Raw genomic sequence first — 111,822 nt, forward strand, 5'->3', positions numbered from 1 at the left:
TTCGTGCCGGCGCTTACCTCGCAGCCGGGGTGGGGGTTCTGCGCGCAGTCCGCGGTGGCGTAGCTGTCGGCGAAGGCGGGTGCTGTGGTCGCGAGGAAGCCCAGCAGGCAGGCGCCGATGAGGACGCTGCGGGTCAGCATGACCCGACCGGTTCGACCGCGTACCGGGTGACCTTCCATGATCCGTCCTGGTGCAGCCGAACCTCGGAGGTGACCGCCCGCCGGCCGCCGGGGTCGTCGGTGAACGACGGGCCGGCGGTGCGGTAGCGCAGCCAGTTCGCGCTGTCCGCGCAGTCGAACAGCATCACCGTCGTCGGTGCCTGGGTGGGGCTGACCGAGGTGACCTTCGGATGCAGTACCGGCGCGCCGCGCGACACCAGCCCGTTGTAGTGATCGGCGTACAGGCCCCCGGAGGCGACCTGCAACGCCGATCCGGAGGAGTAACGCGCGAGGTCCGCGGACCGCCAGTTCGAGGTGTGGCTGGCCTCGGCGATCGCGTGCCACAACCCGTCATACGCAGCGACCGCCCGCTGACCGGCGAGATCCGCCGGCGACGTCGGCGACGGCGACGCGGTCAGCCGCGAAGGAGCTGCCGGACCGGTCGAGGGCGCCACCGGTTCCGGCCCCGTGTCCTTACCCGAACTGCACGCCGCAACGGCCATCGTGACAGCCAGCAGCGCGCTGGCGGCCGTGTGACGGGCCAGATGGTGGCGACGGCCGGTCGCGGACGGAGAAGCCACAGCGTCCACCTCGCATCGACTGATGCCGGTCCGTCACCTCTACGCCGCGGACCGTCTCTTCTCCTAGCCTGCTCCGCCGGACTTCGAACCGTTCGTACCAACTTTTCAGTCAGTACGGCACGCCAGCATGATTTGACCCTTTCTAGCCAGCGAGCGACTGGTGCCCAGGGACCAGGAGGAGCCATCAGAACGGACCATTCACCGCTGGCAGCGGGAGAAAGGGGCCTCCAGGTCGCTGCCGTTGGCCGTGGTCGGCTCGGGCGTGACATCTGCGGTTGTCGGTGATCGGCGCCAGCTCCGTGTCCCATCCGCAGCTCGGTGGGGGCGTTTGCGGCCCGAAGCCGTGAGCGTGAGCGAGCGGCTGCGGCAGGGCGCGTCGGGGATGGCGAGCGCACGGAGGGGTCAGCGGTGGGCTCTGCGGCGGCGGGCTCGTCGACGTTCGGCAGCCTGGTGGCGTAGGTCGGTGAGGAGATGGGACACGGCCTCGTCGCGGGTTGGGTAGTGGCGTGCGGGAGGGAAGACCGAGGTGTGTCCTGGTGCCTGGGGAAGCCAGCCGCGCGGCCGGTTCCTGACCATGCCCGTATAGACGGGGCGCAGGGTGCCGCACAGCACGCCGTCGACCAGGACGCGGTAGCCGCTGCCGGTCCGTTCCAGGATGTACTCGCTGTCCTCAGTCAGTCCCGCCGCAGTGGCCAACGCCTGATCCATCTCCGACAACGGCGGCGTCGTCCGCGCACGCGGCGAACGCGCCGTACGAGGCCGGGCCGCGGCGGAAGGCGCGGCGGCCCTCTCCTGTGGGTCGGAGAACGGCGACGGGGGCGGCTCCTCCGAGATGACAACCATGGTTGTCGCCTGGTCCGAGACGATCTCCGGCGCGGCGGGTTCGGTCGGGGCTAGATCCAGTCTCTCCTCAGCGCCGCCGGAGTGCCGGGCTACCGCGCTCCCCTCCCGCCTCACCGCAGGCTCGACAACCCGAGTTGTCGAGTCGGAGGCCGTTGGCTTCGACACCTCAGGCGACGGGCGGCCAGCCGGGCTCCCCGTGCCCTCCAGCTCCTCCCCGACGACCCGCGGTGTCGCGGGCTGTCGGGCGTCCACGAGCCGGGGGAATCGCTTGCGGGCTCCTTGCCGTGTGATCCCGAGGGCGCGGCCGATATCGCCGTAGGACGCCCCCTCGGCCGCCGCCCGTGCCGCGAGCGTCCGGATCTCCGTCTCGATGGACCGCGCCCGTTCCCGGGCCTCGGCCAACGCGCCGAGCGCGGCCGTGCGCGCGTCATCGTCCACGCGACAACCGACGTTGTCGCGCCCGCCTTCGACAGTCATGGTTGTCGTCTCCTCCTGATCCCTGGTAGGGGATGACACGGGCCAGCGTGAGCAGCTGGCACAGCTGATCTTTTTCGGCCAGTGATCGCTGGCAGCCTGTGCCCGTGTCACAGCGCGGCAGGTCAGCCGTTGGTGGGCCAGGAAGGCTTGTCGTCCCCTGCCCTGCGCTCGCCCTGCGGCCCACGGTCGGTACGGCGTCCGGTTCGTCTCCGGCCCGGTCCCACGCGGTGTGGATCCGGTTTCGGCCCCTGGCCGGACCGAGTCCGGACCCGGACTTCACGGAAGCGGACAGCGGACTCTGGGCGATCCCGAGGCGAGTGCCTTCCTCCGCGGGCGACGCGGACCCCAAGCAGCGCGCCGCGGGACGTTCAGGCGACCGGTCAGCGATCACGTCGGCAGATGGGAGGCGAGGTCGGGGATGTTGGCGGTCAGAAGGCGGTGCAGCGCGGCGCCGGGGGTGCGCTGGAGCGAGTGGACGGGGCTGGTGAAGTACTCGGGGTCGTCGAAGACCGGTTCGCCGTTGGGTCGGCGGGTGAACGGGACGCGGCCGTAGTCGACGCCGTCGGTGTCGTCGCAGCTCATCCAGGTGATCGCCTCCTGCTCGTCGGCTTGGACGGGTGCGGTGTGCAGCGGCCGGGCCTGGATGATCTCGCCGTCGTCGTACCAGACCTGGGGAACGGCGAGGACCCACCGGTGGGTGGCGTTGCTCTGGGCCTGGGCCGCGGCGCGGATCTCGAAGGCGAGGGCGGTGGCCCAGCTGCAGAGGTAGTCGTAGTCGCTGACGATCAGGTTCCGTGTGCCGTGGAGTCCGAGGATCGCGGGCTGGTCGCCGGCGCGGACGGCGCGTTGCACGCGGGCGGTGATGTCCTCGATCAGGGTCCAGGTGTGGGTGTTCATGGGCTTTGTTGTCCTCTCCGGTGACGGTCGCGGCAGGGTCCGAGTCCGGTCCCTGCCTGCTATGCGGGTGCGGGCCGGTCCCGACCGTCCGCCTCGGCTGGACACGCCGCGCGCGCCGGCCGGTGGCGGTGCCGCCCCTTCACCTCTATGCGGGCCGTGCACGGCCCCGACCGTCCGGGCCGCGCCGAGAAGACGTGAGGTGAGGTGCCGCGGCCGATGGTGCCGGAAACAGCGACGGTCCCGCCGCATGCCGGGGGGTGGGCACGAGGGCGGGACCGTCGGCGAGCGTGGGGGCGGTCAGGCGGCGTTGTACTGCCCGTCCACACCGGTCGGGGGCATCGGCGGTGGCGGGCGCAGCCGCCCCTCGCGGGTCGGAGGGCTGGCGACGGCGTCCGTGCCGCTGGCGGCGAGACGGTTGGGCCAGAACTGGCCGAGGTGACGCAGGCTGAGGCGACCAGGCCCGGTCGGGCCCAGGGGAAGCCAGCGGGCGAGCGTGGGGTCGAGGTGGTCGTCGGTCGCGGTGAGGTCCGCGGCGGTGGTGGCCACGGGTACGAGGGCCGGCTGGCCGAGTCCACGGAGCGTGGGCGCCAGCGCTTTGCGGGCAGCGACCTCGCGGCGGGTGGTGGGAAACCAGAACAGCACCGGCGTGGTGATCCGGGTGGTGGTCGCGAGCTTGTGGTAGTCGAGGAGCTTCACGGCGAGGCGACGCGTCGCTTCGGTGCCCTGGTCGAGTTCGAGGAACCAGTCGAGCGTGACACCGCGCTCGGCCCAGCGGCCGTAGGCGTCGGGCCGCACGATGTCCCCGAACGCGAAGGCACAGCGCTCCTGCGACCACCAGGCGGTCAGCCGGGCGGCGCTGTCGGGCTGGCGGGCGTGGTGGACGAGGTGGGTGAACATCTCGTTGACCACGACACGGTGCGCGAGATGCAGGGAGTGGGCGATGCCCTTCGCCCGGTCATGCTGATAGCCGATCTTCTTCGGGTCCAGGTCGTCCTCGTGGGCCAGGACCGCCGCCCCGGCGACGTCGAGAATGTAGTGCATGGGCGCCAGGCCGCGGGACACCAGCGGTTGAAAGCGGTCGAGGACCCGCCACCGGTAGAGCCCCAGCAGGCGGATGTTCGCCGAGCGCTGCGACGTCCAGCCAAGCCGGGTGATCTGATGGGTGGTCAGTACCCGATGCTCCCCGACCATCCGGGCGAGCCACCGGTCCCGGGCAGTGAGATGGCGAACCAGCCAGAGCTGATGGTCGCCTCCGGTCACCGTGCGAGCGGAGGGCCGGGCGTAGGTACGGCGGCCGACATGACGCTGCTGCGGAGGATTCGTGATCATACGGTGGCGGCTCCCAACCCAGGACGGTGCAGGCGACGGCGACGAGAACGACGGCAGCCCGGAACCCGAGCAGCGGGACGGCGCGTGAGGCCGGAAGGCGCAGACAGTCGCGGCATTCCGTCGGACGCCCACCGCTGCGCACGCCCTCGAAGCAGCGCGGCAAGCATCGTGCCGTGCCGATGTCCGACGGGCACGCTCCGACGTCCATGGCAGCCCGGGACAGCACCGAGCGAACGCCGATGCTCAAACGGCCCCGCGCACCAGTTACATGACACGATCCACAAAAGCTAACCCGAATCGTCGCTTAATCCAACCGGCCACCCGTTACCCCGCCGCGCCCACCTCACCGCCTCCCAGAAAACCGTGTCCATAGCGCGAATCCGGGACCTGTCGGGTAGGGAGCGGATAGCCTCTGACCTGCGACATCACCCTTGATCGCCGACGTCACGCGGCTCTTCCTTTGGCGCACGGACGGGGGGTCCGGTGGGTAGGGGCAGCACGATCGCCACATGTCCGACAATCCAGAACGAAAGCCCCTCACTTGCTGTGACCCGAATCACGTCTCCGGTGGGGCTGGGTGTTCGACAACCGGGGCCGCCCGCTGTCGCGCCTCAGCGGAGTTCGAGGATGTGACGCACGTGGTGTTGCCGTGACGAGGTTGTCGGCCTGGAGGACGCGAGCTGCTTCGTCCGGCCCGCTCACGAACTTTGTTGGTGTGGCGAGGCGACCCTCGCGGCCCCCACAACGGAGTCGTACTCGGTCATGATCCGGCCGGTCGGAATACGGGTGGGGAAGCGCATCACCCGTCCACCCTCCCTCTCGATCACGTGACCCAGAGAGCCGACAAAGTCGTCGCCAAGATAGCCGGTCTCGTTGATGATCCATCCCTGGGGGAACTCGATGAGGCTCCAGGGCCGGATCGGATCGCTGCTCGGCCGTCCGAGGAACGCGACCGCGATCTCCCGGGCTCTTTCCGTGTCAATCATCGGCGTGCTCCGGGTATCCCCGGTCGACGACCGCGTCGTACTCGTGCAAGATCCGGCGGGGCGGCACGAACGAGGGGAAGCACATGACGCGGCCGGCGTTCTTCTCGATGACGTACCCCGCCGCGCCGACGTACTCCTCGGTGAGGTGCGCGGTCCTGTTGATCAGCCAGCCCTGGGGGAACTCCTGGAGACTCCAGGGCTGCTGCGGGTCCTCGGCGGGGCGGCCGAGCAGGGTGGCGGCGATCTCCTGTGCCCGCTGTTCGTCGATCACAGCTCACCCTCGGAGGCGAGGAGAGCCGCGCCGATCAGCGGCCCGTCCGGCCCGTAGGCGGCGGGGGTGAGAACGGCCCGGTCGGCCAGGCGGGGAACCGCCCGTTGGCGCAGCGCACGTTGGGCGGCGCCGAGGTAGCCGCTGTCGGGGCCGGCGGCGCTGAGGGCGGCCTGCGCGAGCCCCCCACCGATGGTGATCACGTCGGCGCCCAGAATGTTCAGGACGGTCGCGGCGGATACCCCCAGCCAGTAGCCGGCGGCCTCGAACGTGCGGCGGGCCGCCGGGTCGCCGTGTTGGGTCTTGTGGACGAGTTCGGCCACGGTCGGGACCCGTGTGCGCGGGGCTGGGGAGGTGCGCCGCGCCGCGGCGGGCTGTGACGGCTGGTAGCCGCGGCGCACGGCACGCGCGCCAGCGAGGGTTTCCACGCAGCCGGTGCGGGTGCAGGAGCAGCGCAGCGTGCTGACCGGGTCGACGAGAATGTGACCGAGACCGGCAGGGCCTGGCGGTGTGCCCTGCGCGAGCTGTCCGCCGATCGCGATGCCTCCACCGATCCCGGAGCCGAGCGCGAAGTGGACGTGGGTCCCGGTGCGCCCGCGCCGCCGGTATTCCGCCCAGGTCGCGGCGGCGCCGTCGTTGACGACATAGACCCGCCCTCGCAGGTCGGGGAAGAAGCCGGCGAGCAGGGTGGGCCAGTGGATGCGGGTGTAGCCCTGGATGGCCCCGGCGCGGATCACGGTGCCGTCGGCGTCGATCGCGCCGGCCGTCGCGATCGCGACCCGCTCGACCTCGACCGCGCCGGTCAGCGCCGCGAGGATGCGTTCCTGCACGGCGTGGAACGTCGGTGTCGGGGGGAGCCGCAGCACGGGAAGCGCGGTGACGATCTGGCAGGGCGGACCGGTATCGACGATCGCCTGTTTGATGGCCGACGCGCCGATGTCGAAAGCGTGGACTTTCATCGGTGCACCACCGTCCAGACACCCACCCCGATCATCCCTATGATCAGGGCGTTCCCCGTTCCCGCGATCAGGGCGGCGCGGACTTCGCGGTGGTGTCCCTGCCGCAGGGCCTGGCGGATCAGATCCGCGTACCACCCCAGGAGCAGGCTCATCGCCGCACTGACGGCGACGACGATTCCCACGCTGGTGAGCGTCATCCCGGTTCCTCCCCTCGTTCCCGCACCCGTCGTTCGCCGTCGGTGGTCGCGAGCGCCGCGCAGTACCTCTCGTAGAGAGGGCCGGCCCGCAGGCTGCGCCGCCAGAAGCCGGCCAGTACCTGCTGGTCGCGGTCGCAGTGCGCCGCCGCGAACGCCAGCGGCACGGCCCCGGCCAGGTCCGCGAGCCGCGCCCGCCCCTGTGTATCGATGTCTGCCATCCACGTGTCCCGCCCCTGGATGTGCGAGGCCGCTCCGCCCGCAGGGGCGACGGGCAGAGCGGCCGTCCTACCGGCACACGATCATGGACAGGAGGAAGGCGACGCCCAGGCCAACCGAGACGTAGACCAGCCCCCAGCCGGTCTGGCCGGCTTCGTCGACCGCTCTGCGTACGGCCGGGTCCATCTCCTCCCACCGTTCGCCGTCGTCCAGGTCGACGATCTGCCATCGCCGCCGGGCGTTCATCCGCGGATCGGCGGGGTGCCGGTGGCCGTGGCCATGAGCCGCCGGTAGACGGCGGGCGGTGTGGTCTCGGAGCCGAGGCGTCCTGGTGGTCTGTGGTAGCCGCTGCCACCGATCGGCAGCAGACGCAGCCCCCCGGCGACATCGAGCAGCCGGCGGCGGGTGTCTTCGTCATGCTCGGGGTGATCAACCTCGATGCCGGCCAGGCCGCGCGCCGCCAGATCCCTCAGAAGGTCCACGGGCAGCGACGCGCAGGGATAGGCGAGTGCGGCGACGCCTCCGGCGCCGCGGACCACGGTCAGCGCCGCTGTGATGTCCGGCTGCCGTGACGCGACGTGGAACGGGCCGCCGGCCCCGAGCCAGCCCCGTCCGAGCGCGGCGTCGAGGGTGGGCACGATGCCCGCGGCGACCAGGGCTGCCGCGATGTGCCTGCGGCCGACCGGTCCGCCCCGGGTCTGGGCGGCTACCTGCGGCCAGTCGATCGGGTAGCCCTCCATGTGCAGGAGGCGGACGGCGCGTCGTGCCCGCAGCTCGGCGCTGTCGCGGGCCCGGCCGAGCAGCTCGCTCACCGCCCGATCGTCGGGGTCGAACAGGTAGGAGAGCAGACGGACCGGCCTCGGCCGCCCACCGACGACCGCCTGGCAGGAGATCTCCACACCCGGCACCAGCGTCATCCTCGCCGGCAGCACCGCGGCCGCCGGATCGATCCCCGCCACCGTGTCCCGATCGGTGATCGCGAGAACCTTGACGCCGGCCACGACGGCCTGCGCGACCAGCTCGTGCGGCATCAGACTGCCACCGGACTCCGACGTGTACGCGTGAAGATCAATCATGGTGCCGTCCGGCCCTGGAAGTGGGGATGTCCACCCGTAGGCGAAGGAACGCCCCCCGCGTGGGCGCGCTCGCCCGCCTGCTCCCGGCTTCCGCGATCCATGGGCCGGTGCCGGGCCGGATCGGGGCCGGCAGGGACACCCCTACCGACCCCCTCCGGATCCTGCTCGCGGCGCGTACCGTGGCGGTCGCCAGCGCGGCACGCAGCTCGATCCGGCTGTAGGACGATCGCGCCGGTCCCAGCCGGTGGCCCCCGCGACGACGGTCGCCGCTGGTCATGCGGCCCGCTGGGCACGCAGAAACATGACCGGGGAATGCAGTCGTAGCGCACCATGGACGTCGACGGCCCGGTGGCAGGCCGCCGCGTACCGGCGTGCGACCCGCGCGTCGAGACCCACTCGCACCGCCGCCACCGGTGACGGGCCGACGGGTGTTGACGTGTACAGGTACTCCTCGACACCCTGGTGGTCCAGGTCGGCGGTCATCCGCAGCATGTTGACGTCGGCGGGGTGCAACCCGGGGCGGCCGGTGGACATCACCTCGATCAGCGGGTCCCACGGATGCGGCGCCTCGGCCACCGCTGCGCCGACAGCCCGGCCGATCCGCCGTGCGTCTTCGTCGGTGAGACCGGGCAGGTCGCTGGCGGGTTGACGCAGATGCGCCAGCGTCACGGTGAACACGACCTGCCCCGACCGGGTGAGAACCCGGCACGCCTCGTCGAGCAGCGAAGTCGGATCCGCCGGGGTGATGCCGTCGACGGCGACCATGTCCACCGCGCAGTCGGCGACGGGTAGCCCCGCCGCCAGGTCGGCCACGATCCGCCCGCCGCCGCTGTCCGCCTCGCCGATGGCGAGCGAGGGCACCAGGGCCACGACACGGGCGGCCTGACCCATCCCCGCGACGATGCCCGCGACCAGCGACAGACCACCGCCTGGCAGCAGCACCAGCACCCGAGGTGTGTGGATCATGGCTTGCGGGCAACCGCGCTGTAGATGCTCACCTGCGCGTCCGCCAGCTCCTCCACCGGCCCGCCCGGCCGCCACCGGTGCGCCACGACAAGGCCCGGGTTCACCAGGTCCAGCCCGTCGAAGAACCGTGCCACCTCCGCGCGGCTTCGCAGCTGCCCGGCGATGCCCTGCGACCGGTAGGAGTCGGCCGCCCGGGCCACCGCCGGGTCGAAGTCGCCGGTGGCGTGGCTGAGCATCAGGTAGCTGCCCGCCGGCAACGCGTCCATCAACCTGGCCACGATCGCGTACGGCTCCGCCACGTCGGGGAAGAAGTGCAGGATTGCGATCAGGGACAGGGCCACCGGCCTGGTCAGGTCGAGCGTGTCCGCGAGCACCGGCGAGGACAGGATCGACTCCGGGTCCGCGAGATCGGCCTCCACGTAGGCCGTGCGTCCCGCCGGCGTGCTGGTCAGCAGCGCCCGCGCATGGGTCAAAACCAGCGGGTCGTTGTCGACGTACACGATGCGCGCGTCCGGGGCGACGCCTTGGGCGACCTCGTGGGTGTTGTCGGTTGCCGGCAGCCCGGTGCCGATGTCGAGGAACTGCCGTATCCCGCAGTCGGCTGCCAGGAAGCGCACCGCGTTGCGCAGGAACGCCCGGTTCACGAGCACACCTTCATGGATCGGGCACTGTCCGGATCATGGCCTCGGCGACAGCCTGGTCCGCCGGGTAGTTGTTCTTGCCGCCGAGCCAGTAGTCGTAGATCCGGGCCAGGTGCGGCACCTCGGGCCGCAGACCCGTCGGCACCGCCGCCTCCGGAACCGCCGACTGGAAGTTCCAGCCAGCGACCGCGCTGTCCTGTTCCGCCACTGCTGTCATACCCCTTGTCGACTCAGCCGGGATTGGTGATCGTTTCGTTGTGGTCCAGACACGCTAGGGGAGCCTTCGCGTGAACCCCTGCCCGTCCCGAGGCGGCCTCGGCAAAGGGCGCCGTCCCGCCGGGCGTTGGCTACGAAGCCACTGGGCGGTGCCCGCGGGGTCGTCGCCGAGGACGGGCAGATCCGTGATCAGGCCGTCGACCCCGGCGACACTGAGCGGCCCCACGGTGCGCGCACCGACCCCTCCCTCGGCCAGGAGACGCACCGTGTGCTGGTGCCCGGTCGCCTCAACGAGTCTGCGAGCAGCGTGCAGGCGGCGCAGAGCGGCCAGGGTCAGCGCGGCGTCCCGCGCGCCGCCAGGTGTGCAGACGACCACGAGCACGTCGATCGCGCCGAGGTAGGGGCGGGCATCGACGACCCGGGTGTCCACCCCGAGTGCCAGGCCCGCTGCGTTGCCGTTGTCGCGAATGCGATGCAGGGCACGCGCGACGTCATCGATCTCGGCTGGCACCGTGATCAGATCGGCGCCCGCGGTCGTGACCGCGTCGATGAGCGCTATCGGCCGGCGCGCCAGCAGGTGGGCGTGGAACGGGACCGTCGTCCGAGGGCGCAGGGCCGCAAGCATCGCCGGGGAGAACATCAGGTCAGGCCCGAAGGACCCGTCAGCGATGTCGAAGTGGACCACGTCAGCGACGCCGCTGGTCCGATCGAGCTCCACCCCGAGCGCGGCCAGATCCGCCGACCACAGCGACACGTCAAGCAGAAGCCGACCATGGGGAAGTGCAGCCGGCCAACCGGTCGGCCGGCTCGCCGAGGGCGTCTGCTCCGTCGTCATCGGCTGCGCAACCTCTCGACCCCGGGGAATGTTCGAGATCATGGTTGCAGTCGTCGCGAGGCTGGTCATTCCCCCGCGCACGAAGAAACCATTCGCGCCATTGCACGCTGCTGACCAGCGATGATGGTTCACCGACAGGCGACTTCTTCCACCGCATGAATCCGGTTTTGGAGATCGCCAAGGACCGTATGCTGGGCGAATGGCCTTGAAAGCGCGTCTACGGGGCAGGGAGACCGACCTCGCCCTGCTCTCGCGGGTCCTGCCCACGGGTGACACTCAGGTCGTCCGCGACGCGGAGGACTACTACCTCACCTCGCCGGCGGTGGACTACCGGCCCGAGGGCACGGACTTCCACGAGGCAGCGGCTGAGGTGCTCGCCTGGGTCAACGGCATCGGCTGGCTGAACAGCACCGGCTTCCACGCCGTCGAGCTGACCGGGATGTACGACGACGGTGATCGACGTCATGCCGTCCTCACGCCCAAGACGATCAGATTGACCACCCGCATCGGGAGCGTCGTCATAGGAGGAGACGCGGTGGCCTCCGAGCCGCCACCGCCGCCGGGCCCTCCGCAGGCGGCTGCCGCGGCCCGCGGTCCGGCGCTCGCTGAGGCCCTGGCGATTCTCGGCCGGACCACGCACCTTGGGTGGGTCGAGCTCTACAAGGTGTGGGAGATCATGCAGGACGGCCGCGACCCGGTCGCATTCGGCTGGGTGACGAAAGCCGAGGCGCGGGCGTTCACGCAGGCCGTAACCATCCCGGCATCAGCGGGCAGGCCGCACGCCACGCCCGGATGCCCGGCACCCCGAGCAAGACGTCGGCCATGGACCTCGCCGAAGGTCAAGCCTTCGTACGGCGGGTGGTCCTCGCCTGGATCGCGGCGGAATCGAACTGACGCCGGCGACCTATGGCTGGAGCTGCCGGGGAGCAACGACAGCGGCGACGGCCATCGCGGCATGGTCGCTGAGGCCGTGGTGGCGGGGGGCGTGGACGTAGTCGCAGCGGGTCAGGTCGAGCCGGTCGGTGGTGAGGAAGGTGTGGTCGAAGCGGTAGCCGTTGCCGCCGCGGCCGTACCAGCTGTGGCCGGGGGCGTCGGGGTGCAGGGTGCGGTAGGCGTCGGTGAGGCCGGCGTCGGTGAAGGAGCGGTAGAAGTCGTGCTCCCAGCGGCCGAAGACCGGGTAGTGCGGGACGTGGCCGGGTTCGACGACGTTGAGGTCGCCGGTGACCACGACCGGCCCGTCGAAGCCGGCAAGGACGCCGGGCAGGGCGCGGGTGACGGCGTGTTGGAAGGCGCGCTTGTTCTCGTTGCGGCGTGCGGCCGGCCCGCGGGACGGGACGTAGAGGCCGACCAGGCGCAGTCGCTGTCCGCCGACCCACAGGTCGACGGCGGGTGCGCGGTGGGCAAGCACGTCGATGCCGGCGGGCACGGGTTCGAGGGGCGTATGGCGGGAGGCGATGACCGTGCTGTAGTCGGGCTGGTCCGGCCGCGGGGCGTGGAGGTGGGTGTAACCGTGCTGGGCGAGCGCGTCGAGGAGCGCGTGGCGACCGGGTCCGTGGCCGACCTCGGTGAGCACGACGAGGTCCGCGTCGGGTTGCTGTCCGAGCCAGGCTGCTTGGCGGCGGGCCCGGTCGGGTGCGGCGTGCTGGGCGTTGAACGTGACGAGCCGCAGCTCGGTCGTGGATGTGGGAGCGACCGGCGTGGGCGGGTTCGGGAACAGGGACTGCTGCGGGTTCATTCGGGCAGGGCCGTTTCGTCGAGGAAGACTTCGCCGGCGGCGTCGAGGTCCTGCTGGAGCTGGCCGAGAGTGGCGCGGACGAAGCTGAGGTCGTCGCCGGACAGCGGTGTGTCGAGGGCGGTGAGGTTCTCGCGGACCTGGTCGGGGGTGGTGAAGCCGACAAGGACGGCCGCGCTGTCGGCGCGCTGGAGGCTGTAGGCCAGTGCCACCCGGACCAGGTCGCGGGTCGACGGGCCGAACCGGTCGCGCAGAGGTGCAAGGTGGCGCTCGACGAGTGCGAGGGCATCCGGGGTATACCAGCGTTTGCGTTGCCGATGATCCCCGGCACCGAACTGGGGTGGCCGACGCGGGTCGTGCTTACCGGTGAGCAGGCCCTGCCCGAGCGGCTTGTTGATCAGGATGCTGATGTGGTGGTCGGCGGCGAGGGTGAAGATGTCCGGCTGGCCGGCGGGCGGCGGTGGGGTCAGCGGGTTGTGTCGGACGGCGAGGAAGTCGGGACGGATTCGCTCGAACAGGACCCGGAACCGGGCGTGCTTGTCCGGCCGATCGGATCGTGGCTGTATGAGCCGGTCAGGGGCGTAGCGGTGCGGGCCGCGCATCCCGACGCAGCGCACCAGGCCCTGGCGTTGGAACTCGCGCATCTGGGCGACGGCGCCGTCGAGGTAGCGGTCGTCGGGGCCGAACTCGCTGGTGTGGAAGAAGTAGATGTCGAGCCGGTCGGTGCGCAGGTTCTCCAGGCTGGTCTCCAGCTGGCGGCGCATCGCGGCGGGCAGATAGGCGTGGGCGGCGGTGCCCGCAAAGTAGCCGACCTTGGACGACAGCACGAGACTGTCCCGGTCGACCTGCTCGACGAGGTGGCCGAGGAGACGTTCGGAGTGGCCGTGGCCATAGACGTCGGCGGTGTCGAACAGGTTCGCACCCAGGGTGTAGGCGAGTTCTAACCCCGCGCGGGAGGCGTGGTCGTCGGCGGTGGACCAGCCCATCGGCAGGCCCAGGTTGTGGTCGGGTCCGCCGATGGCCCAGCAGCCGACGCCGATCGGGTGCACCGTCAGCCCGCCGGCCAGCGCGCGGGGCGCGGGAAAACGTTCTTCCGTCATCTCGTTCACCTCATTGTCTGCCGACGATTGCTGGACGGGCCTGTGCATGGGCGCCGCTGACTGTGACGTTAAGGTCACCGGCATGACGACTCCGGACCCTGACACCCCGCTGAACCTGGATGCGATCAGGGCGAAGGGGTGGGCCGACCGCAGCGACTTCCCCACCGCCGAGTTCGACCGCGCCGAGGCGTTCTACACGGCGATGCGCGCCCACGACGAACGCCTGCACGCGGTGCGCGCGAGGGCGTCGGAACTCATCGAGCGGTGGACCGGGCATCGGCCGCGGGACGTCGGCTCGTTCGGAACCCGGTTGAACCTGGAGACCTCGGATCTGGATCTGGGCATCGGCTACCCGGTGGAACGCCGTGCCGAGCTGATGGCCACGCTCGACGGGACCGCCCGCTTCCTCGGCGAGCGCTACACCAGCTTCTCCACCACCCGGCTGGTGTTCAGCTTCACCGTGGACGACGTCGAGATCGACCTGAGCGCGCTGACCGTGGACGACTTCGCGGTCGCCTGCCGAATGCTCGACCAGATCGACGAGGCGATGAGCCACGACGAGCGGGTGTGTCACACCTGGGTCAAGCACCTGCTGCGCCAAGCCGGCCGGCTGGAGGACTACGCGGCCTGGAAGCTGGTCACCTACGCCCGGTTCTGCCCAGAGTTCAACTGGGTGCCGATCCCGGAAAAGACCGGCGCCTGATCTTCCGATTCGGGTCCGCCGGTCAGCTGGCACAGGCGTCCGCCGCGTTGATCAGCGTCCAACCGCCGGCTGCGGACCATCGCCGGTGTTCGGTGACGAGCAGTGCGGCGTGTTCCCGGCCGAAAACAGGCAGCAGGTCGTGCACAGCGGCGGCGAGGACGCCCCGCAATAGAGCGAGACGGTTCTCAATCCGCTGCCAGATCCGCACGTCCAGGATCGCCTCGGCCGTCGGATCACGGTGCAGCGGGCGGGTGTCGAGTTCGGTGATCAGGTCGCCGAGGACCGTGTAGCTGGCGTCCTTGAGCACGCCGCGGGCCTCACGCACCTGACGGCGCGGGGCGCCGTCGAGGACCTTCTCCAGCGACTTGAACGTGTAGTCGAGGGCGAAGTGCCGGTCGACCCAGCGCTGCGCCCAGCTGGCGGCTACTCCGATCCGCCAGTCGGCGTAGCGGGCCTCTACCCGGCCCATCGACGGCGTCACCGCCCCGGCAAGTCCAGCCTGCTGGACTCGGCGGGTGTAGGCGGCGCCGATCAGGCACTCCATGCTGACCAGCAGGTAGGAGATCCCCTGGTAGAACGGCTGGCCCGTGCCCGCCGCCGCGGCGAACCGAGCGTCCCGGACTCCGCGGACGACCTCGGCGGGCGAAAGATCGGGTTGCGGGGCCAGGAGCAGATCGGTGCGGCCCTGGAACGCATGTGTGGCCTTCAGCTCGTCGAGGGTCATCAGCGGGTCGAAGGTGATGTAGGTGAACCGGGTCGGGACGCCGAGTGCGGACAGGGTACGGACAGCCAGCAGGTTCTGCTCGCCCGTGGTGTCCTTCGCGAACCGGTCCAGAATGCTGTCGACGCCGGACTCGACGCCGAACAGCATCCGCCGCAGGCCCCGGGCGACCAGCGCCCGCCACATCTCGGCGCGTTCGACGTGCCAGCCATGGCTCTGGTCGGGGTCGACGACCTGGTCGACGCGGCAGCTGGATTCCCACCCGAACCCCGCCCGGTGCAGCAGACTGGCCAGCTCTAACGCCCTGCTGGTCGCGTCGGGGGCGCGACCGAGGAATTCCTCGTCAACCAGGTACAACGTCCGCGACACCTGCGGGTAGCGCTCGAAGACCGCCGAAAGCTCACCCAGGAGCCACGGCAACCGGCCCGTACCGGCCCCCACCCAACTGCCCTTGTGGTCGCGTGGGCAGAACGAGCAGTAGCTGGTGCAGCCCCGGCTGGTCTCCAACTGCGCGACACCGTGACGGTCGAACGTCGCCGGCAGCAGATCGAGTTCCGGAACGACGTCGGCCGTCACGTCCCGGGTGACGGGCTTCGCGGTCCGCCGCCGCCCGACCGCCAGCCCACCCCCACGTGGTGCCCCCGCGTACCCCAGTCCGGGCACGTCGTCGAGGCCGCAGTCGCCGTGCCAGTGCGCCAGCAACGCGCCGATCGTCGCCTCGCCACCCGCCCTGGCGACCAGCAGCGACGGGAACCTGTCCAGCAGGACCCGCTCGACCCGCAGGGTGAGACTGCCACCGGCGACGACCAGCGGCGGATCATCCTGGGCGTAGACCGATTCCAGCAGCTCGACGAGCAGGTCGTACTGGCCGAACGTCGCCGAGACCCCGAGGATGTCCGGCCGGTCGCCGTCGATGCGGGCGACGAGGCCATCGAGGGAGAGCCCGAGCTGCATGTCGGCCAAGGCCACTGTTCCGAGCAACGTGTCCCGGGCCGCCCGCGCCACCGTGCTGATCCCCAACGGAAACCGCGGCAGCGGGAACGTCTCCGGGTGATACAGCGCCGCTAGCAGGGCGCTGGGCCGCGACAGCCGCCACACGGCCCGCTCGTCCAGGTGGGCCAGCGACAGCCACGACGCCGGGTCCTCCAGGATCAGTTGTTCGCGCGTCCACGCTGGCCAGGCCCGGGAGCGGTGTGGCTGGCCGGAGAGATCCGCGACGACCCACCGGCCGTCGGTCCGCTCGACGACGGCCAGACGGCGATCGAGCGGTCCCGCGATCCGGACCCGACCCACGTGGCCGGCGCACCGCTGCTCTACCCAGCCACGGAACACAGCCGGATCGAGCAGCAACTCCCACCGATCCGGAGACGGGAAGTCGGGACGCACGCCGGCGCTGCGTAGGGCGACGGACAAGCGAGCCAAGGGCTCATGTGGATGCTGCTCCACGGCTATGCCTTCCGGAGGGACGGCGCTCGACCGCGATGCGGGCGCCCGTTACCGGAGCAGCCTCGGCGGCCTGCGGGTAGCTCCTGTCACTGTCCGCCGCCGCGACTTGCTAATCATTCCCCGTTCCGCGAAGAAGTTCGTTCGGCGCCGCGCTATGCCGCTACCTGCGCAGACGGCGACATACGGCGCCGTAACTTCCACGACGATCTCGGATCTCACGCGGAATTGTTCGTGGATACCGAATGCCCATCCGAACGTGGAGGCGCGCCCGGGGTCACACCCAGGCCGGGATCGAGTTGGCGCTGATGGGGCGTGCGACGCTGGCCGGTCCGGTTCGCTTTCTTGGGCAGCACTGGCGACGGCGCAGACCTACAGATGCACCGGGATCGCCCGGTGCTTCACCGGTTTGGGTCATGTTGACCCTCGCACGCCGCCTGCCTCGCTGGAATCCCGACGACCGCGCCCAGCCGACGACAACGTCAGTTGCGTACATCGCGGGTCAACCCAGCCCGCTCCTGGTCGAGGACCGGCGCTCGTTCAGGCTTGTGGCTATGGCGCGCGTGGTTCATGCGGGTGGTTCGAGGCGGCCGGGGTGGGCCCGGCGAGTGCGGCTGGGCGCGGTCGGACACGCCGACGCCTCCACGGTGAGATCGGACGGCCGGTGCCCTATGCTGACATCTCGGATCGGCCACAACATCTGGCACTGCTCGGGATGTGGTGGCGCTATCTGTTGTGATCGTCTCCGGATGTGAGTATGCGGCATCGACGCGCCGATCGAGAGGAACGTGTTGTGGTTGACGCAACATCAACGATGGGAACCCAGCCGCCCAGTGGCGTGGCACGGCGCGCGCCACGGCATCGCGAGTCCGTGACGAGGTCGTTCACGGTGGGCGGCGCTTACGGCTTCGTCATCACGTCCCTGCACGCTGACGGTTCGCTGGCGGACGTCAATCTGATCATGGCGAAGCAGGGGTCGACCCTGCGCGGGATGACCGAGACCCTCTCGTTGGCGATCTCGACTGGTCTGGCGCACGACGTACCGCTGGTGACGTTCGTTCGGCAGTTCATAGACCTGCGGTTCGAGCCGGCGGGGCTAACCGACGACGCGGAGATCCCACAGGCCACGTCGATCATCGATTATGTGGTGCGGCGTCTGGCCTTGGATTTCCTGCCGTTGGAGGAGCGGGCCGCGTTGGGTGTGCTCACGCCGTCGGAGCGCGCCACGGTGGCGACCGGGGTGACGCCGGTGCCGAAGGTTTGGTCGGACACGCCGGGGATGCCGATGTTCGTACCGTTCGAGATCCCGGTCCAGGTCTCGCGCTGAGGGGCCTTCTGCCTGCTGGATTGTTCAGGTGGCGTGGTCCGTGAGGGCGTGATGTGCCGCAGTCAGGGCGCTGTCGATGTCGTCGCTGATCGTGACGGAAGGCAGCATGTCGAAGCTGCATCGGGGTGAGCCCTTGGCGATGATGACGGGTTTGCCGTAGGCGAGCGCGCAGCCGATCTCGGCCGTGACGCCGTCGCTGCGCCGGCTGAGCGGGTAGGCGAGGAGAAGGCGCGCGCGGGCGATGTCGTGGATGCAGAGCTGGGCCGCGAGTTGGTTGACGACGATGCCTGCGTCGAACTGGCTGCTGGGTCGGGTGAGGGGGTCGAGGTCGAGCCAGCGGGCGGTGGATTCCAGGGGCGGGGGCAGGCGGGCGCGGATACGGCGGATCTCGTCTCGGTCGCGCAGCGTCGCCGCGAGGTAGACGCCGTGGCGAGGGGTGGCATCGCCGGCGAGGCTCTGTGGTGTCCGCTGCTGGGTGCGCCGGAGTTGTGGGGCTGGGCTGGTGGCCGGCGCCCAGAGGTTGACGGGTGCGCTGCGGGCCTGCCGGTAGGGGGTGATCGGGCAGTAGGCGTAGGGCGTGTCGTCGGCGAGACTCGGCAGTCCGATCCGACTCCGCTGATCATCAATATGGTTGATGTCGGCAATCGGGTAGAGGAAGCGCGGGCGGTCGTCACGAATGAGGACGAATGTTCCGTACAGCTGCTCCTCACCGCGCAGGGAACGGTCCCGGTCCGTCAGGAGAGCCAGCTGTCGCGGGTCGGCCCCGCGGTGCTGCCACGTGCGCGCCAGATCGCGGAGGAGATCGTGGCGGGTCTCGGTTTCGGTGTCGGCGTGTTGGAGGAGAAGCCAGGCGGCGTCGCTGGCGGCGCACGAGGCGGGAGACGGCCAGCCCCATCGGTTCAGTGTCGTGAGGACCGCGGTCGTCGCGGCAGTCGAGACGGACGCGAAGGTGGCGAGTTCGGGTGTGCCGGCAGTGAGGTGTGCCGCTCGGTGCGGTAGCAGCGTGAGGGGTAGCGGCCAGCCGGGGTAGTCCAGGGCTGCGGCGACCTGGGCTTCGAGGCGGGGGTCGGTGACAAGCCGGGTCAGGACGGCGAGGAGCGCCTGCTGTTCTTGCTCGGCGAGCGTGATGAGGTCAGCCCACGCGGCGACGGCGGGTGATGTCATGAACTGGCCTCCTGGTCGCTGAGGAGCTGGCGGGCGCGGACGAGGTCGACCTTCCCGGCCGGGGTCCTGGGTATGGCGGCGACGACCCGCACCACCCGTGGGATCTTGTAGCCGGCGAGGTCGCCACGGATGTCACCCAGTACCTGTGCGAGTCTGCCGCCGGCGTGGAGCTGGAGGAGGCCGCCGACGGTGCTCCCGAGCCGCGTGTCGGGGACGGCGAGGATGGCGGCGTCGGCGACGTGGGGGTGGGCCAGGAGGACGGCGGCGACATCGGGGGCGTACACCTTCTCCCCGCCGGTGTTGATGCAGTCCTGCTCGCGGCCGAGCAGCGCGATCCTCCGACTCGTCTGAAGCCGGACGAGGTCTCCGGACAGGAGGTAGGTGCGGCCGTCATAGGCGCGGACGTAGCGGTGGGGTGGAAGCGTGCCGTGGGGGTGCAGACCGACGGGCAGCGGCCGGTGGACCGCGACCTGTCCCGTCTCACCGACCGCGGTCGGGGTTCCATCAGCGTGGAACACCCGGGCGTGTCGGCCGAGGTCGAAGGACCCGGTCGCAGGTACGTCTCCGAGGCGGGCGAGTGATGATCCCAGGCCGGTGGCCTCGGTGGCGCCGAGGGTTTCGACCAGCCGCAGGTGTGGGACCAGGGCGAGGAGTTCGGTCTTGACCTGGTCCGTCCACGGCGCGCCCGACGAGGTGACCGTCCGCAAAGCGGACAGGTCAGCGCCGAGGCGGGCGCCAAGCGCGCTCGTGAGCGGTCGTGCGTAGGCGTCGCCGACGATCGCCAGGGTGTCGGCGCGCTGCTGCACGACCGTGTCGAGCACCCTGTCGGGGTCGTAGGACGACCCTGGCAGGGTGATCACTGTGCCGCCGGCGCAGAGCGCGCCCATCGCGCGCGTCAGACCCGAGCCGTGGCTGAGGGGACTGGCGACGACGATGCGCGCGTCGGCCAGCGTCAGGGACGCCATCCGGGTGAGAGGGCGGGACAGGTCGTGGCGGGCCCAGGGGTTGTGGGCGTTGAGGTTGTCCAGGATGTCGGCGACGCGCCAGAGCACGGCCTGGGGTGTGCCGGTGGTCCCACCCGTACATTTGATCATCAAAGGCGGTCGCGGCCCATTCGCCGGCGGCGACGAGGATGCCCGCGGGGCCGCGGAGGTCAGGAGCAGCCCGTGGCCTCCGAGGGGGCGGATCGGTACTTCCTGGCCAGGTTGGCAGCGGGCGTGGAGCGTCGCGACGTCTGGGACCTGGACCGGATCGGCGATCATTGCGGCGGGCTGGAGCAGGCGGTGAAGCTGGTCGAGTTCGCGGGCACGGTAGCGGGGGTTGAGCTGCGCGGGCGTTGCGCCGAGACGGAGCACGGCAGCGAGGCTGACAAGGTGTTCGGGGATGTTCGGCAGGCAGAGGGCGACGACCTGGCCGGCCTGCACTCCGTGCCGCCGCAGGGTGCGGGCGAGGGCCGCTGATGCCGCGTCGAACTGCGCCCACGTCCACGCCTGATCGCCGTGGATCAGCGCGGTCTGGTGGGGCTGCTGCGCGGCGATGCGCTGCCAGAGAGCCGCGAGGGTCCACGGGGTTGTCATGGCAGCGGCCGGCTGGTGGTGGGGGCGAGATCGTCCACGGTGCGGCGCATGAGATCGGCGTGGGGATCGCTCTCCCAGTCCCAGTCGCTTCCGTCCAGTCGTGGGTCGAGGGCGGCGACGACGTGCCGCAGCCGAATGCGGGGATGGGTGCCGGTCGGGACCGGGTAGACGGTCAACGCACCGCTTTGATCACGCACCAGGATGTAGGAGTGGGCCGGGTCAGCGGGCAGGTCGACCAGGGAGGCGATGGGATGGCCGGTGAGCCGCTTGGCCAGCCACCCGCGCAGGTTCGCCTCGGTGGGGAGCAGGTGCAGGTGGCCGTGTTCGATCCGCCGCTGCCCGGCGGCGTTCAGGCCGTACTCGAAGCCCAGCACCGGGCTGTCGTAACGATCGGCGAGACGTGCGGCCATCTCCCGCATCAGCGCGTCGACGCCGGCGCGAGCAGTGCGGTCGAGTGCGCCCAGGGACAGGACATGGCTTCGGGGGACGAGGAGCAGGTAGCCGGCGACGTACGCCCCGATGGTGGGGACCGCGGCGGCATACGCGTTCGCCGCCAGGATGCGGGGCGCTGCCACGGTCAGGTGCCGTTGCAGCGCGCAGTCGCTGACGGCCGGGTCGAGGGCGTCACACAGGTCACAGGTCGACGGCATGGGCAGTGGCCTCCGACGGGCTGAGACGGATCAGGTCAAGGCGGCTCGGCCGTTCGGGCGCGGCGAGGCGGGTGGCGCAGTAGGCGTGGATCTCCTCGGCCGTCAGCGTCGGATGCCGGGTGCATGCGCGGGCAGTCAGACGATGGCCGTAGACGGCGTCGGGGACCACCGACACCGTGCAGTCGCTGATCGCGGGGTGAGCGGCGAGCACGACACGGACCTGGGCGACGGCGACGTTGACGCCGCCGACGATCGCCCGTCCAGGCACGGCGACGGAGGCGACATGCAGCCGTCCGGTGCCGTCGAGATGGCCGCGGTCACCGACGCTCTGCCACGCACCGGATGGTGGGCATGCCCCGGGAACAGGGTGGCTGGCGAGCCCCACGCGGCTTCGCCCTTCGATCGTGCCGACCGTCCCCGCGGGAACCGGCACCCGCTGCGGCCCGGTGATCCGTATCTCGGCTCCGTCGATCGGGACGCCACCGTCGGCGGCTCCGACGCGCAGCGTGCCGTCGTATTCGGCGGTGCCGTAATACTCCGCGAGCCGGTCGCCGCCCAGCAACGCGAGCAGACGCCCGCGGAGGTCGGGTGGGCAGGGCTGGGAGGAGTAGACCAGCCTGTCCACCGACGAGGCGGCCTTCGCGACGGCGGTCTCGCCGGCGTCGTCGAGCAGCCGGCGCAGCTGCGTGGGCACGAGGAACGCCCAGGTCGGCCGGTGGCGGCCCGCGTAGGTGACCCACACCTGCGGGGTGAAGACCGGACAGATCACGACGGTGCCGCCGAGCAGGATCTGCCGCACGGCGAACTCGAACGGGCCGTTGAGGTGCAACGGGGAGCCGATCAATGCTCGCCCGTCGGGGCGCAGGCCGAGCGCGAGCGCCTTCCGCGGGACGCTCGGGGGCTCCCCATGTGTCACCAGCGGGCGGTAGAGGCCGTCACAGACGCCGACGATCGCCTTCCACGGCTCGCATCCGCCAGCCGGAGCGCGCGGGAAATCCGGTGTCGACACCGCGGCCCCACGGGCGGACAGCGGCAGGGGGATTCCCCCGGCCAGCCAGGTGGCGAACACCTCGACGAGGAAATCCGCCTCCGACCGGGCGGTGACGGGACGCAGCAGGCCACGGCCGCCCTCACCGCCAAGATCACGGGCAAGACGGTGGGCGTCCCGGCCCAGCTGGCCGAAGGTGCACGCACCCCCGGAGTCGATCACCGCGGGCTGGTCGCGGCGATCACGGGCCAGTCGGTCGAGGGCGACGGTGATCTCCTGCCGCCATGCCTGCGGGCCGGTCACGTGGGGCCGTCCGCAAGACCGGCGGCGGTGGGAGGTGTCCAGGTGGAGGCGGCAGCCTGCTGTAGATCGTCCGTGAGCCATCCGCCTCGCAGGCCCTGCTCGACGGCACCGGGCCGGCGGTCGGGGGCCGGCAGGGTGATCCAGCAGCGCAGCAGGTGGCGGGCCTGCCGGGGGTCGGGCGCGTCGGTGTAGGCCGTGCGGGAATGCAGAACACAGTGGTTGTGGACGATCTGGAGATCACCGGGCCGAAGTTCCATGTCGCAGGCCAGCTGGTCGGCGACCTCGTCGAGGAGGTCAAACGCCGCGAGAGCTGTCGGGGACAGCGGCACACCGGTGACCGTCTGCGTCTCCAGGAGCGTGTGCCGCACGAAGCGGACACTGAAAAGCCCGCGGTACGCGCAGAAGATCGGCGAGAGGAACGTCGGTGGGCCGCCGGGGATGTTCCCGCCGGCCATGTGGAAGTGAAACGGCTGGTAGAGCTCGGCGACGAGGTTCGGCGCGCTCGCGAGCATCGCGTTGTGCACCGCCGCGGCGGACGCCACGCGGCTCATCCCACCCCGGTCCGCGGGGCGCCGGCACAGCAGCAGCGTCGCGTCGGCGCCGTCAGTGTGAAACCACAACCGTTCCGCGGTTTGGTGTCCCCGTACCCGGCCGTCACCGAGCTGCCGGCCACTCGCCCGAACGCGACGGACAAGCTGCCCGTCGCGGCTCTGGGTCGCGATCCGTCCCAGCCGGGCCGCGATGCCGCGGATCAGCACGAGGCACTCGCGGTCGTCGAGATCCTCCACAGGTAAGCCCCGGAGTACGGCGAAGCCGTGTCCCACGGCGACCGCCGTGGCGAGCGCGGCGAGCGGCGCGTCCAGGTGCGGCAGGAGAACGTCCTGGTCTGTGAGGTCACGGTCGTGGAACAGGTCTCGGGATGCCAACCGGGCACTCGCCGCGCGCACCGCCGCGGCCAGGTCGGCGCGGTGCGCATCGTCGATCCGCTGGAGATAGGCATCGGGATGCAGCTCCCGACCGGTCCAGAGCGGTGCATGACCGGCTGTCAGCTCGGTCGGTATGAAAATGGAGTCGATGGTTTCCGCCATAGCGGACCTCCGATGTTGAGTCGCCGATATTAATGGGCGAAAAGTGCACTAACGGCGCGCCTGCGCAGTAATGGCGTCGCCCGCGAGCCAGCCTGTTTCCGCCGCGCCGATGATGCCGCCGGTGAGCCCGGGGCCGTCGCCCACGAGATACAGTCCCGGCTGGCCTGGGGCTTCCATCTCGTCGGTAACCGTGAAACGTGATGCCCACCGTTCCACCGCGGGCCCGTAGAGAAAGTTATCCGGGTGCAGAACCCCCGGACACAGGGAGGCGAGCCGGAAAAGAAATGTTTGTAGCGCGCTCACGATCGCTGTCGGGAACTCGGCGGTGAAGTCGCCGGGCGCGGCATCGGGCAGGCTCGGCACAAACTCGCCTACCGCCTGGCTGGTGGGCAGAGGCGTGTCCGGAAGGAAGGCGCCGAGCCGCTGGCCGATCAGCCCACCGTGGCGGCGGTTGATCGCGGCCACGAGCGTGCGGGCATCGTCAGCGGTGAGGGGCAATCTCCGGCCGGCCGTTGCAATAATCGCGCTGTTGGAGCGGTTCTCGGCATGCGCTGAGGTCGCATGCCCGCCTACCAGGGTCAGCCCGTGATAGTCGGCCGCGACGACGTCGCCGCCGTAGCACACGCAGTGGGTTCGGACCTCGACCCCATCGGGCCCGCTCCAGATGACCTTCGGGTCGGTGGCTATCTCCAGCAGCGGTCCGAGGAACTCCTTCGCTCCCTCCAACCGGAACCCGATCTTCGGTTGGGCGTCGTCGCGGCCCAGGCCCAGCTCCCGACCCACGTCCCCGAGCCACGATGCGCCGACCTTCCCCGGGGCCAGGACGACGTTGACCGCGTGGACCCGCCTGACCCCGGGACCATCCAACTCCAGCTCCCACCGGAAATCGGAACGTCCTGACGGGCGGATACCGATACACGTCGTACGGCAGGCGACCGTCGCCCTCGCCGCCAGACGCGTCCGCAACCGGCTGAGCATCCGAGGTAGCTGGTCGGTCCCGACGTGACGGACCGGATAATGAACATATTCTAATCCGGCGACCTTCGCGCGTTTCTCGAAATTTTCTGCGGCTTCGGCGTCCCCGCCGTGCAGGTCGGCCCGCTCGCCGGAGCGAAGAACCTCATCGATCGCGTGCTGCCGCGCGGAAACGCGAGAAGGATCGAATCTGTGGCTGACGGTGCTCCCGATCCGCGGTGACAAGCACAGCTTGCCGTCCGAGAACAGCCCGGCACCGCCAAACCCCCGGGTCACCACGTCCCCTCGGCTATCGGAGCCCAGAGCGCCAATCCGCTCCTCCACATCGTCACCTCCGTCGAGGAGGAGAAGGCCCGGCGCGGGCACATCAGATCGGTAGGCTGCAATCAACCCCCCGGGGCCGGCACCCACCACGACGGTATGGAAAACCCGCGCATTCATCATCGTTCCTCTCGATGGGTTACAGGTAGAGGTGCGCCGCGCAATCAACCTGACTCATGCCGGTAGCGAGGCAAGAGCGACCGGAAGGCGCAGCAGGGAAGAAGAATCGACGGCAATCAGGGTGAAATGCCGGTCACGAGTCTCCGCCGATATCAATGCGCCCTTTCCTCCACCTGGCATCGACGGCGGCGGACCAGAGAAAAGCGCGAGCAGTCGAGGAATTTCTCCAACACTTGAATACTCTCAGGCATGCGGGAAGGAGTCGTTCGAGCGGCGGGTCAGGAAACGCTCACGTGATGCCAAGATTCCAACCTTCCGGCCAAAGGGTGCAGCGTGCACCAACGCGGCGCTCGCCCCGGGTGGCCCACTGACCGGGACGAGAAACTCACGAGGTGACGCCACTATCCCCAGCGGACGGGCGCGAACCATTCCCTTCAGCGCGAAGCTTCGGTTCGGGGCCGCGGAGCGCCGTGAGCTGGGCAGATGCCTCACGTGAAGGAAGATCATTGCCGCTAGGGATGGCGAACACTCGGGAAACGTTCGGGAGCAGGGTGAGACGAGGGGGCGGACCGTGTCGACTCGCCGGTCCTCTCGCTGGTTGAGAGGAACGACCAGCCGAGCTGAGATTTCCATGGTATGGAATGACAGCCGACACGGGACCCGGAGTACCGGATTGCCGGCTCACCAATGGCGTCAACATGTCGTCTATCCAGTCCCACCGCCGGCCGAGTGTGATGGTCCGGACATATTCGATCCGCTTTCGCAAGGATCAGTTGGCTCGCTAGCAAACGGTACGGATGCCGTCGTAGCGCTTTCTATGTCTCCCACCCGGAGATGGCAAAGTTCTCCCGCCGCCTGTGGAGATCGATGCCGACACGGGTGTATGGATACGTGCTGTCGGGAATCTCGTCGAGGGGAAACCAGGCGATCCGGGCACACTTTTGGGGTTCCGCGTTGACGGGTTCTCCGTGCCAGCACTCCGGCTGAAAGAACAGGCCAAGGCGCGCTTCCCCGCGCTCGTTCCGGAAGTGGACCGTCGAAGCGAGAGTAAGCGAGGCGGGATCGAGATGAAGGCCAATTTCTTCACGGCTCTCGCGGCATAGCGCGGAAGCGGCGTCCTCACCATCTTCGAGTTTTCCTGACGGGACGTTCCACCAGCCGTCGGCGAATCCCGTGCCGGATCGCAACGCGAGCAGGACCGCATCATCGCGGATGAGCAGGAGCATGACGTCGATGACGCTGCGGTACCCCATGGTGGCAGTATCTCCCGACTGTGCTGAGGAAACGGTCAGCGGCTGGTCGGGTTGAGCCCGAGGGTCGTGAGCTGCTCGGCGATCCAGCCGACCCGCGCGCTGGTGGACATGTTCGGTGGAATGTCGAAGATGCGCTGCCCGACGGTGGCGCAGATGCTGCGCACGACGCGGTCGGCGGCGGGTTGGATGTCGAGGACCTTGGACCGGTAGGGGTCGCCGATCTGGTGCTGGTCGAACTTGTCGCAGCAGTAGAAGACCGCGTCGTAGACGGACGCCCAGGCCCGGCAGAAGGCTTCCATCGCGCGCAGGACCGGCGCGTGGGGTCCCTCTGGGCCGCCGGGCAGGACGAGCCAGGCGTAGGCGAGGACGTTCGCGATCGTCTTGTCACAGATGATCATGGTGTGTTGGCGTGCGACGCGGAGTTGGCTGGACAGCTGGGCGGCGAACAAGTCGACCTCGGTTTCCAGGTCGAACTCGCCGCGGCCGTGCACGACGATCTCCTCGATGAACGGGGAGTTCCGAGCCGGTTCGGGCACGCAGGCGACGTGCACCCCACGCTCCCGGAAATGTGCCGCCAGGGCATGGGTGAGCGTGGTCTTGCCGGAGGCGTGGGTACCCTCGACGGCCACGACGAGGCAGTTGCGCAGCATCAGCGGACTCCTTCCGCGGCCAACGTCTGGTCGTCGCGACCAGCCGGTACGGCAGGCACGGACGAGGGCCGTGCTGGAGGGGTAGTCGCGGGAGTCACAGCCGTTGGACCTGCGGCAGGGATGTCGGTGGTCTGGTCCCAGGCGGCGGCCTCGACGACATCGTCGAGATTGAGCTGGTCCCACTGATAATGGCCCGTGCTGCGCGCCGCGACGAGCGCGATCGCCAGCGCGCGGAGAACAACCTGCCGAAGGATCTGCGGTGCCCCCGCCGAGGCGCCATACCCCACCCGTGCAGGGTCGGCAGAGGTACCCGACTCCGCGAACAGGCCGTGGAGATGAAACGCGGTACACACGTCTTCCAGTACGACCGGCGTGGAGCCGCGCGCCGTGTCGTGAAGACGCGCGAGACTGGGCTGCGCGGTCTCGCCCGGCCAGGCGGCGGCGAGGGCGGTGATTCCGCGTGTAGGTGCGCCGGCGGCGGCGAGCCTCGCCAGGTCGTCGGCGAGCCGGTGGCCTGCGAGGATCGCCGCCCGGCGTCGGGCCTGCACCAGCAGGGCATCGAGCCCGGCGGCGACGAGGAGAGTCTCCGCCGGGTCCTCGGCCGCGACGGCGTGGAAGCCGAACCGCAACGTCCTCTCGGTCACCGCCAGAGTGCGGCCCCGTGGCAGCCGCAGGTACACCGCTCCCATGGCGTCCGGCGACGCGGCGCGGGTCAGGACGGTGAACGCGGCCAACAGCGGTGTGCGTTCGGCGAACGGCCGCCGCTCGGCACCAAAAGGTGTGTCGGCCCAGCCCAGGTTCGTTGCCTCACGCATGGCTGATCCGCAGCAAAGGACGCCCTGATGGCGGTCGCTCGGCGCGGGTGAGGGCGCGGATCGAGCGGCCCAGGTATTTGGCGTAGTGGTTGCGCTGGAACCGGTACCGCGCCCAGATCGCCGCGATCGGCTCGTCGAGCAGGTTGCCCAGCGGTTCGAGTAGGTCGGGGGCGCCGTAGACCGGCCAGGCACTGGCCTGCCCCGACGGCCCGACAACGATCATGTGGCCTTCGGTGTCCGGGGTCCAGGCCGTCAGGCGCAGTGCCGGCCGCCAGTCGTGCACCGTCCGCAGCTCGGCCAGCCGGTCGAACATCAGCGTGGCTTCGTCCAGGCTGATGAACTCGTGGTCGGCGAGGTCGAGCGCGTTGCCCTTCTTCAACGGCAGGATCAATTTGAGCTTTCCGGCGTCCAGCAGGTCGGCGATCTGGTAGGTGAACGGCAACGCGGCCAGCGTCGAGCGGTAGACCACCGCCGACAGCGACAACGGCAGCCCGGCGTCCTGGAACGCCCGTATCCCGGCCATCACCGCGTCGTAGTCGCCGCGGACCCGGTTCGTCGTCGCCCGCGGCCCTTCCAGCCCGACGTTCACGAACGCGATCTTGCCGGACAGGCGCGCCGCGTGCTGAAGACCGCGGGTCGCGTTGGTCGGCACGCCGATGACCGTCCCAGCGAACAGGTCGACGATGTCCACGAAGTCCCGGCGCAGCAACGGCTCACCGCCGGACAGGAACACCCGCGGCACCCCGGCCAGATTGTCCCGCATCCGCTCCAACGCATCCAGCGTGGGGTCCGGCTCCTGCAACGTCTCCGAGCAGAACGAACAGTCAAAATTGCACCGCTTCGTCACCTGAAGGATCACCGACAGAGGGCCGGCCGCCGTCGAGGCAACCGAGTCCAGGTCCGAGGACGCCGCGAGGTTGAAGTGGTGCCCGTCGGTGAAGACCACAGGTTCATCAGCGCGGGAACGCCCCTCGTCGCAGGCGGACCGCGCCGCGGGATCGACGGCAGGTACGGATGGGGAATACGCGATCATCAGGCCCTTCTCGACGTAGGCGCGCACGGCGACCGGGCCAGCTGACCGCCGCCTTCCTGACGGTGAGCTGCCGCGCCGACGCTGAACGTCCCCAGCGTCCCAAGAGACCCACATGATGGTCATTCCCTGCGGAGCGAACATCTGATTCGTGCGGGTACAGGCCGCTGACCTGCCCGAAGACCTGCCGATGAGGCTTCATGTTCGGATCGATAGCGGCGAATCGTTCGTGTGCCTGTTGGGTATTGTGGCGCGCCACATGTGATCAACAACGTGTGCGCCCGGCGCGGACGTCCCCGCGCGTGCAGGTTGGAGGTTCTCAGCTGGGTTCGGCGCCGTGAGCTCGGGCGATGTCGTCGATGCGCCGAGCGAGATCGAAGTCGGCGTCGGTGATCCGGTGACCGGCATCGTGCGTGGTGATGCCGAAGCGGATGCTGTCCCAGCGTAGGTCGATGTCGGCGTGGTGACCGATCAGCCGCTCGATGTCCGCGACGTGCACGATTAGCGCGACCGCGCCGTGGTAGCGGATGCCGAAGGTTCTCGTGATCTCGTCGTCGACCCGTGACCAGCCGGGTAGCTCACGCAGTCGTCTCTCGATCTCGTCGTCGGACAGGGGCACGGGCGCAGCCGTCATCACGGGTCCTCCTGCGCGGAGATTTCGCTGGCGGGCCGGGCGGCGGGCAGCGAGTCCAGAACGGGACGCCAGGCGAAGGTGGTGGTGCCGTCGGGGGGACCGATCGCGTTGGTCGGCAGGACGGTGAACCCGTAGGCGGCCAGGTCGCGTAGGGCTCGGGCGAAGGCCGGGTGGGCGGCGAGGGTGGGTTTGACGTAGGGGGCGACGACGACGGGCAGACCGAGTCCGATCGCCTCGTTGACGACGCCCAGCGCTGAATTGTCGTTGATCCCGACGGCGCACTTGTTGATCGTGTTGAAGGTCGCGGGGACGACCGCCACGGCGTCCGCGGGCGGTAGGCGAGGCTCGTCTGGCTGCCGGGGTCGCGAGCGGATCGGGTGGCCGGTTAGCTCCTCCAGAAGGCGCACGTCCAGCCAGGTCGCGGCGGCCGGCGTCGGAATGAGGCAGACGGCCCACCCCTCGCCGCGGACGTGGCGGATCAGCTCGTTGATCTGCGCGGCGGGCGGGGCCGCGCAGACGACCAGATGCAGCACCGGTCGCCCAGCCGTCACGCCGCGACTCCGGCCTGCTCGGCGACGTCCCGCAGGACAGAGACGATGGAACCGCGGGCGCGGCTCAGCAGCGTCGCCAGCACCGCCCGAGCGGTCGGGTCGACCCGCAGCAGCTGTGGAGCTCGCCGGGCGACGTCGAGGATGTGCACGGCCGCGACGGCGTCCTCGCCCAGGCGGGCGTGCCCGTCGGCAAGATCTAGGTGCAATCGCGCACGCCTGCCCACCAGCGGGGGAGGCAGCAGACGCGTGTCGATCTGTTCGCCGACGGCGACCGCCTCCGTCGGATCGTCGAGCGTCAGGGCCGCGGTGAGGGTGTGGATCGCCACGTTCGTCGGCCCGAACGCCGACCACAACCGGTTGTCGTCCCGGCCCAGCGTGCCCGCCTGCTCGGCCGCGGCGGTGAGCCGGCGGCGGGCTTGCGCCCGCTCACCCTGACGGACCGAGGTCATCGCCGCGAGCAGGAGAAGGGCGCCCCGCGCGGAAACGATGTCGGGGTGGTCCTCGTCGCCTCGCCGCCGGTTCAGGGCGTCGAGTGCGCTGAGGGCGACCCGTTCGGCGTCGGCCAGCCGCCCTGTGTCGTGGAAGACGCAGGCGATCTGCCTGCGTGCGGTCGCCAGAAGCACTGGCGTGTCGGCGGCGAGCGCCGCGTGTTGACCACGGTCCGCGGCCAGCCACGCTAGATCGTGGTCGCCGGTCCTGGTCGCGAGCTTGGCGGCAGCGATGTACGCGACAGCCTGAGACCGCCGGACCGCGCGGTGGTCCACGCCCGCCGGCGAATCAGCGACCAGCGTGTCGATACCCCGCACCACCGCGGGAAGGAGCCGCGCCGCCCCAGCATAGTCGGCCCGCTGATACCGGTTGTGGCACTCCCGCCCCCGCGCCTCAAGGTCAGCAAAGGCACCCGCCGAGGTCACGCCAGGGTCAGCGGACCACTCCGCTGGAACCGTGACGGCCTCCCGCAGATCAGCAAGAAGATCGTCCCCGGCCGGTGCCCTACTGGTGTTTACCGACACGGCAGGCGCGGCCGGTTGTCGGGGTGTCACCGCGGCAACCCCCGAGATCGACACGGCGAGCAGGAACTGCTGCCGGTTCAATGCGGTCATCAGCGGCGCCTCGACGTCCACCGCCTTGGTGCGCGCAAGGGAACCGACAGCGCTCGCGGGCACGCCCTCCACGCGGATCGTGCTGATGAGGAGCAGGTCTGCTGGGGGCATCTGTTCGCGGTCATCGAGGTCGATCAGGTTGTGGATACTGGTGCCATAGACCTCGGCGAGCAGCGCGAGGAACTGCGGTGTGGGCCGGCGGCGGTTGTTCGGTTGCGGCCACAGCTCCCGTTCGCATAGCCCCGGCCCGGTCAACGGAGCGGCGCCGCCCGGGTCGAGGCCAACCCGGGCGGCATGAGCGTTGATGTGCCCAGCGGCCTGCGCCTGGGTCCAGCCGTGCGCGACCCGGTGGGCGGCGCGGGGACGGTAGCTATAACGGCGGGCGAACTCGGTCGCGATCTCGTCGTGGGACATGCCGACCGCGCGCATCCGCGCCCGCAGCTCTTCCTGCTCGACGCGCTGGCTGGTCTTGCCCATGCCGCTGTGCCCCTTCCCTGGCCGTGGACGGCAATCCGTTTCGGGCTTCGGTCACCGACCGCCATCGCAACCGTAGTCGTCGGCGCACGGCCAGAACAGAAGGGCTGAGCGGATCGAAGTCACGGCATCGTGCGGTCGTGCCGGTCGCGGCGCCCGCGAGGGCGGACTAGGCCACAGGCTGCTGGCTCCTCGGCACGATCTGGGCGACGAGCACGGTCGTGTCCTTGTGGGCTCCTCCGGAACGAATCGGCATGGTCGCTACGGACAAAGCGACGCGCGCGGCAGTGTTCTCGCAGGTCAGCGGCTCTGCGAAGGGGTGAACAGGATGTTCGTAGTGGAGGGAATGACTTGCGTCCCCGCGTCGGCGATCGTTGTCAGGCGTCGCCGTTTCTGGCCATGCGTCAGCGATGTGGCCTGTCGCTGGCTTTCCGTCATCCGATCTGGCCTGGGCTGGTTCCCACGGCGTCCGATCTGGCATCTTGTCGGCTCGCCCGCGAGCCGAACGGCGTGGGAGTCGGTCTCTCCGCTAGAAAGGGGCCAGATCGGATGACGGCCGGCGGGCTCGCACACGACACCGCACATGGCCCCGCCTCAGGTCAGTCACTCCCGGTGGGTCAGATCGACTGTCGCCTGGCAATCGTGGTGGGAGCGACTCCCTGGAGGAACACGGCGGTCACGCCCACACTGGTCAGCTCGGCCGGCGCGAGAGAGCGAGGGGCTGTGGAGGAGGTCTTCGGGTCGGTCCGCCTTGCTGGAAGGATCGTCCACGTTGACGACGGCCGCCTGAGGCGCGGCGGTCCGCATGAGTGGAGGACGCAGAGGGAACCCGCTGATGGACCCCGAGTACGAGCTGAATCTGCGCCTAGTCGACGCCGGCCCTCTGGCGAGTGGCGACGCCACCCAACACCAACGATGAGCGCGGCTCCGGTAACACGGGTCCGTCAGTTTACACGACGACCAGCGACTGACCGTTCTTCCGCAGGCCCCTGCATTCCTAAAGTCACAGAGCGCCCCTGCCGCCTGTGCCTGCGTGCTGCGCTGCGCTGCGCGTCGAGAACAGAACACGCACAGCCCGCCGGGCGGGTACTCCCCGAAGCGCGATGGGGGTGTCCCTCCCAGACCAATTCCGCAGCCAAAGGCGAATGCCCCGGGCATCCAGGCCACGGGCCGCTGTCCAATCCCGCAGTGAGGATTCGATGACCATTCAGCATGAGGAGAGTTCCACCGCGGCTGCTGTGTTGCGCGCGGCCATGGTTGACGAGCTGCGGGAACTCGGCGCGGTCCGTGACCCGAGGGTGGCGCGTGCGTTGGCCGTGGTGCCGCGGCATTTGTTCGCGCCGGGCGCAGATCTGGCAGCGGCGTACGCGGCTACAGGGACGGTCGTCCCGGTGCGCGACGCGGTGGGTCGGATGGTCAGTACGGTGTCGGCGCCGCACATCCAGGCGATGATGCTGGAGCAGGCGCGGGTGGCGCCGGGGATGCGGGTCCTTGAGGTCGGTTCGGCGGGCTACAACGCGGCGCTGCTCGCGGAGCTCGTCGGCGAGACAGGCGAGGTCACTACCGTCGACATTCTGCCCGGGGTTGCCGAGCGCGCCCGGCGTTGTCTGGACGCGGCGGGCTATGGCCGGGTGCGGGTGGTGCTGGCCGACGCCGAGGGTGGCGTGCCCGACCACGCGCCCTATGACCTGGTGCTGGTGACGACGGCGGTCCGTGACATTCCCTCCGCGTGGACGGACCAGCTCGCGCCCGGCGGCCGGCTGGTTGTGCCGCTGCGGCTGCGGGGCCAGACACGCTCGGTCGTGTTCGAGGCCGACGGCGGGCGGCTGGTTGGCCACGACGCCCAGGTCTGTAGTTTTGTCCCGCTCGCGGGTGCTGGGGCTTTCCCGGAGCAGGTGCTGGCGTTGGACGGGGACGATGTCGTGGTCCGGCTGGACGACGCGGCCCCGGTGGACGTGGACGAGGTCCGCCAAGCGCTGACCTGGCCGCGGGTGAAGACCTGGTCGGGTGTCCACAGCGGCGAAGAACCGTTCGATGACCTGCTGCTGTGGCTCGCGGTCGGCCTGGAGAACTCTGGTCTGCTGCTGGCCCGGCAGGCTGCGGTCACGCGGGGGACAGTCGCCCACGCGTGGAGCCTCGGCATGCCGGCGGTCGTAGGAAAAGGCAGTCTCGCCTACTTCTCGCTCAGTGCGAAGGTTCCCGGCCGTGTGTCCCGCGAGTTTGGCGTTCAGGCCCAGGGTCCCGCCGCCGAGCTGCTGACCTCCCAGTTCATCGAACGGATCCGCGCGTGGAAGGCCGATCGGCCGGCCCGTATCGAGGCATTCCCCGCGGGTACTCCGGACGCCGCGCTGCCCGCCGGCGGCGTGTTTCTCGATCGCCCTCATCGGCGTGTCGTCGTCTCCTGGCCGTCCGGCCCGGAGGTTCCCGTCTGAGTGCGGGAACCGTCGTGGCGCCTCACGGGAGGGCACACGCCCTCCCGGCTGGCGTGGCCATCCGGCCGTAGGCGCCAGCACGGCCACGGCGATGTCTCTATTCCCTATTCCTTCTCAAGGAGGTTCCGTGACCCCCCAGAACGCCCCCGCGCCGGTCGTCGATCCCGATTCCGCGCTTGACCTCGACGAGTTCGACCTCGACGTGACGGTGGTCGAGTCCGGCCAGCTCGTCGAGGAGCTGATTCGCATGACCGACGACGGCTGCGGCACGACCTGCCAGAGCGCCTGCCCGAACACCTGCCCTGGCGACTGAACCCGGCCGGAACATGACCTGAGCCCGGTCCGGCCGACAAGCTGCCTGGCCGGACCGGGCTCGCCGGACAGGAATGACGACCATGCCGACCATTCGCGACCCAGGCGGGTCCGCTGCACCACGCTCGGCGATCCCGCGAGCCACGCCGTCAGAGGTCCGCGACTCCGACTTGGCGAGCGGCCCGCAGGTCGCCGGGCTCGGCGCTCGGGCCAGCGACGCGCTGTACAGGGTGGCTGGCCCGGGTGTCGTTCGGGTGGCCGAACCGATGCCAGGTCTGGCCGCGCTGCCTTGGCCTGACCTTGGGGACGGGGGCGAGGAGACCGAGCGGTGGTGCCAGTGGCTGCGCGAGGCTTGGGCGTGTGCGCCGTTCGCCGCAGCCGTGCAGGCCGCGAGCCCAGTGCTCGCGCGCCGGATCGCCCAGGTGTGCGCGGGCGGCGATCTACCCGCACGGCAGGCACGTAGCGCCGTGCTGTCGCTCATGCGGTACCGGTTACGGCTGGTGAGCCGAGCTACACCGTTCGGCCTGTTCGCCGGGGTCGGCCCGGCCCGGCCCGGTACCGCGCTCACCGTGTATGAAGACCCGACGCACCATCGCATGCTGGCACGGGTGGACACGGCGTGGTTGTTCGATGTGCTTGACCAGCTCGAAGGCGTTCCGGGTGTTCTCGACGTCCTGCCCGTCCGCGCGAACGATCTCGCCTTCGTTCGTGATGGTCGGCTGGTACTGCCGTTCGAGGGCCCGCGAGCCGGGAGCGACGCCGAGGTGTCCACAGCCGAGACCTCGGTCCGATACACACAGGCTGTCGCGGCGGTGATGAAGGCTGCGGCCGGACCCGTTCTCGTCGGGACGTTGGCCGCCCAGCTCGGCACCGAGTTCCCGGCCGCGCCTGCGCGGGTGCTTCGAGGCATGCTCTCGACACTGGTCGAGCGGCGGTTCCTGCTGTCCGGGCTTCGGCCACCGTCCACCGAACTCGACCCGCTCGGCGCGGTCCTCGCGACGCTGCGGGCGATCGGTGCCGACCCGGTACCCGAGGCGGCCGATCTCGTGGACGCCCTGCGCCGCCGCTCTCGCGGGCTCGCCGACATCACGGAACCGTGGACGTCACAGCCGGCGACCCCAGACACCGCAGCCCCGACCTCAAGCCCCTCCGGGCGCCGGCCTCCCATCGCCCTCGACATGCGGGCCGGCGTCGGGCTGGAACTGCCTCGGCTGCTCCTCCGAGAGGTAGAAGCAGCCGTCGACCTGCTGGTCCGGCTCGCGCCGGCACCCCGGGGCAACGCCGCCTGGCGCGACTATCATGATCGATTTCTTGAGCGCTTTGGTGCCGGCGCGTTCGTGCCGGTCAACTCCCTGATCAATTGTGAAACCGGGCTCGGCCTGCCCGCCGGATACCGGGGAACCACACTCGGCCCGGCAACGGCCGGCCCGCTCTCGGACCGCGACGCGCTGCTGCTTGCCCTGGCGCAGACCGCGGCGGCCCGCCGAGACCGCGAAGTCACCCTTGATGCCGAGTCGCTCGCGCTGCTCCGCACGAGCGACGCGGTGGGCTGGACCTGCCAGCCCCACACGGAGCTGCGGTTTCGGCTGCACGCAGCAGACCGCCGCGCGGTGGAACGCGGCGCGTTCGACCTCGCTGTCGAGGGAGTCTCACGGGCCGCCGGGACAACTCTGGGCCGCTTCCTCGACCTCGCCAACGAGGCCGACCGCGAGGAGATGACCTCGGCACTTCGCGCGCTGCCGACCCGCCAGCCGGGGGCACTTCTCGTCCAGTTGTCGGGTGGCACGCTGTCGGCCACCGCTGCGAACGTCTCCCGCGCGCCGCGCATCCTGGACCATCTCATCGCGCTCGGCGAGTACCAGCCGCCGGACCGCGGGATGATCCCCGTGACGGACCTCGCCGTCACCGCAGACGGTTCGGGTCTGTGGCTGGTCTCGTTGTCCCTGGGCCGACCGGTGGAGCCGGTCGCGTTCCACGCCGTCGAACTCACCCGTCACGGACACCCCCTGCTCCGGTTCCTCAGCGAGATCGGCACTTCCCGCGCCGCCCCCTGCGCGCCGTTCTCCTGGGGCGCGGCCCGACGGCTGCCGTTCCTGCCACGCCTGCGCCACGGGCGGACGATCCTCGCCCCGGCCCGCTGGCTCCTGGCCCCGGCTGACCTGCCCGGACCGGACGCCACCTTCGCCCGGTGGAGCGACGACCTCGCGGCCTGGCGGGACCAATGGGGCGTTCCCGACCAGGTCTTCCTCGGCAGCGACGACCGCCGCCTCCTGCTCGATCTGACCGAGCCCGCCCACCTCCACCTGCTGCGCGCAGACTTGGGCCGCGCCACGCGGGCAACCCTGCGGGAAGCACCGCCGCCTGACGCAGCCGGATGGATCGGCGGGCGGACCCACGAGATCGTCCTCCCGCTCGCCGCACCTCCGACCCCGACGGCGGAGGTACCGCGCCCACGGCGCCCGGCGCGGATCGCGACCTCGGCGGACGCCCATCTACCCGGAGACGGCGCCTGGCTGTACGCCAAGCTCTACGCCCAGCCCGACCGTCAGGTCACCATCCTCACCGAACGCCTCGCCAGCCTGTGGGAACACTGGGACACCCCGCCGCTGTGGTGGTTCCAGCGATACCAGGACCCAGCCCCACATCTGCGGCTACGAATCCGCCTCATCGACCCTGACGGGTTCGGCGACGCGGCCCGGAGAGTGGGCCGCTGGGCGACCGCACTGCGCCAAGCCGGCCTACTGGACCAGCTCCAGTTCGACACCTACCTTCCAGAGACCGGCCGCTTCGGCGGCGCCTCGACGCTCGCCGCCACGGAGACGCTGTTCGCCGCGGACTCCACCGCCGCACTCGCCCAGCTCGCAGCCTCCGCCCGCGGTGCCACCCACCCCCATGCGCTGGTCGCCGTGAGCCTGCTCGACCTCGCCGCGGGCTGCCTACCCGGAGACGACGCCGCCCGCTGGCTCGTCGAGCAGCTACCACGCACGCAGGGACCGCCGATCGACCGCGCGCAGCACGACGCCGCCGTTCACCTCGCTGACCCGCGCGAAAGCCAGGCGACGATGCACACCCTGCCGGGCGGGAAGGAGATCCTCACCGCCTGGGCGCGCCGCCGGGCGAGGCTCGCCGACTATCAGACGGCGCTCACCTCGGCCGGCGACGGACTCACGACCCGCGGCCTCTTGCCGACGCTGATGCACCTCCACCAGTTCCGGATGACGGGGCCGTCCGTCCAGGCAGAGCGCGACTGCGCCCGCCTCACCCGCGCCGTTGCGCTCAGCGTTCTCCGCCGCCGGGAGATGGCATGAATCCAGGCACCGCGGAAGACACCGGCCGCGACACGCTCTCCAGCCGGGCACTGGCCGCCTCAGCGGCAATCGCGGACCAGCTCGCCGACCCCGCCGCCGTTCCCCGAGGCCCTGGCCGGCGGCGAGGCCAGTCCCTCGCGGGCGGTGCAGCCGGCATCGCGCTGCTCCACCTCGAACGAGCCCGCACCGGCCACGGCGACCCCGCCATCGCCAACGCCTGGCTACGGGCGGCAACCCGAGACCCAGCCAGCGCAGGGCCCAACGCCTCCCTCTACTTCGGCGCCCCCACCCTCGCCTTCGTACTCGACGCCGCAGGCCGCCCAGACCAGCTCACCCAAGCGGTCACCACACTCGACACCGCGACCATCGCGGTCACACAGCGACGACTTGCCGCGGCTGACGCCCGCCTCCGCGCGGGCCTCCGCCCGCCGCTCGCCGAATTCGACCTCATCCGCGGCCTCGCCGGCCTCGGCCGCTACCACCTACGCCGCCAGCACCCGATCATCACCGATGTCCTGACCCACCTCGTCCGTCTCACTCAGCCCCCTGCCAGCGGAGACGGACTACCCGGGTGGTGGACCGACCTCGACCCCAGCGGCGCATCCTCCCGTGACTACCCACACGGTCATGGAAATGCCGGAATGTCCCACGGCATCGCCGCCTGCCTCGCCCTGCTCGCACTAGCCAACAGCCGCGGCACCGAGGTCGACGGCCACCGGGAAGCGATCGAACGGATCTGCGCCTGGCTCGACGGGCACCAGCAGCCTGGCATCGCTGGCTGGCCGGGCATCGTCACCCCGACACCGGGCCATGACGTCAGGCAGCAGCGGTTGTCCTGGTGCTACGGCACCCCAGGGATTGCCCGTGCGTACCAACTCGCTGGACTCGCCACCAGTGACCCGAGGCGCTGCGAGAAGGCCGAAACCGCGTTGCACGCATGTCTCGACGACGCGGCTCGCCTCGAACTGACCACCGACATCGGCTTGTGCCACGGCCTGGCAGGGCTGGTCCACACGACATCCCGGGTCGCGGCCGACGCCACCACACCCGAACTCGCCCAGCTCCTGCCCACCCTCGTCGCCCGGCTGCTCGACCAATACCCCACCGCGCCGCACGACCCGGAGCTTCTCGATGGCTTGGCCGGGGTGGCGCTTGCCCTGCACACCGCGGCCCTCGGCTCCGCCCCCGTGACCGGGTGGGACGCCGCCTTGCTCCTCGCGTGAGAGAACCGATGATCCGCAACGACTCCGACCCCCGCCCGTGCATCGACGACGCACCTCAAAACGACGAAGACGGGTGTTCGCCGCGCCACCCCTGGCGGCAGGCCACCATGCACTTCGCCGACTACGCCCAGGCCGATGCCGCCGGCCGGGACCTCGGCGCCGCGCTGGTGGCCGCCGAAAATGATCATCTGCTGGATGCGTGGTGGTTCATCCGCAAGTCCCCCTGCTGGCGGCTCCGCTTCCAGCCGACCTCACCGGTAGACGACGCGGCAACCAAAGCGGTCCACGACCATCTCCATGCTCTGCGCGAGCGCGGCCGGATTGCCGGCTGGAGCGAAACCCTGTACGAACCGGAAACCTTCGCCTTCGGCGGCCCGCCCGCCATGCAGATCGCGCACCGGCTCTTCCACCAGGACAGCCGCCACCTGCTCACGACCGCGCCCCGCAGCCGCGCCCGCGCCCGAGCGCTGTCGATCCTGGCCTGCGTGAGCCTGATGCGCTCCGCCGGCCAGGACTGGTACGAACAAGGCGACATCTGGGCCCGGGTCGCCGAACACCGCCGCTGCCCACCCGACCTTGTCAGCGACAGCCGTTCCCTGGAGCCCAGCCTGACCCGCCTTCTGAGCGCACAGACGCCAGACACCAACGCCCTGGGCAAGGACGCGGATCTGGCTCACTGGATCGGTGCCTTCGGCGCCACCGGCCGTGACCTTGGCCGGCTCGCTCATGACGGCACACTCCAGCGCGGGCTACGCGCGGTCCTCGCGCACCACATCATCTTCCACTGGAACCGCGCAGGGCTATCCCACGACGCACAGGCAGTGCTCGCCCGCGCCGCAAGCACCGTGGTCCTCGGATGACCGCCAGCCCGACCACGCCGCCGCCCCTTCCCCAGACGGTGGCGAACTGGTTTCCCCTGGTACCCCGGCCGCGTCCACCGACCATCGACCGGCGACAGCGGCTCACCGAGATCGAACACCTCGCCCACTCCGCACCGGGAAACGCGCGCAGGACGACCAACGCTGCCGAGGCTCTCAACAAGGCCGCGCTCCTCGCGAGCGACTGCGGACTGCCCGACCTCGCCAAGGATCTCTGCTGGCGCCAGTTCCACGTCTTCGACAACGCCGGCCCCCAGCCCCCGGCCCTCGCGACAGCCGTACTGCAACCGCTGATCAATCTCGGCCGGCTGGAGCTCCGTGCCGATGACCCCGACCGGGCATACACGTTCTTCAACCAAATCCACCACGCGGTCCGCACCTCGACCGCCGTCGTTCTCGACGGCGTCACCGTCAACCCTGCGCGGTTGTTCGCCGACGACAACACGCTCCTCCGGGCACGCCGGTTTACCTGGACCGTCCTGCTCGGCGACGGGACACGGGCGTTGGCGCGCGCGGGCCGCTGGGACGACGCCGTTGCCCACCTCCACCGACACCACGGCATCGGACGACGGCTCCTCGACGGCCGCCAGACCCTCATACTCGCGAGCCACCTTGCAGGAGAATCCGAAGCCGCACGCACCGCGCTCGCCACCAGTGTCACTCCGACACCCTGGGAACGAGCGGTCGCCGCCGTTCTCGGAATCCTCTGCCGACACGGCAGCGAGCCGCAGGCGATCGGAGCGGCGCTCGATGACCTCCGCGCCAGCAGCCGTGACCCGACCCACCCTGTATTCCAGAACCGGCTTGGCCTAACGCTCCTAGACCTCGCCACCGACGCCACCGACCAGAAGTGGATTGCGTCCGCGATCCTCGCCGGCCTCCGCGACGGACACGACGGGCGGTGCGCGGCTGATGCCCTCGCCCACCCCCGGCTACAACAGCACCTTTCCCCCGCCCATCGGGTCGACCTAGTCGAGCGAGTCAAGACCGCTGGAATCCAGCGACCTCCCCCGACCACCTTCCGTGACGCGATGACGACAGCCACGCTGGCCGCGGAACGCGGACTCCGCGACGCGCTCGCCGGGCCATTGGAAGGCGGCCGGTTGATTACCCGCCGTCCTGACCAGAGTGCAGCTCGCGGAGAAGCAGGTTGAGCGGGGCGTGCTCGATGTCTTTATGCTCGTACCAGGTGCGGAGGAGTTCTTCCGCTCCGCGGAGCATCGCGTCCGGCAGTCCGACGGTCCGGTAGCTCTCGGCCGCTTGGGCGAGTTCGGGTCCCCACCGCCAAGCGCGGGCCGCGACAGTGGCGAAGAAGTCTGGTTCGGCGAGCGCCGGTCGGCTTCGTCTGCGGGCCTCGTCGGTGAGCGCTTGCTGGACGCCGTATTCGGCGGCCAGTGCGTGCGCGAGCGCGGCGAGAACCCGCGACGTCTTCGCGAACGACGAGTGGGCGATCTTCAAGGCGGACGCTGCGCCCACCTGGCCGTCGAACACGATGACCTGCACGGTTGATCCGGTGAACAGCCCGGAGATCTCGCCGGCGTGGCGGGCATCCCCGGCCAGGTACATGCGTGTGGTGTCCTGCCGTGTCGGGACCGGGCCGATGAGGCAAGCATCAACGATGGTGCCGCCCGCAGCGGTCATGAGCCGCTCGATGGCGCGCATACGTTCCGGGTTGACGGCATTGGCGTCTACGTACAGACCCGTAAACCCCGCCGCGGCCACCGCCCGTGCCACGTCAAGCGCGGCCTCCGGTGGACACAACGACATCAGGATCTCGGTGCTGTCGCAGAGGTCGTCCAGGCGGCTGACGGGCAGCAGGCCGGCATCCTGGGCCCGTTGCAACGTCTGCGGGCTTCGTCCCGTGGGGCAGTACAGCACCTCGTGCCCTGCGGTCCGCAAGATCTCGCCGATCCGCGCGCCCATGCTCCCCGGGTGTAGCAGCCCAATCCGGCGGGGCGTCACGAGACCTGGTCTCCTTCATAGCCGGCGGCCGAGGGATTTGCTGCCGTAGGCCGGGACCGCACCACCATCTCTGATCTGATCGCGCAGCCCGACGGCGAGTGCCTGCCCTCGGTAGGCCGGCCGGTCGAGAATGGTCAGCACCTGGGTGAGGCGTCTCGCACTCTCGACGCGCCGGACCGACAACATTTCGATCACGATACGGACCGCGGACATCGAGGGGACAATGCGCCGTCAAGTCAGAGCGGTTCGGCATTGTGGGCCTGGGCGATGGCCTCGATGCGCCGTGCGAGATCGAAGTCGGCGGTGGTGATCTGATGCCCGGCGTCGTGGGTGGTGATCCCGAAGCGGATGCTATCCCAGCGCAGGTCGATGTCCGCATGGTGGCCGATCAGCCGCTCGACGTCGGCAACGTGCACGATCAGGGCGACTCCACCGTGGTAACGGACGCGGAACGACTTGGTGATCTCCTGGCCAGCACGGGCCCAGCCGGATAGCTCGCGCAGCTGCGCCTCGATCTCGTCGTCGGCCAGGGGCACGGGAGCGTCCGCCACGTCAGGTCTCCTTCTCCGGGGCGAAGATCTCATCGATGTCGCGGCCGACGGCCGCGCCTTTCAAGGGTTGCGCCGCTTGTCGTAGGCCGGCGAGCTCGCGGCGAATCCGCACGGACCCAGTTTCCACCGCCAGGGCCGCCGCAAGTCGCCCGGCATCGACCGCGCGCCCGACGTCGCCGCTCTGGACGCACGCGGTGGCCTGCCGGGCGAGAAAAACACCGCGGTCTCGCCGGGCGTTGGCAGGCGTCGTGTCGAGGATCTGCCGCCACAGGCCGGCAGCGGCCGTAACCAGGCCCAAGCGTCCGTAGCAGGTGGCGCGTTGCACCTCCAGGTAGGCCGACGTGCGACGGCATGCGTTGCCCCACGGCAGGCCGTCGTCGCATCTCTCGACGAGCGGAGCCGCCTGGTCCAGGGCGGAGTCGACGGTGGCGCGGTCTCCGACGAGTGACGCGCCGTGGGCCTGCTGCTGGAGCGCCAGGACCCGCATCTTCGGGCTGAGTCGACCGGCGTCGGCCAGGACCGCGCCACACAGGTCGAGCGCGCCGAGCCCGTCAGCAAGATCTGTGCGGACTGATGCGTGGTTGAGCAGCGCGTAGGCGACGAGCTGCGGGTCCCGGGAGCGTTGTGCGACCTCCAAAGCGACGCCCCGCCAGACGGACGAAGTTTCAAGGTCACCGGCATCCTGATGGAGCCAGCCGATCAGCGAGGCATAGGCCGCGCTGGAGCGCAGGAGGGCCAGCCGCGTCTCCCCGCGTGCGGTCGCCACCAGGTTGCTGATGAGCGTGTGCTGAACGGTGACGGTACTGATCAGCTCGCGGGGACCGAGCATCACGTCCGCTCGGTAGTGGCCCTCCAGCTGCTGGCCGAAGTAGTCGACGAGCGCCGGGTCGACGTGCCGCGGGGCGGTTCTCCCGAACGTGAGCGCGGTAGCCGTCGCGGTGACGAAGTCGCGTCGGTCGATGTGGGCCGGAGAGCCTGGCTGGACGAGCCCCCGGGCGGAAGGAGCAGCCCGGGGCGCAGGCAGAATGCGGCCAGCGGCAGGCTCGATGCGATCAACGCGGCTGATCAAGAGGGTGTCGGCGGGAGTGAAGTGTTCGCGGTCGTCGAGGTCGATGAGGTTGTGGATGTTGGTGCCGTAGACCTCGGCGAGCAGCGCGAGGAGCTGGGGGGTGGGCCGGCGGCGGTTGTTGGGGAGCGGCCAGTTCTCCAGCTCGGACAGGCGGGGGCCGTCCATCGGGGCGGCGCCACGGGGGTCGAGGCCGACCTGGGCGGCGTGGCTGTTGATGTGTCCGGCGGCTTGTACTTGGGACCAGCCGTGCGCGTGGCGGTGCGCGGCGCGGGGGCGGTAGCCGTAGCGGCGGGCGAACTCGACGGCGATTTCGTCGTGGGACATGCCGGCCGCGCGCATCCGCGCCCGCAGCTCGTCCTGTTCCGCCCGCCGGCTGGACCTACTCACTCCAACGCCCCGCTATCTTCTCCACCAGTGTGTCGGCGGCTTTGAACGTACGAAAAGGATTCGTGCACGCCGCGGCGAATCGCCGTCACAGCCTACCTCCTTTCGCGGCGTTGAACGAATACCCGGTTCTATTTTATCGTGCGCCATGCGCTGACGCGATTTCCTGAATGCGCCTGGCGAGCTCGATGTCGTGTTCGGCGACGTAGCCGCCGATGTCGCTGGAGCTGATCGACACATGCACGGTCTTGTATCCGAGTGTCGCGTCGGAGTGGTGGCCGAACTCGTCCTGGATCGCGGCGATGTGCACGATGAACGCGGCGCCCTGGATGTGGGGTATCGAGTAGAGCCGTTCGATCCGCCGGCCGTCGGTCGTCCATCCGTCCAGGGTCTTGAGGTGTTCGTCGATCATGTCTCGGGTCAGCGCCTCAGCCATGCTCTCTCCCGGTCTCGTCGGTGGTGAAGGGTGTGAGCACGTCGGCGAGCTCCTGGCCGAGGGGGTGCGCGCGCCACGGAGCCATCGCCGCCGCGACCGCGGCCAGTTCTCGCCGGGCCCGCGCGGAGCCGGTCTCCACCGCGAGCGCGCTGGCCTGGCGCGTGAGGTCTACCGCCCGCTCTGGTTCTCCCTGCCGCGCGGCGGCGACCGCGTGGCGCGCTGACCAGACCCCGACGTCCCGGCGGGCAGAGGCCGGGGCAGCGGGGATGATCTGCTGCCAGAGGCGGTCAGCGTCGTCGGCGAGACCCAGCCGTCCATAGCAGGTTGCACGCTGCACTTCGACGTAGCCGTCGGTGCGGCGGCAGGCCGTGCCGTATTCCTCGACCTCGACGTGCTCCACGAGCCGGCCGGCCTGATCGAGGAGGAGATCAACCTGGCGACGGTCACCGCGCAGCGACGCGCCGTGTGCCTGCTGCTGCAAGGCGAACACCTGGACTTCGGGTGCCAGCTGCCGGGCGTCACCCAGCGCGGCCTGGCACAGGTCGATCACGGCCGCCGCGTTTCCCAGGTCGGTGAAGGCCATCGCCCGATCGACCAGCGCGCAGGCGACGGCGTCGCGTTCCCCGCAGCGGTGGGCCAGTTCCAAGGCCGCGTCGTGGCAGCGCATCGCGGCGACCGCGTCTCCCGCGTCGAGCCACAGCCAGGCCGCGAACGCGGCGAACGAGGAGCCGACCTTCGCCAGGCCCCGGCGGGTCGACCCGTCCGCGGCATCCAGCAGTTGCGTGATGACCTCGTATTGGGAGGCGACCGTGCCGATCAGGGCGCCGGCGCCGAGCAGCATGTCCGCGTGGTAGTGGCCCTGGAGCTGGCCGTCGAAGTAGGAGATGAGCGCCGGGTCGACGTGGCGGGCGCGGCCGGCGCCGGCCAGACCCGCCACTACTGCTGATCCCGCGAGAAGAGTGAACCCGCGGCGGCCGAGAGCGTCCACCCACTCCATGCTTCCAGCAGGCCCGTCGAGACGCAGCCCCCTGGCCGCACCATGACCGCGTCCCGACTGGACGCACGGGGCCGTGGGGCTGAAACACGGGGCCGCGGGCAGTGCAAGGTTCACCGGTGATCCCGTCGGCGGCGTTGGCCGAGCGTCCTGGCGTGTGGTGGTGATGACCAGCATGTCTGCTGGGGGCATGTGTTCGCGGTCGTCGAGGTCGATGAGGTTGTGGATGTTGGTGCCGTAGACCTCGGCGAGCAGCGCGAGGAGCTGGGGGGTGGGCCGGCGGCGGTTGTTGGGGAGCGGCCAGTTCTCCAGCTCGGACAGGCGGGGGCCGTCCATCGGGGCGGCGCCACGGGGGTCGAGGCCGACCTGGGCGGCGTGGCTGTTGATGTGTCCGGCGGCTTGTACTTGGGACCAGCCGTGCGCGTGGCGGTGCGCGGCGCGGGGGCGGTAGCCGTAGCGGCGGGCGAACTCGACGGCGATTTCGTCGTGGGACATGCCGGCCGCGCGCATCCGCGCCCGCAGCTCGTCCTGTTCCGCCCGCCGGCTGGACCTACTCATGCTTTCTCCGCGGACCTGTCCGGTCCCCGAGCACGTCCTCCGCCGGCATTTCGGGGCAAACAGGTGCCGCGCCGCCTGCTCGGCCTCCACCGTCGCGGTCGGTGCTGTCGGTTGCCGAGGTGAGCACCAGGCTTCTCCTCCGCTCGGCCGGCGGGTGACGGTCTGTCAACCCTACGACGTCGTGGATCTATCCGGCGTCGATGGATCAGTAGGGGCACGGCGCGCACAGCACGAAGATCAAGCCGGGCGCGGCGCTCCACCAGGATGCCCGGCGTCATGAGCGGAGACATTCCCCTCGTCGCGAACCTTTTCTTCGGCTGCTATGAAGCCGCTGATCTGCGGAAACGACGTGCGGCAGTGCGATTTGTTCGGCGCCACACGGGCCAAGAGTTCGCGGACCTCTATCGAGCCGGCCGGGTGCTTGTGGCAACCGACTCGTGGGGGCTGGCACCGCAACAGCGCACATAGATGATCATGGCGGCGATGTCGACGCGGGTACGGGCCTCGTCCAAGCCCAGGCCGAGCCGTGCGGCCCGGTCATAGTCGTCCAAGGCCGAGCACAGGTCGGCCCAGTCGGGGTCCGTCGGGTCGAGCGGTGGGGTGAAGGTGGCGAGCAGACTCGCCAGTTTTTCGGGGGGCAGGAGTTCGCGCATACGCGCGAGCAGAACGATGGGACGGAGCGCGGGCGGGACTGTGTGTCGGTGAGATCGCATGGAGGTGGCTTCGTTGTTGGCGGTCCGGGTCGGCGTGGAGCCGCCTCACCGCCGGCCGCGACGGAATCGCGGCCGGGACCCGGACCGGGGAGGGGAAAACGAGGAGAAGCTGCCGACCATCTGTCCATCGGTGCTGATGAGGGCCACGTAGCCGTCGAAGCGCAGTCCCCAGGCGACGACGTGGATATCGCCGTAGGAGGGTTCGGCGACGATCGCGAACAGACGGGGCGCCAGGACGTGCACGAGCGCACTGAGCAAACCCACGTCGGCCTGACCCGGCAGGTCGGCGTCGACGATGGCGGGGCTGTCGGTGTGGGGATAGTCGACGGTCACGGTTGTTCTCCGGCCGGTGGTCTGGGTACCGCCCCTTGTTTCGAGGGCGGGTGTGCTGGAGCGTCGCGGGCCGCGGTGACGGCCCGGCTGAGGGCGGTGGCGAGAGCGTCGGCTTCGTCGAGGGTGAGGGCCTCGCTGTCGGGGTCGTCGTCCCCGACAGCGAGGGAGATCAGGGGGTCGTAGATGGTCGTGGAGGTCACGTACTGTTCGATGGCCACCTGGACGGCGGTGCCCTCGCGTATCCCGGCGATCTCTGGCAGGTCGATCACGATGAACGCGGAGATGTGGTAGTCGCCGGGGCCTGCCGGCTCTACCTGGAGGTGGCCGGTTGGCTGGTCGCACCACGGTGGGCAGGCGGCGTCCACAGGCTCGCTCACGGGGTCGTCACCTGTTCGCCGTCGCGTGGGTCGCCCGAGTTTGTGATCGTCGTCCAGTCGTCGCCCAGGTTGCGCAGGGCGTCGAGGACGCGTTGCAGCAGCGCGTGGTCGAAGATGTCCGCATCCGGTCCGCCGTCGCTGGTGGGGGGCGGCGGGTCACGGCGCGGCAGATCCTCGGCCGGCTTGTCCGGAAGGTGCTGGATGGGTGGCAGGTCGTGGGCGAGCGCCGCCCAGACGATCTTTCCTTTGGTGCGGTAGCCGTCGGGGGTGCGGACGCGGACTGGGTAGTAGCCGAGATCGCGGGCGAGCGCGGCGACGAGAGGCAGACCCCTGCCGTTTTCGGCGTCGGGCCCGGCGGTCCGGCGGGTTGGGCGGCCTGGGCCGCCATCCCACACCTCCACGATCAGGTCGCGGTGGCTGTAGGTCAGGCGCATCCCGATCCGGGACCTGGTGTCCTGCTCACCGTGGGGACGGCGTGCCTCGTGGGAGGCGGCGTAGGCGTTGGTGATCAATTCTGATGTCACGCAGGTCGCGGAGTCGATCAGGCTGTCGAGGCCCCAGCGGCGCAGCTGTGCCGCGACATCGTGGCGGGCGGGTCTGACGGACTGTGGGCGGGCCGGGTAGTGCCGGATGTACTGCGGCAGCGGCTCGGCAGGCTGCTCAGGCGTGGTGGACGGGGTTATGGCGAGCACGGTGGTCATACGGATTCTCCTGACACGGAGGCGGAAAGCGGCCCTCGCGCTGACGCTGCGGGTGCGGCCGGGGGTGTAGGGCCACTGCCAGCCGCCCTGGACGCGACAGGCTGGGCCGGAGAGACCACGTGATCCCCGGCCGTGTCGGCGGGAGCGGTCGGGCGGTCGGGCGGGGAATCCGGGGCACGGGCAGGGGCGGTGTCGGCGACCAGCGTCAGGTTCTGGTCTGCGAGCAGGACCAGGTCGCACGGCCATGGCCGCCCGCAGCCCGCGCAGACGGCGCCGTGACGGACGTGGGTATCGAGCAGGCGGACCGCGGCGCCTCGAAGCCGCTCGAAGTCACGATCGAGCGGGTCGTGACCCTCGTTGTGCGGTGACCGGCTCACCGGGGCGCGGTGCAGCGTCGTGACCATGAAGGTTCGCCTTCCGTGGGCGGGGTCCGCGACGGTGCATTCAGCGCCGCGCGGTCGTCGTGGCCCTCTCGACGTCGTCGTCGTCCGCCGGGCGGCCGGCGAGCGCGGCCAGGGTGGCGTTCAGCGCGGGCAGAGCGCCTCGCCGGCGCAGCTCACCGGTGAGGGTCTTGACGTCGGCCAGCGCCGGCAGCGGACGAGCCGCCAGCTGGCCGATGGCCGGGTCGAGGGGCAGCGCGGCGGGCAGTGTCAGGGCGGCGACGACCGTGTCGTAGACGGTGGCCGCCCAGGTCGTCATCACGAGGGTCAGCCAGCCGTTCCACTCGGCGCCATGGGCGGCCACCCGGCCAGCAAGGTACGCCTCGATACCCTCGACGAAGTCCGACCGCACCGTCGGTGGGCTGTCGAGGGCCAGCAGATGCAGGTGGCCAAGCAGGGTTCCGATGTCCGCGGGCTCTCCCCCCGGCCCCAGGTCAGGGGACACCAGCACCGGGCGGGACGAGGTTTCCGGGTACAGCACGTGGCGTGGTGTGAGCCCGCCGAACGCGATCCCGGTTCGGGTGACCAGCAACGGATCGAGCTGGGCGGCCAGCCGCGTGAGCCGTAGGGACAGGGTTCCCAGCAGCGCGCCCAGCTCGCCGGTCCCGGCTGGCTGCGCGGGAGCTGAATGAAGGTGATTCACCGAGTGGGCCAATGCCTGGGCGAGAATCCGAGGGTGCGTTCGCAGGGTCGTCGGCGCGGCCACCTGCCGCAGCTGCTCCGGTGGGTCGCGGTGCAGTTCACCCAGGTCGTCCATGAGCGTCGTCAGCAGGTGCGTGAGGGCCGCCGGGCGGTCCTGGAGCCTGCTGGTCAGGCTGGCGCCGGTCACCCACGGGGCGAACATCACCCCGCGTACCGTGGCGATCGGGCCGGCGACCCGCAGACCGCTGTAGGCGACGAGGGCGGTGAGCTGTTCGGCTTCCCGGGCGGTCGCGTCCTCCTGGGCCGTCGCGTCCGCGTCGCCCGCCTCGTCGCTCAGCACGGCGGCGAGGTCGCCGCAGTCGCCGAGCACCACGCCAGTGAGCGGTGTGCCCGCGGGGCGCAGCGTCGCGCACAGCGTCTCGGGACCGACGTGCACCTGGCGCAGGATCGCGCTGCCAGCCGTGAGCGTCGGTCCGAACGTCGTCTCGGTCCGCGGCCACAGCGCGGCGGTCGCGGCGGCGATCCGTCCCTCGGCGTGCTCCACCAGCCGGCGGACGTCGGCCGCAGGCCAGCAGGTCGAGCAGCCCGGCGGCGGGCTCATCGGATACGACCGACGCCGGCGTAGACCGGCAGCCGTCCGGCGGCCGTCGTCGCCCGGCGCTGCCGGTCGTCCTCCCAGCCCGGGAGCAGGACCACGCCGGGCTCGACCAGCTCGGTGCCGTCGAAGAACCCCGTCACCTGGTCCCGGTCGCGCAGCTGGAACGGCGCGGTCGTGCGCCGGTACACCTCGGCCGCGTCCGCGACGTCCCTGCCCTGCCCGTCGCCGGTGGCGTGGGTCAAGACCAGGTAACTGCCCGCCGGAAGGGCGTCGCGCAGAGAGGCGACCAGCCGTTGCGGGTCGGTGTCGTCGGGGAAGAAGTGCAGGATCGCCACGAGCAGGAGCCCGACCGGCTGGGACAGGTCCAGCAGGCCGGTGATCTCCGGGTGGGTCAGGATCTCCTCGGGCCGGGCCAAGTCGGCTTCCACCGCCAGCGCCTTTGGATTGGACGCGAGCAGGATCTGGCTGTGCGCGACCGCGACGGGGTCGTGGTCCACGTAGGCGACGCAGGCGTCCGGCGTGACCTGTTGGGCGACCTCGTGGACGTTGCCCATCGTCGGCATGCCGGAGCCAATGTCGAGGAACTGGCGAAGGCCGACCTCGCCGGCGAGAAAGCGGACTGCTTCACCGAGGAACAGACGGTTGACCCGGGTGGTGTCTCGGATCTGCGGCCACGTCTCGATGACCCGCGCCGCGGCTTCCCGATCGGCGGGGAAGTTGTGTGCCCCGCCGAGGAAGTAGTCGTAGACCCTGGCCACGTTCGGGCCCTCGGGCGCCGTTGGGGCGAACGTCTCCGGCTCCATCAGGACCGCCCCCGCGACGATCGTCCTGCTCCGACGAGGGCGCCCCTCGGCGATCGGCGCGGCCGTCCCGGTCTGTCGTCCGGTCCGGGGCTGGCCCCGAGACGGGGGTTACAGGGCGTCGCGCAGTCGATCCTCATCATGGGGGCGGCCCTCACTGACCGTAGGCATAGGGGAACCGTTACACCATCGTCCTGACGGCGACGGCCGGTCATTCCTGCGGCGACGAAGAAGCTGTTCGTCGAATCGAACCCCTGTTGACCTGGAGAAACTCTCATGGAGGCGGCCGTTGCTTCGAGCCAGCGGCGCCTCCTGGTACGCGAGATGTGATCGTCCGGTAACCAGGATCGTGTCGGCGGTCACACCGCCCGAGCGCGCCGACGCAGCGTGCCGGCCCCGCCCTGCGCCTGACTGCAACCGGCCGCGGTGGTGAACGCCCCGTGCTGCCGGTTCACGTGCACCGCGACAGTCGCCCAACTCGGCGAGACCACGCGCGACGGCCAGGCACCGACCAGGCCACGCCGCGGGCGACGTGACCGTACGGCTACCGTGAGACGGACTGATTGCTTTTGCGGGCTCTCCGCCGGGAGAGCCTGTCGCCGGCGAGGGGATATCCCGGATGTCCAGGCCCAAGGCCAGCCTGCGCGCCGAACAGGACGACCTGCGCAGTCGGATGCGGGATCGCGGGATGACGCATCAGGAGATCGCCGCGGAGTTCGCCCGCCGCTACCGGTTTCGCCCTCGGGCGGCGCATCGGCATGCGTTCGGCTGGACGTTGACACAGGCCGCGGACCGGATCAACGCCTACGCCGCCGAACACGGGCTCGACCCCACGGGCAAAGCACCGATGACCGAGCCGAAGCTGAGCGAGCTGGAGAACTTCCCCCGGTCACGCGTGCGCCGGCTCATGCCCCAGACCCTGGCCCTGCTCGCCGGCGTCTACGGCACCGATGTTCACACCCTGCTCGACCTCGACGACCACGACCATCTCAGCCCCTCAGATCGGCTTCTCCTTACCAGCATGGGCGCCTCCGCGCCGGCCCCGGCCCCGTCTGCGCCGCCAAGTCGGGCCCTGGCCGGAACGCCGCCCCTGGCCCGATCCGCAGCCGACCGTTCGCGGGACCGACCGGCTCGCGGCCCGGCCTTCGATCTTGTGACCTGGCCTGTCCTGGCAGTGGGTCAGCACGAGCCGGTCGAGGAGCGTCTCCGCCATGTCCGCGACCAGCCCCGATCCGTGGATCTGGTGACGATCGCGCTCCTGCGCCAGCGGGTCGAAGACCTCGATGCCCAGTACGACCGCACGCCGCCGACAGAGCTGCTGCCCGAGGCAGGCCAGCTGCTCACTCTCGTGAGCTATCTGCGTTCCCAGACACCGACGATGCGGCTGCGCCGGGAACTGCTGACCGCGGAAGCCGAGGCGGCGATCCTGATGGGCCAGCTTGTCTGGGATGCCTCCCAGCGACGCGACCACCGCCAGGCCCACACCTATCTGGACCGGGCCGCCGCCGCAGGCCGGGAGCTGCGCAATCCGATCGCGGAAGGACTCGCGCTGCTGCGCTCCACGATCGTCGCTCTGCACGGTGAGCGGGCCCCACAGACGGCGCTCGATCTCGCTCGCCGGTGCATGGCGGTGACCGAAGGCTCCAGCGACGTCCTCGCCGGGCTGGCCGCCCTGCACGCCGCCGAGGCGTACGCGATGCAACGCGACACCGCCGAGTGCGAACAGCTGCTCGGCCACGCCGAACACCTTCTGGGCAGGACCGACGCCGCGGACGAGGCGAGCTACCTGTACTCGCCCAGGCACATCCCCCGCATGGCCGGCTCCTGCTACCTCTTCCTCGGCCAGCCGAGGACGGCCGAGGAGCTCCTGGGACACGCCTACTCCCACCTTCACAACCCGGCCAAGGCCGACGCGATCGTCCTGGGGAACCTTGCGCTCGCCCAGATCCGCCAAGGCAAACCCGACGAGGCCGCGCACGCTTTCAGCCAGGCCCTCGATGTGGTCACCCGCACGCGGGGCGGCGGCGGTATCACGATGGCGTTCACGATCAGCCGGGAACTGGGGCCCTGGCGCCATGTGCCGGCCGTCCGCGACGCCTGCGACCGTCTCCTCGATGTCATGGCGCCCCCAGTCCCTACAACCCCATGAACCGCGACGTCCACGACGCCAAACAGCAGGTCCGCGACCGGATCTGGGCCCTTCTGGAAGGCGAACAGGCCGCGCCACCGGGCGTCCATGGGTATATCCCCGCGTTCACCGGCGCCGAGGTCGCCGCCACGCGGCTGGCCGCCCTACCCGCGTGGACCTCGGCGCACGTCGTGAAGGCTGTGCCCGATCGGGCGCAGCAACCCGTCCGCGCCCACGCGCTGCGCGACGGCAAGACCGTCTACATGGCCGTGCCCAGACTGGCCGAGCCGCTGCCGTTCTACCGTCTCGACCCCGCCGTGCTGCCCCTGCCTCCCGAGCAGGCCGCCGACCGGCACGTCGCCGCCACCATCGCCGACCCGGTCGGCGTGGACGACATGGACCCCGTCGACATCGTCGTGTGCGGCAGCGTCGCGGTCAACCGAGCCGGCGTTCGGCTCGGGAAAGGCGCCGGCTACTCCGACCTCGAATTCGCGCTTCTCCAGGAAGCCGGGCTCATCCAGTCCACCACCATCATCGTCACCACGGTCCATGACCTTCAGGTCGTCGATGACGACCTCCCGGAAACCCGCCACGATTTCAGCGTCGACCTCATCGTCACCCCCACCCGCACCATCACCTGCGGGCCACCCCACCGCCCGGAGGGCCTCTACTGGCAGGATCTCGACGACGTCACCGTCAGCACGATCCCCGTCCTCGCCGCCCGACGAGCGGCCTGGCTGCGGTTCCCGGGGACTCCTACAGCGCCCGAGAACAATCAACCTCGTCGCCGCGCCGACGAACACTGACCCGCACGACACAATATTGCTGTTCAGCGTTCTTATTTGGCGCACGCACCGTGCGCTCTCCCCGGTGGCCGCTAGGCCCAGAGCATGCACCAACGTGGCCTATCTCGATCTTCGCAGGTCGGCGGTCTCGGGCGGCTAGGCCGCCGCGCCTCGTCGCGGAGTCTCAGGACACGGGCATGCCGGTGGGCGCGCCGCACCGCGCGGGATGCGTCCCTCGCGCGGGAGCGTTTCGCGCCAATCGGTGTGAAGAGGATGCGGCTCACCGACGGTCTCGGTGCAGGTCAGGCAGGGCGCGCGACCCCGAATCACCTCTTCGCTCCTCGGGGAATGACTCGCGCCCGGCTCCTTGAAACGCTAGCCCGCGTTCCGCCAGCCATCGAGCCGTGCCAGCGCTGGCACCCGACCGAGCCCACGACGATCAGCCCACTACCGACGCCATGGTCGGCTGCCACGCGGCCATCGACAGCGAGGCGTGACACAACGCAACGCTCGCAACAGCGCCAGTCCTTTGCTTCCAAATCCATCACCGTCACGAGCGTTATCAACCAGCCCGTCCAATCCGGCGACCACAACCGGGGGCGGACCCGGAAGGGAGTCCGAGTGTCCGACAGCACCTCCAGCTACGAGGGTTACTGCCTCAAATGCAAGGAGAAACGCCACTACACCGGCGAGGTCCGGATCAGCGAGTCCCGCCGGCGGATGGCCCGAGGCTCATGCCCTGTCTGCGGCTCGACGATCAACCGCATCCTCGGCAAAGCGTGACCCGCGCCAGGCATGTCCACCGTCGCCCGCCCCGCCGTTGACAAGGTCCGGTGGGGCAGGCGGACCTCCACGCAGCGCACCACCGTCTGCGGATCGTCGAAACCTTGCATGGACACAAGAAAAGCCCAAAGACTAGGGAACAGCGGAAGTGGCGTCAGTGACGGACGAGGACAGCACGGTCGGCGGCTGGAACTTTCAATCAGCGGCCAAGGAGACAGCTGCGACGACGGATCTCCGCACCGATGCACCCAACTCTGCGCGCATGTACGATTACTATTTGGGCGGTAAGGACAATTTTCCCGCCGACCGGGAAGCCGCCGAGCAGGTGCTGGCAGCATTTCCCCAGGCGTGGACGGTGGCCCATGAGAACCGGGGTTTTCTGCGGCGGGCGACGCGGTTCCTCGCCGCCGAGGCGGGGATACGCCAGTTTTTGGATATCGGCACTGGCATCCCGACCAGCCCGAACCTGCATGAGATAGCGCAGTCGGTAGCCCCCGATACCCGGGTCGTCTATGCGGACAATGATCCCGTCGTCCTGGCGCATGCCCGTGCCCTGCTGACCACCAGTCCGGAAGGCGCCACCGCCTACCTCGATGCCGACCTTCGGGACCCGGAGAAGATCCTTGGCTCGGCGGAGGTACGTGCCACTGTGGACCTGAGCCGGCAGGTCGGGCTGTCACTGATCGCGATCTTGCACTTCCTGCTCGACGACCACGACCCCTACGGCATCGTGAAGACGCTGCTGGACGCACTACCCGCTGGTAGCTTTCTGGCGCTCACGCACGCCACCGCCGACTTCGCGCCCGCCGAGGCGGACCGGGCCGCTGCCATCTACCGGGACCGCGGTATCCCTGCCCAGGCCCGCAGCCGAGCCGAGGTCGAGCGATTCTTCACGGGCCTTGATCTGGTCGATCCCGGGGTCGTCGTCGCACACCGCTGGCACCCCGACGCCCCCAACACCGCCGGTGATCCAACGGACGCGGAGGTGTCCTGCTACGCGGCCATCGCGCGCAAGCCGTAGGCCATCCGAACTGCGTCCGGTTCCAGGCGTGCCCACAGGGGATGACAGATGACAACGGCGAAACCGGCGACGACGCCTGCTGGCCAGGTCGCGGAGGCGGTGCGGGCCGTCCTCGCCGGAGAGGCTCTCCCCGAGGTCGCCGCCCGAACCGGTCTGTCGGCCGTGGATCTGCAAGCCGCCCTCGCGACTTACCACGCAGGCGGCAAAAGGGCGGTCGAGGCGCGATCCGCGGGCCGCTGGTACACCGTCCGCGTCGTCTTCGGCGACCGGACGCAGGCCGAGACGACGATGTCGACCATCGTGGCCCCGGTGCTCGACACGCTGTGCGCGAGTCGTCGGTCGGTCGGGTGGTGGTTTCGGCGGGAGCCTCGTGCCTGGCGGATCTACCTGCATAATCCCGACCTCGCCGCCGCTGGCCAGGCGATCCGTCGGCTGGGACGAACCGGAACTGTCGCCGCGACCGTTCCGGAGCCCTACGAACTGGACCCGCAGCCCTTCGGCGGACTTACCGGCGCCGCCATCGCCCAGGATCTCTTCGTCGTTGAGAGCCGAGCCGTCCTCGGCTACGCCCGCCTGGCCGATCCGCCGCTCGGCCGCCGCGAGCTGTCCGTCGCCGTCCTGGACACCCTGATGATCGCCGCCGGACTCGCCTGGCCCGCCCGCGGCGACGTCTACACCCGCCTCGCCGCGACCCATCCCAACGTCGACCCGACCGGCGCGCGCCGCCTCGGCGCGGAACTGCTCGCATCCCTGACCGACCCAGCCTCCGACCTGGCATTTGCGTCCGCCGCAGCGTGGACGGACGGCTGCGCCGACGCAGGCGAACGGCTCGCCGACGCCGCCGACAACAACCTGCTGACCCGCGGACTCGTTGATGTCCTGGCCACCATCGTCAACGCCCACTGGAACCGTCTCGGGGTGCCCGCAGCCACCCGGGCCGCATTCGCCCACGCGGTGACGCACCTCTACTCTCCTTAGGGATGTCGCCACCGAGATTGCCGATCGGTGGCGATTTGGCCACCGGAACGGATCGCGTCGCCAGAGTCGACAGGGCGAACGTCGAGGACCGCGCGAACCTGCGCCACCGTGCCACGAACGGACTGGTGTTTCCTGGACAAACGCCTCGCCGACCTCGAAGCGCAACTCCTCGGCTCCCACCGCGAGCCCCGCGAACGGACGCTGCGGGACGGGTGAGTGGACGACGAACCCCGCCTATCCTGCGGCGGGCGGTGCCGATCACCGGCCGCGATCTCTCACGCGGGTATGGATCAGGGCGCGAGCGTCCGTCCCCACAGGATGAGGCCGCCGGTGACCAGCCCGTCCTCCCGCGCGGTGGCCAGCTCGGTTGCGCGCCGCTGTTCGGCGTCGGGATCGCCGGAGGGGATGCGCAGGCCCAGGTGTGGGCCGTGTAGCACCAGAACCTCGCCGTAGTGGCGGGCCGCGGTGATCCAGTCGGCGGGGAGAGTGCACAACGCGTACACGAACAGGTTGCCGTCGGGCTGTTGGAGTTGGAGCCCACCGCCGTCGCGGGGCCATTCCCCGAGCAGCCATCCGTCCAGGTTGGGCAGTCGGTGCACGCCGAGGGGGCCGATGCGCTGCATGCCCTGTGCCAGCGCGAGTTCGGTCCACACCTCCTGTCGTGGCGTCGGGTTGTCGGGGTGGGTCCACAGCGCCTGGTGGCGTTCGATCAGGGCGACCGGGACTTGCGGCAGGTCGGGGCTGAACCGGGGGATGCCGAGGTCGTCTCGATCGAGGGCGGCGTGCCCGAAGCCCAGGGCAGGATCATCGAGGTAGGTGGGCCGGCCGAGGGCGGAGAAGTCGGCCAGGATTTCGTCGAGCTGCCGGTCGTTGATCTCCATGGGTCTCCCGTCGGGTTCGGTCATGGCCGCGACACCGTGGTAGCGCTGTCCAGGCGTCGGTGCAGGAGCGACAGCGTCGAGAACAGATCCAGGGCGTCGGGCTCGGTGATGGTCCATCCCGCCGTGGCCCGTGGCGTGTGGGCCGGAGGGTTACGGAACGTGCCGAACACCCCTTTGAGCAGGTTCGCGAACCCCGTGTGCTCGCTGATCTCTGTTTCAGTGCGGAAGGCGTTGATCCGCAGGGAACCGGTCTTGACCGCGAAGCAGTAGTCGACGAGGGCGGCGCCGTCGAGCTGCGAACCGCCGAGCTGCCGCAGCCGTTCCGCGAGTCCCTTCGTGGCCTCGAACACGGCGTGGAACAGCGACTTGCGAAGGATCTACTCCTCGCAGTACCGGGTGACCTCCGGGTGCACACCTCGGCGGGTGAGCTCGGTCCGTAGCCGTCCCGCCAACGCGGCCACCTCATCCAGGGTGGTCGCCCTCCGCGCCCGCGCCACCTTGCCCTCGTCGCTGACCCGGCATCCGACCAGAGCGAGAGGTTCGGCCAGACCATCGCGCAGAGCCTCGAACCGGGCCGGGTCCTCCAGGTAGCGGCCGGGCGCCATCGCCTCGGTGATTAACCCGATGATGCAGTTGCTCGCCTGATTGGCTTGCTGTTTGCTCATCAGCGCGGCCCACAGCCGGTCCCGTTTGCTGGCGCCCGGCTGGACATCGGCGATGCCGAGCATGCCGAGCAGCCGGTCGATCTCTCTACCGGTGAGTCCCGGCCGGTCCGTGCGGCCGAGGACGTCGCAGATCCCCTCGACGACCGCCGGCGGCCACATCGGGTACCGAGTCGTCATCGCCGCCCCCCGCATACCACCATTGGGGGATCATCCTCGCAGACCGTCAGGTCTCACTCGCCTGCCCTCGGTCGGTTCCTCTCACGAGGGAAGCTGCGGGTTGCTGCGCTGCGCCTGCGCGCCGAGAGCCGTGGTCTCGTAGGTGACTGTGACGGGCAGGTGATCTGAGGCGCTGCGCGCGAGCTCGGTCCGGGTGACCTCGACCGCGCGCAGGGCCGGGGCGATCTCGGCGGTTACGCGGATCGCGTCGATCCGCCGGTCTCCGAAGGTGTTGCCGGGCCAGTGCCCGACGGTGGCCTCCCACGGCCGATCCAGCACGACCGCGGCGTCCGCGAGCCCGCCCGCGTACAGCACCTCGCCCGGCTCCCGGTCGGCCCGGTGCCGCCGGCGGCCCCGCTCGTCGTAGCCCCACACCGTCTGGTAGATCAAATCCGCGTACCAGTCGCTGTCGGCATACGGGTCCGGGTCGTAGTAGGAGCCGTCCGGCCGCCGGTCGGCGCCGACGCAGTTCCAGTCCGCGCCGATCAGGCCGGGCGGGCTGCCCTCGGGTCGGGTCATCACCGCCACGACCCGCTCCATCTGGTCGGCCCGCATGTGCCGGCCGAACGGGGTCGCGTGGTGGCTCGCGTGCTGTATCTGCCGTCCGGCAATCTCGATTGTGATCTTCGCGAGGGCGTGCCAGAAGTCCGCCGCCCCGTATGTGCGGAACGACCCCGGGACCACGCTCAGCCCCGGCCGCCATAGCAGGCCGACGTGGAAGCGCTGCCGGCCGGCGGCGATCGCGGGCCGGTTCGGCTCGTAGGTGCACTCCATCCCGGCGTCGTCGGCGAGGGTCCGCAGCCGCCCCGCGGCGACCTCGACATCGGGGGCGATGATCTCTTGGACCGCAACCACGTCCGCGTCCAGACCGCGGATCACCTCGACAACTCGCCGGTAACGCTCCCGCTCGTCCGGACTGTCGGACGCGAAGAGGTCGAGGGTGTTGTACGTCGCGAACCGAACCTGGGCCATGTGACGATTTCCCTTCCATGCGGGTCCGCGACGATGCGTCGCGGAAGGTCCGTGAGCGGCATGACGGGCCGGCCACCCGCTTTTCACCAGCCGACAAGTCCCAATATTTGATCATGTCTGCTGTCGCACGCCCGCCGTCGGCGCGCGAGCATGGACAGGAGCGTCCCGATGTGAGCAGGACGGGTGATGCCGATGAGGGACGAGAAGACGCGGCGGCGCCGTGACGTCCGCGACGCCGAGTACCGGGCCGCTCTCGGCCTGTCAGCCGACGGCCCGTTGCCGGCGAGCCTGGGTACGGTCGGTGGCTCCCGCGGCGGTGGTCATGCTGGCCGGATCAACCAGACGACCGCCGGACGGCCAGCTGGTTGGCGTCATCCCACCCGGTCGGCGCGGAGACGCCGGGGCAGGCACGGAGGTGAGCACGATGGGCAGCAGCGGTAGCAGGTCTGGACGGAGTACGACGAGCAGCGCGAGGTCGTCACGGTCGACGCCGATGACGGGCAAAGCGGCGTCGCGGGTGCAGTCGGCCGCGGCCCGCAGCCCCTCGGGCAGGTCGGCCCGGACCGGGTTCGCGCCGCGAGCGCAGTCCGCAGCCGCACGGACCCCAGGCCCGGCCAAGCCCCGATAGCCCACCGGGTCAGTGGACGCGGCGATGCGGGTCCGCGCGCTCGTCGCCTTGGGAGGGTCGAACCGCGGGACCGCGCACGCAGGTCAACCGTCCGCAGGTCCGATATCCGGTGTCCAGACCTGCTGTGTGGTGATGCGGTGAGTCTCCAGGACGGCGACGACGTCCGCGGACGTCAGATGTCGTCGCGTGAGCAGCAGCCGGGCCGTCTGCCCCACAGCCGCCCAGAGCCCCGGGTCGCCGAGCAGCCGGGACGCGTCGAGGTGAGCACGCTGGAGATCAATGATGAATCCCTGCGCGGCGAGCCGCTCGGCCTCGGCCCGGTCCGCGCCGCCCCCAATGGCCCTTACACAGCGGTGCAGCTCAGGGTGACCGTAGCCAGCGGCGCACAGCCACTGTGACTGCCCGACGGCACCCGCGGCGAGCCAGACCGCGAAAAGCTGAGCGTCGCCGGGCCCGGTAAACGACACGACGCCGCCAATGCGGACGGACCTGTCACTCTCCAAGGTCGCGTGCAGGAGCGGCAGGCCGACGGCGGTCCCGACCACGGCGTGGGACGCCTCATGCACCGCACCGGCCTGCCAGTAGACATCGTCGGCGAGACGGCTGGTGCACCACACCGCCTCCGGTTCCTCGGCACCCGTCGGCGTCGGAGTCCACGGTCCCAAGAACTGGCCGTGTACTGCCCTGTGTGTCGCGTCGTCGCGCTCACGCCAGCCAGCATCGCCCTCGCTGGTGCCAGCCACGGTGCCCACCCGGCCAGCTCCGTCACCCGCCATGCAGCGACCCCCGACCCGGCGGCCCCGCCTGCGGGCCGCAGCCGACCATCCGCCGTGCCGACCTGCCGCACGTTCCTACTGCTCCGTCCGCGGGTCGCATGGTCAGGGCGCGAGCTGCCGTGCGGCGCGCAGGACCGCGGCGATGACGAGCGCGGACGCCAGGAGGCTCGCGGTGAGCAGTGCCCCTCGCCCGATCGCGTCGCCCAGGTCAGAGGTCACCGCCAGGCCCACGGTCACCGCGCCCCCGATCGGGACAGCAACCCCGGCCGCGGCCAGCGGGAGCACCCACCGCGGTGCCGGGCGCCGACCGGGCGCTGTCCACCGCTGACTCCCCTCCATCATCGTCATGATCAGATCGCGTTCGCGTAGGTACCGCTCCTGGAGGTGTTCGTGCGCGTTGCGGGCCCCCTGCGCGGGCAGGCAGGTCAGCGCCGTCTCGATCGAGGTCAACGCGGCATCGAGGTCGCGGCATCGACGCTCGCCGCGGGCCCGCCGGTACCACCACAGGTGCGCCTGTGGAGTCGCGGCCACGGTGTCGGTCGCGTAGCGGCGCAGCAGTTCACCTTGGCCCTCGAAGGGGCCGGCGACGTCGAGCCCGTGCAGGCAGATGTCGGTGACCTCACGGCTACGCGGCTCGGCCGTCCATGCGGCCTCTACCAGCGCCACCCCCCGCGACGTGTCCCTCATACCGCATGCGGCGAACGCACTCAGCGCGGTGAACAGCGGGCCGTCGCGGTGCGGGCCGGACGCCCGCGCCAGCATGGACGACGACACGAACCGGTCCAACGCCTCGAACCAGAAATCGGCGCGGAGCTTCCCTGCGTGGTAAAGCGCGGCGAAATAGGCCACCTCAGCGGAGCCGGCGCTGTCGCGCACGATCCTGCCTGTGGCTGTGGTGACGTCCGCCGCGGGCTCGACGGTGTCCCGGGTGATGAACGCGTAGCCCAACGCCCATTTCTCGACGATCTCCGTTCGGACCGCTTGATCTTGGCAGTGGTCGATCAGCCAGCGGGCGCAGCGGGCCGCGACCTCGACGGTCGGCTCCGCCAGGAAACGGCGCCGCCAGTAGCGGTCGGCACAGCCGAGCCAGGGATCGGTGGCGAAGTCCGCCGACGGGATGTCGAACGGAGGTTCGGTGCCTGCATCGATGTACTCGCCCGCGACCGCTTCGCAGACCTGGCCGAACTCCCGGCTCACGCCGACCGACTGTCGCAGTCGGGACAACGGGTCATCGGTCATGGGCCCGAGTCTGGCACCGCGTCACATCGACCGCTCCGCAAATTTGCATCCCGCCACGCGGGCGGGATACGAGCTCGTCCCGAGGACCGGGGATTCGGCACCCAGCCACCGATCCCACTCCTGGGGATCGCCCGTCAACGGTATCGTCACAGGTGTGACCTCGGCTTATCAACGGACTGTGACCGCTACCGAGGCAGGGCCGATCCGGCTCTTCTTGGCTGCGGCTGGCACGAACGTCGCCCTCGTCGGTGACGGCGACGCCGACCGCGCACAGATCACCCTCTCGGCAGCCACGGCCACGGACACCGACCGCTACCTCGACACAGCCTCGGTCGTCGACAACGGGACGGAAATCCGCATCGGGGTCGCGCTCGAACCCGTACCCGGCAATCGCGGCGTCCGCAACTACGTCGGCGGCGGCACCGTCGACGGGTCGATCATCCAAGCCGGTAACATTCACGGCGGCATCACGTTCAACGGCGGCGCCCTGCGCATCGAGACCGGCGCCAACCCGTCGGTGGAGATCGCCGCTGTCCTGCCGGCCGGCTCTACCGTTCAGCTCCGCGGTCAGCCAGCCTCGTTGCGGACCACAGGCAGGCTCACCATCAGCCAAGTGTAGCTACTTCTTCACCTGGTAGCCGCCCGGAGTCACAAGGGGGGGCGAGAAAGCGAGCAGGGCCGTGTACCGCTCGTTCCGCCGCTCCCGATCGTTAGTACCGGGCCTCCCGGCCGACGGTCGCGGCTCTCGATATGTGTGCCGCCCTGTGAGCGGACCCACCACCGCTACCGAGGATGACGACGCCTGAAAATGATCAGCCTCGTCGTCGCGCTGACCAACGCGACGAGAAACAGCAGACTCCCGCCGAGAGCCGCCTGCATCCCCAGACGGGCCGCAAATCCAGTCCATCGGGGGCGCCCAATCTCCCACAAGAATCACCAGGACGCCTTCGAGCACGACAACGAGCAACACAATGCCCAGCAGCGCGCCGGGGTCCTGGAGTCGACACTGGAGATGGCGTACCGCCGCCCTGTCCTGGTCTGCCGCGGACCCGACGCGGTGGATTTCCGCGATGATCCGCGCCGGTCGTGGGCCCGTTGTCCTCGGCCGCGATCCCGCGCCCACCGAGATCACGATGCTCTCGCGGTGAACGCGGGATCGGCGCCTGTCCGTCGATCACATGGCCGGTTGGGGCATACCGTCGAGGTGGCTGGAGATGCTTTCGATCTGGGTGTGGATGTCGGTGCGTAGCTGCGCGACCAGTTTGCGCGCGGTGGGAGTACCGACATGAAGGCGCTTGCGCAGCGTTTCCGCGGAGATCGGGCGCTGGTACTGCTGCCAGTGCAGCACGTCCTCGGCCCGAGCCCGATGCAGCAGGTCCTGATCGCGCGCCTTGCGACCAACCTGAGACGGCCCCGTTCGCGCCGGCCGCATCTCGGTGGTGGCAGGCCGTTCTGGCTGCGCGTGCGGTTCGGCTGCCACGAGACCGTGCGCGCCACCGCCCGCGGGTGCACCTTCCGGCAGGCCATCAGACGGGGTTGGGCGCATGGCCTGAAGTAGTCCCGGGCCCACTTCCGACCATCCGATAAGCAAAAGCGGACCAACCGCATCAAATGCCGCTTTGCCGTAGTCCCCGGCGATCAGGGGTTCCGCGATGTTGAGCGCTAGCGTTACAGTGCTAGCGAAGATGAGCATGCGCCGTGCCGCTCGCAGCACATCCACGGGCCCGCCATGGAGGGCGACGTGCCGCGTGCCGAGCAAAAGCGCGACCACCGACAGATCCACGGCCGGGGCAACCAACGGCGCCACCCAGATCGGGACGCCAAGACGCAAGCCAAGGGCAAGTACATTGCCGAAGCCGAACAGGAACGTCAACCCGACAACGATCCCGACGATGACCGTCACCAGACGGGCCGGAGTCTCCGGAACCGCCAGGTCTACGGAACGCCTGTTCGATTCGGTAGATGATGTTACGGTCGGCGCGGTCACTGGGCATCGTCCCTGGTCAGGGCCCGGGTAGCGACCGGCCGGACAGTGATTTCAGGGCCAGCAACCAAGATCGATCGGTTCGGATGCTGGTACACATGGTCCACCAGTTTTTTGATCATGCATCCGACCTGGACGAATGCGGTTTGCGATCTATCACTTTGAGGTCCGGCTCTGTGGAACGGTGCTGGTCAGGACCTCGGCCGCTGGTTCGAGCCCCGGCTGGACGACCACTTTGCCGCCGTGCGAACCGCGTCCGCCTCGTCGAGGTACTGCGTAGCGGCGACTTCCGGCGACGACACCCGTCGTCGCCACCGGCAGCGACCGGGTCAGCACCAAGAACGTGCGGGGCAATCTGTTCGCCGAGGGCCTGGACAGGGATGAAGGGGACAGTCACGTCCAGATGCCGTCCGCCATTGTCGTGGCCCCGGACCCGGACCGGACCCCCGGCGCCGCCGTATTGGGTGAGCCGGCAGGGACCGTGAGCCGGCAGGACAATGTACATGGCCCTGACCGCTTCGTGTCTGTGGCCTCTCTCGTGGACGTCCTCGATTCGGCGGCGGAGATCATGTCTGACACCTCCCGCGCACACTTCTTCGGCAACCTCGACGAACTGGTGGCCACCTCGCGGCTGGTGGTGGACCGCCGGCCGGCAGCAGGCACCCGCGGGTGCCGCGGGCCGTGTACCCCGTCGACTACGGCTACTTGGAGGGCACCGTGGCCGCGGACGGCGGCGGTATGGACGTCTTCCGCGGCAGCGCCGCCGGCGCCGGTGTGGTGGGATTCTTCGTGACGGCGGATCCGGGCAAGCGCGACGTGGAGGTCAAGGTACTGATCGACTGCACCGCCGACGAGGTCGAGCGTGTGCGGCGGCTGCTCGACGACGTCCTGGGGATCGGCGGCCTGCTCGTGCCGCGGTGCACGGAGACCGCCACTACATGAGAGCCACACAGGCTGGCCGAGCCCCCGGGCCGTTCACATTCGCTGTGTCAAACTGCGGGCGGCCGTCGTGGCGTGTGGCGGGCGATGTTGGTCTGCCCGTGCCTGACTATTCTTCGGCTGGTGCCGACCCTCATCTGGATCAACGGTCCGAACGCCGTCGGGAAGACCCAGGTCGCCCACAACCTGCACCGCAGACTGCCCGGAAGCTTCATCAGTGACCCCGAGCACCTCGGCTTCGCGATGCGCCGGATGCTCCCGAAGCCCCGGCGCATGGACTTCCGCGACGTCCCCCTGTGGCGCCAGGCGGTCAGCGAAATGCTCCACCTTGCTCTCCAAGGGCCCGAGGACCCGGTGATCGCGCCGATGACCATCCTCGACCCCGGCCTGCTCGGCGAGCTGACGGCCTCGGCCCGCGCCGCCGGGCACCGCGTCGAGCACGTCACGCTGCTTGCCGACCGCACGACGATGATCCGCCGCATCCACCGACGCGGTGAGACGTCCCGCAGTTTCAGCGCCCGCCAGCTCGACCGTGCCCTCGACGTCCTGCGGGCTCCCGAGTTCGCTCGTCATCTCCCCACCGACACCCTGTCGATCTCCGCCGTGGCGGATGACGTCGCAAGCCACACGGGGTTCACGCTCAGCCCTGACACATCAGGGCGACTCGTGCGACAGGGACGCCAACTCGCCGTCCAGCTCCGCCACATCCGCCTTAACGCTTGAAGATCACTCGACTATCGGCAGCCATGCCGCCGCAAGCGCGTCAGAGCCGCTGGCCCGACGGCTCGCGAAAAACCGGGTGCGCAGACGTGGCACCAGCAGGGACCATGGGGCGTGGCCTGGTTCATGACCGGAAGCATTGAGGAGTTTCTCGCGGTGGCGGGCGAGTTTCTGATGTCCCAGCTGGCCGAGAACACCGTGTTGGTCACCGTCGCCGAGACGCTCCAAGCGCGTGGCATGGCGGCATTCGGGGATGCGGCTCCCCTGTTCGGTTGGTGGCTGGAGGCTGGCGGACCCATCGAGAGCGCATTCGTGCATACCCCACCGAATCCCGTCCTTCTGACGACCGTTCCGCCGCGGGCAGTCGAGTCGCTGGTCGCGTCCTGGCCGCGCGGAAGGCCGCTGTCCGGGGTAAATGCGCCAGCGCAGGTGGCCAGCGCATTTGCCTCGTCCTGGCACCAGGGGACAGCTGCCGCGCCATCTCTTCATCGCCGGGAGCGTTTGTATCGGCTCGGAGACCTCGCAGCGCCCCAGCCAAAGCCCGCAGGTCGTCCTCGTGCGGCCGAGGCAACCGACAAGGACCTGCTCGTGGCCTGGGTCACGGCGTTCCAAGAAGAGACCGGTGCGGCCGCCGGCAACGCCCCGAGGCGGGTCGATGACCGTCTCAGCTATGGCGGCTTCACCCTGTGGGAGGTCGACGGTGCGCCGGTGTCGGTGGCCGGAATTACCCGGCCGGTAGGCGGGATGATCCGCATCGGGCCGGTATATACCCCGCCGGGCTTCTGGCGAAGAGGCTACGCCGGGGCGGTGACAGCGGCGGTGAGCCAGACCGCGCTGGAAGCGGGAGCGCGCGAGGTCCTGTTGTTCACCGATCTGGCCAATCCGACCAGCAACAGCGTGTATCAGCGGCTCGGCTTCGAACCTGTCGAAGACCGCGTCGTGCTGCTGTACGAGCGCACGCCCACGCCTTCGATCTGACCGGAAAAGCGATCCAGACAGCGATGCCGCGCACTGAGTCAACCTCCCCTGGAGAGCGGTGGTTCTTCTCGCGGCGTGACTGGCGGTCGGATCGGCAACCCAGCACAGCCGCGGTCTCGGACCAGCCATGTGACGATCGGAGCCCACCGTCGCCCCTACGATCAGAGCCGTGTCCGGTCGCGATCTTTGCCGACGGTTCTACGAACAGGCAGTTCGGCCGCTGATCCCTGGCGTGCCCCACGCTGCCGCGTTGCTCGGTGAGGGTTCCGAGGTACTCGGCTTCGACGACGAGGTCTCCACGGACCACGATTTCGGCCCCCGCGTGCAGCTGTTTGTCCCGCCAGGTCTCGATACCACGCCGATCGAGATCGCCATGGAGAGGCTGCCAGCGCGGTTCGACGGTTTCCCGGTTGTCTATCCCGACGGGGACCGATACGACGGCTGGCCACATCACCAGGTGGAGGTGACCACTGCGCGGGTGTTCTTCGTCGACCGGCTCGGCGTCGACCCGGCCGACGGGATGGATCTGGCGGACTGGCTGCTGGCCCCGACCCAGATCCTGGCCAGTCTCACAGCCGGTGTGGTCCTGCACGACCCGCTCGATCTGCTCACCGCGCGGCGCCGGGCGCTGGCCTGGTACCCAGACGACGTCTGGCGCTACGTCCTGGCAGCCGGCTGGCTGCGGGTCAGCCAGGAAGAACCGTTCATCGGCCGCACCGGCAGCCGGGGCGACGACCTCGGCTCGCGCATACTCGCCGCCCGCCTGGCCCGTGACCTCGTCCGGATCGGCTTTCTCCTCGAATGCCGCTGGGCCCCGTACAGCAAATGGCTGATGACCGCGTTCGGGCAGTTGACCCTCGCGGACCAGGTCGGCGAGCACCTGGGCCGCGCGCTCGATGCGCCGCGGTGGCGGGACCGCGAAGCAGCGCTGTGCGCCGCGGCCAGTCACCTCGCCACCGCCACCAACCGGCTCGGTCTGGCCGAGCCCGTCGACCCCGCGCCGCGACGCTTTCACTCCCGAAACATCCAGGTACTCGGCGCGCAACGCCTCACCCGCGTGCTGACCGACGCGATCAGCGATCCGGGGCTGCGGGCCCTCCTCACCCGGCTCGGACACCAACCCGACGGCCCGCTTGGCCATCTCCCCGGCGCGATCGACCAGGCTACCGACAGCGTCGAAATCCTCACTCAACCGAACCGCCGCCGCGACTACGCAGCCCTCCTTGGCCTCTGGTCCTGAATGTTCCGGAGCACTGATCCGATGGCGCGCGGACGTCGGGGTGCCTCGTTCGAGCTGGGGATGGGCGCGGTGGCCGTCGGTGGATAGCTACCAGCGCATGGTCGGCGTAGAATCGAGCGAAACGAGCATGCCGATCGCCCCGATCGCCTCGATCGTCCTGGAGGCCGTTCATGACCTCACCCACCCGACCCGAACCGCTCCACGACGAGACGTACCTGCCAGGCGAGGACACCGGTGAGATCATCGACTTCCTGGCCGCGCTTCGCGACCGCGGCCGGCAGACCGCCGACCCGCGACCTCGGCTCACCGGCCCGGACGGGCACAGCGTCGAGCTTCCCGAGCCGATGTTCAATGTCCTTCTGCAGGTCGCCGCGGCGATGAAGGCGGGCCTAGCCGTCACGGTGGCGCCGCACCATCTGACGATGTCCACCCAGGAAGCCGCGGACCTGCTCCGTATCTCCCGCACCACCCTGGTTCGGCTGCTGGAGAGCGGCGCCATCCCGTTCGAGAAGCCCAGCCGCCACCGCAAGGTCCGCCTCGACGACCTCCTGGAGTACCGCCGACGCCAACGCCACGCCGCCGACCTCGCCTTCGCCGACATGGTCGCCGATACCGAGCGTCTCGGCCTCTACGACGTCAGCCCCGACGAGACCCGGGCGGCACTGAAAGCCGCACGCAAGAAGACCGAAGGCTGACCGGGATGTTCTCAGCGCTACTCGACACCTGCGTCCTCGTGCCCAGCAGGGCGCGCGACATGCTGCTTGAGATCGCCAGCACCGGTGCCTACCGGCCGCTCTGGTCGAGCGAGATCCTGGACGAGCTCGAACGGACCCTGCGCACGCTGCTCGCCAAGCGTGGCGTGTCACCAGAAGAAGCCGATGCCTACCTCACCCGCCTCTTCCGGCAGATGAAGACCACCTTCCCGGACGCCCCCGTGACCGGCTGGGAACGGCTCGTGCCGACCATCGAACTCCCTGACCCCGACGACCGGCACGTCGTCGCCGCCGCCATGGCCGGCCGAGCCGACGTGATCGTTACCGACAACCTCACGGACTTTCCACCCGCCGCGCTTCCCATGCCCCTGACTCGCCAGTCCCTCGACGACTTCTTCCTTGACGAACTCGACCTCCACCCGGACCTCGTCGTCAAGGCCGTTCGTGCCATCGCCGCCCGGACCGGCAGATCCGGCCCCACGCTGACCGCCTACGACATCGCTACCTACCTGCGTGCCCACGGCGCCCCGGCATTCGGCGCACGCCTTCTCGTTGCACTCGATCAGACGGCAAGACCGGCTCCGTAGCGACGTGGCCCGGGCTCAGCGCATGTCTGGTCGCTCGCCCGCACCACAACCCCCGCAATGACGGTCAGCAGACGGGCGGAAGTGCCAGGAACCACCAGGTCTGCGGAACGCACGTTCGAACCGGTTGTCGATGTTGCCGGTCGGACGGTCACTGGGAATCGGCCCTGGTCAGCGCCCGAGTGCCGACCGGCCGGATGGCGATTTCAGGGCCTACAACCAAGATCAGTCGATTCGGATGCTGGTGCACATGGTCCACCACGCAGAGTAAATAGCCTCCGACCCGGCTAGATAGCTTTGACCTATGAATCGAGCCTGGCTGTCTGCGTCCATCGCCACAGGTAGTCATGCATGAGCGGCTGGTTCGCGCAATGCCGGGACTCCTACGCCGACCGGCTCATGCGGTCACTCTCGGCGTCCGGCACGGATCGCCGCGCCCGAGACGCAGCCGTCCGGTGTCCTGTGCCGGGTTGCCGTTCTGGCGGCGAAGGCCAGCCGGTCAGGTGGCGCGGCCAGCGGCGGGAGCTGAGGCCGGGCTGAGCATGGCGGCCAGCGCTGCCATCGCATCGGGAATGGACCTCTCCGCCCCCAGCGAGGGCGCCGACAAGCTGCTCGCGACCCTCGACGTCCGCCCCGTCAGCGACTGGCGCGATGTCGAGGGTGGCCTGTTCGCCGTCGTCGACGAGACCGCGGCGGTGCCGACCGCCGGCTGACCCCTCCGAGACCACGAGCGCCCCGGCCTGGGTCCAGGCCGGGGTTTCTCTTTGCCCGGACAAGGTGGGGGCGGCGCGCGCGACCAGGCGGCGCGCGGCGGGCACGCAGTGGATCGCGACCTGCGGTTTCGTCGGGAACCGGTAGTTCTTGGACGGTGCCGCCAACGAGGATCAGATCGGGACTGGATGCCGCCCACGCTCGGCACCTGGTCGGTCCACCGTCGCCGGGTAGCGGCCGGCGTGAGCAACCAGGCTGGCGAGTCGCCGATCCGGGCGTCCGCCGAGCGAAACACCCAGAGCAGCCGGCCGGTTTGGACGCCGGATCAGGTTGGTAACCCGTAGATCGCGATCAGCGACGGGCGAACCAGCAGCCGCGGACGAACACTGCCGAGCCAGCAGCCGTCTGCCTCCGTCGTCGCACCGCGGTCGGCCGCCGTCCGGATCAGCCGGCGGAACGGGCCGGCTCCGGACCGGTCAACGGGAGCCTCTACTCCGGATCAGCAGTGGAGAGGATCTGCGTCCTCCCGGCCAGGCCATCCGGCCACCCATACGAGCAAGGCGTCGAAACAGTGGCTGGCAATTGTCCAAATCACACATTCCCAATTCACAAGGTGAGGAAAGTTCGGTGGGAACTTTCACGACCCGAGCGTTCAGCGGAAGCACCTTACTCGCCAGACGATGACCTCTGTCTCACATCATCTTGGCAGGTAGGGCGAGGGCGACGCCCAAGGTTGACGCCGACCGAAGGCAGAGCCCTTCGAACTTCATTGCTTACTACTGATGACATCACAGGTCCCCGGAGCCCGCAGGCAGCTACAGGAAGCTCTCATCTATACGCCATCGATGAGAGGGGACGCGACGATCAGAGCCCGGGAGTCGGCCCAGGCTAGCTGCGGCGTCGGCCCTCGACATACCGATATCGACGTGCCGGAAGATATCGACATCCGCTTAATGGGATGCGCAAAGGGTCACGGACCGCGTTTACTTTCAGTAGCCGGAAGAGATCGCAATTCCCGCCTCTCGATGAGTCGAGCATTGCGCTGGCCTTGTCATGCGCCATCGCCAGGTGTAGCGTGTCGCTAGGCGTCGACTGACCGTCAGAAGACGCGTCAATTCGTACCGCCCGAATAGACCATCGGAGGTCTTCACTTTCCGATGCCCTGAATTCGTGCACCCCATTCTCGGGAACTCTTCACCAGGTAGGCACGGAAGACCTGGTCACGCCGGAACAAGAATCCGGACAAGCTAATCGGCTGATCGGAGGCCGGAGATCATCGTACGTAGGCTTCAACCACCAGCACGTAGCGTACTCCAGGTCATGAACCGAAGGACAGGACGGCCAGCCTAGGGATGATCACGAGGATGTCGAACGAAGCCTACATCGAGCCCGAACCCGCGAAGCGCTTCGTCGACCACGCGGTGGAGGAGTATCAGCGGTGCCTGGCGAGTAGGAACGCCGATGGTGTGCCAACTCATCTACCGCGTGCCTCCGGCCTCCTGTTCGGTGTCGACAATCGCCACGGGATCACGATCGGCGACATCGAATTCGTGAAGAATGTGCGCGACAGCGACGCGGACGTGATAGCCGAGTTCGAAGATGTAATCGCACCGCAGTTCGGCGACGTGTACAGGAACCCCGGCCGCGGGTTCTGGTGCTCCGGCGAGGACGTCTTTCAGGCGGTGAAAAAGCACGAGGCGGCGGGTCTCGAGCTGATCGGCTCGATTCATTCTCATCCGAACTGGCATGAGATCGGACCTCAGCATGAGCGGACGCAGCGGTTGAGCGAGAAGCCGACCCGGATGGATGAGTACCTGTTCCGTCAGTCCTCCTGGCCGGTCAACCTGATCTGGTATGTCCACGCGGGCCGTCAGGGCCTCGCACACCGGGTCGCCGCATGGAAAGCAGGGCCAGAGCGGTGCGCAGAGCTCGACCTACACATCCCGTCGCAGATCCGGGATGAGTTCGGACTGGGATGACGGTCCACCGCGGCGGCCTCGGAAGACACGACGCGTCAATCGCGTGGCCTCGGTACAGGCCAGAGGAGGAGACAGGATGAACGGAACGCAGAACGGCGCTCGCGAGGGTCTTCCACCGCCCATGGTTACCATCAAGATACCAGCGGCCTTCCGGGCGCTGTCCGGCGGGCAGCGGCAGGTCGCTGCCAAGGGCGAGAACATTCGCGAGGTGTTCGCCGACCTGAACGAGTGCCTGCCCGGGCTCATCGACAAGATCATGGACGGCCAGGGGTCGGTCCGACGGTATATCAACGTCTATCGAAATGACAACGACATCAGAGGCCTGGAAAATCTCGAGACCCGCGTCGAGGAAAGTGACGTGGTCTGGATAATACCTGCAGTGGCGGGAGGTAGCATTCGTCCGGCGGTCCAGGAGCCGAAGGTGCCAGAGGTTCTGCCCTCGGAGTTCTTCCTCAATCCTGGCCCATCACCGCACGCGACGAACGCCGAGCTCAGATCGAAATGCCCCGTCCACCAGATTAACTATCCTCCGGGAAGTGAGGCATACGCCGTTCTCGGCCACAGGGCCGTGGCGGAGGCCTTCACCGACTCGCGCCTGTCCAAGGAAGCGGAGAACCTACCTCCCAGGTTTCGCGACAGGGCTCTGTCCAGCAGCCTCCTCATGGTGCGTAACCTGGGATTCGCGGACCCTCCCGACCACGCCCGGCTGAGGAGGCCGATCAGCCGGGCATTTCTGCCGAACGCGATCGCCGACCTCCGCCCCCGCATCCAGGATGTCGTCGACGATCTCATCGACACATTCCCCGCGCCCGGTGAGATCGACCTCCTCGGCGCGTTTGCCCTGCCGCTTCCACTCACTGTCATCTGCGAGTATCTCGGGATACCTGTCCAGGACAGACCACTCTTTCTCGAGTGGGGTTACATTCTCAGCCAGGATCCCTTCCAGCACGCGGAGTCCGAGCTGAAGGCCGCGACCGAGGAATTCACCGACTACTTCACCCGGCTGGTGGCCCGACGCCGCACGGATCTGCGGAAGGACCTGCTCAGTGAGCTCGTAAGGGCGGCAGACAGTGACGCACTCAGTGAACGCGAACTCCTCTCCACCATTCTCCTCCTGCTCATCGCGGGCCACAAGACGGTCGCGAACCTGATAGGAAATGGGACTGCTCTGCTACTCGGCCACCCAGGCCAGCTCGACCTGCTCCGAACCACTCCCGAGCTGATTCCCGCCGCGGTCGAGGAGATGCTGCGCTTCGAGGGTTCGGCCGCCTGGGCATCCATGCGGGTCGCCGTCGAGGACATGCGGCTCGCCGGAACAGAAATTCCCAGGGGGAGCTTCGTGCATCTCTTGCTGTCCAGCGCGGGGCACGATCCGGAGGCATATGACGAGCCGGAGCGGTTCGACGTCACCCGATCCCCGAACCACCATCTGGCTTTCGGCCACGGCGCGCACTTCTGCGTTGGTGCCCCCCTCGGCCGGCTTCAAGGAGACATCGCCTTCACAACGCTGCTGCGCCGGTTGCCAGGATTCGAGCTGGCAGTCCGTCAGGACGAGGTGGAGTGGCTCGCCGACAGCTCGCTCAGCCGGGGGCTCAGAGCGCTCCCCATCCGGGTCCGGGAGCGGTTGCCGCGATGAGCACCGTATGCCACGGCCGCGGAATTACCCCCCGCCGGTCGTCTCCCGTGAGCGATCAGCGATGACGGCACGAGCAGGCGGACCGAGGATCGCGGTGGTAGGCGCGGGCGCGGTCGGTGGGTATCTCGGCGGCCGCCTGGCCGGCGCCGGTCACGAGGTGGAGTTCCTCGCCCGGGGCGAGAACCTCGCCGCGCTCCAGAAGAACGGGCTGCGGGTAATGGATGACTCAGGTTGCTGGTCGGTGCCGGATGTAAGCGCCTCCGACGACCCTGACGACATCGGAAGAGTCGACTTCGTTCTGCTCTGCGTAAAGACGGGACAGCTTTCCGATGCCGTCGAATCGCTGGGCCTCATGGTCGGCCCGGATACCGCGGTCCTCACTCTGCAGAACGGGGTCGACGCTCCCGGCCAGGTCGCGGCGAGGATTGGCCGCCGTCGCGTGCTGCCCGGAACGATAAGGATCGCGGCGACGATGGCCGGTCCTGGCGAGATTAGACACGCCGGCACCACCTGCGAGGTAAGTTTCACCGCGTGGGACGGCCAGGCATCAAGGCAGGTGACGCGCCTTCGTGAGCTCTTCCGAGAATCCCAGGTGACGGTTACCGAGCCTGACGATATTTGGGCCACCCTGTGGGCGAAGTTCCTGATGGTGGTGCCGGTCGGCAGTCTCGGAGCCGCCACCGGCGGCGCGACCATCGGCGAACTCCGTTCTCGGAGCGGTACTCGCCAGCTCCTGATCGCCGGCATGCGGGAGATCTACGAGGCCGGTCTCGGGCTGGGAATCTTCCTGCCCGACGACGCCGTGGACACGGCGATGGGACTGGTGGACAGGCAATCAGCCGGGGTCACCACCTCACTTCAGCGAGACATCCTGACCGGTAGGCGGTCGGAGCTGGACGCGTGGACCGGGGCCGCTGTCCGGCTGGCCCACGACGCAGGTCTGAGCGCGCCGGTTCACGAACTCCTATACGAGTTGCTCGCCATCCGAGAGTCGCGTGCGGCCGAAGCGGCCTAGACCCTGCCGCCCAACCTCTGCACGGGGTCTCGGGATTCGGGAGGAGGGTCAACGAGCACAGCGGACAGGTACCAGCAGAAGTGCAGGGACGCAGGCGATGCTCCCTCGTGATCTCAGGAGTCCCAAACGGTGAAAGTGAGATTCGCCGGCCGTGACCCGCTGCGGGACGTTACGGCCTATCGGAGCACAGAGCCCGCGAACACGGCGGCAAACGAGCCCGGGCGGTTCGACCTGTCAAGCAACGAACTCGTGCTTCCCCCACTGCCCCCACTGCCCACAGTGCTCTCGGTCATCGAAGATGGCCTCAGCCGGCTGGCCCGTTACCCCGACCCGACGGCACGGACCATCACAGAGGAGATCGCGAAGCACCTGCACGTCTCCCCAGACGCGGTAGCGGTGGGCCCCGGAAGCGCCGGGGTACTCCAACAGATTCTTCTCGCACTGTGCGGCGTCGGCGACGAGGTCATCTACGCGTGGCCGGGCTTCGACGCCTACCCGCTCCTGGTCGCCATCAGCGGGGCCACGAGCGTTCACGTTCCGCTCACGTCTACCGGTGATCACGACCTGGACGAGATACGTGCGCGGGTCGGCCCGCGCACCAGGGTGATTCTTCTCTGCTCTCCCCACAATCCAACCGGCGTGGTCATTGATCGCCATCGTCTGGACTCCTTTCTGCGCTCACTGCCGGGCGACGTCCTCACGGTGCTCGACGAGGCCTACGTCGAGTTCGATCGCGGCGAGAATCCCCCGGGTACTCCGGATGTTCTCAGCCGGCACCGCAACATCGTCGTGCTCCGGACCTTTTCGAAGGCCTACGGGCTAGCGGGCCTGCGGATCGGCTACGCCGCGGGCCCGGAGCGGATCATGGTGACCGTCCGCAAGGCCGGTCTTCCCTTTGGGGTCACCCACATCGCGGAGCAGGCGGCGATCCTCTCCCTGCACAGCGAGGGTGAGCTACGCGGTCGCCTGGACACGGTGACCGTGTCGCGAGACGAACTGACCGCTGGTCTCCGGTGGTCGGGTCTGCCGGTGCTGCCTTCTCGCGCCAACTTCGTCTGGCTCCCCCTGGCCGCTGCGGCCGACTCCTTCGCGCAGGACCTGGCGGAGGCAGGAATCAGGGTCCGCCCCTATCCGGGGTATGGCGTACGGATCTCCGTCGGAGCACCGGAAGCACAGGAGAGCCTCCTGAGGTCCCTTGGCCGAGGCGTACCCACGATCTGGGTGTGAGGACCGCGTCATCTCCGGCTCGGCCGGCAACGGATCCTGCCGGCGCCGCGGGCGTGGGCGTCTCGGCGCACGAGCGCGCCGTGTCTTTCTAGCGACCGAAATTCGAGGTGGGAATCTAATGAGGCTTCTCCTTATCGCCATGCCATGGCAGGGACTTGACACACCGTCCAGTGCGCTGGGAGTACTCGGGCCTTCCGTCCGCGAACAGGCGCCCGGCTGGTCCGTGGACGAGTTGTACGGAAACTTCCGGTGGGCTGAGCACCTGATGTGCGCTAGCGGCGGAGCCATCGGCGTGGCGGACTACGGCAAGGTGGCGGTCCAGGTCTTTCAGGGCGTCGGCGACTGGGTCTTCGCTCCCGCGCTGTATGACGTCGCGAGCTACCGTGTCGACGAGTACGCGCAGCTTCTCGACGCGCAGGGTGTCGACGCGGAGGTTCCCGTCGAGATGCAGCGACACTCCCGGACGTTCATCCGGCAGCTGGCGGCCGAGATCGCCGCCGATCCACCGGACATCGTCGGATTCACCAGCACTTTCATGCAGAACGTTCCGTCACTCGCGCTCGCGAGGGAGATCAAGAGAGTCGCGCCGGGCGTCCTCACGGTGATCGGCGGCAGCAACTGCGACGGGCCGCAGGGGCCGGCCCTGCACCGGAACTTCGATCAGCTCGACTTCGTGATCAGTGGTGAAGGCGAACGGTCGCTGCCCGCGCTGCTGAGGTGTGTCGCCGCAGGTGCGAGTGTCGCCGACATACCCGGCCTCAGCTGGCGGTCCGACGGGATGACGGTCACGAACCCACCCGCCGAGTCGTCCGTGCCCTTCGGCGTGGTGCCAGCCCCCGACTACGACGGCTACTTCCAGGCGCTCGAGAATTCGTCGCTCGGCCCCGGCATCCGGCCGATGGCGGTTCTCGAGACATCCCGTGGCTGTTGGTGGGGCGAAGTTCACCAGTGCACCTTCTGCGGCCTGAACGGATCGAACATTAACTTTCGGAGCAAGGCTCCCGAACGCATCGCGCACGAGGTCCGGGACCTGGCGTCGAGGCACCGCGTTCTCGACGTGGTGATGGTCGACAACATTCTCGACATGGGCTACATCGATAAGGTGATGCCGGAGCTGGCGGCCCTCGACTGTGATCTGAGGATTCACTACGAGATCAAGTCGAACATGACCCGCGAGCAGCTGGGCCGCCTGAGGGACGCGAACGTGCTCTTCGTCCAGCCGGGCATCGAGAGCCTGAGCAGCCACGTGCTTCGGCTGATGGAAAAGGGCGTGAGTTCGGCGCACAACGTGCGTATGCTGCGAGATGGCATGGATCTCGGCCTGAGCGTCACCTGGAACATCCTGTACGGATTCCCTGGGGAGACCGACGAAGATTATCAGAGCCTGCTGAGGAAAATGGCATCACTGGAACACCTCCAGCCGCCAACCGGCGCGTGGCGCATTGCACTGGAGAGGTTCAGTCCCTATTTCGATGATCCTTCCATTGGATTCATGTTCCGCACGCCGGCGCGCTTCTATGAACTTATCTATAATGTTCCAAAAGGCGAGTTGTATGATCTCGTCGTAAGAGTTCGGTGATGGCGTGGGTGGGCGGGCCGAAGGCCCGGCCGGTGTTGCCGGTCGGGTGGTTTTCGGCTTGTGGGTGGGGTTAGGGCTCGGGCCCGTCGGGTGGGCCGTCCTGGGGTGGGTCGGTGCTGGGAGGGCTGCCGGTCTGGGTGGTGGTCTGCCAGGTGAGGAAGGGTTCGAGGGCGGGGCCGGCGGGTGCTTTCCCGCCGGCTGTGGCGCAGGCGTTCAGGTAGCCGGTCAGGAACGCGAGGGGTTCACGGCCGTTACGCTCCGCGGTGGCGACGATGGTCCAGACCCGGGCGGCGAGGTGCGCGGCCCACTCAGCGTGTGCGCCGTAGTAGTTCTTCCGCCCGACGACCGGGGTCCGTAGCGCTCTCTCGGCAGCATTGTTGTCAAGATCCAGGTCGGGGAAGTCCTGGTGGCGGGCCAGCCCGTCCCATTCCCGGTCCAGGGTCGCCAGGACCTTCTTCGCCGCCGGGTGCAGGCTGTGGATCGCCGCCTCCGCGCGCCGCGCCGTGTCGATCGCCCTCAGCGCGGCCTCGAACGCGCCGGCGGCCTCGCGGTAGCCGCCGGTTGTGGGCTGCTCGGCGGCGAGGGCGCGGTGAGCGAGGTAGAGCATCCCGATCCGGGCGACCCACTGGTCGGCCCAGTACCGCAGTTGGGGGTGGGCGTCCCCGGCCCGGATGAAGTACCGGCGGATGTGTGCCCAGCACCAGAGCGGGTCGACTCCGTCGACGCGGCCCAGGGACTGGTAGACGGTGTAGAAGTCCGACGAGACGACGAGGCGACGTCCGTCGGACAGCGCCCCGGCGGCCCGGTCGATCCCGAAGTGCTTCTCGACCGGGGCAGCCGAGCGGGTCGGGTCCATCCGGAACACCACCGTGTCGGCGGCGACGAACACCCACAGCCACCAGCGGGTCCCGTCCTTGCCCTCGACCCGCTCGAACACCCGCCACGTCGTCTCGTCCGCGTGGACATGACCGGCGGCGGCGTTACGCGCCACGATCTGCTCATCGAGCCCGCCGAGCAGTCCATGCACGTCCTTCAACGCCCCACACAGAGTGCCCTCGGCAACACCGAGCCCGTCGGCGGCCAGCGCCCGAGCGATCCGGTGCAACGGCAGGCCCAGGACGTACTTCTCGTAGAGAAGGCGGGCGAGGAACCCTGCGGTGAACCGGCCCTTGGGAATCGGTTTGGGTGGCACCGGCGCGGTCACTGTCCGCGGCCCCGGACATGTGCAGCACCGCCGATACCGCCGCCGCCGATGCACGATCCGGGTGATCACGACCTGCCAGTCGACCTGTTCGCTGTCGTCGGTCCCCAACGGCGTGAACGCCACCCCACACCCGGGGCAGGCACGGTCGACCTCGGGCACATCATGGATCTCCTCGCGGGTCTGCAGATGCGAGTAGTCCCGCCGGCCATGCCCCCGGCTCCCCGGCCGCTGCCCGCGTTGACGCGCCGGCCGGCCGGCATCCCCACCGCCCGAATCCTGCCGATCTTCTGGTTTCTCATCCACAGCCGACGACGGGCCGGTCTTCTCCGAGGAACGACCGAACAGCATCCGGGACAGCACCGCGACCTGCTCGCTCAACTCCTCGACCCGCAGCTGCAGCTGCCCGACACGGGCCTCGGCTTTCTCCGCACACTCCTCGGCCCGCTCGGCACGCCCACGCCAGTACGCCACCTCGGTGACATCATCGGTGACAGACAGAACAGACACACCACCCAGGACACATCACCAGCGTCCTCGGTATCAGGAACTACACCCGACGTATCACGAAGAGCCCACAACCCCCCACCAGCATCCCGCGGACACTCCGCCCGACTCCCGCCACAGCCACGACACCGCCACACGGCGGAACCAGCCCCTCCACGCCATCGCCGAATACTTACATCTCGTCTACCTTTTCGACGGCAGTACGCGAGGGATCGCGGGGCCGCTGGAGGACGACCTGAAGCAGGCAGTCAGAAACTGGGCCGAGGCCTATCCAAGGAGCACGCTTCTGTATTGGATCGACGACCAGGGCCGGGTGGTCATCGAGGACCAGCGGGCAAGCTGGCCTGAAGAGGTCATCGAGTTGGACGAGCTGCAAAGCAATGTATACCTCGATCTCTTCCAGGGAGCCGGGTGGGAGGGCGTGCGCCGACGGCTCGCCGACGGCGGCCAAGTCGTGACCGACGAGGAAGCCCGGAAGATCCTTCGTTACTTCGTCGACCGCGGTCTCGCCTTCGAGGACGAAGGGCGCTACGTGAGCTTGGCGCTCGAGGTCGACCCGTACCGCCGGAAGCTTGTCGACGGCAGAGAGGTCGCGGCATCCCGATGAGCGCCCTGCTGGATATCGACGGACTCAGGGCGCTGGCCGACCGCCACGGGCGCCGCCCGGCGGGCGGGCGACCGGGCGCCGCGGTGCTGGTCCTCGGTGCGGACTGGACCGGGCTCCCTGCTCCTGACGAACTGGGATCGCTTCTGCGGCGTGTGCCCGTCGCCGGTGTGCGGCTGGCTGAGGCCGTCGACCTGTCAGGACTCCCGGCTGACGTGACCGCGCGAAGCATCGCGCTGGTTCGCGAATGCTCCTCGATCGGAGTGCGGTTGTCGTGGTCATTGAGCCTGAGCCCGGACCAGATGGGGATGGTTCGGATACTCGATCACCTACCGCCTCCGGGGAAGGTGACCGTCCTGGGCGAGGGAGAACTCCCCCTCGGCCATTGGCGATCGGCGGGCAGTTTTGGTCTGTTCTATTTCCGGAAGGGGCCGGACTTCGTCTCCGTAGTCGACCAGAGGAGCGAGGCCACGAATCGGTTCATCGTCGACGACGCCGTCCTCATCGACGTGCTCCGGCAGGGAATGTCGGGATGCGCGTGGGCCGACGTGACCCGGACTCCGCAGTATGCCGCGGCCGCGCGGGACCTGGTGGGCAAGGGCTTGATCCTGCGCGTCGGCGACTATTGCGTCACTCTACCGGTGCATATGCGTCGTTGGCCGGTGGGGACGCTTCTGCTGGGCGGGACTCTGGCCGCGGCCGGCACGAAGAAGTCCGTTCTGACGGTTGACCGGCAGCTCTGACCGACTCCCGCGGCCCTCTTCCTGGAAGCCGGGCGGCCACCACAGCCGGGTCGCCACCGAAGCCGCCCGGTGCCAGGTGTGGCTCGGCAGTCTCGGGCGACTCGGCGCCGACCCGGCCGGCCGGTGACCCCAGACCGTCAGTAGTGGCTGTTCATGGCGGTACGCACCTCGGCGAGGGTTGCGTCGGCGACGGCTCCCGCTCGTTCGTTGCCCTCGCGGAGCACACGGCGCAGATGGGAGCGGTCCTCGGCGTAGTCGGCTCGGCGAGCCCGGATCGGTGCCAGGTAGTCGTTGACCGCTTCGATCACGATCTTCTTAAGTGCGGCGGCCCCGGCGGAGCCGATGTCGTCGGCGACCTGATGAGGGTGCCGGTTCTGGCAGAGCGAAGCGAGCAGGAGGAGGGAGGACACCTCGGGACGGTTCGCGGGATCGTAGGTGATGTGGCGCTCGGAGTCGGTCTTCGCTCCCTTGAGCAGCCGGGCGGTCTCGTCGGCGGTCGCAGCCAGGGCCACAGCGTTACGCCGGCTCTTGCTCATCTTGGAGCCATCCGTGCCGAGGAGAAGGGGCGCGCTCGACAGGAGCGCCTCGGGCTCTGGAAACAGTCTGGTGCCGTCGCCGTAGCGGTCGTTGAAGCGGCGGGCGATCGTGCGGGCGAGTTCGAGGTGGGGAAGCTGGTCCTGGCCCACTGGGACCAGGTTTCCCTTGCAGAAGAGAATGTCGGCGGCCTGGTGGACGGGGTAGGTGTACATCAGGCCACTGACGGCCGACTGCCGGGAATGCGCGATCTCCTCCTTGACGGTGGGATTGCGGTTCAGCTCGGCAACGGAGACAAGGCTTAGAAAGGGCAGCATCAGCTGGTTGAGGGCGGGGACGGCACTGTGTGTGAAGATCGTGCTGCGTGCCGGGTCTATGCCGATGGCCAGGTAGTCCAGGACCAGTTCCTCCACGTGGGCGGTCAGGTTGTCCGCTACGTCGCGATCGGTCAGAACCTGGTAGTCAGCAATAATCAGGAAGATCTCCGTCCCGAGATCCTGAAGGCGAACCCGATTGTGCAACGTGCCGAAGTAGTGCCCGAGATGTAGGCGCCCGGTAGGACGGTCACCCGTCAGTACCCGAAACCGCTCGGGGTTGCTGAGAATCAGTTCTTCCAATTCCGCGCTGCGCGCCTGGGCGGCGGAGGTTCTGAGCGCCGAGGTAGCGGGGTCCGAGTCTGTGGTATCTAGGCCTATGGACGCGGAATCAGTGTTCACGGGATCTCCTGGAAGGTCGGTCCCGCCGTCGCGATGGCACGAGCCCGATCCCCGAGACGCGAAGGGCCGTCCATCCGAACGGCGCGATCACAGCTGGGAAGGCGGCCGCTCCTACTACTGAGCTTTAATCTTCGAGGTCAAGCTGGTTTTCTGTGTTTGTCTACGGGCGGGTGTGAATCGGGTAGACCGGCTATATGAGATATGCGACGGGTGGCGGGTTGACGCCCGCCGAGCAGGTGGAACGTGAGCGGGTCCGGAGGGCTGCGGCCGGCCGGTTCGCCGCGGGGGCGAGCCAGGCCGAGGTCGCCCGGGAGTTCCGGGTGACCCCGAAGACCGCGAGCCGCTGGCACCACGCCTGGGAGGCCGAGGGCGAGTCCGGGCTGCGCTCGGCCGGGCCGGGGTCGCGGTGCCGGTTGGATGACCGGGACCTGGCCCGGTTGGAGGCGGTCCTGCGCCGGGGACCGGGGCCGTACGGCTGGGAGGATCAGCGGTGGACCCTGGCCCGGGTCCGCCAGGTGATCGCAGCAGAGTTCGGGGTGGACTACACCCTGGCCGGGGTGTGGCTGCTGCTGGACCGGCAGGGCTGGTCGTGCCAGCTCCCCGCCCGCCGCGCGGTCGAACGCGACGACGCCGCGGTCGACGCCTGGGCGCAGGAGGAGTGGCCGGCGGTAAAAAGACCGCGGCGGCCCAGGACGCCTGGATCTGTTTCCTCGACGAGACAGGACAGGGGCTGAGGCCGCCACGGGCACGGACCTGGGGCCGGCGGGGTCGGACCCCGGTGGTGCGGGTACCGGGGCGGGGTGGGAACGGCCGGGTGAGTGTGGTCGGGATGGTCTGCTACCGGCCCGGCTGGCGTCCGCGGCTGCTCTACCGGGCCCGGACCTGGCGGGGTGGTGGCGGGCGCAGGGGGATCGGCTGGGAGGACTGCCGGGATCTGCTGGCCGCCGCGCATGCGCAGCTTCCCGGGGGCCGGCTGGTGCTGGTCTGGGACCGGGTGAACATCCACCGGCAGACGGAGATGACCACGTTCCTGCGGGAGCACGCGGGCTGGGTGAGCGCGGTGCTGCTACCGGCCTACGCCCCTGAGCTGAACCCGGCCGAGGGGGTGTGGTCACAGCTCAAGCGCACCGCTGTGGTGAACCTGGCTGCCCGCGCCCTCGACGAGGTCTGCCAGGCGGTCAAGCACGGGCTGAAACGAATGCAGTACCGGCCCCCGTTGCTGTTGGGGTTCCTCGCCGAAACCGGTCTGGTCTGGGAAGAGCTATGGTCAACATGACTCCACGCATTAAAGCTCAGGAAGAGCGCCACCAGATGAGGCACGAACGGTCCACGCCCCCATATTAACAGCAGCCGTCTGGGCGGTTCGGTTCCGAGTGAAGACGGCCGGCCGACCCGGTGGCCGGTCATGGCGTCCGCCGGCACCATGTTCGACATGCCCGCCCGTGCCATCCGGCTCGACGCTCTCCAGAAGACCCGCCATCCGCAATCCCCCCGCGAGCTGACCGCACCGACCGACGTCCGCCATGACGCTGTTCACCCGTGAGGATGACAGCCCGACCACCACCGCACCGGCGACCACCGTGTGATCTGTCGGCCGAGCAGGAGGATCAGCGACCGGCCAACCTGCGTCCCTCGGTTCGCCGCCCTGGTCTACGACGTCGGCCGGTTGCTGCGACCATCGAGCGCACCGTGGATGTCAGCGCGCAACTGGGCGACCAGGCCGCGGGCTGTCCCGGTGCCAACGGCGAGCCGCTTGCGCAGCGTTTCCGCGGAGATGGGGCGTTGGTGCTGCTGTCAGTGCAGCACGTCCTCGGCGCGGGCGCGGTGCAACAGGTCCTGCCTGCGCGCCTCACGCGACAGCGGGCCCCCGACGGTAGTCCTGCCGGGCATTGGCTCGGCTGCCGTCGCTGAACACGCACACGATCCCCAGCCCGTCGTCGGTCACCGTGGCCGGCATCAGTCGTCCTCGCCAGGTTCGTCGGTGAACTCCGCCGCGACCTCGGTGTCCGCCGCCGGATCATCGGCCAGGCCGGCCGCCGCGCCGGCTCGCGCATACGCCTCCCCGAAAATCCGGGTGGTGTCCAACCGGCGAAGGTAAGCCTCCGTCGTGGTGACCGATGAGTGACCCATCAAATCCCGCAGCACCAGCAGCGGATCGGCTTTGCTCAGATACAACGCCAACGCGGCGTCCGGCCCGCCGTCTCCACCGGCCGCCACCAGTTCGGCGGCCCGCCGGTAATGCCCATCCACCAGCCGTTCCAACGTGGCCATCGCGAAAGAATGCCGCAGCCGATGCGGATGAACATGCGGGAACCGCAGCTCGACACGTGCCCGGATACGATCCGACGCGCGTTCCAAAACGGTCGCCCAGGCGGTGAACGGTCCGCCGTCCGAGCGGACCGCCAACAGGCACGAACCACCATCCGGAGCGACCAGCCGCCGCCGCTCGCCCGGCGTCAGCGCATCCCAGTCCCGGCGCACCCCGTTAATCCGCCCGCCACGCATGTCCGGCTCGCTCACCCGCAGCGCAGGACCCCACCGGGCCGGCGGACACCATGATGCTCCTTCCACCGCGGCGGCCCGGTCCAGCGTCACATAATCATGCACAACCCTCAGCGCCTCGACGCTGATCCAACTGGTACGGAACTTACGGCCCTTGGCCACCCCGGACGGCACCGGCAGCGCCCCCGGCCGGGACGGCGGCGTCGGGATCTCATAGACCAGCAGCGACGAGAACTCCTGCAACCGCAGGCCCGTCGCCAACGCCAACCCGACCACCGCCCGGTTACGGGCAAGCTCCCGCCCCGCATAGCCAGCATCCGCCTGACCGTCCCGGTCCAGCCCGGCCAGCGCGTTCAGCAGCAACGTCGCAAAGTCGGCTTCCAGATATTTGATCGTGACGTGCGGTTTCGGAGTTCGGCGCATCGCCAGGTTCACCCGGACGTCACGCACCATGCCGCCGACCATGGCCTTCGCGGTCCGGTAGGTGAACGGCTCGGCCGACGCATAGCCTTCGGCCATCGCCCACCGGTAGAACATGCTCACGATGCTTATGTGCTGGCTCCACGTGCTCGCCGCCAGCCGCCGCTCCACCGGCCCCGCCGACCGGTCCTCGGCATATTTCCCAAGTGCCAGTTTGAGCTGCTCGCGCGGGCCGAGCACGTCGATGCCGTGCCCGGCCAGGAACTCCACCCAGTCCTTCACCGCCCGCGCATACGCCGCCCACGACCGCGGCGCCGGCACACCGCACGCCGGAAGCTCACGAAGCCACCGGTTCACCACCGCCGCCGGCCGCACGCACCCCGGCCCGTCCTCGAACCGCAGATCGTCGTCGACCAGCACCGGCATGCGCTCGGGGATCAGCGGCGCTGCCTCGACATCCCACGACTCCCACCCCCGTGACGAGAAGAAGATCAGCAACATGGGAGTCGACGGTAGAACCACGACACGGCGCCGAACCACGACCAAAAACGCCGTGTCACCCCAGGTCAGCAGCGAATCGCTACACAGCAACTAAGTGGTTGAGCCTGGAAGTCCTTTGGGGGTGCAGTGATCAGCTGGGTTCGGCGGGGAGGTGGATGGTGCAGGCGGTGTCGAGGGCGTCCTGGGGGCTACCGGCGAGGTAGCCGGTGAGCAGGGCGGTTTCCTGGTAGCGGTTGTGGGCGGCGGAGTAGATCGCGAAGCCGAACGAGTGGGCTGACCCGCCGTAGCGCAGCCGGCACAGGGGGATCTCCTCGCCGTCGGGCAGGACGCCGGCGACGTAGGCGAACGCGCCACGGTAGGTGACCTCGGTGCGGGCGAGTTGCGGCCAGCGCTGCTCCGCATGATCGAGCAGGCGCAGCCGGATCGAGGACGTCGTGGACTCGGGGATCGCCGTCATGCCCACCAGTCTGCCGGCAGCCGGCAGATCGCTACGATCATCCCGCCGTCGCCTTGGACGCCCACCCCGCCTGCTCCCGGAGTGCGTGATGCCGTCACCCCGCGTTGCCGTACCCATAGACCTGACCGCGAGCGAACGCAGACGGCTCAAGGCCCGCGTGAACGGGCGCAGGACGCCGTACCGGGACTGGTAGCGGTCAACGATCGTGCTGGACGCGGCCCGCGGCTACTCCAACGCGCGGATAGCCCGGCGACTGTGCGTGACCGAGGACACGGTCCGCACGTGGCGGGGCCGGTTCGCGCGGCGACGCGAGGCGGGACTGGTCGACCTGCCCCGGTCGGGTCGGCCACGGCGGATCAGCGAGGCGGAACGGGCCGAGGTCGTCGCGCTGGCCTGCCAGTTACCTGCCGAGACCCAGGTGCCGCTGGCCCGCTGGTCGTGTCCGGAACTCGCCGCCGAACTGCTCTCCCGCGGCCTGGTCGACGCGATCTCGGCGTCGTCGGTGCGGCGGATCCTCGCCGAGCACCCGATCAAACCGTGGCGCTACCAGTCCTGGATCTTCGCGCGCGGCCCGGGCTTCGCCGCGAAGGCGAAAGTGATCCTCGATCTCTACGAGGGCTTCTACCAGGAGGAACCCCTCGGCCCCGAGGATCGAATCGTCTCGATCGACGCGAAGCCGTCGATCCAGGCGAGAGCCCGGATCCACCCGACCACCCCGCCCGCCCCGGGCAGGATCATCCGGGTCGAGCACGAGTACGAACGTCACGGCGCGCTCGCGCTGTTGCCCGCGCTCGACGTCCAGACCGGGAGGATCGCCGCCGTGCTGACCCCGCCGACGACGGGCATCGCGCCGTTCATGGAACTGATGGGCCAGGTCATGGCCCAGGACCGCTACCGGACGGCGAAGCGCGTGTTCGTGATCGTCGACAACGGCTCCGACCACCGAGGCCAGGCCTCGATCAACCGACTCAGGGCCGCCCACCCGAACCGCATCCTGATCCACACCCCGACACACGCCTCATGGCTGAACCAAGTGGAGATCTTCTTCTCGCTCGTCCAACGGAAGGTCGTGTCACCCTGCGACTTCGCCAGCCTCGACGTGCTCGCCGACACCCTGACAGCGTTCGTCGACCGCTACAACGTCACCGCCACACCGTTCAAGTGGAAGTACACCGCGGCCGACCTCGAACGCCACCTCGCCCGCCTCGACGACGACACAGCACCAGCCGTCGCGGGCTCCGTCGCTCGGTTGCCCGTCCCACCACCCGACACCAATGATCACGGGAGTCGGGTGGAGTCCGAACCAAGTGCCAGAGCCCTCGCGCAGGCCGCCTAACACCCCCAAAGGACTTCCAGCCTCAACCACTAAGCGGAGAGAACCGACCGCGTCGAACGCGGCGCGTCCGCAGTGGCCGGCGATCAACGGTTCGGCGATGTTCAAGGACAGTATGACGAGGCTGGCGAACAGGAGCAGGCGCCGCGCCGCGCGCAGCACCACCTCGGGCCCGCCATGGACCGCGAGGTGCCTGGTGCCTAGAGCGCCGGTCAAGTAGTCATCAGGCTGCTTGCTGATCGTGTTTTTGGCGGGCGATGACGTGGAGGTTGTGGACGACGGCGGTGCGGCGGAGGTCGAACAGGTTCTTGCGCTGTCCGTGGTAGCGGGCGCGGCGGCCTTGCCAGTGGCCGATGTGGGCGAGGGTGTGTTCGACTTTGGTGCGTTCGCGGAGGCGGGCGCGGCCGGCGGGGGTGTGCTGGCGTTCGCGGAGCTCGGTGAGCAGGGCTTCGTCGGGGTGGATGGTCACGCTGCGCCCCGTCGCGCTGGTGGTGCATCGTTCTCGCAGGGGGCAGGCCGCGCAGACCTTCGCGGGGAAACGCACGGTGCGGCCTGGGGCGAAGGGCATCGTGACCTGGTGGGGGCAGGTGAGCAGGCCGCGGTCGAAGTCCAGGGTGAAGGCGGTCTTGGCATACCGGCCGGTGGCATTACGTACCCGCCACGCCTTGCAGAAGATCTCCAGGTTGGGGTCGCGGTCACGCACCAGGGTGGAAGACAGGTAGGCCCGGTCGATGTGGAGCTCGGTCAGGCGGAGATTCTGGGCGGCCAGGTCGTCGCTGATTGTGTTGGTGACGGTGGCTTCGGGCACGTTGGCGGGGGTGAGCCCGACCGCGGGCACCAGCCCGGTGTCCAGGTCGGTGACCACGTGGCGTTTGTACCCGTCGACGACTCTGCTGCTTAATTCGCGGTTGGGGTTGTGCGCTGCTGGCTGAGGCGGGTGAGCCTGCTGGCGCGGGGTGTGAAGGGTGGCTGGTCGGGGTTCCAGTGGGCGTCGAGGCGGAGGACGTTGACCGCGGTGGCGGAGAAGGCGTGTTGGAGGCGGGTCTTGGGCAGGCCGCGGTAGCGGGCGTTGCGCAGGCCGGTGACGTCGAGGGCCTGGTTGATCGTGCCCTCGATCCCAGCGCGCAGGGCGTACCTGGTCTTCCAGGTGTCGGTGGCCTGCTCGGCGCGGGCGGTGGCCAGGGTTTCGTGGAGTTCTCGGGGGCGCAGGCTGAGGTAACGGGTGCGGCGGGTGGAGGTGGTGCACGCTTTCTGGGTGGGGCAGGGGTGGCAGTCGGTGCGGGCGAACGCGACGACGATGGCGTCGCGTTCGTGCTGGCGGACGGGGTACCAGGCGGTGCTGGTGTGGCCCTGCGGGCAGCGGACCTGGCGGGCTTTCCAGTCGATCCGGAACGCGGCCTTGTCGAACCCGGCGTTGGCCTTGGCCTGGGGTGAGTGGTCGAGGAGGGCTGGGGTGACCATGGTGATGCCCCGGGTGGCGGCGTCGTGGATGAGGTCGGCGCTGGAGTAGCCGGCGTCGAGGTAGTGCTCGCCCGGGGTGAGGCCACGCTCAGCGAGGCTGGCCTGGACGATCTCGGTGGCCTTCACGTCCGGGACGCTCGCCTGGGTGGTGAGAACGTTCGTGATCAGCCGTAACGGCAACACGTCGGCTCCGGCTCCGGCTCCGGGGGGAGGGTCGCAGGTTTCGGTGAGGTGGACCTTGTAGCCGCACCAGAACAGGTCGTCGCCCTTGGCCGCCCACCGCGCATCGCGGTCGTAGGGGGAGGCCAAGCGACGATGTCCAGGCGGGACACCCTGTCTGTCGGCGTCCCGCTTTGCGATCACCTCCCGTCCCCGGGGATCGGTGGACAGGATCGGTGGACAGGTAGTAGGTCTGCACCAGCATCTCGCGCAGGAACGCCACCGCGGGGATCTCGCCCAGCCAGCCCGGCGCGGTGGAAGCGGCGACCGCCCGGCACAGGGCGAGCGCGTCCTGCCCGAACACCACGGCAAGACGGTCCCGGGCCGTCTTCGACGACGGCATCGTCCACCCGTTGACCCGCTCGCCGTAGCGATGCGCCAACTCGTCGATGCCCACGGTGTCGGCCAGCCAGCCGGGGGCCGCGACCGCGAGGGCCTCCAACACCGCCCGCACACTTTCCCCGGCGAGCTCGGTCCGGTTTAGGTCCCGGACCGCGCTGATCACATGGGTGGAGTCGGTGCGCGCCCTGCGACCGCCGCCGATCAGGCCCTGGTCGACGCAGGCCTGCAGGAGCCGGTCGAAGACCACCCGTTCCAGGCCGTGGTCGGCCAGCCGGGCGCGGAACCGGGACAGCACCGTCGGGTCGAACCCGGTATCGGTCAGCTCCGCGCCGAGCGCGTACTTCCAGTCGATCGCGCGGACCGCCATCGCCGCAGCCTGCCGGTCGGTCAGGTTCTCGGTGAACTGCAGCACCGTGACCAGCGACAACACCGCCGGCGGCAGACCCGGCGCCCCCCGGCGCCCGAACGCCCCGGTGAACGGCTCATCGACCAACACCTCGGCCAGCCGGTCCCGCAGCCGCATCGCCAACGTCCCACGCGGGAACGCCGCCCGGGCGACCGCCACGGTCTGCGCCGGGATCTCGGGCAGCCCCTTCGGCTGCAACGACATGCACTCCACCTCCCGCAGCCCACGACACGACCAGGACCGCAGAGGAGATCATGCCGCACCAACGACACCCAGCCGAATTAAGCAGCAGAGTCGTCGACCAGGACGGAGCGGGACTTACGGCCGTGGGCCATGTCCGGGTCTTCCACGCTGATCCGCCGGTTTTTGGCGACCCCGCGGCGCAGCCGCGCTGTCCCGGCCGTGGTGACCTCGACGTCCTGGTCGCGGACCTGACGGGCCACCGCGACAGCGGCTTCGGCCGCCTCCGGGGCGGGCTGGGCGGCCACGAAGGTCTCCACCGCCTCCAGGGCGGCCAGCACCACCGCCAGGGCACGGTCCCGCTCGTCGGGATCGTCCCAGTCGGCGTCCAACGCGGCTTTGAGGCTGGACCCGGCCAGCACCGGTGCCCCGGCCTGGCCGGCCAGGACCCTGGTTCCCTCGGCCCGCCCCCACCCCTGCTGAGCCGCGATCACACCCAGGGCCTTGCGCAGGGCGTGTCCCATCATGTTCGGGGTGTCCTCCACCCGGCCGGCACCCCACAGCGGGCTGGAGTCCAACGCTGCGCGTAACGCCCGCGGCCCGAAGCCCTTCGTCACCGTGGCGATCTCGACGGTGCATTCGACCAGCCGCCGGTCCCACCCGGCGCCGATCAGCCGGGCGCGGAAGCCCACCAGGGTGCCCTTGGAGAAGGGAGACCGGTCGGTGTCCAGACAGTCCAGAACCAGCTGCCAACGCCGGTCCATCACCGTCGCCTCGATCACCTCGTCGTCGGAGACACCGGTATAGGCCTGCAGGATCAGCGCCAACGCCAACTGCGCCGGCTGCCCTTTCGGACTGTCGCGGTAGACCTCGGCCAGCTCGGTCTGGAACGCCTCGTCGAACAGCTCGTGGCGATACCGGCGCAGGAACACGAACAGCTTCGCCCGCCGCACCAGCCTGATCACAGTCTGTTCCGCGGTCGAGGGCTCCACCGGCGGAGCCCATATCCCAGGACGCATCAGCCAGCACCTTCCGATCAAGACGGGCACATGACACCCGCCGACCGGTGCCGCCTACCACAGCTCACATACGGCTACCTGACCGGCGCTCTAGCAGCGCGACCACGGACAGGTCCACCGCTGGTGCGACTACGGCGCCACCCAGATCGGGACCCCCATCCGCACCCCGAGCGCGAGGCTGTTCCCGAACCCGAAGAGGAACGTCAACGCGACCACCACACCGACGATCACGGTCACGATGCGGGCCGAGGCGCCCGGAACCGCCAGGTATGCGGAACGCCTGTTCGATTCGCTAGATGATGTAGACCTCGGCGCGGTCACTGGGCATCACCCCTGGTCAGGGCCCGGGTAGCGACCGGCCGAACGGCGATTTCAGGGCCAGCAACCAAGATCAAACGGTTCTTAGAGCGTGTCTTACGTCGAGCGTGGGAGCTTCTTCCAGCAGGTGATCGCGGCAGCCAGGCAGAGGAACCCGAGGAAGTTGTAGCCGTTACGTTCGTAACGCGGGCTCAGGCGGCGGTAGCCACCGAGCCAGGCCAGGGTTCTCTCGACTTTCCACCGGTGCCGGCCGAGGCGTTCGGTACTGTCCACACCACGGCGGGCGATCCGCACCGCGATACCGCGCCGACGCAGGAAACGCCGTCGTTCCGGCTGATGGATCTTCGAGCCCGGTTTGCCGCGGTCGACCGGGTTCGGACCGGTCAGGCTTCCCCCTTTTTCGCTCGCAGGCTGGCCGCGTCCACGATCGCCGATGACCAGTCGACCCGTCCGGCCACACCGTGCAGGTCCAAGATCTTGCGGTGCGGTCGAGGCCAGACACCCGCCCGGGTCCACGCCTGGAACCGACGGTGCGCCGTGGGTACCGACACCCCGAACTCGGACGGCAGATGCCGCCAAGCACACCCCGAGGTCAGCACGTAGACCACCGCGGTAAACACCGCCCGATCCTCGATCGGGGCAGTCCCACCGCCCTGCCGGCGGGCCTCGAACCGGGGCAGCAGCGGTTCCACCAGCTCCCACAACTCGTCCGGGACCAGCCGCCCGGCAAGGCTGCTCTCCAACACATCCATGATCGATATGTACCCCGGGCAGCCACGCAAGGCACGCTCTTATTGTGGTGCACCAGGTCCACCTCTTTTCTGATCATGACCTTGACCTGGGCGAATGTGGTTCTCGATCTATCATCTGAGTTCCAGCGCCATGCGATGGTGCTGGTCAGGGCGTCGCCAGCTGGTTCGAGTCCCGGCTGGACGACCGACCATATTGCGACCATGCGAACCGCCTGTCTGCCGAGTGCTGAGCGGCGGCGACGTCGGAGGACATCCGGGGTGGCCGTGGCCTTTCACTGGGTGACGGCGGCGCTGGCGCTCGGGTGGGTCCTGGCAGCCCGTTCGGCGCGCGGTTCATGGTGCCTGTGTCCGCGCCGACGGTGACCTGCCCATGGTGCGGGGCCCAGCAGGGCGAGCCAAGCGGCGGATGGAGGGTTCTATCCTGATCGGGTGTCGTCGGTGGAGATCCGCGTCTGCGAACAGACGGATCTTGATCTCCTTGACCGGTGCATCCCGGCGGCAGGCCGGAGGAGCTTTCACCGCCGACGGTTCGAACGGCAGAGCGTCGCCAGAGGGGACATACCTCGTCGCCTGGCTGGCTGGGCGGCCCGTGGGACATCTGCTGATCATCTGGACGGGTTGCGACGTCGACGAAGTGCGGCGGGAGACAGGCGGCTGTCCGGAGTTGAACGCGCTCGGGGTGTGGCCGCCGGAGCAGCGCCGGCACGGGATAGGCCGAGACCTTCTTCGTCACGCCGAGATGCTGGTCGCAGCGCATGGCAGCCGGACGGTCGGTCTTGGTGTGGCTGCCGACAACCCCGAGGCCGCCCGCCTCTACCGGCGACTCGGCTACGTCGTGCGGGTGCAACGCTATGTCGATCGCTGGACCTGGGTCGATCAGGATGGCGTGGAACGCGAGGAAGCCGAGCAGACGAGTTTTCTCGTCAAGAGCCTTCCAGCAGCGCAGGCCTCTGGAGAGCGCGCAACGTGATCGACGTGCTCCAACCGACCCGTCGCTCCGGACGCGGCGTAGCGTGCCGCTCCGCGGATATCTGGAGGAACATGCTGTTTCGGCATTCGCTCGGTACCGCCGGCTTGCTGGAGGCGTCCTCGTCCGGTGTGGCCATCTCCGTTATGAGTCCGTCTGCTGTGGTACACGTGCCCTGAACTGGGCTGAGGCGGCTCGGTCGCCCCTGGGCGGCGGCGAGCGGCCTTGCTGAGCCCTGGGTCGCCACTGCGGTCCGGCGCCACAGTGCATCGACGGGCAGGCCCCACCCGAAACCACCCTTCGGGCTCTGCGAGTGCCAGCCCGTTTCGTATTACGATTGATGGGTGGAGATCCATCGGTCGGCCCGTAAGCATGGCGTCGCCGACGCGGACATCCTCCACGCCGCCGAGCGGTACGTCGTCGCCTACTCGCTGGACGACGACGGGCCACCCTGGCGTGAACTGCGGCTCGGCCCGGGCGGGGCGGGCAACCTGCTGGAGATCGTCGTCCTGCTCCTCGACGACGGCACGGAACTGATCATTCATGCCATGCGGATGCGTTCCCAATACCGGGATCTCCTGCCGTGACCAAGGAGAGCGCACGATGACGAACAAGGAGACCGCCCGCCGGACGGCAGGCGGCGTACCCGTGACCGACGAGCTGGTCGAGGACCTGGCCGCCGAGGCCGAGACCGGCTACGACGTCGCCCACCTCCACCGCCGCGGCGGACGCCGGCCCCTCGGCTCCGCCCCGGGCGAGGTGGTCCCCGTCCGCCTCGACCCCGAACTGCGCGCCGCGCTCAGCGCCCGCGCCCAAGCCGAGCACACCAACGCCAGCGATGTCATCCGCCAGGCTCTCCGCGCCTGGCTCGACGTCGCCTGACCAGACCGGGTCATATCGCGCTCAGTGCGACCTCACGGCGCATCACATCTCCCGAACCCGACCACAAACCGTCGACCCAACCACGACACCCACGATCACGGTCGCGAGACGGGCCGAAGCGTCCGACACCACTAGGAGTTCGGGACATGTGTTCGATTCGCTAGATGACATAGTGACCGGTGCGGTCACTGGGCATCCTTCCTGGTGAGAGCCCGGGTAGCGACCGGTCGGACAGTAAATTCAGGGCCAGCAACCAAGATCAAACGGTTCGGATGCTGGTACACATGGTCCACTACGCCGTGTAGTTGGCATCTGACCTGGGCAAATAGGTTTGATCGATCGATCCGGCTTGTGGGTGGAAGGCAGAACAGGCAGGTCGAAGAGATCGGACCAGCGGTTCGCGCAGAACTTAGTGGTTGTCGACGATGACGAACACTCGGTCCGCCTTCTTGTACCGGTCCTGGGCCATGATCTGGCCGAGCAGGGCCATGAACGGGGCGATGCCGCTCGTCGGCGGGGTAGTGGCGGTGATCTGTCCGGTGTGGACGTCGAGCGCGGCGAGCAGGGCGAGCAGGGCGAGCGCGCCGTGGCGTTCGTACTCGTGCTCGACCCGGATGACCCGCCCCGGGGCGGGTGGAGCGGTCGGGTGGATCCGGGCGCGGGCCTGGATGGACGGCTTGGCGTCCACGGAGATCACCCGGTCGTTCGGGCCGAGCGGCTGGCCCTGGTAAAGGTCGAGGACGACGGTGGCCTTCGCGGTGAACTCCGGGTCCCGCGGGAAGATCCAGCTTTGGTAGCGCCAGGGCTTGACCGGATGCTCCGCGAGGATCCGTCGCACGCTGGAGGCCGAGATGTCCCCGGTCAGGCCGCGACGGGTCAGCTCGGCGCGCTCCAGCTCGCTGATCCGCCGCGGCCGCCCCGAGCGGGGCCGGTCGCAAAGCCCCACGCATGGAACTGGCTCGCCGACGATGACCGTCCCAACTGGGAAGCCTGGTCCGAATGGTCACCCTGGCATGAGATGCCGCCAGTTGGCTAACGCGCTACCTCCCCGAACAAGAATTCGTAGCCCCGGACGTGTGCCGCGTGACCCGTCCGGAAGGTGATCTCTTGGGCGCACCGCTGGTCGCCCCGGCCTTCTTGTTCCTCGGACGGGGTCAGGTCACCTCGTTGGAGGCGGTGTCCGAGCCGTGCGGTCGTGGCTGCCTGGAGGCGATAATGGCGAGGTGACCGTCGACCTTCGTGACAGCCGGATCGCCGAGGTGTGCCGACGCTACGGGGTCGCCGAGCTCTCCGTCTTCGGCTCGGTGGCTCGTGGCGACGACACCGACTCCTCGGACGTCGACCTGCTGTATGTGCTGGCGCCCGACTCGAAGCTTGGCTTCGAGATCGTCGATCTTCGGGACGAGCTCGAAAAGATCGTCGGTCGGCACGTCGACCTGGTACCCAAGTCCCGGCTGAAGTGGGTCATCCGCGACCGGGTACTCGCGGAGGCTCGGGTCCTCTATGCGGCGTGACGAGCTCTACCTCGTCGACATGATCGAAGCGGCGGCTGCCGCGACGACGTTCGTCCAGGACGTCGACGAGGCCGCCTTCCTGGCGAGCGACCTGATCCAGAGCGCCGTTCTGCAGAAGCTCCTGGTGATCGGCGAGGCAGCCGGTCGAGTCTCGCCCGAGATCCGCGACCGCTGGCCGGATGTGCCGTGGCGGTCCGTCACGGGCTTCCGCAACATCGCTGTTCACGCGTACTTCGAGGTCGACTGGTCAATCGTGTGGCGCATCGCCACGACCGCGCTGCGCGAGCTTCAGGAGCAACTGGCAACGCTCCTGAAGGCAGAGTTCCCGCTCGTCGCCAGTCAGCTCGATCAGCCGCACTGACCGCGGGTACATCGCCCCCGGGTGCGGACGTTCTGACCATCACCCCTCCTCGGCGCGACCGCGACCCGAGCACGGGCACATTCAGAGGCGGAAGAGGAGGGTGGACGCGACCACGGTGCCCAACGCGCACGGTCACCAGGAAGCCCGGAAGTGCCCGGAACCGCCAGGTGTTCGGAACACGTGTTCTACCCGGTAGGCGATGTTCCGGTCGGCGTGGTCACCGAGCATCGTCCCTGTTCGGGGCACGTGTGGCGACCGGCCGGACGGTGATTTCAGGGCCAGCAACCAAGATTGACCGGTTCTTATCGTGGTGCGTTAGGTCCACTAGTATCGGCGGCTGACGGGTTCTGCGCCCCGGAGGCCCGGCTACTTCCTGTGGCGCTCAGGCCGCGAGCATCGTCGAGATCAGGAAACGTGCGCGATCGAGGTACGCGGCCTGTAGCTCCAGCCGGTCCAGCTCGCGGCGCAGTGTCGCCGACAGCTGGGCACACGGCACGATCCGCGGCGTCGCGTCGATGGTGCAGGGCAGCACCTGGCGGATCGTCGCCACCGACAGTCCGGCGCCGAGCAGCACCTGGATCCGGGCCACCGTCTCCACCGCGGACTCCGGGAAATGGCGGTAGCCGTTGGCGCCGCGCTCCGCCACGAGCAGTCCGTTCTTCTCGTAATGGCGCAAGGACCGCACGCTGGCGCCGGTTTGTGTCGACAGCTCGCCGATCAACATCAGGACCAGCCTCCAGCCCTCGCTCTTGACCCTGACACTGATGGCAGACTCTACGGTGCGACGCATGGATATCGGGATCTTCACCGCGGTCACTGACGAACAGATCAGGCCTGCTCAGCTCGCCCGGGTGATCGAGGAGCGCGGCTTCGAATCACTGTTCGTCACCGAGCACACCCACATCCCCGCCCGACGGGAGACACCGCACCCCGAGCTTGGCGAGATTCCCCGCGACTACTACCGAAATCTTGATCCTTTCGTCAGTCTGACGGCCGCGGCGACCGCGACCACCCGGTTGCGCGTGGGCACCGCGGTCGCGCTCGTGGTCCAGCGGGACCCGCTCCTGTTGGCGAAGGAAGCGGCCAGCCTGGACCTGGTCAGCGAGGGCCGTTTCGAACTCGGCGTCGGCGCCGGCTGGCTGCGTGAGGAGATGCGCAACCACGGCACCGACCCGGCGACTCGAATGGCGCTGATGCGGGAGCGGCTGGCCGCGGTGAAGGCGCTTTGGACCACCGAGGAGGCGGAGTTCCACGGTCGCTTCGTCGATTTCGATCCGGTCTTCCAGTGGCCCAAGCCTGTGCAGCGACCGTATCCGCCGGTCTGGATCGGGGGATGGGGCCCGACGACCTTCCGCCGGATCATCGCCGGGCGCGACGGCTGGCTCACTCCACCCCTTCCGGTCGACCAGCTGATCCAAGGCCTGGACGAGCTGGCCGAGGAGGCGGACCGGGCCGGGGTGGCGACGCCACCGGTGACCGTTCCGCTCATGGATCCCGACGAGGCCACGCTCGAGAGGCTGCGCGCTCGTGGTGTCCGTCGCGCCCTGTTCGGGCTGCTCACCATCACCGACGCCGACGCGACGCTGCGCGCGCTGGACCAGCTGGGACCGCTGGCCAGGGCCGGAGGCAGCGTCAAGCAGCCAACTACCTGACCATGGTCGTGCTGTCCAGAGCGGACATGAACACACCGGCCAGGAGCCCGACGAGGACCACCCGGGTTGCCGTCCGGCTGAGTTCCGGCCCCTGGGTGGGCGCGGCCAGTGCTGGCATCCTTACTCTCCCTCGAAGCGCCCTGCTGCATCTGGTGACGGGCGGTGACCTCACAGAGCCTGCAACCTCCACCATGGTTGAGGTCAACGGAGCCGAGAAGTGGCGTTCGGGATGCTGTCGCAGCGGCCCCGGGCCGAGTCGCTCATCTTTCCCGTGTATCGCCCGTACAGCAGCTCGCCCCACTGTCCGGGGGCCTTGACTTCAATCATGGTTGAGGTTTTAGAGTTCCGGGCGCCTGCTGGCGAGAGCGGATCTCGCCGATCCGCGGAATAGGGGACTTTCATGCTCGATCAGCCCACCAACCTCGCGGTAGTTATTGGAAGCAACAGGGTAGGACGTTTCGCCCCGGTGGTCGCCCAGTGGTTCATCAAGCAGGTATCCGCCCACGATTCGATCGTCACGAGCGTCGTCGATCTCGATGACGTCAGGCTGCCGGAGAGGCTGGGTACCTCCAGCGGTCCAGAAGTCGCGGAGCTAGCGGACGTCACCCGGCAGCTTGCCGCGGCCGACGCCTTCGTCGTGATCACCCCCGAGTACAACCACAGTTACCCGGCCGTTCTCAAGAATGTCATCGACTGGCATTACACCGAGTGGCAGGCGAAGCCGGTGGGTTTCGTTTCCTACGGCGGCCAGGCGGGCGGCCTGCGCGCGGTGGAGCACCTGCGCCAGGTTTTCGCCGAGCTGCACGCGGTCACCATCCGCGATACGGTCAGCTTCCACGGTGCCTGGGACCGGTTCCACGCCGATGGCACGCCCAAGGATCCCGAAGGCTGCAACACCGCTGCCCAGACCCTGATCAGGCAACTCGAGTGGTGGGCGGTCGCGCTCGCGGAGGCCAGGGAGAAGCGTCCCTACACGGTGTGAACGGCGGCCCTGCGCGGGTCTGCCGGTATACCGCCGTCGACGCATCCCGACGGCGGTATACCGGTGTCCGGTCCCTTCGGACGCGCCGCCCGGGGCGGGGGAGCCTCCGCTCCGGGCGGCCGGTCCCACCACGCCATTGCGCCATCCTCGACCAGAGGTCACATCGGCCTCAAGGAGCGAGAGGGAATCTGGACCCGGTCCGGGTTGATCGCTCGAGGACAGGGGAGGACCGTGTCCCGGGAGCTGTCCGACTTCCACGACTGGTTTGAACTGCGGAGAGCCGCCAATACCTGTGTGGAATCAAGCGGTCACGGCGACGCGTGCTTCGCCAGTAAATCGTTGAAAACCTCGACCGGCTTCGCCCATCCCAGCGTCTGCCGTGGCCTGGTGGGCGGCCGCGTCGGGTTTGATGCACGGGTTGCCGCGGGATTGTCAATCTCGGGCTTGTCGGTTTCTCAGGCCGGTCAGCTGGCCCGTTCAGGAACGATTTTGCTGACGATGTGCTCAGCGATCGCCAACGACGCCGTCGCGCCGGGAGATGGCGCGTTACGGACATGCACGACCCGCCCGTTGTGGGACAGGACGAAGTCGTCGACGAGGCTACCGTCGCGGGCGACGGCCTGGGCCCGGACTCCCGCGGGGCCACGAACCACGTCGGTGGCCCGCAGCTCGGGGACATAGCGCCGGGCCTCGGCGACGAAGGCCCGCTTGCTCGCCGTGCGCAGCATCTCCTTGGCGCCGGTCTTCCAGTGGGTCTTCGCCATCTTGTGGAACCCCGGCCAGGCGAGCGTCCGTCGCAGGTCAGCGCCCTGGACGGTGCCGACCGTGTACCCCTCTCGGGCAGTGGCCAGCACCGCGTTCGGCCCGACCAGGATCTCCCCGTCGATGCGCTTGGTGAGATGGATACCGAGGAAGGGATATCGCGGATCCGGAACCGGATAGATCAGCCCATGGACGAGGCCACGCCGCTCGGGGCGCAGCAGCCAGTAGTCGCCCCGGAAGGGAACGATCTGCGGGGAGGCGTCCTCGCCGGTCAGTGTCGCCACCAGATCCGACTGCAGCCCGGCACAGGAGATCAGCAGGTCGAACGGCCCGACGCTTTCGGAGACGACGGCGACCCGGCCACCGTTGCGGGACGCCATCTCGTGATTGCCGTTGGGCCGCGCGCGCGCGGTTCCGGCGACCGTGAGGCGAAGGTGGACGCCGGCTGGACGATCCTCCACCCCGATCACTTCGGCTCCGGTGCGCACGGCCCCGCCAGCGGCGACGATCTCGGTACGCAGGGCCCGCGCGACCCCGGGATAGTCGACGATGGCGGTGGTGGGTGAGTGCAGGGCGGCGACCCCGCGGGCGTGGGGTTCGACGGACCGCAGCTCGTCGGCGTCGAGCATCCGGGTCCGCGGTACGCCGTTCGCCGTCGCCCGCTTCTCGATCTCGGCCAACCGTTCGAGCTCGCTGTTGTCGACGGCGACCACGATCTTGCCGCACTCGTCGTACCGGATACGGTGCGTGGCGCAGAACTCCCGCAGCAGCCCGACCCCACGGCGGCACAGGATCGCTTTGAGCGAACCTGGGACGTAGTAGAGACCGGCGTGGACGACGCCGCTGTTGCGGCCGGTCTGATGCCGGGCGATGTCCTGTTCCTTCTCGAACACCGTCACGGCCGATCCCGGTTCGACCTGCCCGAGCCGACGGGCGACCGCCAGCCCGAGAATTCCACCGCCGATCACCGCGATGCGACCTACCACGCCCGTCCCCTGTCCGTCCGTCGAAAACGTGAATCCCGATCACGCCGATCGTACGAATCCAGTATCGGCGTGCACGGTATGTTACGAGCCGGTAGTCAGTCGGGTGTCCCGCGGGCTCAGCCGAAGAAGTGGCCGGGCGGGTGGGCCCGGTCGGTGCGCGAGCGCGGTGTGCCGCGCAGCGCGTCGGTGAGCGTCCGCGCGGTGTTGACCAGGGGGACGTGGCTGAACGCCTGCGGGAAGTTGCCCGTCATCCGGCCCAGCCTGGGGTCGTACTCCTCCGCGAGGAGCCCGACGTCGTTACGCAACGACAGCAGGCGTTCGAACAGTTCCTGAGCCTCGTGGACCCGCCCGGACAGGGCGTAGTTGTCGGCCAACCAGAAGGTGCAGGCCAGGAAGGCGCCCTCGCCCGCGGGCAGTCCGTCGACCGCGCCGTCCTCGGCCGTCGGATACCGCAGGACGAACCCGTCCTCCATCAGCTCCCGCTCGATGGCGGCGACTGTTCCCACGGCGCGGGGGTCGGTGGCGGGCAGGAACCCCACCAGCGGCATGTACAGCAGCGCCGCGTCGAGTTCCTTGGAGCCGTAGAACTGGGTGAAGGTGTTGCGTTCGGAGTCGAACCCACGGGTACAGACCTCCGCGTGGATCTCGTCCCGCAGCGCCGACCAGCGGTCGACAGGGCCCGGTAGCCGGGACTCAACGATCCCGCGTACCGCCCGGTCGGCCGCGACCCAGGCCATCACCTTCGAGTGGACGAAGTGGCGGCGGGGGCCGCGCACCTCCCAGATGCCCTCGTCGGTCTTCCGCCAGCCGGTCTCGAGGAAGTCCATCAGCTTGGTCTGCAGCGGCCAGGAGTCGTCCGCATGGCTCTCGGTGATGGTCTGCCCGCCGGGGAGCGCCAGCCCAGGCACGGTCTGGCGACGGTTGGCGACCGCGACCCGCGCGACATGCAGGGCGTCGAGGACCTCGCCGTAGACGTCGAGCTGGAACTGGTCGACGGCGGCGTTGCCGACCCGCACCGGGGCGGAGTTCTCGTACCCCGGTAGCCACGGGATCTCGTATTCGGGCAGCCGGCGTTCCCCGGCAACGCCGTACATGATCTGTACCCGGGAGGGGTCACCGGCGACCGCGCGCAGCAGCCACTCCCGCCATGCGGTCGCCTCGCTGGTGAACCCGGCGTCGAGCAGGGCGAGCAGCGTGATCGTCGCGTCCCGAAGCCAGCAGTACCGGTAGTCCCAGTTGCGCACGCCGCCGATGTGCTCCGGCAACGAGGTCGTGACGGCGGCGACGATCCCTCCGGTCGGGGCGTAGGTGAGCGCCTTGAGGGTGATCAGCGACCGGCGGACGGCCGGCTGCCACTGGCCGTCGTAGGTGCAGCCCGCCATCCAGTCCGACCACCACGCCTCGGTGAGGGTGATCATGCGCCGGACGTCGTGGGACGGCGGGGGAGTCTGATGGGAGGGGGTCCAGGTCAATGAGAACGGTACCGACTGGCCGGCGGCGACGTGGAAGTCGGCGTAGGTGGCCATGTCGTGCCCCTCCATCGGGGCGGTCGTCCGCAGGGTGACCGCATCCGGCCCGGCCACCGCCGACATGGTGTGCTCGTCCACCCGGCGGACCCACGGCACGATGGAGCCGTAGTCGAAGCGAAACCGGGTCTCCGATCGCAGGTGGACCGCGCCTTCGAGGCATTCGACCAGGCGGAGCACGGTGTGCGTGCCTGCGCGGGGAAACATCGCGTCGACGATGCGCACGGTGCCGGACGCGGTCGTCATGTCCGTCTCCAGGACCAGCGTGTCGCCCCGGTAGCGCCGGCTGACGCCCAGGACCGGCTCGACGGGAGCGATCTTCCAGTGGCCCGCCTCGGAGTCGCCGAGCAGGGCGGCGAAGCACGACGGCGAGTCGAATCGGGGCAGGCACAGCCAGTCGATCGACCCGGTGCGCGACACGAGCGCCGCGGAGTGGGTGTCGCCGATCAGCGCGTAGTCCTCGATCAGGGATGGCACGACCTGTTCCTCGCTCCCATGGTCCACTGGTTGTGATCATCGCTGGATCGATGATCGTCGAATAATTGATGATCATCGAGGTCGATGTCATCGGGGTCGCCCGCCGTTGGGCGCGATCGCGGGCACAGCGCCGCCGGTCGACGGTGAACCGGTACGAGCACGCCGCGCAGCGGCGGGCCGGCGGTCACCCGTGGCGGAGGTCGCTAAGCCTCATGAGGGCGTTTACCTTACGGACCCGCTCGGCGGACTACGTTGGGGGTCCGGTCATGGCGGTGCTCCAGCCGTCGTCCGGACCAGATTTCCTTCCCCGATGTGACAGGACTCACCACGTGGCCCCACCGTCGTCACCTGCTGCCGCCCGTGCCGCTCGCTACCTGGCCGACCCTCGGCGCCGGACGATGGTCGTCGTGGCGGTACTCGCCACCATCGGCCTGATCGTTTTCGGGATCTACGCGACGTTGGACGGGCCGCCGCCGCAACAGGAGGCCGTCGTGTACTTCGCCCCGGGAGCCACCGAGGCGCAGAAGGACGCGGTGCGCGCCGCGTGCCCCTCGGTGGGCAGGGCCATCCAGCTGCCGAAGGACCGCAACCAGCTGGCCACCAGCCGGATCTATCCGCTGCGGTACGACGTCGCGAAGGCGTCGACCGCCGACCGCGCGGCCCTGTACAAGTGTGTGTACGCCCAGCCGCACGTACTCGGAATCAATCAGGTCACCCAGGGCCAGTAGATTTTCGCCCATCAGGATCGACTCTTCTCCAGCTCCCGCCGGGCGAGGAGTTCGGCGGGCGTGGGCCGGCCGGCATCGCGGGCCTCCTTCGTCTGCCAGAGACTCACGATCATGGTGGTCAGGATGACGAGCCCACTGAGGATCAGGCTTCCGCCGGACCACCCGGAGGACGCGGGAAGGGTGTCGACCACGATCCACGCGATTCCCGCAGCGATCATCCCCAGCGCGAACAGAATCGTGAACGCCGACGAGAACCGGTTCGCGGCCGCCTGATCGGCGAGGTCGGCGGCCTTGCGTCGGGCCTGCTCGAAACGGCTGCGCGCCCACTCGTACTCCAGACTCAGGATGAAGAACCCGAGCGCCACGACGAGGAATCCCGGACCCGGCAGCGCCAACATCGCGATCCCGAGGCCGAGGACGCCGAGACCCAGTACGGTCAGGGCGATCCGGCGGAACAGGCGGGCGCTTCGGGTCAGCACGTCGGGTAACCCTCCTGAGTGGATCGTGGGCGGGGCGAGGAGAGGGTGCTCTACTGCGACGCTGCTCTACTGCGGCATTGTCCTACTGCGACGTTCTTCCGTCATAACGCGTCACGCAAGAACATCGTGGCGGGGATCTCCTCGACCTCCTCGACCGATACGTGTCGTGATGCCGACACGCCGACGGAGCGCGCGGATCCGCGGATCCCCGCGCTCCGTGGGGTAGGGGCCGGGCGGGCACACCGTCCAGGCGCGGTCGCGGATGGTTGACTACTGTGTGATGGGGCTGGTCATCTGGGCCTTCGTGGGAAGGCAGGCCATCGGAGCGCCGGAGAGGTTGCTGTGGAGATCGAGGAGACCGCGCTGCCTGGCATCGGGCTGCGGCATGACTTCGCGACGCGCAGCGGCCGCCGGCTCGGAGTCGTGTCCCATCATCACGGGCGCCGGGACCTCGTGATCTATGACGCGGACGACCCGGACGCCTCGCGTGAGTCCATCGCGCTGACGCCGGAGGAGGGCGACGTGCTCTCCGAGCTGCTCGGTGCCCCGCGCATCGTCGAGAAGCTCGCCGACCTCAACCGTGCCTTCGCCGGGCTCGTCGGTGAGCAGATCGTGATCCTGCCCGGCTCGCCCTACGTGGGCCGCGAGCTCGGGGACACCCAGGCCCGTACCCGCACCGGCGCCTCCATCGTCGCGGTCGTCCGCGACCAGCAGGTGCTCGCATCCCCGCGGCCGGACTTCCGATTCGAGGCCGGAGACGTCGTCGTTGTCGTCGGTACGCCGGAGAACACCGCATCCGTCGGTATGTTGCTCCGCAACGGCTGACGCGGGCAGGGAGGGCAGTCGGGACCGCGTGCACTCCACCGCGACGACCTTCCTCGAGCTCGGCGGGATTCTGTTTTGCCTAGGAGTCCTCGGGCATCTCGCGCTGCGCATCAGTGTCTCACCGATTCCCCTGTACCTGGTGGGTGGGCTGGCGTTCGGCCGGGGTGGCCTGCTGCCGCTCGGTGCCAGCGAGGAGTTCATCGGGGTCGGCGCGGAGATCGGGGTCGTCCTCCTGCTGCTTACCCTCGGTCTGGAGTACACCGCCGACGAGCTGCTGTCCGGGCTGCGCAGACAGGCGCCGGCCGGGGTGCTCGACCTGGCGCTCAACGCCACCCCCGGGGTCGTCGCCGCGTTCCTCCTCGGCTGGGGCCCGACGGCGGCGGTCGTTCTGGGTGGGGTGACGGCCATCTCCTCCTCGGGGATCATCGCGAAGGTGCTGGGGGACCTCGGGCGGCTCGGTAACCGGGAGACGCCAGTTGTTCTGTCCGTCCTCGTGCTCGAGGACCTCGCCATGGCGGTGTACCTGCCGGTTCTCACCGCGTTGCTGGCCCATCACACGTTCGTGCGCGGATCGCTGACCGTGGCGATCGCGCTCGGAGTCCTGGTGGCGGTGCTCTACATCGCGCTGCGGCACAGCGAGAAGGTCACCCGGCTGGTCTTCAACCCGAAGGCCCACCGCAACGACGAGATCCTGCTGCTCCGGGCCCTGGGGCTGGCCCTGTTCGTCGCCGGGGTCGCCCAGCGTATGCAGGTGTCGGCCGCGGTGGGTGCGTTCCTCGTCGGCATCGCCCTGTCCGGACCAGTCGCCGAGGGTGCAGAGGAGGTCCTGCGGCCGCTGCGCGATCTGTTCGCGGCGGTCTTCTTCGTCTTCTTCGGCATGCAGACCGATCCCGCTGAGATCCCTCCGGCGCTGCTCACCGGGTCCCTGCTCGCGATCGCCGGAGTCGCGACAAAGGTCATGACGGGATGGTGGGCCGCCCGCTCGGCGGGAATCGGGACCATGGGCCGGTTCCGGGCCGGGGCCGCCCTCGTCGCACGCGGCGAGTTCTCGATCGTCATCGCGGGCCTCGCGGTGGCGGCCGGCCTCGAACCCCGGCTGGGCCCGCTTGCCGCCTGTTACGTGCTGCTGATGGCCGTCCTCGGCCCGCTGGCGGCCCGGTTCGTCGAACCGGTGATCCGCACGGCTCGGCGGCTGCAGGCCGCCCGGTCGCCCTAGCGCCGAGCGGGCGGGTGGTGGGCGGGCAACGGTGGACGGGCTGCGGGCGACGGCATCCGCCGCTGACGGCGGGGACGACTTCCCGGCAGCGGTGTCGCTACCGGGACGGCGATGTTTGGGAGTATGCAGCCCATGAGCGGACTTCTCGAAGGTAAGCGCGTTCTCGTCACCGGTGTTCTCACGGAAGCCTCGATCGCATTCAGCGTCGCCCGCATCGCCCAGGAGCAGGGTGCGGCGGTGGTCCTCAGCGGATTCGGGCGGGGGTTGTCGCTGACCCGCCGCATCGCCAAGAGACTGCCCACCCTGGCGCCCGTCGTCGAGCTGGACGTCACCGACGAAGAGCATCTCGCGGGGCTGGCCGGACAGGTGCTCGAACATGTTGACGGCCTGGACGGCGTGCTGCACGCGATCGGGTTCGCGCCCGAATCGGTGCTCGGTGGGAAGCCGTTCGTCGAGGCGGCCTGGTCCGAGGTCGGCACCGCCCTGCAGATCTCCACCTGGTCGCTGGCGTCGCTCACCCGGGCCGCCCTGCCGTTGTTCGCCGAGAAGGCGTCGATCGTCGGCCTGGACTTCGACGCGTCCGTCGCCTGGCCGTCGTACGACTGGATGGGCGTGGCGAAGGCCGGCCTCGCCTCCGCCACCCGCTACCTCGCCCGTGATCTGGGACCCCGGGGCGTGCGGGTGAACCTCGTCGCGGCCGGCCCGCTGCGGACCATGGCGGCCAAGAGCATCCCGGGCTTCAGCCAGTTCGAGGAGGTCTGGGACGGCCGGGCGCCGCTCGGCTGGAGCGTCCACGACACCACGCCGGCCGCCCAGGCCTGCGTGGCGCTGCTCTCGGACTGGTTCCCGGCCACCACCGGCGAGATCGTCCACGTCGACGGCGGCGTGCACGCCGTCGGGATCTGAGCACGGCGGGCCGTCGGGGTCCGGGCGCGGCCGGGGTCCCGGGATCCGGGTACGGTGGGGTCCCTGGCCCGGATCAGCCTGCCGTCTCGTCCAGCAGGTCCAGGGCCGTTCCGACGATCGTGTCCAGCTCCACCGGTGGGCGGCGACGGTGGTCCCGCGACGAGGCCGTGTCCCGCCGGGCAAGGCTGCCGCTACCGGCGTGGCCGCCGGCGCCGGAGGCCGATGAGCCCGGGTCGGTGTCCCCCGGTGGCCCTCCCGGTGGCCCTCCCGGCGGCCCGGAGGCCTCCGGCAGCGGCGCGCTCGAACCGAGGGCGGAGATGGGATCTCCGTGGACGCCGGCGAGGAAACTCAGGGCACGGGGGTCCCCGTCGACCACCGTCACGATCGGGGTGCGCCGGTCCGCGGGGAACACCTCGGTGAGCAGGGCGTCGGAACCCTCGGCCAACCCGCGCCGGGCCTGCAGCGCGTGGAACATCGCGTTCGGGGAGGTCACGCACACGGCCGTGATCTCCCGGCCGAGGCCGGCGCGTAGCTCCGCTGCGGCGTGCAGCACCTCCGGCATGACCGCACCCACCCCGACGAGGGTGAGCGCGGCGTCGGGACCGCCCTCGTGGAGCCGGTACCCCCCGGCGAGGACCAGGGCCCGGCGTCGGTGCCGTTCCAGCGCGTCCACGGGGACCTCGGCGAGGCGCTGATCGACCTGGCGGGCGGAGAGCCGGATCACACAGGAGGTGCCGTCGAGGCGGGCCAGCCCGCCGAGGCCGGCCAGCAGGCACCAGGCGAGATCGTGCGCGAAGGCCGGTTCCCAGGTCGCGGCCACCGGGGCGGGGACGACGTTGCCACCGTTCCAGGCCAGGTTGCGGACGACCGGGTCGAGACCGGTGTCCGCCACGGCGAGCATCGATCGGGCGTCCGCGGTGGCGCCGGCCATCCAGCCGGGCAGTACCCGTCCGGCCGCCACCTCGTCGGCGACTCCGATGGGCAGCAGCGGCAGACCCTGGCGGCTCCAGGCCACTCCCAGCGAGGCCAGCACCCCGCCGAAGGCCGTGGCCGACAGGCCTCCGGCCACGTGCCGGCCCGGTTGTTCCCCATCGGTCCGGTCCGCCGCGGCCAGCCAGCCGGCGAGGACGGGGTCGGCGTTGCGCGTACTGATGGTCAGCACCGCGGTGGCTGCCTGGGGCGCGAGCCGGGGTAGGTCCCGCAACATCCCGCCGAATGCCTCCTGGGTGGAGATCCACGCCGGGAAGCGGTGGTCGGAGTCGGTCGGCACGGGTGGTGCCGCGCCGAGCGGCACCGGCACCCGGTCCAGGTAACCGGCGACGTGCCGGGCGAGGCGGTGGGCCGCGGCGTCGTCTCCCGGCCGGAGGACCGGGCGGGTGCCACCGCCGGCGGCCGGCGGCGTGCCCGGTCCGGCGGACGGGGCCGCGGACGCGTGGTCGGCGGTCTGTTCGCCGTGGGTCTGTTCGTCGTGGGAGCGCTCCTCCCGGGCGAGCTCGTCGCTGGTGTAGGCGAACAGGACCGTGGGCCGGTCCGCCGCGACTTCGTCGAAGGCGTCGATCAGCAGGGGAAGGTCGTGGCCACCGAGATCGCGCAGGCAGGCATGGATCTCGTCATCGGTGAGGGTGTCCAGCAGGCGGCTGATGCCGGCGCCGGACGCACCGGGACCGGCGAGCCGGCGGCGCAGGTCGGCTCCGTGGGCCTGCAGCAGCGCGCGGTACTCGCCCATCGGGAGCTGGTCGAGGCGGTTGCGAAGCGCGTGACCGCCGGGAGCCCGGAAGAGCGCTTCGAGGACGCGTCCGTATCGGACGGTGAGCACCTGCCAACCGGCGGCTTCGAACATGCGCGCCGCGCGGGCGGGCTTGCCGATGCCGCCGACCGGTCCGGTCGGCGCGGAGCCGGACACCGTCACCACCCAGAACAGCTCGCCGAGATGAGCGACCCGCTCATCGGTGATCGTTTCCCAGACGGTCGGGTCGTGCAGCTCGGAGTAGTCGATCAGACAGATCTGCCGACCCCGGGGAGTCCGGTCGAAGCGTTCCCCGGCATAACGGCGTGCCAACGCCGCCCAGACCGTCCCGCTCGGTCCGATGTTGCCGGCGCCGAGGGCACGCAACGGCCGACCATCGGGCCCGGAACGGACCCCGTTCGGACGGATCTCACCCGGCCGGACGTGGGGGAGCCGGTAGACGGCGGGGACGGGCGATGCGGCCGTGGTCTTCTCGGCTGCCGTCTTCTCGGCCGTCGGCCTGGCGTGCGCCAGGACGTGATGAACGGCATGGATCAGCGGGGCGGCGCGTGGAGTCACACTGACGCGGTCCTCGGCGCGCAGGGCGTCGAACCACAGCACCGTGGCGATGCTCGACACCGAGGCCACGGCCGCCCGTTCCGACTCGGCGGCGACCGCGGGCCGCTGCCCGGCGCGTTCGTCCCCGTCGATGATCCGGGCCGCGACGCTCCGCAGCCGCCGTTCCACGGCGGCCAGCGCGGCGAGGTCGAGTACGCCACCGGGCGGCCCCGGCATGGCCGGGTCTGGCATGGCCGGGTCTGGGGGCCCCGGGATGGCCCGGGCCGCGGTCGGCGAGGTCTGGGTTCCCACGACGTCGTCTCCGTTCGTCGGTCCGGTCGGGGGGCTGGCGTCTCCCGGCGGACCGCCGCCCTCGGCCCGGTCGTCGTGGGTGACCCGACCGTCGGTCCCCGGCACGGGCGGATCCACGGACCGGGCCGGGACCGGCCCCGCGGCGTCGTCTGGTGTAATGATCATATCCCCCCGGCCGGAGCGCGTGTGCGCCGCCTCCACCGGTCTGACATCGGGCCTGCGCATGACCGGCCTACGTCCCACGACTCCGACCTCCCAAAGTCCGGACGCGCGGTGGTGCGGTGCCGGTCGGAGGTTGCGCCGCCGGCCGGATCGGCGGCGCCCGTCGCCGTCACATGGTGTGTCCGCGTCGGTATCCCACCTTCACCACGGTGGCCGTACCATTTCAGCATCCGCGTTCCATCGCGGTGGCGTTGGCCGTCGTGCGTCAGCCCGGTGATGCCGGAACCGCCCTGCCAGGACTGCCGCGGCGGGACTTGCCGCCCCGGCGGTCAGCCGTCCCGGCCGAGCTCGTCGATCCGGATCCGGAGCGCGGGCTCGTCGACCGCTGCCACCTCGACCTCGACGGCCTTGACCCGGCCGGTCGCGCCGCGGACCAGCCGGACATCTCCCCGGCGCACCCGCAGCGCCGCGCACAGGGCCCGCAGGGCGGCTTCGGTGGCCCGGCCGTCGACGGCAGGCTCGGTGACCCGGACGATCAGCAGCGGGCCGTGCAGCGGGTCCTCGCGCCGGCCGCCCACCGCGGTCCGCCCGGCGCCCGGCTGAACTCGGATCATCAGACGCATGTGCGCATCGTCCCCCCGGATCGTCCCGCCCGTGCGATCGTCCCGCCCGTGCGATCGTCCCGCCCGTGCGACCGGTCCGCGTGACCGGTTCGGGGCGACACCAGGGAGGACCGCGAGGGTGGCCGAGCCGATGCCGGCCGGCGGTTGAGGCCTCATCGTCGGCGGACACCGGGATTCGACGCGGTGGCCGCTACCATCCGACCCATGGGCGCAAATGAGGGTCGTGTCGCACTGGTAACAGGTGGTAATCGGGGGATCGGCGCCGCCTGCGCCGCCGCCCTGACGGCCGCGGGTGAGCGGGTCGCGGTCGCCAGCCGCGGGGGCACCGCCCCCGCGGGGATGCTGGGCGTCCGTCTGGATGTCGCCAACAGTGAGAGCGTCGACAAGGCGTTCACGGAGATCGAAGCCGAGCTCGGGCCGGTGGAGATCGTGGTGTCCAACGCCGGGATCGTGCGGGACACCCTGCTGGCGACGATGAGCGAGGACGCGTTCCAGGAGGTCGTGGACACGAACCTGCTCGGTGCCTACCGGGTGGCCAAGCGTGCCTCCCGGCCGATGATGCGGCTGCGTCGTGGTCGGCTCATCTTCATCTCCTCCGTCGTCGCCTCCGTCGGCGGCCCCGGCCAGTCCAACTACGCGGCGTCCAAGGCCGGCCTGATCGGCTTCGCCCGTTCCCTCGCCCGCGAGCTGGCTCCGCGCAACATCACCTCGAACGTGGTCGCTCCGGGGCCGATCCGGACCGACATGACCGACGCGCTGACCGAGGCGCAGCGGGAGCAGCTCACCGCCGGCGTCCCCGGTGGCCGCATGGGTGAGGCCGAGGACGTCGCAGCCCTCGTCGCCTTCCTCGCCTCCCCGCAGGCCGGTTACATCAACGGTGCGCTGATCCCCGTGGACGGCGGGCTGAGCATGGGGCACTGAGCTGGGCACGGGGCACTGAGCTGGGCACGGGGCACCGATCCGGCGGCGCCGTGACCGAGCATGATCGGCGGTGCGGCTTAGGGGACCGTCGTGGCGGCGTGGTGGTGGGTGGGGCTGGTGTGGATGGTAGCGGCGGACAGGCGGCGGATGCGGCGCAGCAGGTGGGCTTCGGCGGCGTGGGCGAGGTCGTGAGCGGCGGTCAGGGTCAGGTTCGCATCGACGGTGACGTCGGCTTCGGCGCGCAGGGTGTGGCCGATCCAGCGCAGCCGCAGTTCGCGGACGGCCTCGATGCCCTCGGTGTGCAGGAGCGCCCTGGTGGCTTCGGCGACCACGGCGGGGTCGACGGCGTCCATGAGCCGGGCCCCGACGACGCGAGCGGCGGAGCGCAGGACTCCGAGGATCGCCAGGGTGATCGCCAGGCCGATGGCGGGGTCGGCCCAGTGCCAGCCCACCGCGACACCGGCCGCGCCGAGGAGCACCGCGAGGCTGGTGAGACTGTCGGTGCGGGCGTGTAGGCCGTCGGCGACGAGGGCGGCGGAGCCGATCTGATGGCCGATCCTGATGCGGTAGCGGGCGACGATCTCGTTGCCGAGGAAGCCGACGAGCCCGGCCACGGCGACCGCTCCCAGATGGCCGACGCGCTGGGGGTGCAGGAGGCGGTCGATCGCGGCCCAGGCGGTGAGCGCACTCGACAGGGCGATCATCGCGAGGACGGCGAGGCCGGCGAGGTCCTCGGCGCGGCCGTAGCCGTAGGTAAACCGGGCGGTGGCCGGGCGGCGTGCCACGGTGAAGGCGATGAGCAGGGGGACCGCGGTGAGCGCGTCGGCGACGTTGTGCAGGGTGTCGCCGAGGAGCGCGACCGATCCGGACAGTGCCACGACGGCGGCTTGCGGGGCGGCGGTCAGCCCGAGACCGGCCAGGCTGATCAGGAGGGCGCGGCGGCCGGCGGTGTCGGCTTCCAACGCGTCGTCGATCTGGTCCGCCGGGTCGTGGCTGTGCCCTCCGGCCAGGTCTGACAGGCCGTGACGAAGCCGCGTCCACCGCCCGCTCGCGTGGTGGTCATGCCGTCCGCCGCGCGGGTGCCCGCCGTGCCCGTGCCCTTGGGCGGGGAGCTCATGCTCGTGGCCGCTGTTCATGTTCCGCGACGATAGACGAAAACGATCAATGCGGCATGGTGGCAGCTGCCATTCCATTGCACCTGCGTCCCGGTGCGTACCGCGGGCCGCTGGCGCCGGTTCGGTTGCTCGTCTGTGCTTAGCCCTTAGAGCAATACCCGACGTGAGACACGCGCCTATTCGACGAGGTGGATGGTGCAGTAGCGGGTGGCGGTGCGGGCGAGTCGGGCGTCGGCGTAGACGAGGGCGTTGGCGAGCACGGAAGCGTCCACTACGACCATCACGTCCCGTCATGGTTCCCGCTCAGGCGGAGCCCGGCAGCGGGCCGCCCCGCGAGGAGGTGAGTCCGTCGCGCCGCCGTGACCTACTCGGCACCGGCATCCTTCTTGCCGCCAGCACCGCCACGACTGGCGCCACCAGCCGCGCCGCGCAGATCTCCCGCGCCATCGCCGCGTCCACCCCGGACCCCCTCAGTGTCGCCCAGCTCCACCAGGGCATCCAACGCCTCACCCGGATCTACTCCACGACACCGCACGCGGATCTACTCGGACCCGTCGAACAGGCGTGGGACGATGCGGAAGCCCGGTTGGAAACCAGAGTCACCGGCACCGACCGTCGCGACCTCGAACTCCTCGCCGGCCAATACGCCTTCTACCGTGGTCGACTCGCCTTCGACATGGGCGATGACGACGGCGCGTTGACGTTCTTCGTCCTCGCCGCTCAACACGCCCAGGCAGCCGGTAACCCACTACTTGCCGGATCGGTTGCCGCCATGCGCTCCGCCGTGGCCTTCTTCGCCCGCGAGTTCGAGACCGCTGCGGACATCGCCGCCCAGGCCCAGCCGCAGGCGCACCCCTATATCGTCCCGCTCCTCGCCTGCGCACAGGCCCGCGCCTACGCCATCACCAGCCGCGAAGACGAAGCACTAACCGCCTTGCGGACCATGAATGATCATGTCTGGACCGGCAACCGCCTGCCAGGACCTTCACCGATTGACGAAGAGTCCAGCGAAGCTTTCAATGCGGTGGTACTCGGCTATCTCGGCAAGGGTGACGAAGCCGAGCCACACGCCCGCGCATCGTTGGCGATGCTCAGCGGAACCGGACGGTACGTCAGCACCGCCGGCACCCATCTCGCACTCGCACGGGCCTTCATCCACCGCACCCACCCGGACCCCGAACAGGCAGCCACCGCAGCAAGCGACGCCCTCATGATCGTTGACGGCAAGGAAGTGACCAACGGCCCGACCTTCAACCGGGCCGCCGGTATTTGGCGCACCCTCGCCCGCAACGAGGAGTGGGCACGGCTCGAACCCGTCCGCGACCTGGGCGAACAGGTCTCATCCGAGCGCCGTGCGCTCCCAGCAGGCCCAACCATCTAGATCGTTGCCAAAGTTCTCTACGGGGTCGAGTTCCGGCAGGCGATGGGCTCTTCGACGGTTGCCGGACCCGCCCGAGAAAGGACGAGCCCCT

114 protein-coding genes and 4 pseudogenes (1 of these 118 only partly in view) are annotated in these 111,822 nt (G+C 69.5%); 46 read left to right on the forward strand and 72 right to left on the reverse strand.

What is annotated here, in order from left to right; translation table 11 throughout:
• The 12 genes from FRANCCI3_RS08990 to FRANCCI3_RS26815 form a co-directional block, all read right to left on the reverse strand.
• A protein-coding gene (locus tag FRANCCI3_RS08990; protein ID WP_035941819.1) for a hypothetical protein crosses the window boundary here: on the reverse strand, positions 1-140 show its beginning. The gene continues 886 nt to the left of window position 1, outside the view; only the first 140 of its 1,026 coding nucleotides appear in the window; its start codon is at positions 138-140; the stop codon falls past the left edge of the window.
• On the reverse strand, positions 134-739 hold the full coding sequence (locus tag FRANCCI3_RS08995; RefSeq protein ID WP_011436221.1) for a hypothetical protein: 606 nt from the start codon (positions 737-739) through the stop codon (positions 134-136). Before FRANCCI3_RS08995 ends, FRANCCI3_RS08990 begins: the two co-directional genes overlap by 7 nt.
• A gap of 402 nt (positions 740-1,141) precedes the next feature.
• Positions 1,142-2,059: a hypothetical protein gene (locus FRANCCI3_RS09000; protein ID WP_011436222.1), complete on the reverse strand. Its 918-nt coding sequence runs from the start codon at positions 2,057-2,059 to the stop codon at positions 1,142-1,144.
• 387 nt (positions 2,060-2,446) lie between these two features.
• Positions 2,447-2,956 (reverse strand): hypothetical protein, encoded by a 510-nt coding sequence (locus tag FRANCCI3_RS09005; protein WP_011436223.1) that lies wholly within the window; start codon positions 2,954-2,956, stop codon positions 2,447-2,449.
• Between the two features lie 297 nt (positions 2,957-3,253).
• Complete coding sequence (locus FRANCCI3_RS09010; RefSeq protein ID WP_011436224.1) at positions 3,254-4,285, reverse strand: replication-relaxation family protein; 1,032 nt, start codon at positions 4,283-4,285, stop codon at positions 3,254-3,256.
• A 698-nt stretch (positions 4,286-4,983) separates the two neighbouring features.
• On the reverse strand, positions 4,984-5,271 hold the full coding sequence (locus tag FRANCCI3_RS09015; RefSeq protein ID WP_011436225.1) for a hypothetical protein: 288 nt from the start codon (positions 5,269-5,271) through the stop codon (positions 4,984-4,986).
• Complete coding sequence (locus FRANCCI3_RS09020) at positions 5,264-5,542, reverse strand: hypothetical protein (RefSeq protein WP_011436226.1); 279 nt, start codon at positions 5,540-5,542, stop codon at positions 5,264-5,266. The genes FRANCCI3_RS09015 and FRANCCI3_RS09020 overlap by 8 nt, the downstream gene beginning before the upstream one ends.
• Positions 5,539-6,498: an ROK family protein gene (locus FRANCCI3_RS26795; RefSeq protein ID WP_011436227.1), complete on the reverse strand. Its 960-nt coding sequence runs from the start codon at positions 6,496-6,498 to the stop codon at positions 5,539-5,541. The genes FRANCCI3_RS09020 and FRANCCI3_RS26795 overlap by 4 nt, the downstream gene beginning before the upstream one ends.
• Positions 6,495-6,695, reverse strand: coding sequence for a hypothetical protein (locus FRANCCI3_RS26800; RefSeq protein WP_023841614.1), 201 nt, complete (start codon positions 6,693-6,695; stop codon positions 6,495-6,497). Before FRANCCI3_RS26800 ends, FRANCCI3_RS26795 begins: the two co-directional genes overlap by 4 nt.
• Positions 6,692-6,913, reverse strand: coding sequence for a hypothetical protein (locus FRANCCI3_RS26805; protein WP_023841615.1), 222 nt, complete (start codon positions 6,911-6,913; stop codon positions 6,692-6,694). Before FRANCCI3_RS26805 ends, FRANCCI3_RS26800 begins: the two co-directional genes overlap by 4 nt.
• A gap of 67 nt (positions 6,914-6,980) precedes the next feature.
• Positions 6,981-7,157, reverse strand: coding sequence for a hypothetical protein (locus FRANCCI3_RS26810; protein WP_023841616.1), 177 nt, complete (start codon positions 7,155-7,157; stop codon positions 6,981-6,983).
• The gene (locus FRANCCI3_RS26815; RefSeq protein WP_011436229.1) at positions 7,154-7,987 is read right to left on the reverse strand and encodes a PHP domain-containing protein; all 834 of its coding nucleotides are present in this window, start codon (positions 7,985-7,987) and stop codon (positions 7,154-7,156) included. The genes FRANCCI3_RS26810 and FRANCCI3_RS26815 overlap by 4 nt, the downstream gene beginning before the upstream one ends.
• Before the next feature lie 59 nt (positions 7,988-8,046).
• Here FRANCCI3_RS26815 and FRANCCI3_RS26820 point away from each other — a divergent pair, with 59 nt between their 5' ends.
• Positions 8,047-8,208, forward strand: coding sequence for a hypothetical protein (locus FRANCCI3_RS26820; RefSeq protein WP_157493461.1), 162 nt, complete (start codon positions 8,047-8,049; stop codon positions 8,206-8,208).
• Positions 8,209-8,260: 52 nt separating this feature from the next.
• Here the strand turns inward: FRANCCI3_RS26820 and FRANCCI3_RS09045 are convergent, their stop codons facing one another.
• From FRANCCI3_RS09045 to FRANCCI3_RS09070, 7 genes are all read right to left on the reverse strand, one after another.
• The gene (locus FRANCCI3_RS09045) at positions 8,261-8,953 is read right to left on the reverse strand and encodes a hypothetical protein (RefSeq protein WP_011436230.1); all 693 of its coding nucleotides are present in this window, start codon (positions 8,951-8,953) and stop codon (positions 8,261-8,263) included.
• The gene (locus tag FRANCCI3_RS09050; RefSeq protein WP_011436231.1) at positions 8,950-9,597 is read right to left on the reverse strand and encodes an SAM-dependent methyltransferase; all 648 of its coding nucleotides are present in this window, start codon (positions 9,595-9,597) and stop codon (positions 8,950-8,952) included. Before FRANCCI3_RS09050 ends, FRANCCI3_RS09045 begins: the two co-directional genes overlap by 4 nt.
• A gap of 10 nt (positions 9,598-9,607) precedes the next feature.
• Positions 9,608-9,811, reverse strand: a complete 204-nt coding sequence (locus FRANCCI3_RS28695; protein WP_023841618.1) for an SAM-dependent methyltransferase — start codon at positions 9,809-9,811, stop codon at positions 9,608-9,610.
• Positions 9,812-9,865: 54 nt separating this feature from the next.
• On the reverse strand, positions 9,866-10,645 hold the full coding sequence (locus tag FRANCCI3_RS09055; protein ID WP_011436233.1) for a ribulose-phosphate 3-epimerase: 780 nt from the start codon (positions 10,643-10,645) through the stop codon (positions 9,866-9,868).
• A 217-nt stretch (positions 10,646-10,862) separates the two neighbouring features.
• Positions 10,863-11,111 carry a hypothetical protein gene (locus tag FRANCCI3_RS09060; RefSeq protein WP_023841619.1) on the reverse strand — a complete coding sequence of 83 codons (249 nt, stop codon included), beginning with the start codon at positions 11,109-11,111 and terminating at the stop codon, positions 10,863-10,865.
• 438 nt (positions 11,112-11,549) lie between these two features.
• Positions 11,550-12,380: an endonuclease/exonuclease/phosphatase family protein gene (locus FRANCCI3_RS09065; protein ID WP_011436236.1), complete on the reverse strand. Its 831-nt coding sequence runs from the start codon at positions 12,378-12,380 to the stop codon at positions 11,550-11,552.
• Positions 12,377-13,477 (reverse strand): aldo/keto reductase, encoded by a 1,101-nt coding sequence (locus FRANCCI3_RS09070; protein WP_023841620.1) that lies wholly within the window; start codon positions 13,475-13,477, stop codon positions 12,377-12,379. Before FRANCCI3_RS09070 ends, FRANCCI3_RS09065 begins: the two co-directional genes overlap by 4 nt.
• Positions 13,478-13,559: 82 nt before the next feature.
• On the opposite strand from FRANCCI3_RS09070, the gene FRANCCI3_RS09075 reads away from it, so the two are divergent.
• Entirely contained in the window at positions 13,560-14,180 is a 621-nt protein-coding gene (locus FRANCCI3_RS09075; protein WP_035733777.1) for a hypothetical protein, read from the forward strand.
• Between the two features lie 22 nt (positions 14,181-14,202).
• Here FRANCCI3_RS09075 and FRANCCI3_RS09080 read toward each other — a convergent pair whose 3' ends face one another.
• A complete protein-coding gene (locus FRANCCI3_RS09080; RefSeq protein ID WP_035958738.1) occupies positions 14,203-15,999 on the reverse strand; it encodes a B12-binding domain-containing radical SAM protein in 1,797 nt (598 codons plus the stop codon).
• A gap of 1,234 nt (positions 16,000-17,233) precedes the next feature.
• Here FRANCCI3_RS09080 and FRANCCI3_RS09085 point away from each other — a divergent pair.
• Positions 17,234-17,671 (forward strand): hypothetical protein, encoded by a 438-nt coding sequence (locus FRANCCI3_RS09085; protein WP_023841624.1) that lies wholly within the window; start codon positions 17,234-17,236, stop codon positions 17,669-17,671.
• 24 nt (positions 17,672-17,695) lie between these two features.
• Here the strand turns inward: FRANCCI3_RS09085 and FRANCCI3_RS23330 are convergent, their stop codons facing one another.
• The 13 genes from FRANCCI3_RS23330 to FRANCCI3_RS23335 form a co-directional block, all read right to left on the reverse strand.
• A complete protein-coding gene (locus tag FRANCCI3_RS23330; protein ID WP_011436241.1) occupies positions 17,696-18,835 on the reverse strand; it encodes a DUF6624 domain-containing protein in 1,140 nt (379 codons plus the stop codon).
• Complete coding sequence (locus FRANCCI3_RS09095; RefSeq protein WP_011436242.1) at positions 18,832-20,412, reverse strand: AMP-binding protein; 1,581 nt, start codon at positions 20,410-20,412, stop codon at positions 18,832-18,834. Before FRANCCI3_RS09095 ends, FRANCCI3_RS23330 begins: the two co-directional genes overlap by 4 nt.
• Entirely contained in the window at positions 20,409-21,062 is a 654-nt protein-coding gene (locus FRANCCI3_RS09100) for a hypothetical protein (protein ID WP_011436243.1), read from the reverse strand. The genes FRANCCI3_RS09095 and FRANCCI3_RS09100 overlap by 4 nt, the downstream gene beginning before the upstream one ends.
• Positions 21,046-22,353 carry an AMP-binding protein gene (locus FRANCCI3_RS09105; protein WP_023841625.1) on the reverse strand — a complete coding sequence of 436 codons (1,308 nt, stop codon included), beginning with the start codon at positions 22,351-22,353 and terminating at the stop codon, positions 21,046-21,048. The genes FRANCCI3_RS09100 and FRANCCI3_RS09105 overlap by 17 nt, the downstream gene beginning before the upstream one ends.
• On the reverse strand, positions 22,350-23,441 hold the full coding sequence (locus tag FRANCCI3_RS09110; protein WP_011436245.1) for a TauD/TfdA family dioxygenase: 1,092 nt from the start codon (positions 23,439-23,441) through the stop codon (positions 22,350-22,352). Before FRANCCI3_RS09110 ends, FRANCCI3_RS09105 begins: the two co-directional genes overlap by 4 nt.
• A gap of 48 nt (positions 23,442-23,489) precedes the next feature.
• Positions 23,490-24,692 carry a dehydrogenase gene (locus tag FRANCCI3_RS09115; RefSeq protein WP_201783644.1) on the reverse strand — a complete coding sequence of 401 codons (1,203 nt, stop codon included), beginning with the start codon at positions 24,690-24,692 and terminating at the stop codon, positions 23,490-23,492.
• Positions 24,693-25,672: 980 nt separating this feature from the next.
• The gene (locus FRANCCI3_RS09120) at positions 25,673-26,083 is read right to left on the reverse strand and encodes an NUDIX hydrolase (RefSeq protein ID WP_237704574.1); all 411 of its coding nucleotides are present in this window, start codon (positions 26,081-26,083) and stop codon (positions 25,673-25,675) included.
• 62 nt (positions 26,084-26,145) lie between these two features.
• Complete coding sequence (locus tag FRANCCI3_RS09125; RefSeq protein WP_011436248.1) at positions 26,146-26,760, reverse strand: AAA family ATPase; 615 nt, start codon at positions 26,758-26,760, stop codon at positions 26,146-26,148.
• Positions 26,760-27,575 carry a hypothetical protein gene (locus FRANCCI3_RS09130; RefSeq protein WP_011436249.1) on the reverse strand — a complete coding sequence of 272 codons (816 nt, stop codon included), beginning with the start codon at positions 27,573-27,575 and terminating at the stop codon, positions 26,760-26,762. Before FRANCCI3_RS09130 ends, FRANCCI3_RS09125 begins: the two co-directional genes overlap by 1 nt.
• The gene (locus FRANCCI3_RS09135; RefSeq protein WP_011436250.1) at positions 27,568-28,608 is read right to left on the reverse strand and encodes a radical SAM protein; all 1,041 of its coding nucleotides are present in this window, start codon (positions 28,606-28,608) and stop codon (positions 27,568-27,570) included. Before FRANCCI3_RS09135 ends, FRANCCI3_RS09130 begins: the two co-directional genes overlap by 8 nt.
• 316 nt (positions 28,609-28,924) lie before the next feature.
• Positions 28,925-29,239 carry a 4a-hydroxytetrahydrobiopterin dehydratase gene (locus FRANCCI3_RS09140; protein WP_011436251.1) on the reverse strand — a complete coding sequence of 105 codons (315 nt, stop codon included), beginning with the start codon at positions 29,237-29,239 and terminating at the stop codon, positions 28,925-28,927.
• On the reverse strand, positions 29,239-29,790 hold the full coding sequence (locus tag FRANCCI3_RS09145) for a flavoprotein (protein WP_011436252.1): 552 nt from the start codon (positions 29,788-29,790) through the stop codon (positions 29,239-29,241). Before FRANCCI3_RS09145 ends, FRANCCI3_RS09140 begins: the two co-directional genes overlap by 1 nt.
• Positions 29,787-31,370, reverse strand: a complete 1,584-nt coding sequence (locus FRANCCI3_RS23335) for a hypothetical protein (protein WP_011436253.1) — start codon at positions 31,368-31,370, stop codon at positions 29,787-29,789. The genes FRANCCI3_RS09145 and FRANCCI3_RS23335 overlap by 4 nt, the downstream gene beginning before the upstream one ends.
• Positions 31,371-32,566: 1,196 nt before the next feature.
• On the opposite strand from FRANCCI3_RS23335, the gene fxlM reads away from it, so the two are divergent.
• The 6 genes from fxlM (at position 32,567) to FRANCCI3_RS09180 (ending at position 40,674) form a co-directional block, all read left to right on the forward strand.
• On the forward strand, positions 32,567-33,799 hold the full coding sequence (fxlM, locus tag FRANCCI3_RS09155) for a methyltransferase, FxLD system (RefSeq protein ID WP_011436255.1): 1,233 nt from the start codon (positions 32,567-32,569) through the stop codon (positions 33,797-33,799).
• A 127-nt stretch (positions 33,800-33,926) separates the two neighbouring features.
• Positions 33,927-34,112, forward strand: a complete 186-nt coding sequence (locus tag FRANCCI3_RS09160; RefSeq protein ID WP_023842039.1) for an FxLD family lanthipeptide — start codon at positions 33,927-33,929, stop codon at positions 34,110-34,112.
• A gap of 82 nt (positions 34,113-34,194) precedes the next feature.
• Positions 34,195-37,419, forward strand: coding sequence for a lantibiotic dehydratase (locus FRANCCI3_RS09165; RefSeq protein ID WP_011436257.1), 3,225 nt, complete (start codon positions 34,195-34,197; stop codon positions 37,417-37,419).
• Positions 37,416-38,642 carry a lanthionine synthetase C family protein gene (locus FRANCCI3_RS09170; protein WP_011436258.1) on the forward strand — a complete coding sequence of 409 codons (1,227 nt, stop codon included), beginning with the start codon at positions 37,416-37,418 and terminating at the stop codon, positions 38,640-38,642. Before FRANCCI3_RS09165 ends, FRANCCI3_RS09170 begins: the two co-directional genes overlap by 4 nt.
• 8 nt (positions 38,643-38,650) lie before the next feature.
• Entirely contained in the window at positions 38,651-39,502 is an 852-nt protein-coding gene (locus tag FRANCCI3_RS09175) for a thiopeptide-type bacteriocin biosynthesis protein (protein WP_011436259.1), read from the forward strand.
• On the forward strand, positions 39,499-40,674 hold the full coding sequence (locus tag FRANCCI3_RS09180; protein WP_023842038.1) for a hypothetical protein: 1,176 nt from the start codon (positions 39,499-39,501) through the stop codon (positions 40,672-40,674). Before FRANCCI3_RS09175 ends, FRANCCI3_RS09180 begins: the two co-directional genes overlap by 4 nt.
• Here FRANCCI3_RS09180 and FRANCCI3_RS09185 read toward each other — a convergent pair.
• The 10 genes from FRANCCI3_RS09185 to FRANCCI3_RS23340 all read right to left on the reverse strand — a co-directional run bounded on the left by FRANCCI3_RS09185 (position 40,628) and on the right by FRANCCI3_RS23340 (position 47,598).
• On the reverse strand, positions 40,628-41,482 hold the full coding sequence (locus FRANCCI3_RS09185) for an NAD(P)-dependent oxidoreductase (protein ID WP_011436261.1): 855 nt from the start codon (positions 41,480-41,482) through the stop codon (positions 40,628-40,630). The genes FRANCCI3_RS09180 and FRANCCI3_RS09185 overlap by 47 nt on opposite strands.
• Positions 41,483-41,497: 15 nt before the next feature.
• Entirely contained in the window at positions 41,498-41,677 is a 180-nt protein-coding gene (locus tag FRANCCI3_RS09190) for a hypothetical protein (protein WP_131728935.1), read from the reverse strand.
• A gap of 41 nt (positions 41,678-41,718) precedes the next feature.
• On the reverse strand, positions 41,719-42,033 hold the full coding sequence (locus FRANCCI3_RS09195) for a 4a-hydroxytetrahydrobiopterin dehydratase (protein WP_011436262.1): 315 nt from the start codon (positions 42,031-42,033) through the stop codon (positions 41,719-41,721).
• A 1-nt stretch (position 42,034) separates the two neighbouring features.
• The gene (locus FRANCCI3_RS09200) at positions 42,035-43,489 is read right to left on the reverse strand and encodes a hypothetical protein (RefSeq protein WP_011436263.1); all 1,455 of its coding nucleotides are present in this window, start codon (positions 43,487-43,489) and stop codon (positions 42,035-42,037) included.
• A gap of 133 nt (positions 43,490-43,622) precedes the next feature.
• The gene (locus tag FRANCCI3_RS09205) at positions 43,623-43,922 is read right to left on the reverse strand and encodes a 4a-hydroxytetrahydrobiopterin dehydratase (protein WP_011436264.1); all 300 of its coding nucleotides are present in this window, start codon (positions 43,920-43,922) and stop codon (positions 43,623-43,625) included.
• On the reverse strand, positions 43,915-45,474 hold the full coding sequence (locus tag FRANCCI3_RS09210) for a hypothetical protein (protein ID WP_011436265.1): 1,560 nt from the start codon (positions 45,472-45,474) through the stop codon (positions 43,915-43,917). The genes FRANCCI3_RS09205 and FRANCCI3_RS09210 overlap by 8 nt, the downstream gene beginning before the upstream one ends.
• 401 nt (positions 45,475-45,875) lie before the next feature.
• A complete protein-coding gene (locus FRANCCI3_RS09215) occupies positions 45,876-46,187 on the reverse strand; it encodes a hypothetical protein (RefSeq protein WP_011436266.1) in 312 nt (103 codons plus the stop codon).
• Between the two features lie 45 nt (positions 46,188-46,232).
• A complete protein-coding gene (locus tag FRANCCI3_RS09220) occupies positions 46,233-46,520 on the reverse strand; it encodes a hypothetical protein (protein WP_011436267.1) in 288 nt (95 codons plus the stop codon).
• Entirely contained in the window at positions 46,517-46,897 is a 381-nt protein-coding gene (locus FRANCCI3_RS09225; RefSeq protein ID WP_011436268.1) for a DUF6907 domain-containing protein, read from the reverse strand. Before FRANCCI3_RS09225 ends, FRANCCI3_RS09220 begins: the two co-directional genes overlap by 4 nt.
• A complete protein-coding gene (locus tag FRANCCI3_RS23340; protein ID WP_011436269.1) occupies positions 46,894-47,598 on the reverse strand; it encodes an ATP-binding protein in 705 nt (234 codons plus the stop codon). The genes FRANCCI3_RS09225 and FRANCCI3_RS23340 overlap by 4 nt, the downstream gene beginning before the upstream one ends.
• 119 nt (positions 47,599-47,717) lie before the next feature.
• On the opposite strand from FRANCCI3_RS23340, the gene FRANCCI3_RS09235 reads away from it, so the two are divergent.
• Positions 47,718-47,966, forward strand: a complete 249-nt coding sequence (locus FRANCCI3_RS09235) for a hypothetical protein (RefSeq protein ID WP_011436270.1) — start codon at positions 47,718-47,720, stop codon at positions 47,964-47,966.
• 76 nt (positions 47,967-48,042) lie between these two features.
• Here the strand turns inward: FRANCCI3_RS09235 and FRANCCI3_RS09240 are convergent, their stop codons facing one another.
• Positions 48,043-49,281: a hypothetical protein gene (locus tag FRANCCI3_RS09240; protein WP_011436271.1), complete on the reverse strand. Its 1,239-nt coding sequence runs from the start codon at positions 49,279-49,281 to the stop codon at positions 48,043-48,045.
• Positions 49,278-50,081, reverse strand: coding sequence for an SAM-dependent methyltransferase (locus FRANCCI3_RS09245; protein ID WP_011436272.1), 804 nt, complete (start codon positions 50,079-50,081; stop codon positions 49,278-49,280). The genes FRANCCI3_RS09240 and FRANCCI3_RS09245 overlap by 4 nt, the downstream gene beginning before the upstream one ends.
• Positions 50,082-50,697: 616 nt before the next feature.
• Between FRANCCI3_RS09245 and FRANCCI3_RS27285 the strand changes: the two genes are divergently transcribed.
• The 5 genes from FRANCCI3_RS27285 (at position 50,698) to FRANCCI3_RS09270 (ending at position 55,773) form a co-directional block, all read left to right on the forward strand.
• A complete protein-coding gene (locus FRANCCI3_RS27285) occupies positions 50,698-52,227 on the forward strand; it encodes a tetratricopeptide repeat protein (protein WP_011436273.1) in 1,530 nt (509 codons plus the stop codon).
• On the forward strand, positions 52,224-53,012 hold the full coding sequence (locus FRANCCI3_RS09255) for a 5-formyltetrahydrofolate cyclo-ligase (protein WP_011436274.1): 789 nt from the start codon (positions 52,224-52,226) through the stop codon (positions 53,010-53,012). The genes FRANCCI3_RS27285 and FRANCCI3_RS09255 overlap by 4 nt, the downstream gene beginning before the upstream one ends.
• A gap of 600 nt (positions 53,013-53,612) precedes the next feature.
• Positions 53,613-53,774, forward strand: a complete 162-nt coding sequence (locus tag FRANCCI3_RS26825; protein WP_162865199.1) for a DUF5679 domain-containing protein — start codon at positions 53,613-53,615, stop codon at positions 53,772-53,774.
• Positions 53,775-53,922: 148 nt separating this feature from the next.
• A complete protein-coding gene (locus FRANCCI3_RS09265; protein WP_011436276.1) occupies positions 53,923-54,795 on the forward strand; it encodes an SAM-dependent methyltransferase in 873 nt (290 codons plus the stop codon).
• Between the two features lie 48 nt (positions 54,796-54,843).
• Positions 54,844-55,773: a thiopeptide-type bacteriocin biosynthesis protein gene (locus tag FRANCCI3_RS09270; RefSeq protein WP_011436277.1), complete on the forward strand. Its 930-nt coding sequence runs from the start codon at positions 54,844-54,846 to the stop codon at positions 55,771-55,773.
• A gap of 290 nt (positions 55,774-56,063) precedes the next feature.
• Here the strand turns inward: FRANCCI3_RS09270 and FRANCCI3_RS09275 are convergent, their stop codons facing one another.
• The 7 genes from FRANCCI3_RS09275 to FRANCCI3_RS09300 all read right to left on the reverse strand — a co-directional run bounded on the left by FRANCCI3_RS09275 (position 56,064) and on the right by FRANCCI3_RS09300 (position 61,150).
• Complete coding sequence (locus FRANCCI3_RS09275; RefSeq protein WP_011436278.1) at positions 56,064-56,654, reverse strand: hypothetical protein; 591 nt, start codon at positions 56,652-56,654, stop codon at positions 56,064-56,066.
• A 20-nt stretch (positions 56,655-56,674) separates the two neighbouring features.
• Positions 56,675-57,031 (reverse strand): TIGR02391 family protein, encoded by a 357-nt coding sequence (locus FRANCCI3_RS27425; protein ID WP_308726849.1) that lies wholly within the window; start codon positions 57,029-57,031, stop codon positions 56,675-56,677.
• On the reverse strand, positions 57,032-57,496 hold the full coding sequence (locus tag FRANCCI3_RS27430) for a hypothetical protein (RefSeq protein WP_011436280.1): 465 nt from the start codon (positions 57,494-57,496) through the stop codon (positions 57,032-57,034).
• A gap of 81 nt (positions 57,497-57,577) precedes the next feature.
• Positions 57,578-58,507 (reverse strand): endonuclease/exonuclease/phosphatase family protein, encoded by a 930-nt coding sequence (locus FRANCCI3_RS09285; RefSeq protein ID WP_011436281.1) that lies wholly within the window; start codon positions 58,505-58,507, stop codon positions 57,578-57,580.
• A gap of 261 nt (positions 58,508-58,768) precedes the next feature.
• Positions 58,769-59,125, reverse strand: coding sequence for a hypothetical protein (locus tag FRANCCI3_RS27290; protein ID WP_011436282.1), 357 nt, complete (start codon positions 59,123-59,125; stop codon positions 58,769-58,771).
• A 93-nt stretch (positions 59,126-59,218) separates the two neighbouring features.
• Entirely contained in the window at positions 59,219-59,911 is a 693-nt protein-coding gene (locus FRANCCI3_RS09295; RefSeq protein ID WP_011436283.1) for a hypothetical protein, read from the reverse strand.
• A gap of 102 nt (positions 59,912-60,013) precedes the next feature.
• On the reverse strand, positions 60,014-61,150 hold the full coding sequence (locus tag FRANCCI3_RS09300) for a hypothetical protein (protein ID WP_011436284.1): 1,137 nt from the start codon (positions 61,148-61,150) through the stop codon (positions 60,014-60,016).
• A gap of 178 nt (positions 61,151-61,328) precedes the next feature.
• On the opposite strand from FRANCCI3_RS09300, the gene FRANCCI3_RS09305 reads away from it, so the two are divergent.
• Complete coding sequence (locus tag FRANCCI3_RS09305) at positions 61,329-61,769, forward strand: hypothetical protein (RefSeq protein WP_023841966.1); 441 nt, start codon at positions 61,329-61,331, stop codon at positions 61,767-61,769.
• 555 nt (positions 61,770-62,324) lie between these two features.
• Here FRANCCI3_RS09305 and FRANCCI3_RS09310 read toward each other — a convergent pair.
• A complete protein-coding gene (locus FRANCCI3_RS09310) occupies positions 62,325-63,137 on the reverse strand; it encodes a hypothetical protein (RefSeq protein ID WP_011436287.1) in 813 nt (270 codons plus the stop codon).
• A gap of 666 nt (positions 63,138-63,803) precedes the next feature.
• On the opposite strand from FRANCCI3_RS09310, the gene FRANCCI3_RS09315 reads away from it, so the two are divergent.
• The 12 genes from FRANCCI3_RS09315 (at position 63,804) to FRANCCI3_RS09365 (ending at position 76,455) form a co-directional block, all read left to right on the forward strand.
• The gene (locus FRANCCI3_RS09315; protein ID WP_023841967.1) at positions 63,804-64,076 is read left to right on the forward strand and encodes a hypothetical protein; all 273 of its coding nucleotides are present in this window, start codon (positions 63,804-63,806) and stop codon (positions 64,074-64,076) included.
• A 120-nt stretch (positions 64,077-64,196) separates the two neighbouring features.
• Entirely contained in the window at positions 64,197-64,796 is a 600-nt protein-coding gene (locus tag FRANCCI3_RS09320; protein ID WP_232235203.1) for an ATP-binding protein, read from the forward strand.
• Positions 64,797-64,907: 111 nt separating this feature from the next.
• Positions 64,908-65,771 (forward strand): GNAT family N-acetyltransferase, encoded by an 864-nt coding sequence (locus FRANCCI3_RS09325; RefSeq protein WP_011436290.1) that lies wholly within the window; start codon positions 64,908-64,910, stop codon positions 65,769-65,771.
• 169 nt (positions 65,772-65,940) lie between these two features.
• A complete protein-coding gene (locus FRANCCI3_RS09330; RefSeq protein WP_011436291.1) occupies positions 65,941-67,011 on the forward strand; it encodes a DUF4037 domain-containing protein in 1,071 nt (356 codons plus the stop codon).
• A gap of 170 nt (positions 67,012-67,181) precedes the next feature.
• Entirely contained in the window at positions 67,182-67,706 is a 525-nt protein-coding gene (locus tag FRANCCI3_RS09335) for a helix-turn-helix domain-containing protein (protein ID WP_011436292.1), read from the forward strand.
• A gap of 5 nt (positions 67,707-67,711) precedes the next feature.
• Positions 67,712-68,311, forward strand: a complete 600-nt coding sequence (locus FRANCCI3_RS09340; RefSeq protein WP_023841970.1) for a PIN domain-containing protein — start codon at positions 67,712-67,714, stop codon at positions 68,309-68,311.
• Between the two features lie 539 nt (positions 68,312-68,850).
• Positions 68,851-69,021, forward strand: a complete 171-nt coding sequence (locus FRANCCI3_RS26830) for a hypothetical protein (RefSeq protein WP_023841971.1) — start codon at positions 68,851-68,853, stop codon at positions 69,019-69,021.
• Between the two features lie 1,362 nt (positions 69,022-70,383).
• On the forward strand, positions 70,384-70,998 hold the full coding sequence (locus FRANCCI3_RS26835; protein ID WP_011436295.1) for a hypothetical protein: 615 nt from the start codon (positions 70,384-70,386) through the stop codon (positions 70,996-70,998).
• A 43-nt stretch (positions 70,999-71,041) separates the two neighbouring features.
• Positions 71,042-72,634: a cytochrome P450 gene (locus FRANCCI3_RS09350; RefSeq protein WP_166793634.1), complete on the forward strand. Its 1,593-nt coding sequence runs from the start codon at positions 71,042-71,044 to the stop codon at positions 72,632-72,634.
• A gap of 61 nt (positions 72,635-72,695) precedes the next feature.
• Positions 72,696-73,649 carry a 2-dehydropantoate 2-reductase gene (locus FRANCCI3_RS09355; RefSeq protein WP_011436297.1) on the forward strand — a complete coding sequence of 318 codons (954 nt, stop codon included), beginning with the start codon at positions 72,696-72,698 and terminating at the stop codon, positions 73,647-73,649.
• A 129-nt stretch (positions 73,650-73,778) separates the two neighbouring features.
• Positions 73,779-74,876 (forward strand): histidinol-phosphate transaminase, encoded by a 1,098-nt coding sequence (locus FRANCCI3_RS09360; protein ID WP_011436298.1) that lies wholly within the window; start codon positions 73,779-73,781, stop codon positions 74,874-74,876.
• Positions 74,877-75,015: 139 nt separating this feature from the next.
• Complete coding sequence (locus tag FRANCCI3_RS09365; protein ID WP_236701553.1) at positions 75,016-76,455, forward strand: RiPP maturation radical SAM C-methyltransferase; 1,440 nt, start codon at positions 75,016-75,018, stop codon at positions 76,453-76,455.
• 70 nt (positions 76,456-76,525) lie between these two features.
• Here the strand turns inward: FRANCCI3_RS09365 and FRANCCI3_RS09370 are convergent, their stop codons facing one another.
• Positions 76,526-78,166 (reverse strand): IS66 family transposase, encoded by a 1,641-nt coding sequence (locus tag FRANCCI3_RS09370; protein WP_011436300.1) that lies wholly within the window; start codon positions 78,164-78,166, stop codon positions 76,526-76,528.
• Between FRANCCI3_RS09370 and FRANCCI3_RS26070 the strand changes: the two genes are divergently transcribed.
• A complete protein-coding gene (locus tag FRANCCI3_RS26070; RefSeq protein WP_148214907.1) occupies positions 78,147-78,770 on the forward strand; it encodes a hypothetical protein in 624 nt (207 codons plus the stop codon). The genes FRANCCI3_RS09370 and FRANCCI3_RS26070 overlap by 20 nt on opposite strands.
• Positions 78,767-79,510: a DUF5825 family protein gene (locus tag FRANCCI3_RS09380; protein WP_011436302.1), complete on the forward strand. Its 744-nt coding sequence runs from the start codon at positions 78,767-78,769 to the stop codon at positions 79,508-79,510. Before FRANCCI3_RS26070 ends, FRANCCI3_RS09380 begins: the two co-directional genes overlap by 4 nt.
• Positions 79,511-79,647: 137 nt before the next feature.
• Here FRANCCI3_RS09380 and trpS read toward each other — a convergent pair whose 3' ends face one another.
• Positions 79,648-80,760, reverse strand: a complete 1,113-nt coding sequence (gene trpS, locus FRANCCI3_RS09385; protein WP_011436303.1) for a tryptophan--tRNA ligase — start codon at positions 80,758-80,760, stop codon at positions 79,648-79,650.
• A gap of 194 nt (positions 80,761-80,954) precedes the next feature.
• Between trpS and FRANCCI3_RS09390 the strand changes: the two genes are divergently transcribed.
• Together FRANCCI3_RS09390 and FRANCCI3_RS09395 are read left to right on the forward strand one after the other, a co-directional pair.
• Positions 80,955-81,494: a winged helix-turn-helix domain-containing protein gene (locus tag FRANCCI3_RS09390; RefSeq protein ID WP_011436304.1), complete on the forward strand. Its 540-nt coding sequence runs from the start codon at positions 80,955-80,957 to the stop codon at positions 81,492-81,494.
• Positions 81,491-82,036, forward strand: a complete 546-nt coding sequence (locus tag FRANCCI3_RS09395) for a transposase (RefSeq protein WP_347272539.1) — start codon at positions 81,491-81,493, stop codon at positions 82,034-82,036. Before FRANCCI3_RS09390 ends, FRANCCI3_RS09395 begins: the two co-directional genes overlap by 4 nt.
• A 374-nt stretch (positions 82,037-82,410) precedes the next feature.
• Here FRANCCI3_RS09395 and FRANCCI3_RS27920 read toward each other — a convergent pair.
• The 3 genes and pseudogenes from FRANCCI3_RS27920 to FRANCCI3_RS09405 all read right to left on the reverse strand — a co-directional run.
• Positions 82,411-82,614 (reverse strand): annotated as a pseudogene (locus tag FRANCCI3_RS27920) (hypothetical protein); the annotation flags it as partial.
• Positions 82,615-82,716: 102 nt separating this feature from the next.
• Complete coding sequence (locus tag FRANCCI3_RS09400; protein WP_023842211.1) at positions 82,717-84,183, reverse strand: tyrosine-type recombinase/integrase; 1,467 nt, start codon at positions 84,181-84,183, stop codon at positions 82,717-82,719.
• 130 nt (positions 84,184-84,313) lie between these two features.
• Positions 84,314-84,640, reverse strand: coding sequence for a hypothetical protein (locus tag FRANCCI3_RS09405; RefSeq protein ID WP_041257858.1), 327 nt, complete (start codon positions 84,638-84,640; stop codon positions 84,314-84,316).
• A 205-nt stretch (positions 84,641-84,845) separates the two neighbouring features.
• Between FRANCCI3_RS09405 and FRANCCI3_RS09410 the strand changes: the two genes are divergently transcribed.
• A complete protein-coding gene (locus FRANCCI3_RS09410) occupies positions 84,846-85,976 on the forward strand; it encodes an IS630 family transposase (RefSeq protein WP_011436308.1) in 1,131 nt (376 codons plus the stop codon).
• A gap of 220 nt (positions 85,977-86,196) precedes the next feature.
• On the opposite strand, the pseudogene FRANCCI3_RS09415 reads toward FRANCCI3_RS09410, so the two are convergent.
• From FRANCCI3_RS09415 to FRANCCI3_RS24380, 5 genes and pseudogenes are all read right to left on the reverse strand, one after another.
• Positions 86,197-86,901 (reverse strand): annotated as a pseudogene (locus FRANCCI3_RS09415) (transposase); the annotation flags it as partial.
• Entirely contained in the window at positions 86,871-87,617 is a 747-nt protein-coding gene (locus tag FRANCCI3_RS28990; RefSeq protein WP_175637659.1) for a transposase, read from the reverse strand. The pseudogene FRANCCI3_RS09415 and the gene FRANCCI3_RS28990, both read right to left, overlap by 31 nt.
• Positions 87,523-88,605: a transposase gene (locus FRANCCI3_RS28995; RefSeq protein WP_011436311.1), complete on the reverse strand. Its 1,083-nt coding sequence runs from the start codon at positions 88,603-88,605 to the stop codon at positions 87,523-87,525. The genes FRANCCI3_RS28990 and FRANCCI3_RS28995 overlap by 95 nt, the downstream gene beginning before the upstream one ends.
• Positions 88,606-88,697: 92 nt before the next feature.
• A pseudogene (locus FRANCCI3_RS09425) lies at positions 88,698-89,600 on the reverse strand (transposase); the annotation flags it as partial.
• 414 nt (positions 89,601-90,014) lie between these two features.
• Positions 90,015-90,670 (reverse strand): annotated as a pseudogene (locus FRANCCI3_RS24380) (transposase).
• A 589-nt stretch (positions 90,671-91,259) separates the two neighbouring features.
• Here FRANCCI3_RS24380 and FRANCCI3_RS09440 point away from each other — a divergent pair.
• The 3 genes from FRANCCI3_RS09440 to FRANCCI3_RS09450 all read left to right on the forward strand — a co-directional run bounded on the left by FRANCCI3_RS09440 (position 91,260) and on the right by FRANCCI3_RS09450 (position 92,519).
• The gene (locus tag FRANCCI3_RS09440) at positions 91,260-91,640 is read left to right on the forward strand and encodes a GNAT family N-acetyltransferase (protein ID WP_235463245.1); all 381 of its coding nucleotides are present in this window, start codon (positions 91,260-91,262) and stop codon (positions 91,638-91,640) included.
• Positions 91,641-91,981: 341 nt separating this feature from the next.
• Entirely contained in the window at positions 91,982-92,224 is a 243-nt protein-coding gene (locus FRANCCI3_RS09445; RefSeq protein WP_011436316.1) for a hypothetical protein, read from the forward strand.
• Positions 92,225-92,240: 16 nt separating this feature from the next.
• Entirely contained in the window at positions 92,241-92,519 is a 279-nt protein-coding gene (locus FRANCCI3_RS09450) for a ribbon-helix-helix domain-containing protein (protein ID WP_011436317.1), read from the forward strand.
• 409 nt (positions 92,520-92,928) lie between these two features.
• On the opposite strand, the gene FRANCCI3_RS09455 is transcribed toward FRANCCI3_RS09450, so the two are convergent.
• On the reverse strand, positions 92,929-93,465 hold the full coding sequence (locus FRANCCI3_RS09455; protein WP_011436318.1) for a helix-turn-helix domain-containing protein: 537 nt from the start codon (positions 93,463-93,465) through the stop codon (positions 92,929-92,931).
• 277 nt (positions 93,466-93,742) lie between these two features.
• On the opposite strand from FRANCCI3_RS09455, the gene FRANCCI3_RS09460 reads away from it, so the two are divergent.
• Both FRANCCI3_RS09460 and FRANCCI3_RS09465 read left to right on the forward strand, forming a co-directional pair.
• A complete protein-coding gene (locus tag FRANCCI3_RS09460) occupies positions 93,743-94,033 on the forward strand; it encodes a nucleotidyltransferase family protein (protein WP_035912985.1) in 291 nt (96 codons plus the stop codon).
• Positions 94,023-94,394: a HepT-like ribonuclease domain-containing protein gene (locus FRANCCI3_RS09465; protein ID WP_011436320.1), complete on the forward strand. Its 372-nt coding sequence runs from the start codon at positions 94,023-94,025 to the stop codon at positions 94,392-94,394. The genes FRANCCI3_RS09460 and FRANCCI3_RS09465 overlap by 11 nt, the downstream gene beginning before the upstream one ends.
• Positions 94,395-94,776: 382 nt before the next feature.
• Here FRANCCI3_RS09465 and FRANCCI3_RS09470 read toward each other — a convergent pair whose 3' ends face one another.
• Positions 94,777-95,118: a MerR family transcriptional regulator gene (locus tag FRANCCI3_RS09470; protein WP_011436321.1), complete on the reverse strand. Its 342-nt coding sequence runs from the start codon at positions 95,116-95,118 to the stop codon at positions 94,777-94,779.
• Positions 95,119-95,182: 64 nt separating this feature from the next.
• Here FRANCCI3_RS09470 and FRANCCI3_RS09475 point away from each other — a divergent pair, with 64 nt between their 5' ends.
• On the forward strand, positions 95,183-96,046 hold the full coding sequence (locus FRANCCI3_RS09475; protein ID WP_011436322.1) for an LLM class F420-dependent oxidoreductase: 864 nt from the start codon (positions 95,183-95,185) through the stop codon (positions 96,044-96,046).
• On the opposite strand, the gene FRANCCI3_RS28530 is transcribed toward FRANCCI3_RS09475, so the two are convergent.
• Positions 96,039-96,164, reverse strand: a complete 126-nt coding sequence (locus FRANCCI3_RS28530; RefSeq protein ID WP_023840384.1) for a hypothetical protein — start codon at positions 96,162-96,164, stop codon at positions 96,039-96,041. The two genes, FRANCCI3_RS09475 and FRANCCI3_RS28530, sit on opposite strands and share 8 nt — an antisense overlap.
• A 282-nt stretch (positions 96,165-96,446) precedes the next feature.
• Here FRANCCI3_RS28530 and FRANCCI3_RS09480 point away from each other — a divergent pair, with 282 nt between their 5' ends.
• On the forward strand, positions 96,447-97,028 hold the full coding sequence (locus FRANCCI3_RS09480; RefSeq protein ID WP_011436323.1) for an NADPH-dependent FMN reductase: 582 nt from the start codon (positions 96,447-96,449) through the stop codon (positions 97,026-97,028).
• 464 nt (positions 97,029-97,492) lie between these two features.
• Here FRANCCI3_RS09480 and FRANCCI3_RS09485 read toward each other — a convergent pair whose 3' ends face one another.
• Together FRANCCI3_RS09485 and FRANCCI3_RS09490 are read right to left on the reverse strand one after the other, a co-directional pair.
• Positions 97,493-98,776 (reverse strand): L-2-hydroxyglutarate oxidase, encoded by a 1,284-nt coding sequence (locus FRANCCI3_RS09485; protein ID WP_011436324.1) that lies wholly within the window; start codon positions 98,774-98,776, stop codon positions 97,493-97,495.
• Positions 98,777-98,892: 116 nt separating this feature from the next.
• Complete coding sequence (locus tag FRANCCI3_RS09490; RefSeq protein ID WP_011436325.1) at positions 98,893-100,779, reverse strand: glycoside hydrolase family 15 protein; 1,887 nt, start codon at positions 100,777-100,779, stop codon at positions 98,893-98,895.
• Positions 100,780-101,108: 329 nt separating this feature from the next.
• Between FRANCCI3_RS09490 and FRANCCI3_RS09495 the strand changes: the two genes are divergently transcribed.
• Positions 101,109-101,507: a hypothetical protein gene (locus FRANCCI3_RS09495; RefSeq protein WP_023840386.1), complete on the forward strand. Its 399-nt coding sequence runs from the start codon at positions 101,109-101,111 to the stop codon at positions 101,505-101,507.
• An 11-nt stretch (positions 101,508-101,518) separates the two neighbouring features.
• On the opposite strand, the gene FRANCCI3_RS09500 is transcribed toward FRANCCI3_RS09495, so the two are convergent.
• A complete protein-coding gene (locus FRANCCI3_RS09500; RefSeq protein ID WP_011436327.1) occupies positions 101,519-101,986 on the reverse strand; it encodes a PGPGW domain-containing protein in 468 nt (155 codons plus the stop codon).
• A 342-nt stretch (positions 101,987-102,328) separates the two neighbouring features.
• Between FRANCCI3_RS09500 and FRANCCI3_RS09505 the strand changes: the two genes are divergently transcribed.
• The 3 genes from FRANCCI3_RS09505 to fabI all read left to right on the forward strand — a co-directional run bounded on the left by FRANCCI3_RS09505 (position 102,329) and on the right by fabI (position 104,933).
• Entirely contained in the window at positions 102,329-102,811 is a 483-nt protein-coding gene (locus FRANCCI3_RS09505) for a cation:proton antiporter regulatory subunit (protein ID WP_011436328.1), read from the forward strand.
• Positions 102,812-102,839: 28 nt separating this feature from the next.
• On the forward strand, positions 102,840-104,027 hold the full coding sequence (locus FRANCCI3_RS09510; RefSeq protein ID WP_011436329.1) for a cation:proton antiporter: 1,188 nt from the start codon (positions 102,840-102,842) through the stop codon (positions 104,025-104,027).
• Positions 104,028-104,159: 132 nt separating this feature from the next.
• On the forward strand, positions 104,160-104,933 hold the full coding sequence (gene fabI, locus FRANCCI3_RS09515) for an enoyl-ACP reductase FabI (RefSeq protein WP_023840387.1): 774 nt from the start codon (positions 104,160-104,162) through the stop codon (positions 104,931-104,933).
• 73 nt (positions 104,934-105,006) lie between these two features.
• Here fabI and FRANCCI3_RS09520 read toward each other — a convergent pair whose 3' ends face one another.
• Together FRANCCI3_RS09520 and FRANCCI3_RS09525 are read right to left on the reverse strand one after the other, a co-directional pair.
• A complete protein-coding gene (locus tag FRANCCI3_RS09520) occupies positions 105,007-107,634 on the reverse strand; it encodes a pyruvate dehydrogenase (protein WP_175455964.1) in 2,628 nt (875 codons plus the stop codon).
• 386 nt (positions 107,635-108,020) lie between these two features.
• A complete protein-coding gene (locus tag FRANCCI3_RS09525) occupies positions 108,021-108,314 on the reverse strand; it encodes a DUF167 domain-containing protein (protein ID WP_011436332.1) in 294 nt (97 codons plus the stop codon).
• Positions 108,315-108,518: 204 nt separating this feature from the next.
• Here FRANCCI3_RS09525 and fabG point away from each other — a divergent pair, with 204 nt between their 5' ends.
• Positions 108,519-109,235 carry a 3-oxoacyl-ACP reductase FabG gene (gene fabG, locus FRANCCI3_RS09530; RefSeq protein WP_035734332.1) on the forward strand — a complete coding sequence of 239 codons (717 nt, stop codon included), beginning with the start codon at positions 108,519-108,521 and terminating at the stop codon, positions 109,233-109,235.
• Positions 109,236-109,312: 77 nt separating this feature from the next.
• On the opposite strand, the gene FRANCCI3_RS09535 is transcribed toward fabG, so the two are convergent.
• Positions 109,313-110,371 carry a cation diffusion facilitator family transporter gene (locus FRANCCI3_RS09535; protein ID WP_035913003.1) on the reverse strand — a complete coding sequence of 353 codons (1,059 nt, stop codon included), beginning with the start codon at positions 110,369-110,371 and terminating at the stop codon, positions 109,313-109,315.
• Positions 110,372-110,642: 271 nt separating this feature from the next.
• On the opposite strand from FRANCCI3_RS09535, the gene FRANCCI3_RS09540 reads away from it, so the two are divergent.
• Entirely contained in the window at positions 110,643-111,731 is a 1,089-nt protein-coding gene (locus FRANCCI3_RS09540) for a hypothetical protein (RefSeq protein ID WP_237704576.1), read from the forward strand.
• Positions 111,732-111,822 lie beyond the last annotated feature (91 nt).

Origin of the sequence: Frankia casuarinae, assembly GCF_000013345.1 — a bacterium.
Classification (GTDB): Bacteria; Actinomycetota; Actinomycetes; order Frankiales; family Frankiaceae; genus Frankia; species Frankia casuarinae.

Excerpts from the sequence above, each read along its gene's own strand:
- FRANCCI3_RS09295 (WP_011436283.1), bottom strand. The coding sequence starts at position 59,911 with ATGGCGGGTGACGGAGCTGGCCGGGTGGGCACCGTGGCTGGCACCAGC.
- FRANCCI3_RS09130 (WP_011436249.1), bottom strand. The coding sequence starts at position 27,575 with ATGCGTGAGGCAACGAACCTGGGCTGGGCCGACACACCTTTTGGTGCC.
- FRANCCI3_RS09060 (WP_023841619.1), bottom strand. The coding sequence starts at position 11,111 with ATGACGTCGATCACCGTCGTCGTACATCCCGGTCAGCTCGACGGCGTG.
- FRANCCI3_RS09465 (WP_011436320.1), top strand. The coding sequence starts at position 94,023 with ATGCGGCGTGACGAGCTCTACCTCGTCGACATGATCGAAGCGGCGGCT.
- FRANCCI3_RS27285 (WP_011436273.1), top strand. The coding sequence starts at position 50,698 with ATGTCCAGGCCCAAGGCCAGCCTGCGCGCCGAACAGGACGACCTGCGC.
- FRANCCI3_RS09255 (WP_011436274.1), top strand. The coding sequence starts at position 52,224 with ATGAACCGCGACGTCCACGACGCCAAACAGCAGGTCCGCGACCGGATC.
- FRANCCI3_RS09475 (WP_011436322.1), top strand. The coding sequence starts at position 95,183 with ATGGATATCGGGATCTTCACCGCGGTCACTGACGAACAGATCAGGCCT.
- FRANCCI3_RS09355 (WP_011436297.1), top strand. The coding sequence starts at position 72,696 with ATGACGGCACGAGCAGGCGGACCGAGGATCGCGGTGGTAGGCGCGGGC.
- FRANCCI3_RS09340 (WP_023841970.1), top strand. The coding sequence starts at position 67,712 with ATGTTCTCAGCGCTACTCGACACCTGCGTCCTCGTGCCCAGCAGGGCG.
- FRANCCI3_RS28530 (WP_023840384.1), bottom strand. The coding sequence starts at position 96,164 with ATGCCAGCACTGGCCGCGCCCACCCAGGGGCCGGAACTCAGCCGGACG.
- FRANCCI3_RS09470 (WP_011436321.1), bottom strand. The coding sequence starts at position 95,118 with ATGTTGATCGGCGAGCTGTCGACACAAACCGGCGCCAGCGTGCGGTCC.
- FRANCCI3_RS09450 (WP_011436317.1), top strand. The coding sequence starts at position 92,241 with ATGACGAACAAGGAGACCGCCCGCCGGACGGCAGGCGGCGTACCCGTG.
- FRANCCI3_RS09365 (WP_236701553.1), top strand. The coding sequence starts at position 75,016 with ATGCCATGGCAGGGACTTGACACACCGTCCAGTGCGCTGGGAGTACTC.
- FRANCCI3_RS09270 (WP_011436277.1), top strand. The coding sequence starts at position 54,844 with ATGACAACGGCGAAACCGGCGACGACGCCTGCTGGCCAGGTCGCGGAG.
- FRANCCI3_RS09525 (WP_011436332.1), bottom strand. The coding sequence starts at position 108,314 with ATGCGTCTGATGATCCGAGTTCAGCCGGGCGCCGGGCGGACCGCGGTG.
- FRANCCI3_RS26810 (WP_023841616.1), bottom strand. The coding sequence starts at position 7,157 with ATGAACGCCCGGCGGCGATGGCAGATCGTCGACCTGGACGACGGCGAA.
- FRANCCI3_RS09275 (WP_011436278.1), bottom strand. The coding sequence starts at position 56,654 with ATGGAGATCAACGACCGGCAGCTCGACGAAATCCTGGCCGACTTCTCC.
- FRANCCI3_RS09135 (WP_011436250.1), bottom strand. The coding sequence starts at position 28,608 with ATGATCGCGTATTCCCCATCCGTACCTGCCGTCGATCCCGCGGCGCGG.
- FRANCCI3_RS26805 (WP_023841615.1), bottom strand. The coding sequence starts at position 6,913 with ATGGCAGACATCGATACACAGGGGCGGGCGCGGCTCGCGGACCTGGCC.
- FRANCCI3_RS09165 (WP_011436257.1), top strand. The coding sequence starts at position 34,195 with ATGCCGACCATTCGCGACCCAGGCGGGTCCGCTGCACCACGCTCGGCG.
- FRANCCI3_RS23335 (WP_011436253.1), bottom strand. The coding sequence starts at position 31,370 with ATGGGCAAGACCAGCCAGCGCGTCGAGCAGGAAGAGCTGCGGGCGCGG.
- FRANCCI3_RS28995 (WP_011436311.1), bottom strand. The coding sequence starts at position 88,605 with ATGTCGTTGCAGCCGAAGGGGCTGCCCGAGATCCCGGCGCAGACCGTG.
- FRANCCI3_RS23340 (WP_011436269.1), bottom strand. The coding sequence starts at position 47,598 with ATGACCACCGTGCTCGCCATAACCCCGTCCACCACGCCTGAGCAGCCT.
- FRANCCI3_RS09075 (WP_035733777.1), top strand. The coding sequence starts at position 13,560 with ATGACGACTCCGGACCCTGACACCCCGCTGAACCTGGATGCGATCAGG.
- FRANCCI3_RS28695 (WP_023841618.1), bottom strand. The coding sequence starts at position 9,811 with ATGACAGCAGTGGCGGAACAGGACAGCGCGGTCGCTGGCTGGAACTTC.
- fxlM (WP_011436255.1), top strand. The coding sequence starts at position 32,567 with ATGACCATTCAGCATGAGGAGAGTTCCACCGCGGCTGCTGTGTTGCGC.
- FRANCCI3_RS26795 (WP_011436227.1), bottom strand. The coding sequence starts at position 6,498 with ATGAAAGTCCACGCTTTCGACATCGGCGCGTCGGCCATCAAACAGGCG.
- FRANCCI3_RS09405 (WP_041257858.1), bottom strand. The coding sequence starts at position 84,640 with ATGACGGCGATCCCCGAGTCCACGACGTCCTCGATCCGGCTGCGCCTG.
- fabI (WP_023840387.1), top strand. The coding sequence starts at position 104,160 with ATGAGCGGACTTCTCGAAGGTAAGCGCGTTCTCGTCACCGGTGTTCTC.
- FRANCCI3_RS09380 (WP_011436302.1), top strand. The coding sequence starts at position 78,767 with ATGAGCGCCCTGCTGGATATCGACGGACTCAGGGCGCTGGCCGACCGC.
- FRANCCI3_RS23330 (WP_011436241.1), bottom strand. The coding sequence starts at position 18,835 with ATGACATCACCCGCCGTCGCCGCGTGGGCTGACCTCATCACGCTCGCC.
- FRANCCI3_RS09240 (WP_011436271.1), bottom strand. The coding sequence starts at position 49,281 with ATGAGCCCGCCGCCGGGCTGCTCGACCTGCTGGCCTGCGGCCGACGTC.
- FRANCCI3_RS09095 (WP_011436242.1), bottom strand. The coding sequence starts at position 20,412 with ATGACAACCCCGTGGACCCTCGCGGCTCTCTGGCAGCGCATCGCCGCG.
- FRANCCI3_RS09535 (WP_035913003.1), bottom strand. The coding sequence starts at position 110,371 with ATGAACAGCGGCCACGAGCATGAGCTCCCCGCCCAAGGGCACGGGCAC.
- FRANCCI3_RS09045 (WP_011436230.1), bottom strand. The coding sequence starts at position 8,953 with ATGATCCACACACCTCGGGTGCTGGTGCTGCTGCCAGGCGGTGGTCTG.
- FRANCCI3_RS09335 (WP_011436292.1), top strand. The coding sequence starts at position 67,182 with ATGACCTCACCCACCCGACCCGAACCGCTCCACGACGAGACGTACCTG.
- FRANCCI3_RS09140 (WP_011436251.1), bottom strand. The coding sequence starts at position 29,239 with ATGACGGCTGCGCCCGTGCCCCTGTCCGACGACGAGATCGAGAGACGA.
- FRANCCI3_RS09110 (WP_011436245.1), bottom strand. The coding sequence starts at position 23,441 with ATGGCGGAAACCATCGACTCCATTTTCATACCGACCGAGCTGACAGCC.
- FRANCCI3_RS09300 (WP_011436284.1), bottom strand. The coding sequence starts at position 61,150 with ATGACCGATGACCCGTTGTCCCGACTGCGACAGTCGGTCGGCGTGAGC.
- FRANCCI3_RS09005 (WP_011436223.1), bottom strand. The coding sequence starts at position 2,956 with ATGAACACCCACACCTGGACCCTGATCGAGGACATCACCGCCCGCGTG.
- FRANCCI3_RS09215 (WP_011436266.1), bottom strand. The coding sequence starts at position 46,187 with ATGCGATCTCACCGACACACAGTCCCGCCCGCGCTCCGTCCCATCGTT.
- FRANCCI3_RS09100 (WP_011436243.1), bottom strand. The coding sequence starts at position 21,062 with ATGCCGTCGACCTGTGACCTGTGTGACGCCCTCGACCCGGCCGTCAGC.
- FRANCCI3_RS09175 (WP_011436259.1), top strand. The coding sequence starts at position 38,651 with ATGATCCGCAACGACTCCGACCCCCGCCCGTGCATCGACGACGCACCT.
- FRANCCI3_RS09400 (WP_023842211.1), bottom strand. The coding sequence starts at position 84,183 with ATGTTGCTGATCTTCTTCTCGTCACGGGGGTGGGAGTCGTGGGATGTC.
- FRANCCI3_RS09480 (WP_011436323.1), top strand. The coding sequence starts at position 96,447 with ATGCTCGATCAGCCCACCAACCTCGCGGTAGTTATTGGAAGCAACAGG.
- FRANCCI3_RS09000 (WP_011436222.1), bottom strand. The coding sequence starts at position 2,059 with ATGACTGTCGAAGGCGGGCGCGACAACGTCGGTTGTCGCGTGGACGAT.
- FRANCCI3_RS26830 (WP_023841971.1), top strand. The coding sequence starts at position 68,851 with ATGGCGGCCAGCGCTGCCATCGCATCGGGAATGGACCTCTCCGCCCCC.
- FRANCCI3_RS09125 (WP_011436248.1), bottom strand. The coding sequence starts at position 26,760 with ATGCTGCGCAACTGCCTCGTCGTGGCCGTCGAGGGTACCCACGCCTCC.
- FRANCCI3_RS27430 (WP_011436280.1), bottom strand. The coding sequence starts at position 57,496 with ATGACGACTCGGTACCCGATGTGGCCGCCGGCGGTCGTCGAGGGGATC.
- FRANCCI3_RS09055 (WP_011436233.1), bottom strand. The coding sequence starts at position 10,645 with ATGACGACGGAGCAGACGCCCTCGGCGAGCCGGCCGACCGGTTGGCCG.
- FRANCCI3_RS09010 (WP_011436224.1), bottom strand. The coding sequence starts at position 4,285 with ATGATCACGAATCCTCCGCAGCAGCGTCATGTCGGCCGCCGTACCTAC.
- FRANCCI3_RS26815 (WP_011436229.1), bottom strand. The coding sequence starts at position 7,987 with ATGATTGATCTTCACGCGTACACGTCGGAGTCCGGTGGCAGTCTGATG.
- FRANCCI3_RS09120 (WP_237704574.1), bottom strand. The coding sequence starts at position 26,083 with ATGCTCCTGCTCATCCGCGATGATGCGGTCCTGCTCGCGTTGCGATCC.
- FRANCCI3_RS09170 (WP_011436258.1), top strand. The coding sequence starts at position 37,416 with ATGAATCCAGGCACCGCGGAAGACACCGGCCGCGACACGCTCTCCAGC.
- FRANCCI3_RS09065 (WP_011436236.1), bottom strand. The coding sequence starts at position 12,380 with ATGAACCCGCAGCAGTCCCTGTTCCCGAACCCGCCCACGCCGGTCGCT.
- FRANCCI3_RS26835 (WP_011436295.1), top strand. The coding sequence starts at position 70,384 with ATGTCGAACGAAGCCTACATCGAGCCCGAACCCGCGAAGCGCTTCGTC.
- FRANCCI3_RS09245 (WP_011436272.1), bottom strand. The coding sequence starts at position 50,081 with ATGGAGCCGGAGACGTTCGCCCCAACGGCGCCCGAGGGCCCGAACGTG.
- FRANCCI3_RS09015 (WP_011436225.1), bottom strand. The coding sequence starts at position 5,271 with ATGATTGACACGGAAAGAGCCCGGGAGATCGCGGTCGCGTTCCTCGGA.
- FRANCCI3_RS09285 (WP_011436281.1), bottom strand. The coding sequence starts at position 58,507 with ATGGCCCAGGTTCGGTTCGCGACGTACAACACCCTCGACCTCTTCGCG.
- FRANCCI3_RS09180 (WP_023842038.1), top strand. The coding sequence starts at position 39,499 with ATGACCGCCAGCCCGACCACGCCGCCGCCCCTTCCCCAGACGGTGGCG.
- FRANCCI3_RS09210 (WP_011436265.1), bottom strand. The coding sequence starts at position 45,474 with ATGAGTAGGTCCAGCCGGCGGGCGGAACAGGACGAGCTGCGGGCGCGG.
- FRANCCI3_RS09205 (WP_011436264.1), bottom strand. The coding sequence starts at position 43,922 with ATGGCTGAGGCGCTGACCCGAGACATGATCGACGAACACCTCAAGACC.
- FRANCCI3_RS09070 (WP_023841620.1), bottom strand. The coding sequence starts at position 13,477 with ATGACGGAAGAACGTTTTCCCGCGCCCCGCGCGCTGGCCGGCGGGCTG.
- FRANCCI3_RS09390 (WP_011436304.1), top strand. The coding sequence starts at position 80,955 with ATGAGATATGCGACGGGTGGCGGGTTGACGCCCGCCGAGCAGGTGGAA.
- FRANCCI3_RS09540 (WP_237704576.1), top strand. The coding sequence starts at position 110,643 with ATGGTTCCCGCTCAGGCGGAGCCCGGCAGCGGGCCGCCCCGCGAGGAG.
- fabG (WP_035734332.1), top strand. The coding sequence starts at position 108,519 with ATGGGCGCAAATGAGGGTCGTGTCGCACTGGTAACAGGTGGTAATCGG.
- FRANCCI3_RS26800 (WP_023841614.1), bottom strand. The coding sequence starts at position 6,695 with ATGACGCTCACCAGCGTGGGAATCGTCGTCGCCGTCAGTGCGGCGATG.